This is a genomic window from Nostoc sp. ChiQUE01b (assembly GCF_034531255.1).
GTDB lineage: Bacteria > Cyanobacteriota > Cyanobacteriia > Cyanobacteriales > Nostocaceae > Nostoc.
The window spans coordinates 1-115,343 of the sequence record NZ_JAVRBM010000004.1; the positions used below are offsets into that span (position 1 = coordinate 1).

The 115,343-nt window shown below is 42.0% G+C and carries 118 protein-coding genes, 1 tRNA gene and 5 pseudogenes; 86 read left to right on the plus strand and 38 right to left on the minus strand.

What is annotated here, in order from left to right; all coding sequences use genetic code 11:
- Together RMY63_RS03840 and RMY63_RS03845 are read left to right on the plus strand one after the other, a co-directional pair.
- The coding region (locus RMY63_RS03840; protein WP_322727435.1) for a hypothetical protein at positions 1–321 on the plus strand (321 nt) is incomplete at its 5' end.
- A 186-nt stretch (positions 322–507) separates the two neighbouring features.
- Positions 508–1,140: a class I SAM-dependent methyltransferase gene (locus RMY63_RS03845; protein WP_322727436.1), complete on the plus strand. Its 633-nt coding sequence runs from the start codon at positions 508–510 to the stop codon at positions 1,138–1,140.
- A 280-nt stretch (positions 1,141–1,420) separates the two neighbouring features.
- Here the strand turns inward: RMY63_RS03845 and RMY63_RS03850 are convergent, their stop codons facing one another.
- Both RMY63_RS03850 and RMY63_RS03855 read right to left on the minus strand, forming a co-directional pair.
- A complete protein-coding gene (locus RMY63_RS03850; RefSeq protein ID WP_322727437.1) occupies positions 1,421–1,636 on the minus strand; it encodes a DUF6887 family protein in 216 nt (71 codons plus the stop codon).
- A 120-nt stretch (positions 1,637–1,756) separates the two neighbouring features.
- Entirely contained in the window at positions 1,757–2,554 is a 798-nt protein-coding gene (locus tag RMY63_RS03855) for a dienelactone hydrolase family protein (protein WP_322727438.1), read from the minus strand.
- A gap of 295 nt (positions 2,555–2,849) precedes the next feature.
- Here RMY63_RS03855 and RMY63_RS03860 point away from each other — a divergent pair, with 295 nt between their 5' ends.
- The gene (locus RMY63_RS03860; RefSeq protein ID WP_322727439.1) at positions 2,850–3,389 is read left to right on the plus strand and encodes a DUF2267 domain-containing protein; all 540 of its coding nucleotides are present in this window, start codon (positions 2,850–2,852) and stop codon (positions 3,387–3,389) included.
- 69 nt (positions 3,390–3,458) lie between these two features.
- Here RMY63_RS03860 and RMY63_RS03865 read toward each other — a convergent pair whose 3' ends face one another.
- Together RMY63_RS03865 and RMY63_RS03870 are read right to left on the minus strand one after the other, a co-directional pair.
- Positions 3,459–3,797, minus strand: a complete 339-nt coding sequence (locus RMY63_RS03865; RefSeq protein WP_322727440.1) for a XisI protein — start codon at positions 3,795–3,797, stop codon at positions 3,459–3,461.
- Positions 3,785–4,201 (minus strand): XisH family protein, encoded by a 417-nt coding sequence (locus RMY63_RS03870; RefSeq protein WP_322727441.1) that lies wholly within the window; start codon positions 4,199–4,201, stop codon positions 3,785–3,787. Before RMY63_RS03870 ends, RMY63_RS03865 begins: the two co-directional genes overlap by 13 nt.
- A gap of 251 nt (positions 4,202–4,452) precedes the next feature.
- Between RMY63_RS03870 and RMY63_RS03875 the strand changes: the two genes are divergently transcribed.
- Positions 4,453–5,055: a hypothetical protein gene (locus tag RMY63_RS03875; protein WP_322727442.1), complete on the plus strand. Its 603-nt coding sequence runs from the start codon at positions 4,453–4,455 to the stop codon at positions 5,053–5,055.
- 49 nt (positions 5,056–5,104) lie between these two features.
- A pseudogene (locus RMY63_RS03880) lies at positions 5,105–5,272 on the plus strand (Uma2 family endonuclease); the annotation flags it as partial.
- A gap of 76 nt (positions 5,273–5,348) precedes the next feature.
- On the opposite strand, the gene RMY63_RS03885 reads toward RMY63_RS03880, so the two are convergent.
- From RMY63_RS03885 to RMY63_RS03900, 4 genes and pseudogenes are all read right to left on the minus strand, one after another.
- On the minus strand, positions 5,349–6,443 hold the full coding sequence (locus tag RMY63_RS03885; RefSeq protein WP_322727443.1) for a phospholipase D-like domain-containing protein: 1,095 nt from the start codon (positions 6,441–6,443) through the stop codon (positions 5,349–5,351).
- Between the two features lie 141 nt (positions 6,444–6,584).
- Positions 6,585–6,902, minus strand: a complete 318-nt coding sequence (locus RMY63_RS03890; RefSeq protein WP_322727615.1) for a PIN domain-containing protein — start codon at positions 6,900–6,902, stop codon at positions 6,585–6,587.
- 184 nt (positions 6,903–7,086) lie between these two features.
- Positions 7,087–7,362 carry a hypothetical protein gene (locus tag RMY63_RS03895; protein ID WP_322727444.1) on the minus strand — a complete coding sequence of 92 codons (276 nt, stop codon included), beginning with the start codon at positions 7,360–7,362 and terminating at the stop codon, positions 7,087–7,089.
- Between the two features lie 43 nt (positions 7,363–7,405).
- A pseudogene (locus RMY63_RS03900) lies at positions 7,406–8,759 on the minus strand (site-specific integrase).
- An 87-nt stretch (positions 8,760–8,846) separates the two neighbouring features.
- Between RMY63_RS03900 and RMY63_RS03905 the strand changes: the two are divergent.
- From RMY63_RS03905 to RMY63_RS03965, 13 genes are all read left to right on the plus strand, one after another.
- Positions 8,847–9,080 (plus strand): hypothetical protein, encoded by a 234-nt coding sequence (locus RMY63_RS03905; protein WP_322727628.1) that lies wholly within the window; start codon positions 8,847–8,849, stop codon positions 9,078–9,080.
- Positions 9,081–9,284: 204 nt separating this feature from the next.
- Entirely contained in the window at positions 9,285–10,820 is a 1,536-nt protein-coding gene (gene nifK, locus RMY63_RS03910; protein ID WP_322727445.1) for a nitrogenase molybdenum-iron protein subunit beta, read from the plus strand.
- Positions 10,821–10,980: 160 nt separating this feature from the next.
- Positions 10,981–11,328, plus strand: a complete 348-nt coding sequence (locus tag RMY63_RS03915) for a Mo-dependent nitrogenase C-terminal domain-containing protein (RefSeq protein ID WP_322727446.1) — start codon at positions 10,981–10,983, stop codon at positions 11,326–11,328.
- A gap of 118 nt (positions 11,329–11,446) precedes the next feature.
- The gene (gene nifE, locus RMY63_RS03920) at positions 11,447–12,859 is read left to right on the plus strand and encodes a nitrogenase iron-molybdenum cofactor biosynthesis protein NifE (protein WP_322727617.1); all 1,413 of its coding nucleotides are present in this window, start codon (positions 11,447–11,449) and stop codon (positions 12,857–12,859) included.
- Positions 12,860–12,996: 137 nt separating this feature from the next.
- Positions 12,997–14,334, plus strand: coding sequence for a nitrogenase iron-molybdenum cofactor biosynthesis protein NifN (gene nifN / locus RMY63_RS03925; protein ID WP_322727447.1), 1,338 nt, complete (start codon positions 12,997–12,999; stop codon positions 14,332–14,334).
- A gap of 42 nt (positions 14,335–14,376) precedes the next feature.
- Positions 14,377–14,790, plus strand: coding sequence for a nitrogen fixation protein NifX (gene nifX, locus RMY63_RS03930; RefSeq protein ID WP_322727448.1), 414 nt, complete (start codon positions 14,377–14,379; stop codon positions 14,788–14,790).
- Positions 14,787–15,263, plus strand: coding sequence for a NifX-associated nitrogen fixation protein (locus tag RMY63_RS03935; RefSeq protein ID WP_322727449.1), 477 nt, complete (start codon positions 14,787–14,789; stop codon positions 15,261–15,263). Before nifX ends, RMY63_RS03935 begins: the two co-directional genes overlap by 4 nt.
- Positions 15,264–15,384: 121 nt before the next feature.
- Positions 15,385–15,585: a CCE_0567 family metalloprotein gene (locus tag RMY63_RS03940; RefSeq protein WP_185580868.1), complete on the plus strand. Its 201-nt coding sequence runs from the start codon at positions 15,385–15,387 to the stop codon at positions 15,583–15,585.
- On the plus strand, positions 15,582–15,899 hold the full coding sequence (nifW, locus tag RMY63_RS03945) for a nitrogenase-stabilizing/protective protein NifW (RefSeq protein WP_322727450.1): 318 nt from the start codon (positions 15,582–15,584) through the stop codon (positions 15,897–15,899). Before RMY63_RS03940 ends, nifW begins: the two co-directional genes overlap by 4 nt.
- 10 nt (positions 15,900–15,909) lie before the next feature.
- Positions 15,910–16,716 carry a HesA/MoeB/ThiF family protein gene (locus RMY63_RS03950; RefSeq protein ID WP_322727451.1) on the plus strand — a complete coding sequence of 269 codons (807 nt, stop codon included), beginning with the start codon at positions 15,910–15,912 and terminating at the stop codon, positions 16,714–16,716.
- 100 nt (positions 16,717–16,816) lie between these two features.
- Positions 16,817–17,188 (plus strand): iron-sulfur cluster assembly accessory protein, encoded by a 372-nt coding sequence (locus tag RMY63_RS03955; protein ID WP_322655407.1) that lies wholly within the window; start codon positions 16,817–16,819, stop codon positions 17,186–17,188.
- Positions 17,189–17,416: 228 nt separating this feature from the next.
- Positions 17,417–17,716, plus strand: a complete 300-nt coding sequence (locus tag RMY63_RS03960; RefSeq protein WP_069069799.1) for a 2Fe-2S iron-sulfur cluster-binding protein — start codon at positions 17,417–17,419, stop codon at positions 17,714–17,716.
- Positions 17,717–17,820: 104 nt separating this feature from the next.
- Positions 17,821–18,081 (plus strand): FeoA family protein, encoded by a 261-nt coding sequence (locus tag RMY63_RS03965; RefSeq protein ID WP_322727452.1) that lies wholly within the window; start codon positions 17,821–17,823, stop codon positions 18,079–18,081.
- A 347-nt stretch (positions 18,082–18,428) separates the two neighbouring features.
- On the opposite strand, the gene RMY63_RS03970 is transcribed toward RMY63_RS03965, so the two are convergent.
- Entirely contained in the window at positions 18,429–18,638 is a 210-nt protein-coding gene (locus tag RMY63_RS03970) for a molybdopterin-binding protein (protein WP_322727453.1), read from the minus strand.
- Between the two features lie 316 nt (positions 18,639–18,954).
- On the opposite strand from RMY63_RS03970, the gene RMY63_RS03975 reads away from it, so the two are divergent.
- From RMY63_RS03975 to RMY63_RS03990, 4 genes are all read left to right on the plus strand, one after another.
- Positions 18,955–19,836, plus strand: a complete 882-nt coding sequence (locus tag RMY63_RS03975; protein ID WP_322727454.1) for an AAA family ATPase — start codon at positions 18,955–18,957, stop codon at positions 19,834–19,836.
- 292 nt (positions 19,837–20,128) lie between these two features.
- Positions 20,129–20,617 (plus strand): ankyrin repeat domain-containing protein, encoded by a 489-nt coding sequence (locus RMY63_RS03980; RefSeq protein ID WP_322727455.1) that lies wholly within the window; start codon positions 20,129–20,131, stop codon positions 20,615–20,617.
- Positions 20,580–21,866 (plus strand): nitroreductase family protein, encoded by a 1,287-nt coding sequence (locus RMY63_RS03985; protein ID WP_322727456.1) that lies wholly within the window; start codon positions 20,580–20,582, stop codon positions 21,864–21,866. Before RMY63_RS03980 ends, RMY63_RS03985 begins: the two co-directional genes overlap by 38 nt.
- Before the next feature lie 18 nt (positions 21,867–21,884).
- Positions 21,885–22,259: a hypothetical protein gene (locus tag RMY63_RS03990; protein WP_322727457.1), complete on the plus strand. Its 375-nt coding sequence runs from the start codon at positions 21,885–21,887 to the stop codon at positions 22,257–22,259.
- Between the two features lie 60 nt (positions 22,260–22,319).
- Here the strand turns inward: RMY63_RS03990 and RMY63_RS03995 are convergent, their stop codons facing one another.
- From RMY63_RS03995 to RMY63_RS04005, 3 genes are all read right to left on the minus strand, one after another.
- On the minus strand, positions 22,320–22,790 hold the full coding sequence (locus RMY63_RS03995) for a hydrogenase maturation protease (protein ID WP_322727458.1): 471 nt from the start codon (positions 22,788–22,790) through the stop codon (positions 22,320–22,322).
- A 148-nt stretch (positions 22,791–22,938) separates the two neighbouring features.
- Entirely contained in the window at positions 22,939–23,301 is a 363-nt protein-coding gene (locus RMY63_RS04000) for a DUF5615 family PIN-like protein (protein WP_322727459.1), read from the minus strand.
- 2 nt (positions 23,302–23,303) lie between these two features.
- On the minus strand, positions 23,304–23,528 hold the full coding sequence (locus tag RMY63_RS04005; RefSeq protein WP_322727460.1) for a DUF433 domain-containing protein: 225 nt from the start codon (positions 23,526–23,528) through the stop codon (positions 23,304–23,306).
- 227 nt (positions 23,529–23,755) lie between these two features.
- On the opposite strand from RMY63_RS04005, the gene RMY63_RS04010 reads away from it, so the two are divergent.
- Positions 23,756–23,980, plus strand: coding sequence for a FitA-like ribbon-helix-helix domain-containing protein (locus tag RMY63_RS04010; protein ID WP_322727461.1), 225 nt, complete (start codon positions 23,756–23,758; stop codon positions 23,978–23,980).
- Positions 23,980–24,126, plus strand: coding sequence for a hypothetical protein (locus tag RMY63_RS04015; RefSeq protein ID WP_322727462.1), 147 nt, complete (start codon positions 23,980–23,982; stop codon positions 24,124–24,126). The genes RMY63_RS04010 and RMY63_RS04015 overlap by 1 nt, the downstream gene beginning before the upstream one ends.
- A gap of 35 nt (positions 24,127–24,161) precedes the next feature.
- Here RMY63_RS04015 and RMY63_RS04020 read toward each other — a convergent pair whose 3' ends face one another.
- Positions 24,162–24,584, minus strand: coding sequence for a hypothetical protein (locus RMY63_RS04020; protein WP_322727463.1), 423 nt, complete (start codon positions 24,582–24,584; stop codon positions 24,162–24,164).
- A gap of 211 nt (positions 24,585–24,795) precedes the next feature.
- On the opposite strand from RMY63_RS04020, the gene RMY63_RS04025 reads away from it, so the two are divergent.
- From RMY63_RS04025 to RMY63_RS04040, 4 genes are all read left to right on the plus strand, one after another.
- Positions 24,796–25,200: a DUF433 domain-containing protein gene (locus RMY63_RS04025; protein WP_322727464.1), complete on the plus strand. Its 405-nt coding sequence runs from the start codon at positions 24,796–24,798 to the stop codon at positions 25,198–25,200.
- 179 nt (positions 25,201–25,379) lie between these two features.
- On the plus strand, positions 25,380–25,589 hold the full coding sequence (locus RMY63_RS04030) for a type II toxin-antitoxin system HicB family antitoxin (RefSeq protein WP_322727465.1): 210 nt from the start codon (positions 25,380–25,382) through the stop codon (positions 25,587–25,589).
- 262 nt (positions 25,590–25,851) lie between these two features.
- Positions 25,852–26,184, plus strand: a complete 333-nt coding sequence (locus RMY63_RS04035) for a DUF433 domain-containing protein (protein WP_322727466.1) — start codon at positions 25,852–25,854, stop codon at positions 26,182–26,184.
- Positions 26,181–26,534 (plus strand): DUF5615 family PIN-like protein, encoded by a 354-nt coding sequence (locus tag RMY63_RS04040; RefSeq protein WP_322727467.1) that lies wholly within the window; start codon positions 26,181–26,183, stop codon positions 26,532–26,534. The genes RMY63_RS04035 and RMY63_RS04040 overlap by 4 nt, the downstream gene beginning before the upstream one ends.
- A 189-nt stretch (positions 26,535–26,723) precedes the next feature.
- On the opposite strand, the pseudogene RMY63_RS04045 reads toward RMY63_RS04040, so the two are convergent.
- Positions 26,724–27,824, minus strand: a pseudogene (locus RMY63_RS04045) (nickel-dependent hydrogenase large subunit); the annotation flags it as partial.
- A 116-nt stretch (positions 27,825–27,940) separates the two neighbouring features.
- Here RMY63_RS04045 and RMY63_RS04050 point away from each other — a divergent pair.
- The 3 genes from RMY63_RS04050 (at position 27,941) to RMY63_RS04060 (ending at position 30,787) form a co-directional block, all read left to right on the plus strand.
- Entirely contained in the window at positions 27,941–29,425 is a 1,485-nt protein-coding gene (locus RMY63_RS04050) for a site-specific integrase (protein WP_416212486.1), read from the plus strand.
- Positions 29,426–29,724: 299 nt separating this feature from the next.
- Positions 29,725–30,528, plus strand: coding sequence for a hypothetical protein (locus RMY63_RS04055; protein ID WP_322727468.1), 804 nt, complete (start codon positions 29,725–29,727; stop codon positions 30,526–30,528).
- Positions 30,529–30,574: 46 nt separating this feature from the next.
- Positions 30,575–30,787: a hypothetical protein gene (locus tag RMY63_RS04060; protein ID WP_322727469.1), complete on the plus strand. Its 213-nt coding sequence runs from the start codon at positions 30,575–30,577 to the stop codon at positions 30,785–30,787.
- Between the two features lie 136 nt (positions 30,788–30,923).
- On the opposite strand, the gene RMY63_RS04065 is transcribed toward RMY63_RS04060, so the two are convergent.
- Together RMY63_RS04065 and RMY63_RS04070 are read right to left on the minus strand one after the other, a co-directional pair.
- Positions 30,924–31,256: a DUF5615 family PIN-like protein gene (locus RMY63_RS04065; protein WP_322727470.1), complete on the minus strand. Its 333-nt coding sequence runs from the start codon at positions 31,254–31,256 to the stop codon at positions 30,924–30,926.
- On the minus strand, positions 31,253–31,483 hold the full coding sequence (locus RMY63_RS04070) for a DUF433 domain-containing protein (protein WP_322727618.1): 231 nt from the start codon (positions 31,481–31,483) through the stop codon (positions 31,253–31,255). The genes RMY63_RS04065 and RMY63_RS04070 overlap by 4 nt, the downstream gene beginning before the upstream one ends.
- A gap of 159 nt (positions 31,484–31,642) precedes the next feature.
- Between RMY63_RS04070 and RMY63_RS04075 the strand changes: the two genes are divergently transcribed.
- The 3 genes from RMY63_RS04075 to RMY63_RS04085 all read left to right on the plus strand — a co-directional run bounded on the left by RMY63_RS04075 (position 31,643) and on the right by RMY63_RS04085 (position 32,980).
- Positions 31,643–32,194, plus strand: coding sequence for a DUF6036 family nucleotidyltransferase (locus RMY63_RS04075; RefSeq protein ID WP_322727471.1), 552 nt, complete (start codon positions 31,643–31,645; stop codon positions 32,192–32,194).
- Complete coding sequence (locus tag RMY63_RS04080) at positions 32,191–32,505, plus strand: hypothetical protein (RefSeq protein WP_322727472.1); 315 nt, start codon at positions 32,191–32,193, stop codon at positions 32,503–32,505. Before RMY63_RS04075 ends, RMY63_RS04080 begins: the two co-directional genes overlap by 4 nt.
- Before the next feature lie 325 nt (positions 32,506–32,830).
- Positions 32,831–32,980 carry a hypothetical protein gene (locus RMY63_RS04085; protein ID WP_322727473.1) on the plus strand — a complete coding sequence of 50 codons (150 nt, stop codon included), beginning with the start codon at positions 32,831–32,833 and terminating at the stop codon, positions 32,978–32,980.
- Positions 32,981–33,319: 339 nt separating this feature from the next.
- On the opposite strand, the pseudogene RMY63_RS04090 reads toward RMY63_RS04085, so the two are convergent.
- The 5 genes and pseudogenes from RMY63_RS04090 to RMY63_RS04110 all read right to left on the minus strand — a co-directional run.
- Positions 33,320–33,829: pseudogene (locus RMY63_RS04090) on the minus strand (nickel-dependent hydrogenase large subunit); the annotation flags it as partial.
- Between the two features lie 142 nt (positions 33,830–33,971).
- Positions 33,972–34,934 (minus strand): hydrogenase small subunit, encoded by a 963-nt coding sequence (locus tag RMY63_RS04095; RefSeq protein WP_322727474.1) that lies wholly within the window; start codon positions 34,932–34,934, stop codon positions 33,972–33,974.
- Positions 34,935–35,446: 512 nt separating this feature from the next.
- Entirely contained in the window at positions 35,447–36,064 is a 618-nt protein-coding gene (gene mreD, locus RMY63_RS04100) for a rod shape-determining protein MreD (RefSeq protein ID WP_322727475.1), read from the minus strand.
- 25 nt (positions 36,065–36,089) lie between these two features.
- Entirely contained in the window at positions 36,090–36,884 is a 795-nt protein-coding gene (gene mreC, locus RMY63_RS04105; RefSeq protein ID WP_322727476.1) for a rod shape-determining protein MreC, read from the minus strand.
- A gap of 100 nt (positions 36,885–36,984) precedes the next feature.
- Complete coding sequence (locus RMY63_RS04110) at positions 36,985–37,992, minus strand: rod shape-determining protein (protein WP_322727619.1); 1,008 nt, start codon at positions 37,990–37,992, stop codon at positions 36,985–36,987.
- A gap of 373 nt (positions 37,993–38,365) precedes the next feature.
- Between RMY63_RS04110 and RMY63_RS04115 the strand changes: the two genes are divergently transcribed.
- Complete coding sequence (locus RMY63_RS04115) at positions 38,366–38,728, plus strand: single-stranded DNA-binding protein (RefSeq protein ID WP_322727477.1); 363 nt, start codon at positions 38,366–38,368, stop codon at positions 38,726–38,728.
- Between the two features lie 192 nt (positions 38,729–38,920).
- Here the strand turns inward: RMY63_RS04115 and RMY63_RS04120 are convergent, their stop codons facing one another.
- Positions 38,921–39,664 (minus strand): SIMPL domain-containing protein, encoded by a 744-nt coding sequence (locus RMY63_RS04120; protein ID WP_322727478.1) that lies wholly within the window; start codon positions 39,662–39,664, stop codon positions 38,921–38,923.
- Positions 39,665–39,726: 62 nt separating this feature from the next.
- On the opposite strand from RMY63_RS04120, the gene RMY63_RS04125 reads away from it, so the two are divergent.
- The 7 genes and pseudogenes from RMY63_RS04125 (at position 39,727) to RMY63_RS04155 (ending at position 50,144) form a co-directional block, all read left to right on the plus strand.
- A complete protein-coding gene (locus RMY63_RS04125; protein WP_322727479.1) occupies positions 39,727–39,870 on the plus strand; it encodes a hypothetical protein in 144 nt (47 codons plus the stop codon).
- Positions 39,871–39,988: 118 nt separating this feature from the next.
- On the plus strand, positions 39,989–41,467 hold the full coding sequence (locus RMY63_RS04130; RefSeq protein ID WP_322727480.1) for a cation:proton antiporter: 1,479 nt from the start codon (positions 39,989–39,991) through the stop codon (positions 41,465–41,467).
- A gap of 648 nt (positions 41,468–42,115) precedes the next feature.
- The gene (locus tag RMY63_RS04135) at positions 42,116–43,993 is read left to right on the plus strand and encodes an N-acetylmuramoyl-L-alanine amidase (protein WP_322727481.1); all 1,878 of its coding nucleotides are present in this window, start codon (positions 42,116–42,118) and stop codon (positions 43,991–43,993) included.
- A gap of 536 nt (positions 43,994–44,529) precedes the next feature.
- The gene (locus RMY63_RS04140; RefSeq protein WP_322727482.1) at positions 44,530–46,431 is read left to right on the plus strand and encodes an N-acetylmuramoyl-L-alanine amidase; all 1,902 of its coding nucleotides are present in this window, start codon (positions 44,530–44,532) and stop codon (positions 46,429–46,431) included.
- A 386-nt stretch (positions 46,432–46,817) separates the two neighbouring features.
- Positions 46,818–47,684 (plus strand): glutamate racemase, encoded by an 867-nt coding sequence (gene murI, locus RMY63_RS04145; protein WP_322727483.1) that lies wholly within the window; start codon positions 46,818–46,820, stop codon positions 47,682–47,684.
- A 485-nt stretch (positions 47,685–48,169) separates the two neighbouring features.
- Positions 48,170–48,841 carry a hypothetical protein gene (locus tag RMY63_RS04150; RefSeq protein ID WP_322727484.1) on the plus strand — a complete coding sequence of 224 codons (672 nt, stop codon included), beginning with the start codon at positions 48,170–48,172 and terminating at the stop codon, positions 48,839–48,841.
- A 391-nt stretch (positions 48,842–49,232) separates the two neighbouring features.
- A pseudogene (locus tag RMY63_RS04155) lies at positions 49,233–50,144 on the plus strand (Bpu10I family restriction endonuclease).
- Positions 50,145–50,339: 195 nt separating this feature from the next.
- Here RMY63_RS04155 and RMY63_RS04160 read toward each other — a convergent pair.
- Positions 50,340–50,537: a hypothetical protein gene (locus tag RMY63_RS04160; RefSeq protein WP_322727485.1), complete on the minus strand. Its 198-nt coding sequence runs from the start codon at positions 50,535–50,537 to the stop codon at positions 50,340–50,342.
- Between the two features lie 946 nt (positions 50,538–51,483).
- On the opposite strand from RMY63_RS04160, the gene sds reads away from it, so the two are divergent.
- Positions 51,484–52,455, plus strand: coding sequence for a solanesyl diphosphate synthase (gene sds, locus RMY63_RS04165; RefSeq protein ID WP_322727486.1), 972 nt, complete (start codon positions 51,484–51,486; stop codon positions 52,453–52,455).
- Between the two features lie 670 nt (positions 52,456–53,125).
- Here the strand turns inward: sds and RMY63_RS04170 are convergent.
- A complete protein-coding gene (locus RMY63_RS04170; protein WP_322727487.1) occupies positions 53,126–53,599 on the minus strand; it encodes a hypothetical protein in 474 nt (157 codons plus the stop codon).
- A 204-nt stretch (positions 53,600–53,803) separates the two neighbouring features.
- Between RMY63_RS04170 and hetZ the strand changes: the two genes are divergently transcribed.
- From hetZ to RMY63_RS04275, 21 genes are all read left to right on the plus strand, one after another.
- The gene (gene hetZ, locus RMY63_RS04175) at positions 53,804–55,009 is read left to right on the plus strand and encodes a heterocyst differentiation protein HetZ (protein ID WP_322727488.1); all 1,206 of its coding nucleotides are present in this window, start codon (positions 53,804–53,806) and stop codon (positions 55,007–55,009) included.
- Positions 55,002–55,979 (plus strand): PatU, encoded by a 978-nt coding sequence (locus tag RMY63_RS04180; RefSeq protein ID WP_322727489.1) that lies wholly within the window; start codon positions 55,002–55,004, stop codon positions 55,977–55,979. Before hetZ ends, RMY63_RS04180 begins: the two co-directional genes overlap by 8 nt.
- A 322-nt stretch (positions 55,980–56,301) precedes the next feature.
- Positions 56,302–58,605: a DUF3488 and DUF4129 domain-containing transglutaminase family protein gene (locus RMY63_RS04185; protein WP_322727490.1), complete on the plus strand. Its 2,304-nt coding sequence runs from the start codon at positions 56,302–56,304 to the stop codon at positions 58,603–58,605.
- A gap of 111 nt (positions 58,606–58,716) precedes the next feature.
- Positions 58,717–58,926 (plus strand): ISAzo13-like element transposase-related protein, encoded by a 210-nt coding sequence (locus RMY63_RS04190; RefSeq protein WP_322727491.1) that lies wholly within the window; start codon positions 58,717–58,719, stop codon positions 58,924–58,926.
- A gap of 503 nt (positions 58,927–59,429) precedes the next feature.
- Positions 59,430–65,393 carry an AAA family ATPase gene (locus tag RMY63_RS04195; RefSeq protein WP_322727492.1) on the plus strand — a complete coding sequence of 1,988 codons (5,964 nt, stop codon included), beginning with the start codon at positions 59,430–59,432 and terminating at the stop codon, positions 65,391–65,393.
- Positions 65,394–65,401: 8 nt separating this feature from the next.
- Positions 65,402–66,034, plus strand: coding sequence for a response regulator transcription factor (locus RMY63_RS04200; protein ID WP_322727493.1), 633 nt, complete (start codon positions 65,402–65,404; stop codon positions 66,032–66,034).
- 223 nt (positions 66,035–66,257) lie between these two features.
- A complete protein-coding gene (locus RMY63_RS04205) occupies positions 66,258–66,815 on the plus strand; it encodes a DsbA family protein (protein WP_322727494.1) in 558 nt (185 codons plus the stop codon).
- Positions 66,816–67,246: 431 nt separating this feature from the next.
- Complete coding sequence (locus RMY63_RS04210) at positions 67,247–67,336, plus strand: helix-turn-helix domain-containing protein (protein ID WP_322727620.1); 90 nt, start codon at positions 67,247–67,249, stop codon at positions 67,334–67,336.
- 183 nt (positions 67,337–67,519) lie between these two features.
- Positions 67,520–68,443, plus strand: coding sequence for an MBL fold metallo-hydrolase (locus RMY63_RS04215; protein ID WP_322727621.1), 924 nt, complete (start codon positions 67,520–67,522; stop codon positions 68,441–68,443).
- A gap of 122 nt (positions 68,444–68,565) precedes the next feature.
- On the plus strand, positions 68,566–68,799 hold the full coding sequence (locus RMY63_RS04220) for a hypothetical protein (RefSeq protein WP_322727495.1): 234 nt from the start codon (positions 68,566–68,568) through the stop codon (positions 68,797–68,799).
- 15 nt (positions 68,800–68,814) lie between these two features.
- Positions 68,815–69,570: an SDR family oxidoreductase gene (locus tag RMY63_RS04225; protein ID WP_322727496.1), complete on the plus strand. Its 756-nt coding sequence runs from the start codon at positions 68,815–68,817 to the stop codon at positions 69,568–69,570.
- A 270-nt stretch (positions 69,571–69,840) separates the two neighbouring features.
- Positions 69,841–72,003 carry a prolyl oligopeptidase family serine peptidase gene (locus tag RMY63_RS04230; protein WP_322727497.1) on the plus strand — a complete coding sequence of 721 codons (2,163 nt, stop codon included), beginning with the start codon at positions 69,841–69,843 and terminating at the stop codon, positions 72,001–72,003.
- Positions 72,004–72,238: 235 nt separating this feature from the next.
- Positions 72,239–72,571, plus strand: a complete 333-nt coding sequence (locus RMY63_RS04235) for a hypothetical protein (protein WP_322727498.1) — start codon at positions 72,239–72,241, stop codon at positions 72,569–72,571.
- A 73-nt stretch (positions 72,572–72,644) separates the two neighbouring features.
- On the plus strand, positions 72,645–72,941 hold the full coding sequence (locus RMY63_RS04240; protein WP_322727499.1) for a hypothetical protein: 297 nt from the start codon (positions 72,645–72,647) through the stop codon (positions 72,939–72,941).
- 371 nt (positions 72,942–73,312) lie between these two features.
- Entirely contained in the window at positions 73,313–74,701 is a 1,389-nt protein-coding gene (locus RMY63_RS04245) for an FAD-binding oxidoreductase (protein WP_322727500.1), read from the plus strand.
- Between the two features lie 279 nt (positions 74,702–74,980).
- The gene (locus RMY63_RS04250) at positions 74,981–75,358 is read left to right on the plus strand and encodes a hypothetical protein (protein ID WP_322727501.1); all 378 of its coding nucleotides are present in this window, start codon (positions 74,981–74,983) and stop codon (positions 75,356–75,358) included.
- Positions 75,359–75,509: 151 nt separating this feature from the next.
- Entirely contained in the window at positions 75,510–75,911 is a 402-nt protein-coding gene (locus RMY63_RS04255) for a RidA family protein (RefSeq protein WP_322727502.1), read from the plus strand.
- 109 nt (positions 75,912–76,020) lie between these two features.
- Positions 76,021–76,488 carry a peptidoglycan-binding domain-containing protein gene (locus tag RMY63_RS04260; RefSeq protein WP_322727503.1) on the plus strand — a complete coding sequence of 156 codons (468 nt, stop codon included), beginning with the start codon at positions 76,021–76,023 and terminating at the stop codon, positions 76,486–76,488.
- Between the two features lie 86 nt (positions 76,489–76,574).
- Positions 76,575–76,949 carry a nuclear transport factor 2 family protein gene (locus RMY63_RS04265; RefSeq protein ID WP_322727504.1) on the plus strand — a complete coding sequence of 125 codons (375 nt, stop codon included), beginning with the start codon at positions 76,575–76,577 and terminating at the stop codon, positions 76,947–76,949.
- A gap of 64 nt (positions 76,950–77,013) precedes the next feature.
- Complete coding sequence (locus RMY63_RS04270; protein ID WP_322727505.1) at positions 77,014–77,163, plus strand: hypothetical protein; 150 nt, start codon at positions 77,014–77,016, stop codon at positions 77,161–77,163.
- A gap of 403 nt (positions 77,164–77,566) precedes the next feature.
- Entirely contained in the window at positions 77,567–78,901 is a 1,335-nt protein-coding gene (locus RMY63_RS04275) for a hypothetical protein (RefSeq protein WP_322727506.1), read from the plus strand.
- A gap of 375 nt (positions 78,902–79,276) precedes the next feature.
- Here the strand turns inward: RMY63_RS04275 and RMY63_RS04280 are convergent, their stop codons facing one another.
- Positions 79,277–79,714: a response regulator gene (locus RMY63_RS04280; protein WP_322727507.1), complete on the minus strand. Its 438-nt coding sequence runs from the start codon at positions 79,712–79,714 to the stop codon at positions 79,277–79,279.
- 102 nt (positions 79,715–79,816) lie between these two features.
- Positions 79,817–80,251 (minus strand): response regulator, encoded by a 435-nt coding sequence (locus RMY63_RS04285; protein WP_322727508.1) that lies wholly within the window; start codon positions 80,249–80,251, stop codon positions 79,817–79,819.
- Positions 80,252–80,780: 529 nt separating this feature from the next.
- Between RMY63_RS04285 and RMY63_RS04290 the strand changes: the two genes are divergently transcribed.
- A complete protein-coding gene (locus RMY63_RS04290) occupies positions 80,781–80,960 on the plus strand; it encodes a hypothetical protein (protein WP_322727509.1) in 180 nt (59 codons plus the stop codon).
- A gap of 4 nt (positions 80,961–80,964) precedes the next feature.
- On the opposite strand, the gene RMY63_RS04295 is transcribed toward RMY63_RS04290, so the two are convergent.
- Entirely contained in the window at positions 80,965–82,353 is a 1,389-nt protein-coding gene (locus RMY63_RS04295; protein WP_322727510.1) for a DUF3370 domain-containing protein, read from the minus strand.
- Between the two features lie 113 nt (positions 82,354–82,466).
- Here RMY63_RS04295 and RMY63_RS04300 point away from each other — a divergent pair, with 113 nt between their 5' ends.
- Positions 82,467–83,714, plus strand: a complete 1,248-nt coding sequence (locus RMY63_RS04300) for a transposase (RefSeq protein WP_322727511.1) — start codon at positions 82,467–82,469, stop codon at positions 83,712–83,714.
- 55 nt (positions 83,715–83,769) lie between these two features.
- Here the strand turns inward: RMY63_RS04300 and RMY63_RS04305 are convergent, their stop codons facing one another.
- A complete protein-coding gene (locus tag RMY63_RS04305) occupies positions 83,770–84,312 on the minus strand; it encodes a peptidase C15 (protein ID WP_322727512.1) in 543 nt (180 codons plus the stop codon).
- Positions 84,313–84,370: 58 nt separating this feature from the next.
- On the opposite strand from RMY63_RS04305, the gene hisH reads away from it, so the two are divergent.
- The gene (gene hisH / locus RMY63_RS04310; protein ID WP_322727513.1) at positions 84,371–85,006 is read left to right on the plus strand and encodes an imidazole glycerol phosphate synthase subunit HisH; all 636 of its coding nucleotides are present in this window, start codon (positions 84,371–84,373) and stop codon (positions 85,004–85,006) included.
- 84 nt (positions 85,007–85,090) lie between these two features.
- The gene (gene rsmD / locus RMY63_RS04315; protein WP_322727514.1) at positions 85,091–85,636 is read left to right on the plus strand and encodes a 16S rRNA (guanine(966)-N(2))-methyltransferase RsmD; all 546 of its coding nucleotides are present in this window, start codon (positions 85,091–85,093) and stop codon (positions 85,634–85,636) included.
- Between the two features lie 92 nt (positions 85,637–85,728).
- Here rsmD and petG read toward each other — a convergent pair whose 3' ends face one another.
- Positions 85,729–85,842, minus strand: a complete 114-nt coding sequence (gene petG / locus RMY63_RS04320; protein ID WP_063721252.1) for a cytochrome b6-f complex subunit V — start codon at positions 85,840–85,842, stop codon at positions 85,729–85,731.
- 210 nt (positions 85,843–86,052) lie between these two features.
- Here petG and RMY63_RS04325 point away from each other — a divergent pair, with 210 nt between their 5' ends.
- The 8 genes from RMY63_RS04325 (at position 86,053) to RMY63_RS04360 (ending at position 93,692) form a co-directional block, all read left to right on the plus strand.
- A complete protein-coding gene (locus RMY63_RS04325) occupies positions 86,053–86,427 on the plus strand; it encodes a cytochrome c (RefSeq protein ID WP_322727515.1) in 375 nt (124 codons plus the stop codon).
- 1,370 nt (positions 86,428–87,797) lie between these two features.
- The gene (locus RMY63_RS04330) at positions 87,798–89,081 is read left to right on the plus strand and encodes a transposase (protein WP_322727516.1); all 1,284 of its coding nucleotides are present in this window, start codon (positions 87,798–87,800) and stop codon (positions 89,079–89,081) included.
- Between the two features lie 93 nt (positions 89,082–89,174).
- Positions 89,175–89,939: a peptidylprolyl isomerase gene (locus RMY63_RS04335; RefSeq protein WP_322727517.1), complete on the plus strand. Its 765-nt coding sequence runs from the start codon at positions 89,175–89,177 to the stop codon at positions 89,937–89,939.
- Positions 89,940–90,053: 114 nt separating this feature from the next.
- Complete coding sequence (gene rsmA / locus RMY63_RS04340; protein ID WP_322727518.1) at positions 90,054–90,878, plus strand: 16S rRNA (adenine(1518)-N(6)/adenine(1519)-N(6))-dimethyltransferase RsmA; 825 nt, start codon at positions 90,054–90,056, stop codon at positions 90,876–90,878.
- Positions 90,879–90,990: 112 nt separating this feature from the next.
- Complete coding sequence (gene ispE / locus RMY63_RS04345) at positions 90,991–91,944, plus strand: 4-(cytidine 5'-diphospho)-2-C-methyl-D-erythritol kinase (RefSeq protein WP_322727519.1); 954 nt, start codon at positions 90,991–90,993, stop codon at positions 91,942–91,944.
- Positions 91,945–92,115: 171 nt separating this feature from the next.
- Positions 92,116–92,445: a DUF3082 domain-containing protein gene (locus tag RMY63_RS04350; protein WP_322727520.1), complete on the plus strand. Its 330-nt coding sequence runs from the start codon at positions 92,116–92,118 to the stop codon at positions 92,443–92,445.
- A 399-nt stretch (positions 92,446–92,844) separates the two neighbouring features.
- Positions 92,845–93,450, plus strand: coding sequence for a sporulation/spore germination protein (locus tag RMY63_RS04355; RefSeq protein WP_322727521.1), 606 nt, complete (start codon positions 92,845–92,847; stop codon positions 93,448–93,450).
- Between the two features lie 170 nt (positions 93,451–93,620).
- A tRNA-Gly gene (locus RMY63_RS04360) sits at positions 93,621–93,692 on the plus strand.
- 456 nt (positions 93,693–94,148) lie between these two features.
- Here the strand turns inward: RMY63_RS04360 and RMY63_RS04365 are convergent.
- Entirely contained in the window at positions 94,149–94,448 is a 300-nt protein-coding gene (locus tag RMY63_RS04365) for a hypothetical protein (protein WP_322727522.1), read from the minus strand.
- A 732-nt stretch (positions 94,449–95,180) separates the two neighbouring features.
- On the opposite strand from RMY63_RS04365, the gene RMY63_RS04370 reads away from it, so the two are divergent.
- The 5 genes from RMY63_RS04370 to tnpA all read left to right on the plus strand — a co-directional run bounded on the left by RMY63_RS04370 (position 95,181) and on the right by tnpA (position 98,724).
- Positions 95,181–95,633 (plus strand): hypothetical protein, encoded by a 453-nt coding sequence (locus RMY63_RS04370; RefSeq protein ID WP_322727523.1) that lies wholly within the window; start codon positions 95,181–95,183, stop codon positions 95,631–95,633.
- 32 nt (positions 95,634–95,665) lie between these two features.
- Positions 95,666–96,124, plus strand: coding sequence for a hypothetical protein (locus RMY63_RS04375; protein ID WP_322727524.1), 459 nt, complete (start codon positions 95,666–95,668; stop codon positions 96,122–96,124).
- 286 nt (positions 96,125–96,410) lie between these two features.
- Positions 96,411–96,995, plus strand: a complete 585-nt coding sequence (locus tag RMY63_RS04380; protein WP_322727525.1) for a hypothetical protein — start codon at positions 96,411–96,413, stop codon at positions 96,993–96,995.
- Positions 96,904–98,187 (plus strand): type IIL restriction-modification enzyme MmeI, encoded by a 1,284-nt coding sequence (locus RMY63_RS04385; protein WP_322727526.1) that lies wholly within the window; start codon positions 96,904–96,906, stop codon positions 98,185–98,187. The genes RMY63_RS04380 and RMY63_RS04385 overlap by 92 nt, the downstream gene beginning before the upstream one ends.
- Before the next feature lie 126 nt (positions 98,188–98,313).
- Positions 98,314–98,724 carry an IS200/IS605 family transposase gene (tnpA, locus tag RMY63_RS04390; protein ID WP_322727527.1) on the plus strand — a complete coding sequence of 137 codons (411 nt, stop codon included), beginning with the start codon at positions 98,314–98,316 and terminating at the stop codon, positions 98,722–98,724.
- 260 nt (positions 98,725–98,984) lie between these two features.
- Here tnpA and RMY63_RS04395 read toward each other — a convergent pair whose 3' ends face one another.
- Positions 98,985–99,224 (minus strand): ImmA/IrrE family metallo-endopeptidase, encoded by a 240-nt coding sequence (locus tag RMY63_RS04395; protein WP_322727622.1) that lies wholly within the window; start codon positions 99,222–99,224, stop codon positions 98,985–98,987.
- Positions 99,225–99,565: 341 nt separating this feature from the next.
- Positions 99,566–99,943, minus strand: a complete 378-nt coding sequence (locus tag RMY63_RS04400) for a HigA family addiction module antitoxin (protein ID WP_322727528.1) — start codon at positions 99,941–99,943, stop codon at positions 99,566–99,568.
- A gap of 645 nt (positions 99,944–100,588) precedes the next feature.
- Between RMY63_RS04400 and RMY63_RS04405 the strand changes: the two genes are divergently transcribed.
- On the plus strand, positions 100,589–101,212 hold the full coding sequence (locus RMY63_RS04405) for a 4Fe-4S single cluster domain-containing protein (protein ID WP_322727529.1): 624 nt from the start codon (positions 100,589–100,591) through the stop codon (positions 101,210–101,212).
- Here RMY63_RS04405 and RMY63_RS04410 read toward each other — a convergent pair.
- Entirely contained in the window at positions 101,209–101,445 is a 237-nt protein-coding gene (locus RMY63_RS04410; RefSeq protein WP_322727530.1) for a hypothetical protein, read from the minus strand. The two genes, RMY63_RS04405 and RMY63_RS04410, sit on opposite strands and share 4 nt — an antisense overlap.
- Positions 101,446–101,555: 110 nt before the next feature.
- On the opposite strand from RMY63_RS04410, the gene RMY63_RS04415 reads away from it, so the two are divergent.
- On the plus strand, positions 101,556–102,353 hold the full coding sequence (locus RMY63_RS04415; protein WP_322727531.1) for a Uma2 family endonuclease: 798 nt from the start codon (positions 101,556–101,558) through the stop codon (positions 102,351–102,353).
- A 191-nt stretch (positions 102,354–102,544) separates the two neighbouring features.
- Here the strand turns inward: RMY63_RS04415 and RMY63_RS04420 are convergent, their stop codons facing one another.
- From RMY63_RS04420 to RMY63_RS04440, 5 genes are all read right to left on the minus strand, one after another.
- Positions 102,545–104,692: a hypothetical protein gene (locus RMY63_RS04420; protein ID WP_322727532.1), complete on the minus strand. Its 2,148-nt coding sequence runs from the start codon at positions 104,690–104,692 to the stop codon at positions 102,545–102,547.
- A 427-nt stretch (positions 104,693–105,119) separates the two neighbouring features.
- Complete coding sequence (ligA, locus tag RMY63_RS04425) at positions 105,120–107,156, minus strand: NAD-dependent DNA ligase LigA (protein ID WP_322727533.1); 2,037 nt, start codon at positions 107,154–107,156, stop codon at positions 105,120–105,122.
- Between the two features lie 392 nt (positions 107,157–107,548).
- A complete protein-coding gene (glgB, locus tag RMY63_RS04430) occupies positions 107,549–109,840 on the minus strand; it encodes a 1,4-alpha-glucan branching enzyme (protein ID WP_322727534.1) in 2,292 nt (763 codons plus the stop codon).
- A 403-nt stretch (positions 109,841–110,243) separates the two neighbouring features.
- Complete coding sequence (locus RMY63_RS04435; protein ID WP_322727623.1) at positions 110,244–110,576, minus strand: hypothetical protein; 333 nt, start codon at positions 110,574–110,576, stop codon at positions 110,244–110,246.
- A gap of 640 nt (positions 110,577–111,216) precedes the next feature.
- Positions 111,217–111,414, minus strand: a complete 198-nt coding sequence (locus tag RMY63_RS04440; protein ID WP_322727535.1) for a hypothetical protein — start codon at positions 111,412–111,414, stop codon at positions 111,217–111,219.
- Positions 111,415–111,916: 502 nt separating this feature from the next.
- Between RMY63_RS04440 and RMY63_RS04445 the strand changes: the two genes are divergently transcribed.
- The 3 genes from RMY63_RS04445 (at position 111,917) to RMY63_RS04455 (ending at position 115,099) form a co-directional block, all read left to right on the plus strand.
- Positions 111,917–112,597, plus strand: a complete 681-nt coding sequence (locus RMY63_RS04445) for a hypothetical protein (RefSeq protein ID WP_322727536.1) — start codon at positions 111,917–111,919, stop codon at positions 112,595–112,597.
- A gap of 144 nt (positions 112,598–112,741) precedes the next feature.
- Positions 112,742–114,580 carry a penicillin-binding protein 2 gene (locus RMY63_RS04450; RefSeq protein WP_322727537.1) on the plus strand — a complete coding sequence of 613 codons (1,839 nt, stop codon included), beginning with the start codon at positions 112,742–112,744 and terminating at the stop codon, positions 114,578–114,580.
- Between the two features lie 111 nt (positions 114,581–114,691).
- Positions 114,692–115,099 (plus strand): four helix bundle protein, encoded by a 408-nt coding sequence (locus tag RMY63_RS04455; protein ID WP_322727538.1) that lies wholly within the window; start codon positions 114,692–114,694, stop codon positions 115,097–115,099.
- Positions 115,100–115,343 lie beyond the last annotated feature (244 nt).

Genomic DNA, 115,343 nt, shown 5'->3' on the forward strand with positions numbered 1-115,343 from the left:
TCAGTTAAGGAAATTTATCCGTTGAGGCAGGCAGGGGGAGCAGGGGATGCAGGGGGAGCAGGGGATGCAGGGGAAGCAGGGGGAGAAAAAAAAGCTTATCTGAACCGTATTGGATTATACAGCAGATTTCAAGTTGAGGAGGGGTGTACTTTATTGACTTGTGGTGTAAGTAACAATACCTTTGCTAATTTCCGAAGCTTGAACAATGATTTGCTGTTTAGGGCGATCGCTCTGTATTATCGCAACAGTGCCATTGGTGCGATCGCTATTTTTGATGATAGAGAATATGCCTATTGTGAAGTTATTTTGTTGATAATATAGCACAAGCCTTGGTGGTTAGGACATCAAGAGATGATAAAACTTAGACACCAAAAGACTTTTCACCCAGTCCCCAGTCCCTTGCTATATAATATACAAATTTTTTTTGGGCGCTAACAGGTTATACAGTTGAACAGATAGTTAATATCAGTAGTCCTGTTTGTTAAAAAATCTATGCAGATACATCAGGTGATTGAAACCTACGATCAAGGAGCGGTGGATTATGACGCAATTCTAAAGCGTTACTGGCACATCGATCGCGAACCTCTAATTGCTTCCTTGCAGCTGAAGCCAGGACAAACTGCCTTAGATGCTGCGGTAGGAACTGGTATTAATCTTCCAGCCTATCCTGAAGGTGTACGTGTCGTCGGTGTCGATCTTTCTCATAAGATGATGGATGAAGCACGTAAAAAATCCGTATCCGCAGATATCACTTTCAAGGTATCGGATCTTTGCAATCTTGATTTTTCTGATAATACCTTTGATGCCGCAGCGTCGGGATATACGCTCTGTGTCGTTAACAATCCGGTCTGTGCACTTGCAGAAATTCTGCGAGTTACCAAACCTGGTGCCTTGATTGCCATTCTCGATTACTGCAAATCACAAGATCCAGAGATTCAAAAATGGCAAGAGTTGATATCTGATGCAGCTTCACAGCTAGGCTTTCCGACAGGCAAGATCAAGTGGGATGCATTGATGGATTATGACGAATTGATTTACAACAGCAAGCTTCCCATTGAAGTGCTTACAGACGATCGCATAGAAAGTCCAAACCCGTTTTTATGTGGTTGTCAATTACTGCTTAAAAACTCAAAAGGTTAAAAGCAATAGGATCGCACTCTTTAAGGGAGGTTAGGGGGAATCAACAAGTGCCTAAAATTACAGCCAATCACTTTTAAAACATCCTCTTAGACTCTCTGATTTTACCTGTAGATTAACGTATAGGACTCCGATTTGATTTTTGAAAATATATTGAGACTGAAAAGCCTGTTTTATAAGGATTTCATTTGAAATCTTGTTCAGAAATCAGACAGGAGTCCTATAGCAGCAGTGAGGTTCAGCCATTGATTAAGCCTCGCAATTCCAGTAACTGAGTCTACCTCTAGCCCTCGCTGATGTTTAATTGTTCTAACTTTTGTCTAATCAAAATTTCAACTTCCTCAATCTCTGCATTCGATTTTGGGATGTCAAAAGTCTCTGGAGATGCTTCAGAAGTAAAGCGGTTAACAAAGGCACGGAATGCTGCTTTGTTGTCGGGGTGAGCAATGACGAAAGCTCTTAACTCAGTTTTGGTCATGCAATTAAAGTCAGACTTCATGACAAGAACCTCCAAAAACCATTGCGATAGATTTCTATTTCTATGTTATCTCCTGCCATTTTGAGCGATCGCTACAAAATTAAGATTTACTTTGTTTAGCGATGATTACGCAATCGAATTTTACAGGTAATTTTGAAACAGTTCTAAAACATGTTGCCAAGCATCAGGAGCCGCTTCTGGGTTATAACTTGGGTGCTGGGCTAAAAATGGGTATTGATCTTTAAAGAATCCGGCGAAGAATCCGTGTCCAGCGTCGTATCGAAATACATGATGATTTATTTGATGTTTCTGGAGTTCCGCCTCAATTTGCTCGTTTTCTTCCTGGGAAACTAATGCATCTCTTGTACCAAAAAATGTATAAATAGTACCTGTAATTTCCGAGGTGCGATTAATAGTTGGAGTGTCTTCACCATAACTAGCAGTGGTAATCCCGCCACCATAAAACGAAGCTGTGGCTTTGATCTCTGGTAAAGTTGCAGCCATATAAGCAACATGACCACCAAAACAGAAACCAATGACACCAATCGCATCATCATTGACATTGGGTAAAGTTTTGAGATAATTAATGGTAGCTTGAATATCGCTGAATATCTCTTGATATTTGACTTGTTGATAATATTCCAAGCCCAGTTGATAGGCTTCTGGGCTATACCCAACATCTTCAGGACTAAAGTCAGCCTCAAAACCGGGAGCAATACGTTGATACATCGCCGGGGCGATCGCTACATAACCTTGTTTAGCGATTAGTTCGGTGATATCTCGAATATTACTATTGATTCCAAAAATTTCTGGAAAAACTATAACTGCGCCAAAGGTTCCATTTTGTGCTGGTTGAACTAAGTAAGCATCGATTTCTAAGTCATTGTTAGGTACTTTGACATAGCAAGTGTTAATTTCGATGTTTGTTGTTTCTAGCATCTTTGTTTTAACGAAATTTATACCAATTCATCTATTCTGACTGTTTTTTCACACCAATGGGCGATGACTACGACAGGCAGAAACACCAGAGTGTTACTCTGCTCAATAAAGGGAAATTGCCTACCTCAAGTATGACTTTGTTGTTATCAGCAGATCGGATGAATTTCTAACCTTTGATCTAACTTTTAAATAGATGCCATCTCAAACTTCTGGAAGATCCCAAGGGTTTTTGATTTGTGCGACCTTACATAAAGCAAGCATAAAGACTCAAAACTAATAATCACAACAAAAAACAATGCCCGATCAAAGTTTTAGAACAAATGTTCCAGAAGTTGACCCAACGGAGATTGAAGATAATCGAACTGCGATCGCTGACGAACATCGCTCGTTCCTGGAAAAAGTGCAGGTCAAAGCCGGATTTGCAGATCCTTATGACGCAAGAGATTTTACCGAAGTTGTGTTTCGCGTGATGCGCGACGTGATGACGACAGAAGCTAGCGATCGCGTCGAGGCAGAACTGCATACAGAGGCAGTGCCTACTGATGAGAAAGCACTCCAGTTTGAAGTATCCGATCTCTGGAAAGACACCAATCCCATTGTGGGATTTTTAAGCCGGGTTCGTCCACCTTGGAAAGGCCCAGGTATCTTCAATATCGATTCCGATCGCTTCTTGTTCCGAGTTGCTAATGAAAGCGGAATGCCGCGCTCAGTAGACCGAGAGCAAGCGGTTAAAGCAGTGTTTTCTGCCACCAAAGACGAACTTTCCGAAGAACGAATTCAGGAAATTGCTAGCTGGCTACCTGATTATGTACGTCAGCTTTGGGAGCAGGCTTAATTAGAAAGCTAAAAGAAGTCAAGCCTGTTTGTGAGTAGCGATCGCAAACAGGCTTTCTATATGATAGGTTTACCCGACAGCAAACTCTGTATACTGCCTTACATGAGGTGCATGATATGCTATCACAATATCTTGCTTAGGCACTCCCTCCCTCACGAGTTGATCTGCGATCGCATCCTCCGTTCCGTCATGCTGCACCCAAATTTTCCCATCCTTGATATCTATATGCAGCACACAGCCGTAAATCCGGGTACTGCTATTTTTCCAGCCCACATGCACAAGCTGATAGTGGTCTTTTGTAGTATCAAAAATACTTTGACTTTCTATTGGATCGCTTTCAGAACGCAACTTTGCTCGCGCCGTCAATAATCCCTGAATTAGTTCACGATACAAAATTAGCTTATCCATTCTGCAATCTCCTGTTTTTCTGTGTCATACACCAAAAGGGGAATTTTGTTACGGACAATGACAGTTTGAATAAATGGATATCTGAAAAATCGCTTATAAACGTCGAGCGGAACTGCCAAATACAACCGCCGCTCTGGATCATCATCTTCCAACGCAATGCGGTAGTTAATAAATTGTCCAATTGCAGTATGGAACTCAGAAATCGTTGAAGGTGCTAAAAACGTTTTGATTTCAACTGCAATCTTTTCCTCATCCTTTGTCGCTGCTAGCAACAGTTCTGCACCCAAGTCGATGTAAAAATCAACAAACCCCAAATCAATGTGGTACGGATCATGAGTAATTATCCACCCTTCCTTCTCAAGGGCAGTTCTAACCAGTTCATGAAACGTATCTCTTGCAGACATCGTAGACAGCTAACCACAAAGATAAAGTCTTTGGCTAAATTCTATCGTGCATCCCACTAAAGCAGTACCAGGCGTAAATACGTTCGGCTTTGCATAACCTGAAGGGTATCGCGCAGTCGTTTTGTAGAAAAAAGAATATATAGACCGCAGTATTATATCACCTCACAACCAAATGTGTGAGAAAATAATATTGTTATCTTATAGCCAGTGCGATGCCGACGGTGGGCTACGATTTATGATTTCTACTAATTATGCCTTATAGTCAGTTTACAACTATCAGTAAAGTTAAAGAAGCCTTCGGGTTAAAAACCCAGGAAGGTGGGCGATTTATTCCTATAACTGAATCAATTGAAGCATCTGCTACACTGACGGCATATCTTGAAGAAAGTCTGCCACTAGCTTCTTCAGCAAGTGAAAAAGCACGTTCAGAAGGAATTATTTACCCAGTATTATTAGAAGTTAGACGAATATTAAACCGCCAAATTAGCTTATTCTCTGGAGAAGATTTTACAGTTGACGAAGCAGCTGGACTTAATGGAATGTGTGATTTTCTTTTGAGTCGTTCACCGGAAGTGCTAGAAATTGAAGCACCTGCAATTGTAATTGTAGAAGCAAAAAAAGCTGATTTAAGAACTGGGTTCGGACAATGTATTGCAGAAATGGTTGCCGCACAAAGATTCAACACCGCAAAAAATCGTCCAATTGCGGTAATCTATGGTTCTATTAGCAGTGGTACACAATGGCGATTCCTGAAGCTGGAGGATAATATTGTCACCATCGACTTGATGGATTATCCTTTGCCACCTGTAGAGCAAATTCTTGGATTTTTAGTTTGGATGGTTCAAAACAGTTGATATATACATAGGTATTGCAATATGACATCACCTCACAAGTAAATCTAGCGAATATTTATTAATAGAACAGGATGAACCTTTTGTTGAACGCTATAGTAAACAAGCCAAAGGTTGGTTGCTCAGTGATTTTAGCAGCTTAGAGATATCTATTTCTTTAGATTCAGTTGCGATCGCATTATCGATGACAGAAATTTATCGCGGCGTTGTTTTTGAGTAAATCAGCTTTGTGACGATGTATACTTTGGGAGGAGTGCGATCGCACTACAATGCGATTGGTAAATGAGAGTTAATCGTTATAATCCGAAATGCTGAGATACTCTTTCTATTGTCAAACGAGCTTTCTGACTTTCCATTTTACATTTTATATTCTTGTATGAAAAAAAACCTTTTTCCCAGTATGCTTGACTTCTAGGCACTGCTTTAATCCATTCAACACGGACAAGGTACTCGGATTTATCAAGGTCATCTACATATTCATCCATTTCTGGGGCAAAAAGTTGTACATCTAGGATTGGTACTTGTTGCCCGTTGAATAATAACTTGAAGTCTTTTAAAGGTACAGCAGAATCTTTTACTAGACCAACACCGACATAACCAGTTTTGGGTATGTGGACGAATACACGCGACCCAGGAAGCAACTTTATTATACCTTTGTTAAATTTTTTCTCACTACCACTAGAAATAAAACCATATTTTCGGCAGTCTTCCCAGTTTCGATGTTTACCTTCACCAATACTTACATAAAAATCACAACCATTCCAAGGTTCATTATCTGTTTTGGCGTTTGATTTACTGGCTTTTTTTTCGGATTTTTTAGGCTGAGTGATCATCTTTGATCTAATAATTGGTGCATCTGAATTTAAATAACTATCTTGTTCTTCAATCCGAGGTATTATTGTAGTATTTCTCTTAATATAGTCTTTTAATTCCGGTATATTAATCTCACCACTACTTGACCATGAGTGTTCAAACCATTCTCTAATTTCATTGATATGATTACTTTCGTCTAGCAAAATTGACATTTCTGCTCTTTGAGTGATACCCATTGCAGTCAAGTTTGCAGAACCTACTAAGCATAAATGGTCGCCAAGAATAACTTTTGTATGTAAATTTATATAATGATGAATTTTATATTTATTGCCAATGATGAAATTAATTATTTCTTCTCTTGCTTTATCTTGAAAAGCATTAAGCCAAGCTTCTACATCAGAAATAATACGCCACTTTCCTGGCTTGTGTAAGAATGTTTTAATATAGCTAACATCAATATAGGGACAAGCTATCAGTAATTCTTTACTATTATTACTCACTTGATGAATAGCTTTATCAAAAGGTGAAATTCCACCATTTATACTTTCATTGGTATGATATATCAGCTTACTACTCATAAAATATTAGATTAAAATATACTATATTTCATAATAATATCAATACTTTTTTGATTAACATCAGTGTTAATACATAATACGAGTAATTCTAGATATATTGGTATGAGAACTCAGATAATGTATAAACTCTTTCATACGCAGCTATTCCCAGTCTTCGTACTTCAAGCCATCAATACGGCTGAATTCGCAGGTCTTGTGGGTGACAAAGGTGAGGTTGTTTGCTAAGGCGATCGCAGCAATTAACAAATCATTTGCTCCAATTGGAGTCCCCAAAGCATCAAGACGAGCGCGAATATTTCCAGCTATTTGTGCAGCTTGACGATCCAGTGGCAAATCAGCAAACTCAGCAAACAAATTTTCTAGATGAGTGAGGTTTCTATTAACGTTTATGCTTTTGTAAGCTCCGTAATACAGTTTGCTATAAACAACCGTACAGATGTAAATTTCCCTAGAAGGAATTAAACCCCGTCCATTTTGAAACCTGGAGTTTTTAAAGAAAGTGTATTATTCGGTCGTGGCTTGAGTTCTGAACTTTACCCTGATTCCAACAAACTATGGTTTTCAAGGTAGACGCGGTTTAATAGAGTTTTTTGAGTAACAGGTGAACTTGGTGAATTTAGAATTTGGATACACGCATTTGTATCTAGGAGGTAGGCCATTGAATCTCCTCCCGTTCCTCAAAAGGAAGCTGTTCTGGACGTTCAAGCGGATCACCTTCCCAACTACCTATTACTTCTTCAACAAATTTCCGAGAGTATCCTAGTTCTTCCGGCGTTTTGGTTGGAGACTGTGAAGATTTTGGCATAAGAGGTTGAAAGACAATCACTACATCTAATTCTTGGTTGGCAACTTCAGGCGGAAGCTGGATTTGCAGAATTCCATCATCACCAATATATGTTCTAATTTTAATGCTATCCATAACTGACCTGCAAGTTGATTATATTATCAGTATTTGGGCAAGTTTAACTTTGTGTATAAACCATTTCCATTTTCAACTTTTCAATCTCCAACTTTAACTTATCATTCTCTATCCTCAATTTAGCATTCTCCTCCCTAATCAACTCAACTTCATTTCTCTTACTTAACGCCTGATTAATCGCTAACTTCCGCATATCTAGCGAGAACCAACGCTGATAAGTTTGGGTGTGAACTTGCACACTATGCCCCAAATTATCCGCCGCCGCTTTAATTGGTATCCCCAAAATATGCGCCCGAATTGCCCAAGCGTGACGTAAATCATACGGTTTAAAATCCAATCCGATTTTACGAAACCACCAACTAACTCGCTGTGTTAACGCTGTTATCTCAGCATGATTAGTCTTATCTTTTTTAGCGATCGCACTCTCCAACATCTCCAAATATTTAGGATTTCTCAAATCAAATTCCTCAATCCATTGCCGATATAATGGTAATGCTTGTCTCTCACCAGTTTTGCAATCATTATGAACTTTCCATGTCAAATCTAAATTTTCTGGACTCAACCACCAATCAATATCAGGATTAATAAAAAGTTCCCTTGGACGTAAACCAAAAACTGCTAACATTCCATACGTCCAGCGCCAAAGTTGCCAGCTATCTTGAACATTTTGATTAACTTGATTACCTCTATTATATTGATAAACTTCAAACTTGATAATTCCCTCAGATATTTCTACATCGGTCGGTATATTTCGGGAATTATTCTCAGGCATTTTGGAATATTTCGATAAATCAATTTCGATATTGAATGTCACACAAAATGCAGCGATCGCTCTAGCGGCATTATACTTAGCCCATTCCTTATCGATTTGTTCAATTGAACCAAGCAGATTTTCAGCAGTCGCTAAATCTTTAGGATTTGTAAATCTTTTGGTGCGTGAAAAGTAATAAAAAAAAGTATGTTCGCTTTTAGTTGTGCGTTTGTGAGTTTTAAAATACTCTTCTTCAAATTTTTCAAGTAATTTTCCTATGGTTTGAAAATCTTTTTTAATTGCTTCATTTCCTAAATATTTATCATTCCATTCAAAAGTTTTACGAGCAATTAACTTTCCTAATTCATAGGCTTCTTCCTCAGCTGTCTTGAGTCCATCCAAATTAGCAGGAATATTCAAACTGAGATTGTATTGCTTTCTCCCAATTCCATTACTATCTTTATCTCCCGGTTTAATTGGTAACGTCGCCCGTAATTGCAGACTTCCATTCGATTCTCTAATTGTCACCTTTGCCTTTGCAGACTTCAAACGCAGATTAACCTTATCTAATTCCAGTAGTACTTTCGTTTTCATCATGCGTTCTTTGTTGCGGTGATTGCAGAGATGAACATAAATATCGGAGCAGGACAACATTTAGATGATGCGTGAGTCCTGAACCTGATTATGCATCGCTGTGTTTTTAGCCTATATTTAGCCTAAAAATAAATGTGTTATGGGCGAACAATGTTTATCTCTGACACTGTTTACTGCAAACATTAGGCTATTGAAAAAATTAAACTATAAAAAGGATTACTCCGGCCCTTATCACGGTTATGACGGCTTCGCCATCTTCGCTCGTGATATGGACTTGGCACTCAACAGCCCAACCTGGTCATTAATTGGCGCTCCTTGGAATGAAAAAGCTCAGGCTAAGAAGGCTGAAGCTAAGGCTAAGGCTGCCGTCTAGGGAAATGGGAGAGAGCGATAAGTAAGGATAACCTGGGGCTAAAACCCCAGGGGGGAGTTGGGAATCCAAAATTCAAAACTAAAAAATTAAAATTTCTTTTGATTTTTGCATTTTGAATTTTGAATCATATTCTCATCTCCCATCCCCGCCTCAAATCCTTATTCCTCAATCAGTAAAGAATTCAGTAAGCTTGGAGATCCAGAAATGCCTCAGAATCCAGAAAAAATTCAAGACCACGTAGAGTTATTCCACCAACCAGAATATCAACAGCTATTTGAAAACAAAAGGCAGTTTGAAAACGGTCACGACCCCGAAGAAGTACAACGGGTTGCAGAGTGGACAAAAGGTTGGGATTATCGTGAAAAGAACTTCGCTCGTGAAGCTTTAACCGTTAACCCTGCAAAAGGTTGTCAACCATTGGGAGCAATCTTTGCTGCTGTTGGTTTTGAAGGTACTCTACCTTTCGTTCAAGGTTCTCAAGGTTGCGTTGCTTACTTCCGTACCCACTTAACCCGTCACTACAAAGAACCATTCTCTGGTGTATCTTCTTCAATGACTGAAGATGCAGCCGTGTTTGGTGGTCTGCAAAACATGATTGACGGCTTGGCGAACTCTTACCAACTGTACAAGCCCAAGATGATCGCTGTCTGCACTACCTGTATGGCAGAAGTAATTGGTGATGACTTACAGTCTTTCATCAACAACGCTAAGGAAGCTGGTTCAGTTCCTCAAGATTTCCCAGTACCTTACGCTCACACCCCTAGCTTTGTTGGCTCCCACATCACTGGTTACGACAACATGATGAAGGGAATTCTTTCTAACCTGACCGCAGGTCATAAGAAAGAAACCAGCAATGGTAAAATCAACTTCATTCCAGGTTTTGACACCTATGTAGGCAACAACCGCGAAATCAAGCGGATTGCTTCTTTGTTCGGCTTTGACTACACCCTTCTAGCCGACAACAGTGACTACCTGGATTCACCTAATACAGGTGAGTTCGATATGTATCCAACTGCAACAAAGCTAGAAGATGCAGCAGATTCAATTAATGCGAAAGCTACAATTGCTCTGCAAGCACACTCTACCCCCAAAACTCGCGAGTACATTGAAAAAGAGTGGAAGCAACCAACCGCAGTTTGCCGTCCTTGGGGTATTAAGGGTACTGATGAGTTCTTGATGAAACTCAGCGAATTGAGTGGTATACCTATTCCCGAAGAATTGGAAGTTGAACGCGGTCGGGCAGTTGATGCCATGACTGACTCCCACTCATGGATTCACGGCAAGCGCTTCGCTATCTACGGCGAACCAGATTTAGTATACAGCGTTGTTGGCTTTATGCTAGAAATGGGTGCTGAACCTGTGCATATCTTGGTTCACAACAGCAACGAAGTATTTGAAGCAGAAATGAAAGAACTGCTTGCTTCTAGCCCCTTCGGTCAACATGCAACTGTATGGCCTGGTAAAGACTTGTGGCACATGCGTTCTTTGTTGTTCACCGAACCAGTAGACTTCCTGGTTGGTAACACCTACGGTAAGTACTTGTGGCGTGACACCAAGATTCCCCTCGTGAGAATTGGCTACCCCATCATGGATCGTCACCACTTACACCGCTACTCCACCATTGGTTATCAAGGTGTGATCAACCTCCTCAACTGGACTGTAAATACCCTGTTTGAAGAAATTGATCGCAACACCAACATTCCTTCTAAGACAGATATTTCCTACGACTTGATTCGTTAGAAATTGCGTAGAAACACAACGTGTTAATTAAAGGGTGAAGAAGGGGAGTGGGGAGTAGGGAATAGGGAATAGGGAAATATCCAAACCCAATGCCCAATCCCCAATGCCCAATCCCCAACTTCCCTTTTTATTGATAGCATTTACCCAAGGTATATTATAGATGGAAACCATCAATCACACTCACGAACATACTCACACTCATCCTCATCCTAATTACCATCCACCTAACTATAAAAAACGAGGATGGTTCAACAATCTTCTTAATCCCTTGAGGCGTGTAGTGGATGGAATTAAGGTTAAAAATAATCGCTTCGCTCATTTAATTTGCCAAACAATTCCTTGTTGTTGTCCCTTTGAGCGACAAATTAAATTATTTGGGAAGTGTATTGATATCCCACCATTGTGCAAACTCAATCCTTTATATGACGAATTTGTAGGATTGCGTTTCCGCGCTTTATCTTACCTCAGCGATGTATGTGGAGAGGATGTCACAAAATACATTTGTTAATTATTGGGCATGGGGCATTGGTCATTGGTCATTGGTAGAGACGCGATTAATCGCGTCTGTACAATAGTCAATTCAAATGACAAATGACAAAGGACAATTAACAATTAAGAGAAGAGAGATGAAAATCACCCAAGGCAAAATCAACGAGCTGCTGACTGAAACAGGATGCGAGCATAATCAGCACAAACAAACGGAAAAGAAAAACAAGTCATGCGCTCAACAGGCACAACCTGGCGCGGCTCAAGGGGGCTGCGCTTTTGATGGTGCAATGATTGCTCTAGTGCCGATCGCAGATGCAGCTCATTTAGTCCACGGGCCGATCGCCTGTGCTGGTAATTCCTGGGGTAGTCGTGGTAGTCTGTCGTCTGGCCCGCAACTCTACAAAATGGGCTTTACCACTGACTTGGGTGAAAATGATGTCATCTTCGGTGGCGAAAAGAAGCTTTACAAAGCGATTCTGGAACTCAAAGAGCGCTACCAACCAGCAGCAGTATTCGTCTACGCCACTTGCGTTACAGCCTTAATTGGTGATGATATGGATGCCGTCTGCAAAGCGGCGGCTGAGAAAATTGGTATTCCTGTTGTTCCCGTCATTGCCCCAGGATTCATTGGCAGTAAAAATCTCGGCAACCGTTTTGGCGGTGAATCTTTGTTAGAATATGTTGTCGGCACAGCAGAACCGGAACATACAACGCCCTATGATATTAACTTAATCGGTGAATACAATATCGCCGGTGAAATGTGGGGAGTAACACCACTGTTAGAAAAATTAGGCATCCGTATTTTGTCTAAAATTACGGGCGATGCTCGCTACAATGAAATTCGCTACGCCCACCGCGCCAAGCTCAACGTCATGATCTGCTCGCGAGCGCTGCTCAACATGGCGAGAAAGATGGAGGAGCGTTACAACATCCCCTACATTGAAGAGTCTTTCTACGGCATCGATGATATGAATCGCTGTCTGCGAAACATCGCTGCTAAATTAGGCGATCCTGATTTACAGGAGCGCACAGAAAAGCTGATTGCAGAAGAAACAGCTGCTTTAGATTTGGCACTGGCTCCTTATCGCGCTCGACTCAAAGGTAAGCGGGTTGTTTTGTATACAGGTGGTGTCAAGAGTTGGTCGATTATTTCGGCGGCTAGAGATTTGGGCATTGAAGTTGTTGCTACCAGTACTCGAAAAAGTACTGAGGAAGATAAAGCCAAAATCAAGAAGTTGATTGGCAACGATGGCATCATGTTGGAGAAGGGCAACGCTAAGGAATTGCTACAACTGGTTAAAGACACCAAAGCAGATATGCTGATTGCTGGTGGACGTAACCAATACACCGCTTTGAAAGCTCGAATTCCTTTCCTTGATATCAACCAAGAACGCCACCATCCTTATGCAGGTTATGTAGGGATGATTGAAATGGCGCGGGAATTGTACGAAGCTCTCTATAGCCCGATTTGGGAACAAATACGCAAACCCGCTCCTTGGGAAGAAGCTGAATTGCATTCAAATGTAGTAAGTGAGGCGTGGAGGGGATGAGGGGGATGAGGGGGATAAGGGGGATGAGGAAGAATAATAATTGTTTGTTTGCTTGCTTTCTTTACTCCCTCATCTCCCCCTACTCCCTCATCTCTTCTAGTAGATGCTATTTCTGAAAGCAACAAGGAGGTAGTTTAATGGCGATCGTTACTGTTTCTAACAAAGCACTGACAGTTAATCCCCTCAAGCAAAGTCAAGCTTTGGGCGCAACCTTAGCCTTTTTGGGATTGAAAGGGACGATGCCCTTATTCCACGGTTCCCAAGGTTGTACTGCTTTCGCTAAAGTTGTGCTGGTGCGGCATTTCCGGGAAGCGATTCCCCTAGCTACCACAGCGATGACGGAAGTCACTACTATCTTGGGTGGTGAAGAGAATGTGGAGCAAGCAATTCTGACTTTGGTGGAAAAGGCTAATCCAGAAATTATTGGTTTATGTAGTACTGGGTTAACGGAAACTAGAGGCGATGACATTGAGGGTTTTCTGAAGGAAATCCGCGATCGCCATCCCGAATTGAATGATTTAGCGATCGTTTTTGCACCTACTCCAGATTTTAAAGGTGCGTTGCAAGATGGCTTTGCTGTGGCTGTGGAAAGCATAGTTAACGAAATTCCTCGCGCAGGTGAACTCAGAACTGAACAAGTCACGATTTTGGCGGGTTCTGCCCTCACACCAGGGGATGTACAGGAAATCAAAGAGATAGTCACGTCTTTTGGACTAGTGCCAATCTTTGTACCTGACCTTGGCGCTTCCCTAGATGGTCATCTAGAGGATGGTTATAGTGCGGTTACAGTCAGTGGGACTACCTTAAAACAGCTACGAGAAGTCGGTAGCTCTGCTTTCACCCTCGCATTAGGTGAAAGTATGCGGGGGGCCGCCAAGATTCTCGAAGAACGCTTTGACACGCCTTATGAGGTGTTTAGCGAACTGACAGGATTAGAACCAGTAGATGAATTTATCCAAGCATTGGCGATTCTGAGCGGTAATAGCGTACCCGAAAAATACCGCCGCCAACGTCGTCAGTTGCAAGATGCGATGCTGGACACCCACTTTTACTTTGGTGCAAAACGAGTTTCTTTAGCGCTGGAACCAGATTTGTTGTGGTCAATAGTGCATTTCCTGCAATCGATGGGAGCGCAAATTCATGCGGCGGTGACAACCACGCGATCGCACCTCTTAGAAAAACTCCCGGTTAAAAACGTTACAATCGGTGATTTGGAAGACTTTGAGAGCCTAGTAGACGGTTCTGATTTGCTGATTGGTAACTCGAATGTTGGTGCGATCGCTAAACGGCTCTCGATTCCTCTTTATCGTCTAGGACTGCCAATTTATGACCGCTTAGGTAATGGTCAATTTACCAAAGTTGGCTATCGAGGCACGATGGAACTTGTGTTTGGCATCGGCAACCTGTTTTTAGAGCAAGAAGAAGCGAGAGTTAAGCAGTTCCAAGAGTTAGGAATTGTGAGCGCTGAGTTTTGAATTAACACTTCAAAATTCAAAACTTTAGAGAGGAGAATTACGATGAAAATTGCCTTCACGACGAGTGACCGAGTTCATATTAATGCTCACTTCGGATGGGCGAAAATGATTGATGTTTACGAAATTACCGATGAGGGATATCACTTCGTAGAAACCCTCACCTTTGAAGGCGAACTCAAAGAAGATGGGAATGAAGACAAAATCACCCCAAAACTTGAAGCAATAGGCGACTGCACAATTATTTATGTCACAGCAATTGGTGGTAGCGCTGCTGCTCGGTTAATCAAGAAAGGTGTCACCCCAGTGAAGGCGCGATCGGAAGAAGAAGAAATTAGCGAAGTGCTAAATAAGCTAGTGAAAACCCTCAAAGGTAATCCTCCACCTTGGTTGCGTAAAGCTTTACAGCAAAAACCCACAAATTTTGCCGATGAAGTTGAAGATGAGGCAACAGTATGACCGCAAATAATAGTGTTAATGGAACTGCTACAACTGAAGTCTTGAACTCGCCTTTTCTGAAGGTATTAATTAAACAAATCCGTGGTCAAGACAGCTATGGAGTTTATCGTACTTGGTCGGATGAGTTGATTCTCAAACCCTTTATTGTCACCAAGCAAAAGAAACGGGAAATCTCCGTTGAGGGCGAAGTTGATCCGATCACTCAAGCACGAATTATGGCATTTTTTCGAGCTGTAGCTGCTGGAATTGAACAAGAAACAGGTTTAATATCCCAGGTTGTAGTTGATTTAAGCCATGAAGGATTTGGCTGGGCGCTAGTTTTTTCTGGTCGTCTTTTGTTAGCTGTGAAAACCTTGCGAGATGCTCATCGCTTTGGCTTTGACTCGCTAGAGAAATTAGCCCAAGAGGGAGAAAACTACGTCAATAAAGGTCTTGATTTGGCGAAACGCTTTCCTGAAGTTGGCAAAATTTAATTAGTCATTAGTCATTGGTCATTGGTCATTAGAAAAAGACAAATGACTAATGACAAAAGACAAATGACAAAATTGGTCATTAGTAAAAGACAAATAACTAATGACAAAGGACAAAGGACAAATGACAATTGAGGAACTACAAGGGCAAATCAGACGGCTCAACAGCAAAGCAGGTCAAATGAAGATGGATCTGCATGATTTAGCTGAAGGACTGCCAACAGATTACACACAACTAATGGATGTTGCCGCCGCAACTTATGAAATCTATCGCCAGTTAGATGAACTGAAGCAACATCTGAAACAATTGGAGAATGCTAAATGACTGGAACTATTGATGAATTCAAGAAGCTCGTAGACGCAGAAGAATTTTTTCAATTCTTTAACATGTCCTACGATTTAGAAGTTGTGAATGTAAATCGTCTACATATTCTGAAAAAGTTTTCTCAATATATCCAGGAAATTGATGATAATTCTCCTGACTGGAGTCAAGAAGAAAAATTAAATCAATATTCTTTGGCTTTGCAAAAAGCTTATCAGGTATTTATCGAATCAACACCCCACGAACAAAAGCTGTTCAAAGTGTTTAACGACAAGCCGAAAAATGTAGTCACACTGACAGAAATCACTTCTGATTAGGAGGTATAAATTGGTTAACCTGACGCCTACCGAATTAGAACGCTATCGTCGCCAAATGATGCTTCCGAATTTTGGCGAAACAGCACAGAAGCGCCTGAAGTCAGCGACAGTTCTGGTGACAGGTGTGGGGGGATTAGGCGGTACGGCGGCGCTTTACTTAGCAGTAGCGGGCGTTGGGCGGCTAATTCTAGTCCGGGGTGGTGACTTGCGGCTAGATGATATGAATCGTCAGGTTCTCATGACTGATGATTGGGTAGGTAAGCCAAGGGTATTCAAAGCTAAAGAAACTCTGGATGCAATTAATCCTGATGTCCAAGTGGAAGCTGTTCATGATTACATCACCCCGGAAAATGTAGACTCGTTAGTGCAGTCCGCCGATATGGCTCTTGATTGCGCTCACAATTTTACAGAGCGCAATTTGTTAAATGAAGCCTGTGTGCGATCGCGTAAGCCAATGGTGGAAGCCGCAATGAATGGGATGGAGGCTTACCTGACGACGATTATTCCTGGTGTGACTCCTTGTTTGTCTTGTCTGTTTCCAGAAAAGCCTGATTGGGATCAGCGCGGCTTTTCTGTTATCGGCGCTGTTTCTGGGACACTAGCTTGTCTAACAGCTTTGGAAGCTATCAAGCTGATCACCGGGTTTAGTCAGCCTCTATTGTCGCAATTGCTGACAATCGACCTGAATCGGATGGAATTTGCTAAACGCCGTTCTCACCGCGATCGCTCTTGTCCAGTATGCGGTAATAGTGCGCCTTGGAGACACGCGCAATCGAATTCAATGGAAGCCACAGGGATTACACAAAATAGTCATTAGTCATTGGTCATTGGTCATTAGCAAAAGACAAAGGACAACTGACAAAAGACAACCCACATCTGAAATCAAAACAAGTAATCGCTACAAATCAGGAGACTTAATGGCTGTTATATTATCAGAAAAAGCAGAATTTCATTTGCGGGCATTCCTCAAAGGTTCCGCACCCGACGCTAATGGCGCAACTAAAGGTGTCCGCATCTCGGTAAAAGATGGTGGTTGCAGTGGCTATGAATATGCGATCGATATCACCAGCAAGCCCCAACCAGATGATTTAGTAAGTCAGCAAGGCAAAGTACTGGTTTACGTTGATGCCAAAAGTGCACCCTTATTAGACGGAGTTATCGTTGACTTCGTTGAGGGAGTGATGGAAAGCGGTTTTAAATTCATCAACCCCAATGCAACTGATACCTGCGGTTGTGGAAAGTCTTTTAAAACAGGCGACTGTACGCCTACTGGTGTACCTTGCAGCTAACATCATTCTATTAGTGCTAAGTCAATTGTAGAGACTTCCCATAAACGCACTCCGCAGAGTTTCAATGCCCTTGAGATAGCTTCTAGTTCGGGTTGCATCCCTTATCTCTATAAAGAAGCTGACTAAACTTAGCATCTCTGTAAGAAGAAGGGAAGTAAAAAGTAGGATAGGTTGCTCAAAAACTTCAGAAATTACACCAACTGTATAACGTTTGAGGAGAATCAGAAAATGGCTTCCTACCAAGTTAGATTAATCAACAAAAAAGAAGACATCGACACCACAATTGAAGTTGACGAAGAAACCACCATCTTAGAAGCAGCAGAAGAAAATGGTATTGAGTTGCCCTTTTCATGTCATGCAGGCTCTTGCTCTAGCTGTGTTGGTAAAGTTGTCGAAGGTGAAGTTAATCAAGACGATCAAAACTTTTTAGATGACGATCAGGTTTCTAAAGGATACGCTCTACTTTGTGTAACTTATCCTCGTTCTAATTGCACAATTAAGACACATCAAGAAGCATATCTGGTCTAAATTATTACTTTGGTTGCTCTATTTTGCAACTAAATAAAAGATTAAGGATGAAGGATGAAAATATACTTCCTTCTTCCTTTCACAATTCCTAATTTATAATTAAAATGTTTACCAGCTTTAGTGTTACTGGCTGTTCATTAGAATTATTGAGAACGGGAGAGCGAGGAATCGTAACTTTCTGTAAAACTCAGAATAAAACAATATTGAAAAAACTTATATCAATGGGAATAGTAACAGGAACTCATATCACTTTAAAACAACACTTTCCCTCTTTGATTATCAATATTGAGAATATAGATTTTGTACTAGATTTAGAAAGTGTCCAAGCCATTTATGTCCGCATTATTGATAATTCCATTAATTAATCTTTATATATAGCTTTACTTAATTATTTCTGAAAAATAAGATCCCTGGCTTTTTAAATAAGTGAAATATCTGTGATTTTCAATTCTTAAAAATTTAATATGATTGCTGTAATTACGCTTGACTAAGCTATTGCACTATTTTAGTCATTAAATTATATAAATCAATAGGCGATGTGCGACTTTTTTTAATTCTTGTGGGATGGACATCTTGTCCGTCCTTTCTGGGCAGGCAAGATACCTACCCCACAATGGAATCAAGATTTAACAAAATTAAGTTGCACACAGCGTAATCAATGCAATTTGATATGAAAAATAGAGCGGCTTGCAAAGGAAGCCAACTCTATTTTTTAATCAACAGCAACTATCACATCTGATGCTTTAATCACAGCATAAGCCTGCTTACCTTCTGTAAGTGATAGCTTTTCTGCTGATGATTTTGTGATGATTGATACTAGCTCTACTCCTGGCGCTAGTTCTAAAGTTATCTCAGTATTAACTGAACCATGTACAACTTTTTTGACAACACCTTTAAGAGAATTACGAGTGCTAATTTCCATGTTTTTAATTTGCTAAATTTAACTATTTATACTTTAGTAAGTTAGCAAGTTTTGATTTTAAAACTAGCTTTTTTTAAGATATCTTAATAATTTTGAAATAATTCTCATTTACTTAACAGTAGTATCTCTGCTTGACGAGCATTACACAAATGGGTAGGGCGGTCATTTGCTGCAAAAAGTAAGATAAAAATTAAAAAAAAGTAACTATTGATGGATATTATCATCAATTTAATATAGCTAGTGAATTATGTATAAACACTGAGGTTATAAAGCATTTACGTATTTATAATAACTAGATTAAAAAGAGGTTTATATTGTGCAGGATCGACTTAATACAACAAGACAAAATCTATTTTTTGAACACTTAAGTCCAGGTGTAGGCGTAGGATTTCCTGTTCCTAAAGACTGGTTGCCAATAACAAGTTTTCCTTTACTAATCATAGTAGGTATGAGTGGCGTGGGAAAAAGCACAATCACAAAAGCTTTGGTTGAAGAAGGCTTAGATTTCACACTTTTACCTAATCGTCGTATTTTAACTGAACGCGTAATAATTGCGCCAATGTTAAAAATGCAAGAGAAACTTATGCAACCCGATTGCCGGATTAAACGCCTAACTTATACTCACCTTTATCGAGAATACTTCCCTGGTGGAATGGGTCACATTTTAGCTTCGCTACACATCAATTCACAAAAAGTCAACTCTATGTTAGTTTTCGATAGTTTGCGTGGTGAAAATGAGGTTAGCTATGCAGCTAAGATTTTAAAAAATGCTAAATTTGTAATGTTGACTGCACCAAATACAGTGCGTTTAGAAAGACTTTTGAAACGTCATGATTCTTTTGATTGGATTGCTAGTCAAGAGTTAGATGGTAATATGCAAACTATCCCAGAAGCACTGACAAACTTTGCTAGTTTGGGCGTACCAGAGGCTTCTGCTTATTTTACTCTTAAAGAAGAACAAGAAATTTTAGAACTTGTAGGTAAACAAGTTGTCACAGGTGTAGAATTGCGAAACAAACTAAAAATATTTGTCGAAGAGAGTCAAAACTATGATTCGGTTTCTACGAAACAGATTTTAGAAGCGATGACTACAAGTGATCGCTCTCTTATAATTGATACTATAGTCAGTCCCCAAGAATCAGCTAAAGCAATTATTTCTCAATTATGCAAATATGGTGATATTAAAAATAACAAGTAAATATCTTAGTAAGAATTAGCTACAATAATCGCTCGATGCTGCTATCTGAATTTGCAAAGCAAAACTGTAATAATTACTGCTTTTATATGACTTTTCAAACTTTTTTAAGAGAAATATCGGGCGAGCTTTATAAATGATTCATAATTTAAACTTATAAAAAGGATAGCATATATGTAAGTTTAAATAATTTAGATAACATTTTTAAATAATGGTGAGCATTGCTCACCATTCTGTTTGCCAAGCAAATTTATATTAGTAAATTGGCAGAAATAAAGTTAACTAAGCAATACTGATGAATCAAACCAACAGTCAAAATTTGAGTGAAGCAACAACCCAATGGCTAATAACAAAAGGCTATAATCCTAGCAATTTAAATCAACCGGGTGAAAATGGTGATACAGCTTTAATGAGAGCGACAAGAGAAGGAGTTTATATAGTCGTCAAAGAACTAATTGATCTGGGTGCAGATATCAATGCTCGAAATAGCGATTGCAACAATGCTTTGTGGTTTGCTTGTTTTGGTAATCACTATGATTTAATTAATTTATTACTTGCTAGCAACATTAATATTGACAATCAAAATGATAACGGTGCAACTGTTTTAATGTATGCAGCTTCAGCCGGAAAGACAGAAGTCGTCAAGTTACTTTTACAACATCATCCTAATTTATATTTAAAAAATTTAGACGATTATAAAGCGATAGATTTTGCTAGCAACATAGAAGTCTTAAGGATAATTAAAAATGCCATCAAGTCAGATATCGGTGAAAGCCTATCATGACGCTACCAAGCATTGTTACTTATCGGTACAACTTGACCCAAATTATGTAGATGCTTCAACACAGCCATCTTCATTTAAAGTTTATCCCAAGTTTTATCGGAGAGTGAAATTAAATCTCAATAATCCTGTTCATTCTTTTATCTCATTAACCAGTGCGATAACACTAGAAAAAGTATATAAAGATGGCCCATTAAAATTACGGGTGAATCCATCAGCAGGCGCTTTGTATCCTACAGAAGTTTACGTACAGGTTCGCGGTATTGAGGGAATAGTAAATGGTATATACCATCTAGAAGTTGAGAATAATTGTCTAACTCTCATCTATGAATTAATTGATGATGGCTTAGAGAGTTATATTATACCGGGTAAAAGTATCAACGGATTCATTTTTTTGATTAGTTGTGTTTATTATAGGTCTAGCTGGAAATATCAAAACAGGAGCATAAGATATTGCTTCTTAGATAGCGGACACCATTTAGGTGCGTTCGCAGCTTCAGCTTTTCTCCACAACCGAGATATACAACTAGTTTTTGATTTTGATAAACTCACTCTCAATTCGGATTTGGGATTTGAGAATAAAGAGTTTATCACTGCTTGCGCGGTGTCAGGAGAAGTACAAGACAATAAAATCAGACGCTTAAGGCTGAAAGTTCCTTTTGTTTCTGGTACTGATTATTTTGAATCCAATCAATTTATTGAAGATGCTTATCAAGCAACTGCTCTACAAAAGAGTCGCCAGCAGAAATTAGAGTATCCTCAATTTAATTTTGATCTGGATAAATTTTACCAAACTGTTTGGGATAGACGTTCTATTAGACGTTTCCGGAAAGAGGCTATTTCTGAAGAAGATTATTTATATATAGTGCAACAACTTCAGCAGTCAATACCAACAGAAAATTATGAGGAAATAGAAATTTACTCAGTGGTGCATCGAGTAGAAGGAATGACACCTGGGTTATATAAAGGTACGTATCTGGTTAAGACGGGTAATTTTAGTGAAAAGACAGGTTACTTATGTATTAATCAGGCTATTGCTAGAGATAGCGCTGTAACTTTATTTTTTGTGTCAGATTATTTAAATTATCAAACTGCTATGCAAATAGCTGGTTTTATTGGACAGAAGCTTTATTTAACTAGTAATTATTTGGGAATTCAGTGTAGTGGGATTGGTGCTTATTATGATGACGAAACCCAAGAATTATTAGAAACAAATAAAGATGTACTTTATGGAATGGTGATTGGAATATAAGCAGGAAGCTAAAGAGAGATGCCTAGAAAGATGTATTACTTAAATGGTGATGATTCACATCCAATACAACCGACATCTGCGGATATTATACTGCGGCAACAATTAGAGTATTCTATTAGTAGATACTTCTATGATGCTTGCGATCGCACGATTCAAACTCTTCTATCTAATTGTCGGTGGTATGTCACAACCCATGCCAATGCTCTAACATTGGTAATTGAATGTCCCGATCAAGTTACTAATTGGCGTGTTCTGCAAAAAATTGTGCCAATGGGGACATTGCTATATGGAATTGTTAGCAGTGCTAAAATCCGTGTTTGTCCGCCAGAGAGTCAAGGTGTACCTTTTGAAATGAGGGTAGATGAACTTTCTGTTTATCGGGATTGGGCATAATTCAATTTTGGATTTTAGGTCGCACCTTTGGTGCGCTTTCAGCGCAACTTGGATTTTGGATTAGTTAATATTCTGGCTAATGAGTGCAGCTACCTCTTCAAAGACTACATCAGCAGAATGTTTGACAACAGGACTTAACTCTAGTCCCAAACCAAGATTTACCGCTTCAATTAAATAAACTGTCACATCTTCGGGAAAATCATTTTGAAAGATTTTCCGTCCGGCGGCTAAAGCATTATCCCAACGAAAATCGTGCAAGTTATAACTAGGTTCTGGCAAAGCTTCCAGTTCTTTTCCTGGAACTTTAAACACAGCACCCGGTTCAGAACCCGTTGAACTTGCATCAATAATTACTAATTGTTTACTACCTCTAGCTTGAAACATTACTTCCATCCCTGCGGTGCCACAGTCATATACTTGCACATTGGGATGAGGGTTTTCGGCTAGATATTTTTGTAAGCGTTGGGCAATGATTACGCCTACTGCATCATCACTGCGATTTAGATTGCCACAACCGATAATAGTTAGCATGCGATGAGATTTTATTGTTTAAGCTATCTTGTTAGGCATCTGTCTGAATTGGGAATAATGTATTCAGCTTACAGATGTTTAAGATTCAAGGGATAACAGTATAGTTTTTTGGGATGGACTAAACAAGGGAACTTTTTAGGGATTTTGCTTAGGTATTGGATATTTTTCTAAACCTGTGTCCATCTGGTTCTACAACTACAAATGCACCTACCAATTCGACTTCTGAGTAAGTTTGTATAACTCTTACCAGTTCGTTATGAACTTTATTCACAGTTGTAGGTAGAATTCGGAGATAGATGACTCCAGATCCCATTGCTCTAACAAAAACAAGATTTCCGTAGTCTCTATCTCGCGTAATGAGAATACGGTTCTGTTCCTGTGCTGTTCTAAGTATTTCTTCATCACTTGCTTGCGAAAGACCAATCTGAGCTACAAGAAGTACGTCATGTCCAGCATCAACTAGAAATTTTGCTGTAACAGCATACACATCTTGATCTAGTAATAATCTCATGCTCAAATAGATACTAGATGAATGTCTTCAGCTGCCACTAGCGCGATCGCATATTGTAAACAGGCACGAATATCCTCAATTTGTAGGTCTGGATAGTAGTCTCGGATAATTTCTTCAAAAGAAAGCCCTTCATTGAGCAGTTCAAGAATGCTTTGTACAGTGATGCGTGTCCCTACTATGCAAGGTTTACCGAAATGAATTTGCGAGTTAACCACAATTTTGTCCATATAACTATAAAGTTTAATGTATTTCTTCAATTTTAAGATAAAGAGTCGCCTTGCTTAACCACTAGGGCGTGTTTTCAAACTTTCTTTTTGCTTCAGCTAATTTGGCAAACCTAGAGGCGGAGATTCACCCACAGATGCTGAAATAATTTAGGCTATTTGTATGCCAGCAAACTGCTAGCATAAAGGTAATAATTGGCTAGTCAAATAGCACTAGCAAAGGAGGCAGTATGGCAACAATTACCATTCGCAATATATCTGATGAGTTAGTCGATCGCATTAAACGCTTGGCGGGACAAAAGGGAATTTCGATGGAGCAAGAAGTCCGCGATTTGTTGCAAAAACGCTATGGTCAACGTGATGAAGTGCTTACTCGTATTCGTCAACGGGCAGAGGCGTTACCGATGGAATCAGAAAGTCGGGTGCAGACTTGGAAATCAGAAGGACGACCCTGATGGTGATTGATACGATGGTATTTGCCTATGCGCTCTTACACGTAGAGGATAGGTATGAACAGGCGATCGCTGTTTTAGAAAGACAGAAGCTTTGTTTGCGAATGACATTCGCAAACAAAGCTTTTTGTCCAAAGTCCAAAATATAGACGAAGCCTCTGAAAAATAATTTATCAGCAGGAAACTATAACTCTACACCATGTTTCTTGGCAATTTCAGTCAGTTTATCAAACTGATCTTGTGATACTTTAGTTAATATCTCTTCAGCCTGTTCTTTAGTACTTCCCTCTTTAGGAATTAAGTACTTGATATAAAGAGACATAAAATCGGCTGCGATCGCTAAACCGGATAAAGCATGTTTGTCTGCTTCTTTACCTGCGATCGCAGCTACCAAACCTGCTTTAATGGGGTCTGGTTTAACTTTCATGAACTGATCAACAAGTTTCGGAACGTAGTCTTCTGGTGGCAAATTATCTAACTTACTTCTATCAGGAGTAAAGTTACATTCTGCGGCTTTTGCCTGCTCTAAAACACACCATTCTATGTATTCTTGCAATGCGGCATCGGGAACGCGAGGGAGATATTGATGTAGCGCTAAATCAGACACAAGCTTACCTTGTAAATTTCTGTTTTGTTGAAGTGATTAAGGCAAGCCTAACGCACTGTTTCTATAAGTTTTAGTGTGTTACGCTACGAGTTTTGAATATAAGGCATTGGGAATATAGTATTGGGCATAGGTTATTTCTCCCTTATTTCACCCACTCTCCACTCCCCGGTTAAAATAGTTGATGGCGCGATGTCTCCGACGGGCTACGCTTATGGCTTTAGCATCAAATGGGCGATCGCAAATTATTCGTACAGAACGAGGACTGACGATCGCAGGTACTCGCATAACTTTGTACCAATTCATGGACTACTTACATGGGGGACACTCACCCCAGTCTTTTCGGAATTACTTTCCTCAGATTACAGATGAGCAGTTCGATGCAGCGATATCCTACATTGATGTAAACCGTACTGAAGTCGAAGCAGAGTATCAAATTGTCTTAAAGCAAGCAGAGGAAAATCGGCAATACTGGGAAGACCGCAATCGTGAACACTTTGCCAGTATTGCATTGATTCCATCGAAACCTGGTCGAGAAGCTCTTTGGGAAAAGCTCCGATCGCCCAAACTTGGAGTCACAAAAAGTAGTAGAAAGAATAGGTATGAGAAAGGTGGATGAAAAAATCGTCAATGGCAATCCTTTAGTATTTTTTAGGATTGAGAGCTTGTAAGTAAAGACATGCTTTAAACCACCAGTCATGTGTTAAAATTCCTGTTGTAAATTTGTCTTTTAAGCGTTCGCTAAGATAAATGGCCAATCCAGTAAGCTGTAAAGTGAGCGTTGTCCATGATTGTGATATGAAAACTTTTACTGCGATCGTTGAAAGAGATCCTGATACTAAGTTCTATGTCGGCTATGTTCCTGGCTTTCTTGGAGCGCATTCTCAAAGCGAAACCTTAGATGAGTTGCAGGAAAATTTACGGGAAGTAATTGAGATGCTTGTAGAGGATGAAGATTTGGTGTTTGAGACGGAGTTTGTGGGTACACAACAGATTGTGGTTCAGTAGAACATGAGTAATGTTGGGAGCATCCCAATGCAAGCAAATTTACCAAGTTACAAGGTAGTCATTGCGAATGCAGCGAAGCGGAATGAAGCAATCGCAGCATCTAGACTTTGCGATTGCTTCTCTACGAGACGCTTTGCGAACGCTTCATTTCATTACGTTCGCAATGATAAAATAATGTTTTTACACATTTGGGATGCTCCCGTAATGTTCCTGTTTTGAAACCCAAGAAGTTTTAAGAATTAAAGAGTCCCCACCATGCCTTATGACAGTAACACCAACCCTAACAAAGCAGTATATTGAACAACGAGGTGAAGGTTACTGGATCGTACAGACGCGCATTTCCCTCGATTCAGTCGTGTATGCTTTCTTAAATGGAGAATCCCCAGAAAGCATTGCTCATGACTTCCCTTTGCTCTCGCTGGAGAAGGTTTATGGAGCCATAGCCTTCTATCTTGCCAACCAAGAGTTAATTGATGCGTACTTAAAGGAAGGTGAAGCAGAGTTTGAGAAACTGCAACAGTCCTGTAGAGACAAGAATCCACTTCTGTATCAAAAGTTAAAAGCCGCTCAAATACAGAAGCAGAACAAGGTATGACATCAGTTCGATTTCAAGCAGATGCTGACCTTAAGCAAGCAATCGTAACTGGTGCAGTACGCAGACAACCAAATCTTGATTTTCAATCAGCCTATGCAGCAGGACTTGAAGGCAAGAAAGACTCAGAGGTATTGGCGATCGCAGCACAGAATAGCAGAGTTCTTGTAACCCATGATCGTAAGACTATGCCTGCTGAATTTGGTCAGTTCATTATGTCACAAAGTAGTTGTGGGGTTCTGGTTCTCTCTCAAAATCTCTCAATTAGTGAAGCCCTTGAAGCAGTCATCCTGGTTTGGGAAGTTTCTACTGCCGAGGAGTGGGTCAATCAAATAATGTCTATTCCATTATAAGGAGCAATAGGAGAGTTCATGATATCAAACATAGTTAGGACTTACGCAAAAAAGCTCTCTAACTCTTATTCCTCTGCGTTCTCTGTGGTTTGATTTTGTGTGACCTGTGCGTAAGTCCTAATACTAAAAAACACAGCTAATGACTAACTGAAAAATAATTAGCCATTAGCTATTAGCCATTAGTATCTTTTAAGCAGTCCGAAAACGCGCCAACTCTTCACCAGTCTTAGCATCATGGGCGTGGACTGTACACACCAAACAAGAATCAAACGATCGCGCCACATGACCAACTTCCACAGGATCGCTAGAATCGTAAATGGGTGTCCCAATTAAAGCTTCTTCAATCGGGCCACGGATTCCTTCACCGTCACGAGGGCCAATATTCCAAGTACCAGGCGCAATAACTTGGTAGTTCTTTATCTTACCGCCCTCCACTTCTACCCAGTGAGACAAGGAACCCCGCGCTGCTTCCGTTGCACCCCAACCGCGTCCATCTTTTTCTGTGGGTTTAATATACCAGGGGTCGTTTAATTTGAACTCGCGCAAACAGTGTTCAGCTTGACGATATAACTTGACAATTTCGTGAACTCGTGCTAGTTGACGCACATGAATACTAGCGCCACCCATTCGTTTGAAGACATCGAGGATGAAGGGGTCATAGTGTTGCCAAGATTCGCCATGTTTGCCACCTGCGACTAATTGACGCGCTAACGGGCCAGCTTCTAAACGTCCGAAGTCTTTGTGCAGGACGGCACTTGCCCAAGAGTAAGCGTTATCGAAGTCTTTGGTATTATTTGCTATGGGTTTAGTGGTGCGATCGCCAGGATGAATATCTGCTATCCCTTCATCGTACCAGGAGTGAGTTGTATTCTCGCGGGTAAAGGACTGATCCATTAAAACGTGAGTATCAGTGAAGCTGTCATACACTCCACTTTTCATAATCATCGCCGCATTTCGTCCTTCAATGGTCGGCTTTTGGTATTTATCTTCATGGGCTAAATATCCCCAAGTGACATATTTACCAACGCCAGCGCCATATCTATCTAAACCGATGTCTAAACCCATGCGCCAATAAAAACCTAAGTCAGACTCTCGATGATTGCGGTTTTCATCCAACCAATCTAAAAAGTCATCATAACTTTGGATTTCTTCATAGCGTTCTAAAGAACAACCCAACCAAACTGGTTCTAACCAATTGGTGCGGAAATATTCCAGAATCGCCCAAGCGCGGGTAATATCTGTGAGAGTGGGGGCGCACATCACACCACCGGGAACCATATAACTGCTGTGGCAACTGGTGGTATCCTGAAAATGTTCCTGAGTAACTTGTTCTGTAAAGTGATTTTGCTCAACAATAACATTTTATTTTCACCATTTCAGCTTATAAATAAGGGAATATTTAGGGAATGAGCGAGCAAAATCAAAACCAGGGTAATTGCGATCGCCAAAAGTCAATATCGGAGACATATTCCCAATCTCCACATGAGGATGCAAACGCAGACTCAAGGGACTTATTCGCCGATATGTTTGCAGATTTTGAGCCGCAGAACACCACAGATGGCAGTTATAGGGGAACAATGGCGAAAATAAAAGCAACAGAACTACAGTATCAAGCAGTTTTTGAGCAGAAGTTAATCGAAGCTAATAGTAATTTAAAAAGGGATAGAGTTAAAGTTAGCATTAAACAAACTGGTAATTCCCTTCAGTTACGAGCTACCCTACCGTTAAAACCAGGCGATAGCAGCTTAGGTAAGGAAAAAAAGCAGTATGACTTGTCTCTAGGGATACCAGCAAATTTGGAGGGACTAAAAACTGCGATCGAGGAAAGTTACGAGTTGGGTAAATTAATCGCTCGCCATACTTTCGAGTGGAATGAGAAGTATTTAGGAATTAAGTCTAGAGAGAAACAAGAGATAAAAACCATTGGGGAATTATTAGATATATTTGCAGAAAAATATTATCAAAACCGTCAGCAGACTATCACTAGTCAAAATACTTTTGCTAATTATCAATCTGTTATTAAAAGAAACTTTCCTTTAAACACTTTGGCAACCAAAAATAACTTTGAAGAAATTATTAATTCATTTCAGGGAAATAAAAAAAATGAACTGATTGCGGTAACTTCCGTTTTTATTAAAACCTTTCAGTTGGGATTTACACTCGATGTAACACGGGATAATGTCACCCCAGCCCATCGAGAAATCCCCGACGATGATAAAATAGTATCTTCTTTTGAGCTATTTGAAAAATTCGCCCTCAACCGCAAAAATACAAACATCAGTGATGAAATCGACACCTGGGAAATGTGGCGTTGGGTATATGGAATGTTAGCAATCTTTGGGTTAAGACCAAGGGAACTATTTGTGCAACCAGATATTAATTGGTGGATATCTCCCCAAAATATCGACCATACTTGGAAAGTGAATAAAAATACAAAAACTGGATATCGAGAAGTTATACCTTTTGTACCTGAATGGATAGAATTATTTGATTTACAAAATCCCAAACCATTAAATATTTTAGAAAAAAAGGTGACAAAAATTGCATCTGTACAAAATATTAATTGGATGCGGAGAGATATATCCAGATGGTTTAGAAAAGTGGGAATTGAGTTTCAACCCTACGATTTGCGTCATGCTTGCGCGATTCGAGCGCATCTTCAGGGAATACCCATCAAAGCCGCAGCAGACAATTTAGGTCATACTGTTGATGAACATACAAAAACTTATCAGCGTTGGTTTGGCATTGAAAACCGGAAAAAAGCCTTTGGTGAGGTAATTAGTCAAAAGTCATTAATTGAATTGCAGAAAAATGAAATATTGGCGCTCAGGATGGAGAATGAAAGATTAAAGTTGGAAATTGAAAAGTTTAAATTCTCGGAGAATGTTTAACAATCGAGAGGACTGCGAACAGCTTTACCACCACGATTGAGAAAACAAGTATAAATCAATAGCGTTCAGTTAAGTCTAAAAACTAAAACAGGCGTAGTGACTGTCTTGATTGTCAAGTGCGATCGCTAAATTTTCAATGCATCATTTATTCTTGCTTTGAGAACTTAGTACAACTATAAATATCATATTTTTTATACTTATCTTAAGTAGAATCGCGGTTCTCATGAATAGAGAGCGATCGGTTAAGATGCAGAGATTATCTGGGGTGTGTAAACGGGGACGTTAAGGGGTTTGATTTTATGACGATAGATTTTGGTAGTATCAAAAATTACCATTGTGATAGAGGATTTGGGTTTGTCGGTCGTACTTTTTTTAATCCTAATGGAACAGTTTTCTTCCATATAAAAAAAATTCAGAAAAAACATCCTGAATTAGCCCAAAAATTGGATAATAGCGAAGCTTTTGAAACAGTCAATTTCTGGTATGAAATTGAAACAACTGAAAAAGGTGAACAAGTTAGTAAGCTTTGGCTAAACGCAGACAATATCCCTCAAAGCTACACACATGAATTATGTGGTTTGAGCCAAAGAGTAGAGAGTATCTGGAAAAAAGTAGACTCTTCAAAACCTAGTTGGCTTGACCTTGTAACGATAGAGTTAGTTGGAGTTGATCGTAGACATGAACTAAGTCTTGAGCGAGATAACTTAGAAAATCAACTTAGAGCGGCAGAGGAGGAGCGACGCAGGGAGACAGAAGCTTTACGCCAAAATGAAATTGCAAGAATAGCTAACAAGCATCGTTTAGAGAAAACGAAGGCTGATGAGTTGCATCAACTACTAACGGAGATGCGTCCTTTAGGTTTTACACATAGTGGGCAACTGTCGAAATATATTGTAAGATATCAACTTGGTTATAGATATCCAAATATCTCAGGTATTGTGATAATGGAAGATGGAGGTACAGAATGGGAGTTTCCTGGGGGATTTCCTCCAGAGATTTATACAATTATTTGTAGGGAACTCAGTTTGGATAACCAGAGGACGAGTGGTAGAGTAAAAGATTTTGAATCATTTCACGATATCAATTCAAAAAATCAAGAATAACGAAAAACTCAATCAAAAGTAAAACAGTAAATAGGATTAGACAGAAATGAGTAAACCCTTTTACAAAAATAAACTTACAGGCAATTATGGTGTCCTTGAAGAACAAGTAGTCTCAAGTCAGTCTTCCTATCTTCAACTTAGGCTTGTAAACGCTGTTGGCGGAATGATTGAGTTGAGTCATCAGCAGGAAAATGTCACGGCTGAAAATCTAGTTCAAGTCTCACCAGAGGAAGTCCAAAAGGCTTTACTAGGTTTTTAGTTAAGTAGCATTCTTTTTTCAAATTGGTATCACTCACGCCCGAATCACAGTGCGATCGTTGGTCTTGTAGGGTGCGTTAATGAAATGTAACGCACCTTATTACTGACTTGAACACAGTTGCGGTTTTTTAGTGCGATTATGAGAGGGCAAGCAATGATGAATTTTCATCTTCATAAAATAATTTGATCGTGCTGAACTCCCGACGCAGTAAATTTTCAACTTGTAAGGTAGAACAGTTTCCAAGTCTAAGCCAGATGACTTTTGGGGGATTCCCAAACAGTAAACTCAGATCGTGCATATCAGCATCTTTTGAGACGATCATAAAATCATTATCTTTTGCATAATTCCAAACTATCGGGTCTATTGTTGCTTTCATGCCTATATCTCGAACATGAAATGAGTCTGGAAAAAGATCGCTCAAACGAGTGGATAATTTAGGGGATAAGTTTTCATCAAACAGTAATTTCATGCTGATAATGGAGAAATCATAAGCCGACGTTCACGGTCAGCTGCATAAGCAATACAAGCTTTTAAATCTTCTCGCGTTAGATCGGGAAAATCATCAAGAATTTCCGCTTCGGTCATCTCGGAGGCTAGGTATTCAAGCACCTCATAAACTGTAATTCGCAAGCCACGTACACAAGGCTTACCACCGCGTTTATCCGCTTCGATTGTGATATAGTTTCTGTAATTCATAGGTGGCTGTGCATTCTTGCCAGTTTGTCCGATCGTACCATGTATTTCTGCTAAAAACTCAATAATTTCACTGTTAAACATCTTTGAGAAATGCGATCGCTCAATAGACAATGCTCAAAAAAAGTCGCAAATTGAGGAAGCTAATCACGGCAATAAAATATGCGCCCAAATGTTGACTCTCAGAAAATAGAACGACTTATGCAAGCCTTGGGTAGAGAAGCTCAAGGTTCAGGCTGCATTTACTTTACAGGTGGTGCTAGTGCCTTATTAATTGGGTGGCGTAGTTCTACGATTGATGTTGATATTCGTCTAGACCCTGAACCACCAGGCATTTTTCAAGCGATCGCCAAGCTCAAACAAGAATTAAACATCAATATCGAATTGGCATCTCCACAGGATTTCTTGCCACCTCTTCCAGGATGGCGTGATAGAAGCGTATTCATTGGCAAACGAGGTCAAATTTCGTTTTATCACTATGATTTTACAGCCCAAGCTCTTTCTAAACTATCCAGGGGATTTGATCGTGACATTAAAGATATTGAAGCCATGTACAAACAGAAATTATTTTCTTTGAATGAACTACGGAATTGCTTTGAAGCAATTGCACCTGAACTAATCAGATTCCCCTCTCTTAACCCTGATGTACTTAGAACCAGAGTCGAGAACTTTATTGAACGTTTTGAAGATAAACTGGAGGAGGATCAATTATGAATCTCAATGAATTGCCAGGAGCCGAGATCATCTTGCCTGGACTCAGTGATCTTCACAATGGTGAGTGCAATACAATTGGGGCATTGCTAGTTGCGATCGCGGCAACGCGCTTAACTGAAGCCGGTTTAGATATCCCAAAAGATCGCCTAGTCCCAGAGCCAGAGCTAACTTTATATGACCGTCTCCAAGATGAACGAGACGATGCTTACCTTTACTATAATGCTTTGCTAAATCTCCTCAATAGCTTTTGCAATGCACTCGAACTCAGTTATAAATATAAGCCGTCTAACTTCACCGTGAAACATCTTTGAGAAAAGCGATCGCTCAACCCCGAATGACATTTGGCAAAGAAGACCTGTAGCCAAGTTTGCTTGAGAAAGCAGCCGTATAAGGGAAATTAGTTCGTGGAAACCACGCCCCTATGGTTAACAATTGCTTCCCATCTGCTTTGTAATTATGAGAGGGCAAGCAATGATGAATTTTCATCTTCATAAAATAATTTGATCGTGCTGAACTCCCGACGCAGTAAATTTTCAACTTGTAAGGTAGAACAGTTTCCAAGTCCAAGCCAGATGACTTTTAGGGGATTCCCAAACAATAAAGGGATGATTGAGGCTGACGCGGGGATTATAGTTGATGCAAATTCCAGAATCATCCCGCAATTATGCAACGCCGGAAATGGTTATGATGCTTGATATATTGGGATTTGGGAAAACGATCGCTCAATTTCCAAACAAAGAAATTAATACTTATATACACAATTTAGAATGTGATTTTTTAAATTAATATAATACTATTTGCGTATTTATATTGATAAAAAACCGGGTTTATATTTCAAGGTTAAAAAATAATTATACTGAACTACTTGTCTTGGACTTTCTTAACTGCGTAGACGTGGAGCGGCTTGTCGCTAGACATCGCTAATCTAGGTTAGGGAAAAATTAGGTAATACCAGAGAAAATCAAATAACTTTTAGCAGAGAAAAATAAATGGATTTGCTGCTTGCTATCTTTGCTTATGGCGTAGCTGATTGTGGGTTTATCCCCTAATTTAAGGAAAAGCCAGGGAATCATTACACCTATCCTGGCAAATCCTTACTATATAAGCAATTTTCCAACTTATTTCCATATAACTGCTGTGGGGCCATTGTCCGCCCAATAGTGCATAAATTTCTACGGGTTTAGCGGAAATTGTTATGCCTAGTTCGTAAGATTTGCCTGTGAAAGCAGCAAAGCGTCTGGTAGCTTCCTCATAAAAGCGACTATTGCGGTATTTTTTATTAGTTAAGTCAATGGCAAACAGTCCATAAAAATAGCGGGGGATGCTTTGAATGGTTTCGACAATTTGACCGAGATTTCTTGCCAAAATTGCATTGCGGGGAACTTCTGTTTCCCAAGCTGTATCTAATGCCCAAGATGCACAGGTTAAGTGAGAACCGCCACAAATGCCGCAAATGCGAGGTGTGACAATTAATCCGGCTTGGGGGTCTTTACCGCGTAAGATAACTTCAAATCCGCGAAATAGTTCGGCGTGTGTCCAGGCGTTGACTACTCTTCCATGTTCAATATCGACTCGAACATCTAAATCGCCTTCAACTCTACCGACGGGCGATATATCTAATGATTGAATTCCCATTCGCTTCTCCTTTAATTGTTGAGGGGAGTGGGGAGTGGGGAGTGGGGGTGGGAACTGGGGCATTAATTATTTCTTCCTTATCCCCCTCATCCCCTATTCCCTACTCCCTACTCCCTACTCCCTACTCCCTACTCCCTATTCCCTAAACTGTAAAAAAGTCTTCTTCTGCCCAAGGTGGTGCGGCGTCTTTGGCGACCATTGTGAGTAAGGCGTAGTCTTTTTTGTTCACTCCTGGCGGTAATTCTTTGGGAACTCCCATTACTGTTTGGGTTTTGAATACGGTTCCCGGTTTAAGGTCAAAGAAGGGAAATTCTGGTTCTGTGCAACCTAAACAAGGCATTCCGGCGCGAGTTTTGGAAGAGACACGGTTCCATAAGATGCGGTTGCAGGAAGAATGAGTCATAGGACCGCGACAACCCAAGTCATAAAATAGGCAACCTTTACGCTGACCAAATTCGGCGGTTGAGGCTTTGTAGGCAAAGTGGACGTTGCGGGTACAACCTGTTTGGGTATAGGTGTTGAAGAAAGTTTGGGGACGATTTAGTTCATCGAAAGCAATATCTGCTATGCGTCCAGTAGCGATCGCAACTAATATCTGCGTAATCCAGTCGGGATGGGCGGGACATCCAGGTATATTAATTACAGGTAATCCAGCTTGAGATACAAAGTCTTTACCTAAAAAGCCGCCTTCTTGACGTTTGAGAAATTGCAAACCTTCCGACTCGCTAGGGTTGGGTGACATGGCGGGAATTCCCCCCCATGTGGCACAATCTCCCACGGCGACAATAAATTTAGCAACTTTGGCGAGGTCTGCTAACCAATCTTTCATGGCGCGATCGGCAAACCGATTCCATTCACCAGTGCCATTGGGGGCATTAACAACGCTGCCTTCAAATACCAAGATATCCAAAGGAATTGCGCCAGAAATGCAATCCCGCAACAGTGTTTGTAAGTCGTTGCCTAGTTCCAATCCCAAGGAAGGATGCCAAAGTACCTTGATACCAAAATCAGCAATTAAATCGCAGACTGTCGGTTCTTCAGCGTTGAGAAATGACATGGTGTTGCCTGAACAAGCACCACCTTGTAGCCATAATACGTTAGTCATCGGCTATGCATTTTTCTATTGTTTCCCATGCATGATGTAGGTGATAATGCTTGTAAAGTCTCACCTGTTTATCAATATTTGTTTTTCAATAGTAAGATATTTTTTATCTAATTTACTTTCATTAAAAAAGAATTAATCATTAACAAGAAATTAAATTATCTCAAGATTATTTTAAAAGGCTATGTCTGTTATATATGTGACACATTTCATAAGTAGTAGTGCAAAATTAAATATACATTGTCATTGCGAGTGTAGCGGAGCGAAACGTTCGCGAAGCGTCTAGAAGTGAAGCAATCGCAAGGTTTTGGGATTGCTTCACTTCGTTTGCAATGACATAAATAATTTTGCATAACTACTTAAATGCAAAATAGTAGATAGCAATCCGATTTGTTAAATTGTGGGTAAGAACTTCAAACCCTCTCCCCTGCTCCCCTACGGTCTCAATGTGTAAATTAAAGCTTATATCCCCTTCCTAACTCTTGTACAGACGCGATTAATCGCGTCTCCCTTTACTATTGCTCCAACAATTTTATCCGTTGCCACCAAAGATTCAAGGGATAATAGACCACAGGTGCCCACAGACTACTCAGAATGGCAGAGGCAAGAGCGACACGCTGATAATATGTCCAAATATCTGTCACCTTGCGCTCATTGCCCAGCAAAGTTAATTGCAACCCAAAGATAGTTTCTGCCAAAACTGCCATAACAAAGACAATTACAGCAATCGAAATAAAATCTTCTTCGATAAAACGCTGTTTCTGAAGCAGAGCAGTTAAAGCCCCCACTATACCTAAACTGATGGCATGAGTAGGGTTAAGTGATGTCATTGAATCTTGAAGTAGCCCCAGAACTATACCTGCCAATGCTCCAGCAAACACCGTGCGCTTCACACTCCAAGCTACCACCCAAATTAACAGCCAGTTAGGGCCAATTCCTAACAATTCCATACCTGGAAATCGGGTTGGTAATAATAGTAAACATAACAGTACAGAACTAGCCGTCACTATCCAACCAAACAACTGACGTATACCGGGATGCCAACGAGCAAGTGGCTGGATTCGGAATTTCGATTTTCGCGCTGACGATTTTGGCTTTTTCTGCCTGCTACCAACAAATGCAGGAATCTTCATTTTTCTATGGATTTTTTCAAAGAATTTACTTAGACTTTTGCGGCACTTGATTTGCCGATTCTTGGTTTTCTGGCTTGGGATAAACAGCTACCCAATCGAGAGAGCGGATTGGCGGAAAAAGCTCAATTTTCGCCACTGACGCCGGAAGTTTCTTTAAATCCAGCGACTTGATTCGTCCTACTGCCAAACCGGAGGGAAATTTCTGACTATAAGTAGATGTGGAAACTAAATCTCCTACTTTGACATTTGGAACTTTTTCATAAAACTCCAGCACTGCTTCAGCAGAAGAATCTCCTCGCAAAACGCCTTTAGCTGCTGTGCGGCTAACTGATACACCCACTTGACTCTTGAGGTCACTGATTAACAACACACGGCTAGTATTAGGAGTTACACTCTCTACCAAACCCACCAATCCGCCTTCTGCTTTGACTATAAAGCCTTCCTGAATCCCCGCATTTGCACCGCGATTCAGTGTCACTTGTTGCCACCACTGGTCAGCACTACGTCCTACCACCCGTGCTGGAATTGGTTGTGATGCTAGCGGCTCTTTTTCCACATAGCCTAATAAATCTTGTAACTTTGTCTTTTGACTTTCCAAATCTACTATACGGGTTTGCAATTCCATTATCCGGGCATCTCTAAGACGTTCTTCTGGAGTTGGCCCTGACTGCAACATCTCTAATGGACGGGTAATTGCCTGGTATGTCTCAAGCACTAGTTCACCTTGAGTCTGTCGCAATATCGAAGCACTACCAACTACTAAAGCTAACAACCCAATTTGCAACCCTTTACGATCCCACCAACGCCGTATTGTCACCATATATACCTGTATGTACTTATATAAATTAAGTTCTACTTGGATTCTATTTATATAAAACCCAAATAGAACTCAAATAGAACTCAATTCTGATATTTTTTTGCTACATATTGCGAGAGCTTTCGATGACAACTCGTTCCAACTGTTTAAAGTTTTCTAACACACGACCTGTTCCCAGCACAACACAGCTCAAAGGATCAGCAGCAATGTGGGTAATAATCCCTGTTTCATGGCTAACGAGGGTATCTATGCCTTTGAGCAAAGCACCGCCACCAGCTAACATAATACCTCTGTCAATAATGTCTGCTGCCAGTTCTGGCGGTGTGCGTTCCAGTGTCCGCTTCACAGCTTCTATAATTACTGATAGCGGTTCCAACATACTTTCACGGATTTCTGGGGCTTTGATTGTTACAGTTCGCGGTAGACCAGAAAGCAGGTGTAAGCCTCGGACTTCCATCATGGCGTCATTATCATCACTAGTTGGATAGGCAGAACCAAGCCGAATCTTGATTTCCTCAGCAGTACGTTCACCAATGACTAAATTATGAACTTTCTTAATATACTGAACGATCGCATCAGTTAGTTCATCTCCAGCAATGCGTACTGATTCGCTGATTACCGTACCTTGAAGACTCAGCACTGCAACTTCTGTTGTCCCACCACCAATATCGATGATCATGTTGCCAGTTGCTTCGGCAACAGGTAGTCCTGCACCAATAGCCGCAGCTACAGGTTCATCAATTAAATAAACTTTTCTTGCTCCTGCTTGGTGAGCTGCATCCATGACGGCTCGCCTTTCTACTCCTGTGACGCCACTGGGAATACCAATGACAATCCGGGGTAAAATTAGAGATTTACCTTCATTTACACGCTGAATAAAGCTTTTGAGCATCAGCTCGGCTATATCAAAGTCAGCGATTACACCATCCCGCAAAGGACGGAGAGCAATCACATTTCCCGGTGTGCGACCGAGCATTTTTTTGGCTTCTTCTCCTACTGCTAGTGCTACCTTTTCGTTGACATCGATCGCAACTACAGAAGGTTCTTGTAGTACAATACCTTTACCAGATACATAAACTAGGGTGTTTGCAGTACCGAGGTCGATACCCATATCCCATGAAGTGCGAAAGTTCCTAAAAATACCCACGCGTCTGTAAGCCCCCTATGTGCGATACTTTTTGACTACAACGGTAAGAGTTAATCGTGCTTGATTCGATTATGTTTGTATCCTGAGTTGAGTAAACTAGACAATATTTTTATATGATTCCCAGAAATATTTAGTATGTCTCAAGCGCCGTACTTTTTGATATTCTCTGGTCAGATTAGTATATCCGTATACTTTTATGTGTTTACTCCAAATAGTGTGTATAAATTTTCAAGTCAATTATATTGTTAACTGTTTAACACATTATTTTCAAGTCTTTCACAATTCGCTATGATAAAAGTCGAAATTGCTAAGTACGTTTGTACTGAAAGGTAACACAATGAGTATCAATGTTGTCACCCTCATTGGTCGTGTAGGCGGCGACCCAGAGATTAAGTATTTTGAGTCTGGTAGTGTGAAGTGTAGATTGACACTAGCTGTTAATCGTCGCACAAAAGAAGGTGAACATACCGACTGGTTTAATTTGGAACTATGGGGAAAAACGGCGGAGGTGGCAGGTAATTATGTACGTAAAGGCAGGCAAATTGCTGTCAAAGGTTCTTTGAAGTTTGACACATGGAGCGATCGCCAAACAGGAGCAAACCGATCATCCCCAGTTATCCAAGTAGATCAGCTGGATTTATTAGGCTCTAAGCGAGATGCAGAAGGCAATACAGGAGATATGTCTTCAGAACATTTTTAATTGGGCATTGGGCATTAAACCAATTCGCAATTCGCAATTCGCAATTCGCAATTACGTGTTGTAACGGGGATTTAGACCCCGCCACAACACTTGCGGCTTGGTAGAAGCCGGAGATTTAAACCCCTACACTTTGTTAATTATTAGTCCTTTGCCTTTACAAATGACAAAGGACTAATGACTAATGACAAATGACTAATAACTAATTTGCAACGTCACCGATGCTTCTACTTCTTGTTCACCACCAACAATGGGGGTAGAAGCATCAGCTGATTTCGCAGCCTCAGCCCGTAAAAACATTGGTGGTGGTGGAGGCGCACTAGCATTATTAACTTGAATGCTCACTATTTCTTTGGATTTAAAACCCAAGGCACTGAAAACGGCATCAGCTTGCTGCCGTGCGTCTTGAGTAGCTTCTTTTAATGCTTGCTTTTGAGCAGCGGCGATCGTTTCATCATTCGCAACAAAACTAATGCCGTTAATTTGTGTCGCACCGGCTTTGACTGCATCATCCAATAATGTCCCAGCTTGCTCAACAGGAATTCTAAAACTTACAGTGTTATTGGCAGCATAGCCTGTAATCCGCTGCACATTATTGGTATAGCTGTAAACCGGATTGAGCCGGATACCAGTGGTTTGTAATTTTTCAACATTTTTGCTCTTGAGAAACGCAACTACCGCCGATGACCTCTGAGCGGCTTCTTGCTGTACTTCTTGGGCTGTTTTCCCCTGAATTTCTACTCCTAAACTTACTTGTGCTAGAGTTGTCGGAATTGTTTCGACTCCGCGACCACTGACACTAAGGGTTCGCCACAATTTATCTTTTTCTTGTGCGAATGCAGGTAGTACAAAGGTTGTACATAAAAGCATTGCTAAAGGCAGTATTTTCCACAAGTTTCCCGATGGAAACTGAGAACCGGGTAAAGCGGCTCTAGTCATAATATTTGCACTCCTCAAAGTATCCACAGATGTTTTGAATAAACGTATGTAGCAATCTTCTGGTGGTTGTTGAGAGTCAACAGCCACCACAAGTTTTTCACAACTCAAGTGCGATCGCCAGATACGATTTATATGTTCTTACTTTGACACAGCGATCGTCAAAAGCTGAAATGGTTACATTTTTGGATACTAAAAAAATATACTAATACTGCACAGCATAAATGAAACGTCTACACTGTATTCATTTTGAATTCAGATTATGTCTTTATATGATGTTTTTCAGAAACGCGTCAAAATCAAAGAGAAGGATTTTCAGAGAACGTAATGCATTTGTTAGAACCAATCAACTTCTCTTTTCCTCTGCTGGCCAGCGCAACACAAGCCGCAGACAGTTCAATGGTAGTCGAAGCAGTGCTACTAAGCTTAGTAGTCATTTATCTCGCCAGCAAAGTTGGTGGAGAGTTATCAAACCAAGTGGGTTTGCCGCCCGTCTTAGGCGAACTCGTTGGTGGTGTGGTAGTTGGTATCTCTGTTTTCCATCTTTTAGTGTTTCCAGAAGGCGGCACAGACAGTTCTAACTCTTTGATTGTGTCCTTCCTTCAAACCACTGCTGGTTTAACGCCCCAAGCCGCTCCAGCAGTGTTTGCAGCCCAGTCCGAGGTCATTTCCGTTTTGGCAGAATTGGGTGTGATCATTCTGCTGTTTGAAATCGGCTTGGAGTCGAATTTAAAAGATTTAATGGCAGTTGGTATCCAAGCCACTGTCGTCGCAGTAGTTGGGGTAACAGTACCCTTTGCCGCTGGGACTGTGGGACTGATGACTTTGTTTGGTATTAGCGCTATACCTGCAATTTTTGCAGGGGCGGCTTTGACTGCTACTAGTATTGGGATGACATCCAAAGTGCTGTCAGAACTGGGGCGACTCAATTCTAAAGAAGGGCAGATTATTTTGGGTGCTGCTGTAATTGACGATGTACTAGGAATCATCGTTTTAGCGGTAGTAGCTAGCCTAGCTAAAGACGGCGTGGTGGATGTCAGCAAAGTCATTTACTTGATTATCAGCGCCACTGGTTTTATTTTGGGAGCAATCCTACTAGGGAATGTTTTTAATAAGTCCTTTGTAGCGATCGCTGATCAACTCAAAACACGTGGAGGACTGGTAATCCCAGCATTCATCTTTGCTTTTGCTATGGCATACCTGGCTGCCGTCATCCAGTTAGAAGCAATTCTGGGAGCTTTTGCAGCTGGTTTAGTTCTAGAAGAAACAGATAAGCGTAAAGAACTGCAAAGGCAAGTCTGTCCCATTGCCGATATGTTAGTGCCAATTTTCTTTGTGACTGTTGGCGCAAAAACCGATTTGGGAGTTTTAAACCCAGCAATTCCCGACAATCGGGAAGGTCTAATTATGGCAACTTTCCTGATTACAGTAGCCATTCTCGGTAAAGTAATCACAGGCTTAAGCGTGTTTGGTCAACCGGGAATCAACCGTTTAGCGATCGGTGTAGGGATGATTCCTAGAGGCGAGGTTGGGTTAGTGTTTGCTGGTGTCGGCGCTGCCAGTGGCGCTCTCTCCAAACCATTAGGGGCAGCAATTATCATGATGGTTATCTTGACAACCTTTTTAGCTCCTCCTTTGTTACGATTTGTGTTTCCAGATCCAAAAACCGTGGACGGAAGCTCAGAGCAACTAATTTTAGACAGTTCCTCTGGGACTTCGTTGGTAATTGAACCACCTCAATCGAGGGTGCCAGCATCAAATGACAGCAGCAATTTCGGAGTAACCCCAGATTCTGGCGATCGTTAATTATTGCGAATGGGGAATGGGGAATGGGGCATTGAGAAGAGACAAGGTAGACAAGGAAGAGGGGGGAGATAAGGAAGAGACTTGTTCAATAATTCCCCCTCATCCCCCTTGTCCCCCTTGTCTCCCCTGCTCCCCTGCTCCTCTGCTCCAATTGTGCACTGGAAACTTCTATCCTCAAATCTCCGTCCCGTGTGATTGTAGAATAATCATTTGTTTATAATTTCTACTAGCATTCAGAATGTTACTTAATTTCTAGTCTCCCTTGGCTTGTGAGCCTTTATCTAAATATTTTTCAGATAATTGGGGAATAACACTCATAAATTTTGCTAGATCGTTTGACAGTAATGGGAATTATTTACTCAGTGCATCGATGGCAACAAAGAACAAACACTTATCAGTAAACAGCTATCAATTATCAGTTTTCTAGCTTTATTGGGAGTCAGAGTTCTCTACCTGTAAAGGTGGAAGGTTTCGCATGGGGATTTAAACTGAATTTGAAACCTGATAAATGATTTAAGTGTGTCTAAATACCAGCTTAAAAATCAAAAAAGGGATTCAAAGGTCAAGTTGAGGTAATGATGGTGTGATGATTTACCAATGAGTTGAGATATTGACGGCTCCCATGAATGTGAATTAGGAGAAAGGACTGTGAAATTACACTGGTTACTACCCAGCACTATTGGAACTATCTTCATGTTATCGTCGCCAGCAATGGCCGCGAGACTTGAATCTTGGCGCTTTGATGCCAATCAAAACAGGCTGGAAATTAATACTGTAGGAGCAGTTCAACCCCAAGCACAATTAATTTTCAATCCAACTCGGCTGGTAATTGATTTGCCGGGAACTACATTTGGTCGTCCGCAGTTAACCCAACAGGTGGGTGGTGGAATTCGCTCAATCCGTGTTGGACAGTTTGATGTAGATACAACACGCATAGTTGTTGAACTAACTCCTGGTTACACTTTAGACCCCAAACGAGTGCAATTTGTTGGTAGAACTGGCGATCGCTGGACGGTACAATTACCGAAGCCAGTAGTCGAAAAAGTAGCTGATTCTCCTAGAAGTGCTTACAGTGTAGTTACCCCAGACTCTCAACCTCAACCTAATATTTCAAGGGTTGCCACTACTACACGAGGGGCAACTCAAATTGAAAACTTACAAGTAACAGGCGATGGGTTGTTCATTCGTACCAGTGGTGGTAATCCTCCGATTCAGGTAATTCGTAGCCGCGATCGCGCTACCATCTTCGTAGATATCTCTGGTGCATCTTTATCACCACGTCTAACGCAGCAGAGGAATATACCCGTTAACAAACATGGTATTAGCCGCGTCGAATTCACCTCATTGCAAACCCAACCTCCCGGTGTCCGTCTAACTTTGCGGGTAGATAGAAATAGCCCCGATTGGCGAGCAACTAATAGTAACAATGGTGGTTTGATAGTTTTACCTAGTCGCCTTGTCAGATTGCCTAGAAGTAATAATTTAGACAATCAGTCAGAAGCCGTTTCCTTACCCAGTAGAGCATCTGTCAATAACTCGCCAGCAATAATTGAGTCTGTGCAACTTGCTGATAATGGCAAACAACTGCTAATTCGAGGCAACCAACCTTTATCTGCTACGGGAACCTGGGATAGATCCTCAGGTATCTTCCGCGTCACAATTACCAATGCCAAGTTAGCTACCAGAGTTACAGGGCCTACTTTTGCTCCCAATAGCCCCATTCTTCGGGTACGTCTGCAACCTCAAGCATCTAATACAGTGGTTGTTTTAATTCAACCAGCAGGCGGAGTGCAACTTGGGCAACCCCAGCAAATCGGCGACCAGCTTTTGGCTCTACCAATACAAGGTTCTCGGCGAGTTGTCACCCTCCCCGGAAGACCTGCCTTTGCTTTACCTGGGCTACCACCGCCAAACCGCGGGCCATTCCCTGACCCAAACAATCCAAATCCTCAACCCTTAATACAACCACAGCGCCGAGTTACCAATGGGCGAGTGGTAGTCCTGATTGACCCCGGACATGGCGGTAAAGATTCAGGAGCAGTAGGGATTGGGGGGGCACGCGAAAAGGATGTTATTTTACCTATTGGTAAGAGACTTGCTGAGATTTTACAGCAAAATGGCGTACAGGTTGTTATGACACGGGACTCTGACTATTTTGTTACCCTTCCGGGACGCGTGCAATTAGCAGAGCGAGCGAATGCTGATGTATTTGTAAGCATCCACGCTAATTCAGCAGGTGCGAGTCGTCCAGATGTTAATGGCTTAGAAACGTATTATTACGACAGTGGTTTGGGTCTAGCTCGCACTGTCCATAACAGTATTCTCCAAAGCCTGAATATCAGAGACAGGGGAGTGCGGCGAGCCAGATTTTATGTCCTCAGAAAAAGTTCTATGCCGTCCATTCTCGTAGAAACGGGTTATATGAGTGGTCGGCAGGATATGGCTAGGCTCAGAACTTCAGCTTACCAAAATCAAATGGCAGAAGCGATCGCTCGTGGCGTTCTTCAGTATCTCAAGAGAAGATAAGTAATACCAATTCAAAATTCACGCATTCAAAATTCACGCATTAAGAAAGCCAGACATCACAAAGGTTTAGGAGTATGTATCTGTCGCATTCTTTTGTAAAATTGGTGTAATTTAGTTTAAATTTATAAATTGTTCAGTAAGTACATCTAATCTTTACCATTTTTATCCAATTTAGTAGTAAAACAATTTAAGTATTCTTGCGGCGGGATAGGAGTAGCTTCTTTGTTATTGTCATTTGATACTTTGCAAGTCAACAGATTTTGGATTTTGGATTTGTATCACCTACAACAGGTGTTAGTGTAGCAGGACGCTAGTCTGGCAAGAAACTAAAATTGGGAATCTAAAATTTAAAATTAGCAGTCAAATTTATATAGGCTAATGACATGGCAAAATCAGAGGAGCGTGCTATATTTTACGCCATTAGCTGTGTCTGAAATAACAGCGCAAAACTCAAGTGTGCGCGGTGACGGTGTGAGGATTAGCCAATATGTTGAGATGTTGACGGCTCCCATAAATGTGAATCAGGAGAAAAGACTGTGAAATTACGCTGGTTACTATCCAGTACTATTGGAACCATCTTCATGCTATCGTCGCCGGCAATGGCCGCGAGACTTGAATCTTGGCGTTTTGATGCCAATCAAAACAGGCTGGAATTTAATACTCAAGGGGATGTTCAACCCCAAGCACAATTAATTTTTAACCCGACTCGTCTAGTAATTGATTTACCAGGAACCTCATTTGGTCGCCCACAGCTAACCCAACAAGTGGGCGGTGCAATTCGTTCGATCCGTGTTGGGCAGTTTGACGAACAAACAACGCGCATAGTGGTTGAACTCACTCCTGGTTATAGTTTAGACCCAAAACGAGTGCGATTTGTGGGTACAACTGGCGATCGCTGGACAGTGCAATTACCGACGCCAGAAGCCGACAATCTCCCCGCAAGAAACACTGAGGGGCAACCAGAGCAAGCTATAGCTACTGATACTTCACCCAGAACATCTACACCAACATTCCCCCCAAGGAATATTTACAATGTGGTGACAAACGGCTCTGTAAATCCACTTAACAACAGAACGCTTGTCGCCAAAGTTACTCAAATTGAGAAATTACAAGTCACAGGTGATGGTTTTTTCATTGCTACAAGTGGTGGTAATCCTCAAATTCAGGTAAATCGTAGCAACGATCAAAAAGCAATTAACATTGACATTGCTGGCGCAACTCTATCACCAAGTTTAGAGCAGCGAGATTTGTCGATTAATCGCTATGGTGTCAGCCGTATCCAGTTCACCCAGCTGCAAACCAGCCCATCTGTTGTTCGCTTGACCTTACAAGTAGATCAAAATAGTCCAAATTGGCGAGCAACCACTAGCAGTGTTGGTGGTTTTGTGGTTCTACCCAGTCGTGGGGTTGCCCAGCTGCCTGGAACTAACAATCCACGTCCCATAACACCAAGTAGTACAACTGCTAGCATTCAGTCTGTACAACTGGCTAATAATGGCACACAACTGCTAATTCGAGCCGACCAAACTTTATCTGCTACAGGAGGCTGGGATAGAACCTCTGGTCTGTTCCGCATCACTATCAACAATGCTAAGTTAGCTCCCAAAGTCACAGGCCCTACTTTCAATCCTAATAGCCCGATTCTGCGAGTACGCCTGCAACCACAAGAATCCAACACTGTCACCGTCTTAGTTCAACCAGCAGCCGGAGTACAAATTGGGGAACTCAACCAAGTTGGCGACCAGCTTTTAGCTTTAGAATTACGACGCTCTAATAGCAGCATCACACCGCCCATTACTTTACCTCCCCTGCCATCAGTAGACCAAGGTCAATTACCAAATCCCATAGATAATCCCCGTCCCATCTCCCAGCCACGGCCACGCCCCTCAGTTCCTAAAGGGAAATTGCTGGTAGTTATTGACCCAGGACATGGGGGAAAAGACTCAGGTGCCCCTGGTCTTGGGGGACTTTTGGAAAAGAATGTCATTTTGCCTATTGGGAAAAGGGTAGGAGCAATTTTAGAGCAAAATGGTGTACAAGCAGTGCTAACGCGGGATGCCGACTTTTTCGTAGAACTTCAGGGACGGGTAGATATTGCCAAGCGGGTTAATGCGACTTTGTTTGTCAGCATTCACGCTAATTCCGTTGATAATCGCCCTGATGTCAATGGGTTAGAAGTATATTATTTCGATAGTGGTTACCATCTGGCTGAAGTAGTTCGTAAAACCATTCTCCAGGACATCGGTACTATCAAAGACCGGGGAACCCGCAAAGCCAGATTCTACGTTCTGAGGAAAAGCTCTATGCCTTCGATTTTGGTAGAAACAGGCTATATGACTGGTTACGAGGATAATCCCAGATTAGGAACACCAGAATATCAAAATCGGATGGCAGAAGCGATCGCTCGTGGCATTCTAAAATACTTACAGCAGAGGTAATATATTACAAAATACTAATTAAAGAGGTGGTATTTAAACTTCTTTGACCGAGACAATTTTAGATTTTAGATTTTAGATTTTGGATTAAATTGAAATCTAGAATCTAAAAAAAGGTTTCAAGCCCCCGACTTAAGTCGGAAAGAAAATTCCCAAATTTTCAATATTTAAGCCTCTTCTTTATAAGGAGAGGTTAATCCACGCATACGCTCTCTACGAGACGCTCTTGCTAGCTTGCAACTCTTACAGAGTACGCGGACTCGCTAACGCTTCGCTATCGTAAATCCAAACATAGTAAATTGAGTGACGCGCAGAATTTAGTGGTCAAATTGCAGATTGTCTGCTAAATTCTGTATTCTAAATCCCAAAACCTAAATATATATCTGCCTGTGTATTCATCTTCCAGTTTTGAAGGGAATCTTGACAATTTTTCCAATCGAGAACCCCAACGTGCCCCAATTGGCATTTTTGATAGTGGTGTGGGTGGGCTGACAGTACTGCGACAAATATATCGGCAACTCCCCAATGAATCAATTGTTTACTTTGGGGATACAGCTAGACTTCCTTACGGAATTCGTTCACAAGGAGAAATTTTACGATTTACACGTGAAATTATTACCTGGCTACAACAGCAACAGGTAAAAATGGTAATTATGGCTTGTAATACCAGTTCTGCCTTAGCCCTAGAAACCGTGCGTCAAGAATTTAGCATACCCATTTTGGGAGTAATCCTACCAGGTGCAAAAGCTGCGGTGCAAGAAGGAAAGCGGATTGGTGTAATTGCTACTCCAGCTACAGCTAAGAGTAATGCTTATAAGCACGCTATTCTCGAAATTGCTCCTGATGTCCAAGTCTGGCAAGTTGGATGTCCAGAGTTTGTGCCACTGATTGAGCAAAACCGCATTCACGATCCTTACACTGCGGAAGTCGCACGAGCCTACCTAGAGCCTTTATTAGAGCAGGAAATTGACACCTTAGTTCACGGCTGTACTCATTATCCCCATCTTACACCAGTACTGCGATCGCTCCTCCCCTCTCAAGTTCAGTTGGTCGATCCAGCTGTTCATGTTGTGGCAGCTTGTGCCCAAGAACTAGACTTACTAGGCTTAAGAAATACTCATCTACCACTACCAACTCGCTTCGCCGTCAGCGGTTGTCCGCAACAGTTTTCCCAGTCAGGAGTGCAGTGGCTAGGCTATACCCCAATGGTTGAAGAGGTTTCCTTCACCGATATTCCTATTTCCCAACTCCAATAAAACTATTTCAGAAGGCAGAAGGGAACCCACGTTTAAAAACGCGGGATTGATCTTGGACGCTTTGTATCTTGCGGCACTTTCCGCTCGATACAATTGTTTTTTTAAACTGTAGCTCAGACCCAGAACTAAAGTTTTTATTAATACTCTTTTCCTTCTGCCAACTGAGCCTCCTGCCTTCTGCCTTTCTTGTAAAGCAGATGAGAAGTTAAACCTCGTCTACCTTGAAAACCGTAGTTTTTTTGTCATAAGGGTAAAGCACAAAACTCAAGCTTTGGCTGATTAATATACCCTCCTTAAAACTCCAGTTTTCAAAATGGACGCGGTTTAGCACAACTTCAAGCACTGCATGACTTATGTAAGGGAATAAACCCAATCTAAAAGTAGTAGTAATCGATACTGAATTTACTTAATATATACTTTTTCAGTAGCCATATTGTTTATCTAACTCAGTTATTCTTGATCCTTTTGCGGGTAGTGGAACTGTTTTGCTAGAGGCTGGTATTCTCGCGTTTGAGTCACATGGTTTTGAAATTAACCCAGCAGCCTGCATTCTTAGCAAAACGTATGAATTCATAAACAATTCTCAAAGAAAGGAGGTTATCGAAATAATTAGGACTCTGATAGATAGGGAATTCCCCTTTAGAGTTTTTGAAAATGATAGCCAAATACCACATTTGGTAGAGAAGTTAAGAACGCTCAGGAATGAGTTAGATGAAGAGTCAACAAGAATATTCGATGCTTTGATAATCTTTCTTGATGTTGCAAACAATAAAATTACTAATGAATTTATACAGTTTAAATTTGCTGCTTTAGCAAGTGTAATCGAAAAACTTCCTTACTCCAAAAAGAAAATCAGAGTAGGTCTATCTGATGCTCGTTCTCTTCCATTGAAAAACGATCAGATAGATTTTGTTGTTACCTCACCACCTTACATAAATGTATTTAACTATCATCAAAACTATCGCAGTTCTGCTGAGATATTAGGATGGGATTTATTAAAGATAGCAAAGTCAGAAATTGGATCTAACCGAGCAAATAGGGGAAACCGCTTTTACACAGTAGTACAATACTGTCTAGATATAGCTGACACTCTCAGGGAAATTTCAAGAGTAACTAAAAATGAGGCTCGGATTGTGTTTGTTTGTTATAGGACATGAATCCAATGTTCTGGGAGTGCCTTTTGACAATGCTGATATTATTGAAAAAATTGGACTAAGAGCAAATCTATTTCATCGGGCTTTGAGACAAAAGAGGGAATTTAAAAATAAATTTGGTAAAATTATTAGAGAAGATTTAATTAATTTTATCAACTTAAATAATGAGTTTCATAAGGAAATAATTGAGCAAATTGCAAGAGAAGTAGCTTTTGAGGTACTGAAAAGTGGTCTTTCCTTAGTCTCTTCTAAAAATATTGAACTTTTAGAAGATGCAATTGACAAAGTTCAGGATATTGGAAGAACACCAACTTTAGATAAAAGATTTCATATCTATCAATCTCATCAACCTGCTCAATTAGTCAGCCTTAAATATTCACAGTCAGTTCAACCTATGCCTGAACTTTCTCGCCCTCATTACACGAAGCTAACTGCATGCCTCAATAACCGTCGTCTACCTGAAGCTGATAAAGAACGAGTGAAAGAAGCTGTTAGAAAGTATCACGAGTGGATTGCTGAGTTAGAAAGAATTGAGCGTGGTCAAACAGATACAGTAGAGAAGTTAGTCGAAGCAACTAACCGATATAAACGTTTTATTGAACTTGACCTAATATTTGATAGTTCAGATAACTTTTTGTATAGACAGAAGGGGCAGTTAAAGCTAGATAATACTATCCTAGAAGAATTTTTGCCACAAGTAGTTTTCCGTAGTTTGCGAGGAATAGATGATTCTTTCGAGTTAGGTCCAAGAAATACCTTCTCTGGACTTAGTTTTCTTTCTTCTCTTGGAAATCTCGGTCAAGGTGGTGAAGCAAGCATTAGAACTAAAGATCAATATTTTATACTTGGTAAAAGGTTATATTTAAAGTCATCCTTTGATCCATAATTTAAAGACTACAAGTTGATTGAATCACATCTTGGATATGTTTGTGCAGAATGCAAAACAAATTTAGATAAAACTATGTTTCAAGAAGCAGTAGCAACAAGTAGAGATTTAAAGATAGCTGTTCCTGGATCTTTATACTTTCTGATTTGTGAATTTCTTGATATGACACCAATTTCAATAATTTCAACTCAAATTGATGATGTTTTGATCGTGCGAAAAACTAAGCGTATGTCTTCTAATATTCGACAAGAGTATCGAACACCAGAGGAAAGGCAACTTCACAGACTGGAATATGTAGACTTTTTGGATTCTTCTAAGTACTACCCTGACGTATTTCAAAGGATGATCGATAAAATTCAAGTTCTAATTGACGATACAAGTCCATCAATGGAAAATGTTTTAGACCAGGGGCATTTCTAATGTTTTTGATATTTTTTGGCAAAAAACCACAGATTTCGAGCTAGAAGAGGTTTATACCAATTCTTGGTGAAACTGTACAGAATCAAGCTTGATAAGGCAAGGGGCAAAATCCCCTTCTTCGAGAGCAACCTCAGATTTAGTCGGTATTAGGAGTTAAAAGTTTTGAATTAATAACTCCTAACTCCTCACTCCCAACTACTGACTATTAACTGCTTGAGTCACCTTAGTCCTTACTGATATCTCCTGCTTGTGTTTTCCTTCGGTAGATGAAGGGAAACTTGTAGGAACAGTCTTTGCACCCGTTCGCTTCGCCAATGCTAATAACAGGTAGACTGTGAACAAATATCCAGAGGCTAAAATAAAAATCATCATAGGTATACTTCCGTAAATCATTGTTCTACTAGCACCCTTCTAAACGAATATAAAATTTCATAAAATTAGTAGAACCTCAGCCAAGCAAGTGCATTCTTGATGACTGTAGTTTCCTATGGTAAAATTACCTATAGAGATAAAACCCTCTACGGAAAAAGCATTTATGACCTAATGCGACTTCTAGCAGACCATAGCTCCCACAGCAGTTAGCTTGCCGTTTAGCAATCTAAAACTACGATTTTCAGCGGTCTACTCGATCTGCTTTATTTTTGCTCAAACTGCTGCCAAAAGAGCAATGCTTGCGCTCTACGTGCGCTAAGTACGTGTAGCGGCTTCCCACAGGAATATCACACAGCTCCAAACCAGGAGTTTTGCCTATCGTAGGAAAAATTAAAGAATTTATTCCCTTAACCTAACCGACGAATATTTATTTTAGACTCACAACACCAACTCAGTAAAATCAACTAGTAGCTGACTTAACTTTTAGAGTGTGAATATCTTACAAAATTTAAAATTCCTATATTTTAGCGTAACACAACCACCCTGAATTTTCAGCTTATTCGGCTGCTAAATTTTAAATTTTTTGAAGAGCTACACCTCAATCTAGAGAAATTTAGCCTTGCTCTTGGCGACAAATTTAAATCGCTTCATTTTTGTCAATAAGTAATATTGCTTAAATTATCTTGATAACTGTGGCAAGAAAGGTGAAATGAGAAACTACTTAACACAATTTAATCTAACATTTATCCCATGCACTGAGAATTCATGTTTTAAGTTAGTTTAAAGTTTAAGTAGCCACAAATTAAGCATAATTGCTTATTGACAAAAGCATTAACAACCTTAATTATCACCCATAGACTCATAAAAATGGGATTACCTGATGAAAACTTTGCGCTGGCACAGGGTTATCTTAAAATGAGTATAGGATATGTAAACTTTCGTAACCTAAGTCAGAGTCCGCCCATCCATGACCCCAGCCACCTCCCTGTTTACCCCTGTGGAAGCAGACCTGCGACTACTAGCAGATAACCTAAAACAGCTAGTTGGAAATCGCCACCCCATTCTGTTTGCAGCAGCCGAACATTTATTCGGAGCTGGGGGAAAGCGTATCAGACCAGCAATTGTCCTGCTAATATCGCGGGCAACAATGTTAGAACAAGACATTACGCCGCGTCATCGCCGCCTTGCTGAGATTACAGAAATGATTCACACAGCAAGCTTGGTACATGACGATGTGGTAGATGAATCAGACGTGCGGCGAGGCGTTCCTACCGTTCATAGTTTGTTCGGGAACCGCATTGCCATCTTAGCAGGAGATTTTCTCTTTGCCCAATCGTCCTGGTATTTAGCAAACTTGGACAATTTGGAAGTAGTGAAACTGCTCTCAGAAGTCATTATGGATTTGGCTACTGGGGAGATTCAGCAGGGACTAAATCGTTTTGATGCTGGTATCTCTATTGAAACGTACATTGAGAAGAGTTACTACAAAACAGCTTCGTTAATCGCCAACAGTTCTAAAGCTGCTGGGTTACTCAGTGAAGTCTCGCGAGAAACTGTTGAGCATCTGTATAGCTACGGTCGTCATTTTGGTATAGCATTTCAAATTGTTGATGACATTTTAGATTTCACCAGTACAACAGATACCTTGGGTAAACCAGTGGGGTCGGATCTCAAAAGTGGTAATCTGACTGCACCCGTTTTATTTGCTTTAGCCCAAAAACCATCCTTGGAAGTGCTGATTGAACGAGAGTTTGCTCAAGAAGGAGATTTAGAGCAAGCACTAGCACTGATTCAAGATAGTCAAGGTATACAGCAGGCGCGAGAGTTAGCTGCTCACCATGCTAAGTTGGCAATTGAACATCTTGCAGTTCTCCCATTCTCAGAATCCCATCAGGCATTGATTAACATCGCTGAGTACACACTGAGTCGCCTCTATTAAATCAGTTATATCATGTCCGGTCAAAGACTTATCATTTACACCGCAGGGGGGCAGGGGGAAAGAGGCTTTTGGGATTTTTGCACAGATCCAGTAATCATAAGTGGTTAACCGGACTTGATATTATCAGTTCTCAGGTAGAAAGTGGGGATTTAGATGTGGGTGTGTTGTGGCTTCTGTAACCCACCGAAAACCTGAAATGTTGTGTTATGCAACGCTTTAACACACTAAGGCAGCTTTATGTTTAATTTAATCCACTTGTTTAACAGGTAGAAAGTGGGGTTTTTATTTGGAAATCCTGAAGAACTTCCAAAAAATAAATTACTACTACTTGTGGGGTAGATAGTGTTTGACTGAGCGCTCACTCTAAAGACTTGCCTGCTTTTGGTTAGTGGGCATCTCATAATAAAGAATGGGATATTTTTTGATGTGAAAGTTTTTAAGTATAAGACTCTGCTTCACTGGGAAACTAAAACTTGAAAACGGAAAAATGTTCACTGATAACTGTTTTTTAATCAATTTTAGGTTTCAGCGAGACTTGAGTCAGTTGCATGGTGTAACGGAAAGAAAAAATTTCTTTTTTCACTGATTTAGAAAACTTTTTTCAAGAAATTTGAGATTTAAAATTTTGGATGTGGGATTGTATCGAAAAAACTCCACATCCAAATTTTTTCTATGCAATATTAGGGGGTATCTGTTTAGGCGATCGCTTCTGTCGTAACTGTTTCTGCATGAGTTTTTCTAGTTCAGTGCGTCGAACTTCGACGGTATGAGTGGTCTTACCCGGCGTCTCCAAAAAAACGATACTATCTACGGGTTCTAATGCCACCAATTGGAACAAAATATGGGTGACAGGAGTAATTTTAGCTAGCATTTGAGGGTCAAGCCCATCAGGGGAAATTAGAGAGACATCCTGTATGGTAGGGAAAGCGTAAATCACACGTTTTTCCAATCCTGGATTAGCACGATTGCTCAATGTAGTTAAAACCCAGCTTGACTCCGAATTTTGGAGAATATAGTACTGGGAGTAACGTAATTTTTGAGCGATCGCTCTAAGGGCAGGGGCAATTGCTGCAACAAGATGTGGTGTCATACCATCGCGGGGTGCATTGTCAATCAGCAATTGAATTTGTGCTTCTAAATCCATAATGACTTGTATACGGCTCCTGGGTAATGGCAATAACATCTATCATGTGTGAACAATCCCATCAGAATTGGGAATAATAAAATCAGCCACATCCTCAATATAGGATTGGCCTACGTTTAGCTTATACGTAAAACCAAACCAGCCAATACCCACAGTCTTACAGGTTGTATTTAAGTAAGTTAGGGTCTTTTAAAAACCGAGACTATGAATTCAGCCGCAACCGCAACTATTCCATCTGCAACTATTCTGGGAGAAAATTCTACAGGCGTGGAGGCGATCTTTCAACTCCTGTCCAAGGAGTTTCAACAGTCAACTAAGGCTTCGGAACAGAATTGTCATGATGTCGCAACACGTATTACCAACGAAGTCTACCGGATTTGTCATGAGAGTAAACGTATCCAAGCTTCTGGATCTGTAGAAAGCTCGGCGATGACCTTGGCTCGGCATCGGCTACAACAGTGTCTCAGGTACTATCAGTTGGGTTCAAATCGGGGCAGGGTCGAATTACACAGTACTCTGAGTGCAATTATTTATCGATATATTAATCCTCCTCAGAGACAATTGAGCTATCAAGGGCGGCTGACGATAATTGAAGATTTTCTCCAGAGTTTTTATTTAGAGGCGTTGAACGCTTTCCGGCGAGAAAATCAACTTGGTGCTACTTATCGCCCTCAGACGCTCTTGGAATTGTCCGAGTATATGGCATTTACCGAGCGCTACGGCAAGCGACGCATTCCCTTACCAGGTCGTCAGCAACAGCTAATTATCCTGCGGGCACAAACTTTTTCCCAACAGCAGCCCCCAGAAACTAGCGTAGATATAGAACAAGCCGCAGAAGGTAGCAATAATGAAGGTGATGGTTCTTGGGAAGAACCAGCAATTCACCAATTGCGCTCCACAATGGCAACGCAAGCCGAACCCGAACCCGAAGAAGACACCTTGCGCTCTGTTGTCGTTACAGAATTAATGAATTATCTCGAACAACGACAACAATCTGATTGCGCTGATTACTTTTCTCTCCGCCTCCAGGATTTATCAGCACAGGAAATTGAGTCAATTTTAGGTTTAACTCCTCGTCAGAGAGATTATTTGCAGCAGCGCTTTAAGTATCATTTGATTCGCTTCGCTCTGTTGCACCGTTGGGAATTAGTTCACGAGTGGCTGGAAGCTTCTTTGCACACAAATTTGGGCTTAACTCCCCAGCAATGGCAAGTATACACAGCACAGCTGGACAATAAGCAACGGTCTTTATTAGAGTTGAAGCAACAAGGACAAGCTGATGAAAAAATAGCAAAAACTTTAGGGCTGTCAATGGCACAACTGCAAAAACGATGGTTTAAGATTCTTGAGCAAGCTTGGGAAATTCGTAACTCATTAGTTTCCGGATCAGGTGCATCTACTCATGAATAGTGACTCAGAATCCTTACAACACCGGTGTCTCAATTTGTTATTGACAGATGATGTCAAAAATAACGAGCAATCGGTAGAATGTGAGGAAAATGACGGGGTAAAAAACCTCCTCAAGGAAGCTACTGCCTCAAAAAGCAGTGAGCCAAAATTGGGAGGAACGCCCCAGACCTTTCAACTGGGAGAAATTCCTACTGTGCAAGATCGTTTTCAAGCTGTCCTTAAGCATCGGCTACAAATTCAAGCCCAAGAGCACCCACCGTTGTTTCCTTGGGAAACACAATTAATTGAATATCCTGATTTTGTTGATGAGCCGTCAATGACACTCGTTCCTAGCTGGGGATGGATGGTACAACAGTCGAAGTTGACCTTGCCGACTCGCTTACCGGAAAGAGTTTTCCAGCAATTGCTAGAACAGTGTCAGGCTTTGGTGACATCTTCAGTGCCGTTGGGGGCAAAATTAGTTCAAGTGGTGGAGAACTTTTTCCCCAATGAGTCTCAAGCACTAAATGACATAGCTGGATTGGTGCTAAGAAGCACCTATCGGTCTGTAAATACTCTGGAGACAATGCCCGCTATTGAGAGCGATTACTCAGATTTACAACCGCGTCAACAGATGGCTTTGTCGTTGCTAGCAGCAAAACAACTGCTGGAAAATCTGACTCTACCACTTTCAGCAACTAATCCCGTGGTAGAAAGACAATGGCTAACCAGTGTTGGTGCTTTGAATATCAGAGTAGAGTACCAGTCTCTAGGTAAACTTACGAAGTTACTTGTTCAAGCTGAGTTACCTGTTAAAGGAACTTTGACGCTGCGGGGAAGTGGCACTTTAGCAATGACAACATCTTCGACTTCGGGATACTTAAATGTAGAGTTAGGCTGCGAGCAACTTAACCCAACTTATACCCTGGAAGTTGAATTTCCAGAAATAGACGAACAGTCGTTGTTGTTTGTGATTAATCCCACGATTTAGTTTAAATTTCCACCGCTAGCACACTATGTCAATCAACGCCGATATATATTAAGAGGATTTTCCTGGTTTTGAAGCTTATCCTATTTTTCAATAAACGGTCATTAGGGTGTCTACGAGAAGCAGTTATTACTGAGGTACAAGAACCCCACCCCCAACCCCCTCTCCGCTTGCGAGCAGGGGGCTATGATGTACCTTACGATTGATTAGGAAATGCCATATCATTTTTTGACACAGTAGTAGGGTAAGTAATGATTCCCCTCCATTGTGTTTTTTGCATCTACATCATTGCTTGCATTAGACTCAAATGTTTAACTTATCCAGGATGAATCGGTTTTGGCGTCTCCCTGTAGGTAATTTCTGGCGGCAAAATCCGCAGGGGCCGCCTTTGATTGAAGTGGAAGATTCAATTTTATTGCGGGTGCTGGTGCTAGCGTTGGTTATTTTGGGAATTGTGGCGACGGATATTGCTGCTGAAACTTCATTCAGTTTTTGGGCATTACCCCTGAGTATAGTAGGTGCAATTTGGAGTTATTATCGTCGCCGCGATCGCAATGTTGCAATTAAATTCTGCATCGCCATCGGAATGTTAGTAGCACTGGGCGCTTTCTTTGGGCGATTAGTAGGAGAGTTGAATGATACGCGGTTGGGTTTGGCAGAGTTATTAATTCAACTTCAGGTGTTACACAGCTTTGATACACCCCGCCGGAAAAATTTGGGCTATTCGATTGTTATCGGACTGATTTTATTGGGTGTGGCAGCAACCCTGAGTCAGACTTTCGCATTTGCACCTGTGTTGCTGTTATTTTTAGCGATCGCTCTACCAACTCTAGTACTAGATTACCGCTCACGCTTGGGTTTGCAGCCATTAAAAACCCAAAAGGAAAAATTCAATCAGCAGAATTCCTCAAGTCTTAATTTTAAATTTTTAATTTTAACTTTTTTACTAATTGTCGGTCTGGGACTGGCAATTTTTGCTGTTTTACCTAGATTCCCCGGCTATCAATTACGGAATTTTCCTGTAAGTTCTGCTATTCAAGTAAAAAGTAATTTCACCGGACGTAGTATCATTAATCCCGGTTATGTCCGCCAAGGTAAAGCTGATAATCAAGGCAGTGGTAGCGGTGGTACGGGACAAAATAAAACTGGTCAACCAGGTAAAATAGATAATAACTTTTATTACGGTTTTAATAGCCAAATAAACCAAAACCTGCGGGGCGAGATGAAACCCAAGGTTGTCATGCGGGTGCGATCGCAAGCTGAGGGTTTTTGGCGAGTACTAGGATTCGATCGTTATACAGGTAAGGGATGGGAAGTTTCTCGCAATGAAGATGTGACGACTGTTAGACGATCGCCTTGGTCTTACCAAATTTTTCTTTCTCCATCTGTAATTACTGGTAAAACCCAAGAGGTAGTACAAACTTATACAGTGGTGTCGGATTTGCCTAACCTGATTCCAGCGATGACTTATCCCAAAGAAGTTTACTTTCCAGCACCAGTGATCGCTGTTGATAAAGAAGACGGATTGCGATCGCCTGTAGAATTATCACAAGGTCTTACCTACACAATAGTTTCCGAAGTGCCATACCGCGATCGCACTTTGTTAGGTGAAGCTTCTACTAAATATCCACCACAAATTAAAAAGTATTATTTGCAAATTCCTCCCGAAATTGCCGAAAAAGTTCGGCAACGTACCGAAGAAATCCTCGCTAACTACAATCAAGAAAAAGTCGCAAAGTCTGCTAAAAGCCTGGATTCACCTTATGAAAAGGCTCTCTACTTAGCTCAATATTTAAAGCAACGCTACTCTATTCCCCAAAATCCCTTAGAACTACCTTATTTGAGTGAAAAAGAAGACTTGGTAGAAACTTTTTTATTTAAGCAAAAAGGAGGCTATCCAGACCACTTCTCAACAGTTCTCACGGTGATGTTGCGTTCCATTGGCATCCCAGCGCGGTTGGTAGCAGGATTTGGTGCAGGAGAATTTAATCCATTTACAGGGCTGTATGTTGTCCGTAATACTGATGCTTATGCGATGACGGAAGTGTATTTTCCGAAATATGGTTGGTTTGCCTTTGACCCTATTCCCAATCATCCTCTGATTCCGCCATCCATTGAAGACACTCAGACTTTTAGTGTGTTGCGCCAATTGTGGCATTGGGTTGCTGGCTGGTTGCCTTCTCCGGTGACAGGTTTGTTGAATAATCTATTTGAGACAATATTTAAGTGGGTGATTAGAGCGATCGCTTGGTTTTTAGCTTTATTCTCTCAAGGTTGGTTTGGTGTATTAACTGGCTTAATTGTGGGGACTACAGCAGCTTTCTTAAGTTGGCTGGGTTGGGGTCAGTGGCGAGAGTGGCGCAACCGTAGATGGTTAAAGAAATTGCCAGCGATGGAGAGCCTTTATCAACAAATGCTGCAATGGACAACTCAAAAAGGTTTAGGCAAACATCCAGCACAAACACCTTTAGAGTATGCCAGAGTCTCATACCAGCATCATGCTTTAGCAACTGCTGAGGTTATAGATGAAATTTGTCAAGCTTATGTTGGCTGGCGTTATGGCGGTCATACACCTAACTTGCAGCAACTACGACAAAGATGGCAAGGTTTGAAAAAAGCTGCTAAGTGACTCATCCTGGAGTTAATCCTAAGTCACTTAGTTGATTTAAATACCCAGCTATAAAAAAATCAAGGCAAGTAACAATACCGTTGCCAAAATAAGAGCATGAAGAGGTAGGGGGTGATTTTTGAGCGTGTTCAGACTGTAAAAGACCTCATGGCAACCGCCACCACTCGAACAGGACTCAAAGTGTTTACGACGATTCTTGATAAAACCTATCAAACGGGCCGAAAAGTGGCTCTTGACTTCAAATCAAATATGAAGATTGTTTTTGATGAATTCTTGCCGCAATGGAATTACACCGTTAAACCAGAGTTACACGTTATTTAATCCATGATCCTTACCATCTCCTGTGCTCAACGTGTTAGCAGCAGTATTTCCCGTCAGGATATTGGCTTTAACTACATGACCTGGACTGATTTTTTCTCCTTTCTCTTTACCTATTAATGAGAGTGGTTGTTTCTACTAATCCTATCGCGTCTATGATTCCTGCTACTATCCCTAAATGGTCTATATTCTGAATTTCAATGTCTTCGTTATTCAACATTACAACAGTATTCTCCACAACTTATGTTGCAATTCTCTCATTGATATTTTTGTTATCAATTATTTTTTAATTATGAAGTTTTTCCTTTGTTCTGTCTTCGTTACAAAACTTCCTCTTCTCGCCCAATTAAGAAGCTTAATGAGAAAAAGTGGCATTAAGTCTCTTAACTTTTGAATCAACCTTAGTTCTTATGTACTACTATGTCAGCTTTTTGTTGATGTGTGACAGTTAGGGTGCGGAATATGGGTTATAATACAGATGATGACACTCATAGGGAGAGAGTTATATGATCGCCCTGCCTGGAGTCGCCATCCATAGCAAAATCTATGAAAGTTCGGCATCTCTAGTGTATCGGGGCATCACAGAGCAAGACGATCGCCCGCTCATCGTCAAACTGCTAAAGCTTGATTACCCCTCTCCCCAAGAATTAACTCGCTACAGACAGGAATATGAAATTACCCGCTCCCTGAATCTCCCAGGAGTTGTCAAGGCGTACAGCCAGCAAGATTATCAACGCACGATCGCTATTCTCTTAGAAGATTTTGGTGGAGAATCTATTGAGAGATGGATGCAGCAGCGAAAAGAAAGATTCTGCCCCATGCCCTTATCCAATTTCTTCAGATTAGCCATTGACATTACAGAGATTCTAGGCAGAATTCATCACGCTAATATCATCCACAAAGATATCAACCCTGGCAATATCGTCTTCAATTCAGATACGGGTGTGGTTAAAATTATTGATTTTGGCATTGCCACCCGATTTAATCGCACAAATCCAACCTTCAAAAGTCCTCATGTATTAGAAGGTACACTTGCCTACATTTCTCCGGAGCAGACGGGGCGGATGAATCGCTGGCTCGATTACCGCACCGATTTTTACTCGCTCGGTGTAACGTTCTATGAACTGCTCACCGGACAGCTACCGTTCCCAACAACAGACATACTAGAGCTAGTTCATTGCCATATTGCCAAATCGCCTGTTTTGCCTCACGAATTGAATGCAGCGATTCCCAAAGCAGTTTCAGATATTGTGATGAAACTGATGGCAAAAAATGCCGAAGATCGCTATCAGAGTGCCTGGGGAATTAAGGCGGATTTAGAAAGGAGCGCCCAGCAATTTGCCCAAAGCGGTCAAATCGATCGCATCCAATTAGGTCTTCAAGATATTTCGGGGCAGTTTCACATTCCCCAAAAACTGTACGGACGAGAAGCCCAGATTGCAGCATTATTAGCGGCGTTTGACAGAGTAGCCAAAAGAGGGAATCAAGAAAATGCTCAAATGATGCTAGTTTCTGGTTATCCTGGAATTGGCAAATCAGCATTGGTGCAGGAACTCTATAAACCCATCACGGCAAAGCACGGCTATTTTATTTCTGGTAAGTTTGACCAATTTCGACGCAATATTCCCTATAGCGCGATCGCCCATGCCCTGCAAAAATTGGTGCAGCAACTACTGGGGGAACCAGATGAGCAGTTGCAACAGTGGCGCAATCGCCTGCTGACGGCATTGGGAAGCAACGGACAAATCATCATTGATGTCATAAGAGAAGTTGAGTTAATCATTGGCAAGCAGCCGCCCGTACCCCAAGTTGGAGCAACACAAGCTCAAAATCGCTTCAATTTAGTTTTTCAAAATTTTGTACGGGTGTTTTGTTCAAAGGAGCATCCCCTGGTAATCTTCTTAGACGATTTACAATGGATCGACTCAGCCACGCTAAAGTTAATCGAGCTAATATTACTCGACGAGCAGACTCAATGTCTATTTTTGATTGGAGCCTATCGAGATAATGAAGTGCATCCAACGCATCCACTGGTCTTGACACTGGAGAGACTGCGAAAACAAGGGGCAGTGCTTCAGGAGATAATTCTGACACCCTTAACACCCGAATCGTTGAGTCAATTGATTGCCGAGACGCTACACCAAAATATTGACACCATTCGTTCTTTAGCCCAATTAGTGTTACGTAAAACCGAGGGCAACCCTTTTTTTGTCGGTGAATTTTTAAGAATGCTGTATAGCGAAAATCTGTTGACCTTTGACCCCCTTAGTAAGGGGAGCCACTCTTGTGCGGGGGTTCCCCCCGTTGAGAGAAGTGGCGTGGGAAGTAAAGGGGGGTGGCAGTGGGACATAGCCCAGATTGAAGCACAAGATATTACTGATAATGTGGTGGAGTTGCTGCTGCTCCAGTTGAAGCAATTGCCAGAAGAAACACGGCAAATTCTCCGTTTAGCCGCTTGTGTTGGAGCTGAATTTGATTTAGATACGTTAGCGATCGTTTGTGAGCGATCGCCTAAAGCGATTTTCCCAGATATACTAGCAGCAATCCAAGCTGGATTAATTCAACCCTTGTCTGAATTGGACGAAGATTTATTAGTTCAAGAGTATAAGTTTTTGCACGATCGCGTCCAGCAAGCCGGATATGCCTTGATTGATGATTCACACAAACAAGTTGTTCATCTCCAAATCGGTTACAATCTACTCGAAAAAACTTCACCAGAGCAACGAACTGATCGGCTGTTTGCCATTGTGGATCATCTCAATCAAGGAATTGAGCTAGTTAGGGAGCAACCAGAACGAACTGAAATTGCTAGATTAAATTTGATGGCAGGTCAGAAAGCAAAAGCAGCAACGGCTTATGAAGCAGCGCTTCAGTATTTCACTACAGGACTGAAACTCCTCAAGAAGAAGAGTTGGCACAGTGAGTATGACCTTACCTTGGCGCTGTACTCCCAAGCAGCAGAAGCGGCATATCTTCAGGGTCGCTTTGATGAGATGGAACACTTCGTAGAAGTGGTACTCGATCGCGCTAAGACAGTGCTTGATAAAGTGCAGGTTTACGATAGCAGAATTCAAAGATGTTTATCACAGGGCAAGCTAAAAGAAGCACTTAAAATTGGCTTGGAAGTGTTGAATCTTTTGGGAGTCATCTTAATAGAAACTCCAAGTCAGTTAGATGTTCAAAAAGAATTGGAGTCAACGGCTAGACTATTAGCTGGACGAGAACTCGAAGACTTAATTAATCTACCAAAGATGACCGTACCAGAACCGCTGGCAGCAATTTATATCCTGGCAAATATCGCGGTTCCTGCATGTACGGTGTCACCAGCAATGATGATACTGATTGTATGCCAAATGGTAAGTTTATCAATCAACTACGGCAATGCTACGTGGTCAGCAATGGGTTATGTTAGCTACGGAGTTGTTTTAGGTGATGTTGTTCAAGACATTGAACTCGGTTATAAATTTGGTCAATTGGCTCTGGGCTTGGCAGAACGATTGAATACCAAAAAAGGTAATACTAAAGTATTAACGGTATTGAGTGCCAACGTCCTGCACTGGAAGGTACATTTTAGGAGAACAATACCAATTCTGGTTGATGCTTATCAAAACGGAGTAGAAACCGGAGACTTTGAATTCGCTAGCTATGCTGCATGTAATGTATGTTGTTACTCGTTTTTTGTTGGTGAAGAACTCACCCAACTGGAACAAAAAACGGCAACCTACAGCAAAGCAATTAAACAAATTAGACGGGAAAACCCCTCTAATTGGATTGCAGTGTTGTGGCAGACAATCCTTAATCTGTTGGGTAGGTCTGAGAATCCCAGCCGTTTAATTGGTAGTGTATATGATGAAGAGCAAGCGCTATCGCACGCTATTGCAGTTAAAGACGGAACTGAAATTCACTACTTCTATTTAACCAAAGTTATACTGTGTTATCTATTTGGGGAGTATCATCAAGCTGCACAAACTGCTGCGTTAGCAAGGCAGTTTTTAGAAGAGGTAACAGGACTTATATTCCATTTCTACGATTCTCTGGTGCTTTTGAGCCTACTGGTTGAGGCTTCAAGCCCTAGAAAAGCAGCGTGGCTAAGTTGTGTGAACACCAACCAAGAAAAGATGCAAAAATGGGCAGAACACGCCCCAATGAATTATCTCCACAAATTTCATCTAGTTGAGGCAGAGAAAGCGCGAGTTTTAGGGCAGTTCTTTGAGGCTGAAGAGTTTTATGAACGAGCGATCGCAGGTGCTGCTGAAAATGAGTTTATCCAAGAAGAAGCATTAGCTTATGAATTAGCGGCTAAACATTATTTGGTGCGAGGTCGGTCAAAAATTGCTCAAACCTACATGAAAGAGGCGCACTATTGCTACGATCGCTGGGGCGCAACCGCTAAAGTTAAAGATTTAGAAAAGCGCTATCCGCAACTACTCAACACCAACCTGACTCGACAATCAAATCTAATCGTGACCGATGAAACGATCCATCGCCCGACAGCGGCGATGGATTTGGCTGCGGTGATGAAAGCAGCTCAAGCCCTCTCAGAAACGATCCATCTCGATCGATTAATTGCCACGTTGATGCAGGTGGCGATCGAAAATGCCGGAGCCGAAACAGGCGCTCTGATTCTTCTAGAAGACGATCGGCTGACTGTGGTGGCTCAATGCAGCAAGAGTAGACAGTGCGCTCTCGGAAAGGTCGATGTTGCTGGCTGTGTCACAATTCCGATCTCCGTCATTCACTCGGTAGAACGCACTCAAGAAACGCTAGTGCTTGATGATGCAGTCAGCGAACCGTCTTTTTCGACCGATCTTTATATTCAAAACCAACAGACGCGATCGCTCCTCTGTATGCCAATTCTCAAGCAAAATCAGTTTATTGGCATACTTTATCTGGAAAATAATCTCAGTACCGGAGTGTTTACCAGCGATCGCTTGCAAGTCCTCAAACTGTTGATTGCTCAGGCAGCGATTTCACTAGAAAATGCTCGGTTATATGAACGGTTAGAAGATTATTCCGAAACACTGGAAAGGAAAGTAGAACAGCGAACTCAAGCCTTACAGCAGGAGATCGCTGAACGTCAACAAACCGAAGCCGCATTGAGACAAAGTGAAGCGAATTATCGCAACCTGGTACAAACCGCAAATTCAGTGATCATTCGCTATGATCCGCAAGGACGGATTCGATACATCAACGATTATGGGGTGAAATTCTTGGGCTATGAAGAACATCAGATTTTAGGGCGAACCTTACTTGAAACGATCGTTCCAGAAATCGAAACCTCTGGACGCGATGTCAGACCATTTATCCACGATTTACTTCGCAATCCTCAATCGTACCCGCAAGGCGAGGGTGAAAACCTGTGTCGAGACGGTAGGCGAGTTTGGCTTGCCTGGTCTAATCAAGCAATCTTGAATGAACAGGGAGATTTAGTTGAAATCTTATCGGTTGGCAATGACACCACCCAGCGTAAACAAGCAGAAGAAGCATTACAACGCAGTGAAGCCAAGTTCCGAACTATCTTTGAAAACTCGCAAGTCGGCATCTACCGAACCCGCATCTATGATGGATTAATTCTCGATGCCAATCAGCGCTTTGCAAATCTGTTTGGCTTTGATTCACCAGAGGAGATCATTGGGCTTGAACACACCACAGACTGTTATGTAAATCCCAGCGATCGTCAACAAGCCATTGAGTTGCTGAAGCGTGATGGGGAACTGCGAAGCTTTGAAGCACAGATGCGAAAACGAGATGGTACACAGTTTTGGGGGCTTTACTCCTCTCGTCTGAATGCAGCCGATGAATGCATAGAAGGAGTGATTGCGGATATCACCCTGCAAAAGCAAGCAGAAGCAGCCTCGATTTTAGAAGAGCGTAACCGCATGGCACGCGAAATTCACGACACACTCGCTCAGGCGTTTACAGGCATTCTGGCTCAGGTAGGAGCAGCAAACCAGGTGCTAACGGATGATTTAGAAGCAACTCAGGCACACCTAGACCTGATCAAAGAATTGGCACGAACTGGACTGAGTGAAGCGCGGCGATCGGTGATCGCGCTCCGTCCTCAGCTTTTGGAGGAGGGCAGTTTACAGAGCGCTCTACATCGTCTCGTGGCTCAAATTAGAACTGCCGCAACTGATACCACTTTATACTATGAGATCGAGGGTGCAGTGTATTCTCTAGCCACTGAAGTAGAAAGTCACCTACTGCGGATTGGGCAGGAAGCATTAACCAATGCTATCAGACACGCCAATGCTGACGAAATTCGGGTGGAGCTAGTATACGATCGCGATCGGTTTTGCTTGCGCGTAAAAGACAATGGGCAGGGCTTTGGAGTTGGGAGCGTTCCATCCGCTGATGGTTTTGGCTTATTAGGCATGAGCGAACGCGCAGAGCGCATCGGCGCACAACTAACGATTAGGAGTCAACCTGGGCGAGGAACAGAGATTATTGTCACCGTCAATCGGGAGTGAGTAACACGATGAGCCAAGCCACGACGACAATTCGCATTCTGATTGCAGACGATCATGCCATTTTTCGGCAAGGATTAGCCACGATTATTAACCGTGACCCAGATATGAGGGTGATTGCACAAGCCGAAAATGGAGAACAGGCGATCGCCTTATTTCGGGAACACCAACCGGATGTAACGCTGATGGATCTCCGAATGCCTGAAGTTGAAGGAGTTGCCGCCATCGGTGCAATTCGTGCTACCACTAAATCGGCTCGGATTATCGTGCTAACAACATATGATAGTGACGAAGATATTTATCGGGGATTGCAGGCAGGTGCAAAAGGATACCTGTTGAAAGAAACTGAACCTGACGAGTTGCTGAATGCCATTCGTACCGTTCATCGGGGTAAGCAGTATATTCCGCCTGATGTGGGGGCAAAGTTGGTACAGCGCCTCAGCAATCCAGAACTGAGTGAAAGAGAACTGGCGGTACTTTGCTCAATGGCACAGGGGATGAGTAATGCCGAGATTGCGGCTGCTTTGAGTATTGGTGAAGGCACTGTTAAATCTCATGTAAATCGGATTTTAAATAAGTTAGATGTGAGCGATCGCACCCAAGCTGTGATTGTTGCCGTTAAACGCGGCATTGTCAGTTTATAGTGTGTACTTTCGATTGAATTCGGATTCTAACTTGAGTTAGAGCCAACCTTCTATTTTGGGATAGAACGGTTGCTCCATCGATTTATAGTGTAAAAAATTTAACTGATTGTAGACGACAACTTAAAGTCAATTTCTTATATTGAATTTATATCAATCGTGATGGAGTAAATTGACTGAGCAACTTAATTGCAAGGTTCCAGTTTGCTTGTACAGATGTAGAAAGATGAGCGACGACCGTAGCCACAGTTCCTTACTTGTACCACCTTCAACCCAAGATCGTATTCAAGGTGTGCTGAGTGCCAAGGTAGTGCTGGTGATGTATGGAGACTATCAATGCTCAAGAAGTGCGGACGTTTACAAGATGATTAAAGTTATCAAACGAGAGCTTAGTGCTTCTTTTGGAGAGGATTATTTATGCTCCATCTTCCGCCATTTTCCGCAAACACAGATTCATCCCCATGCTCAACGGGCAGCCCAAGCCGCCCAAGCCGCCGCCGCCCAGGGACAGTTTTGGTCAATGCATGATACTTTATTTGCCCATCAACAAAAGTTGGAGAACGGTTATCTTGTCGAGTACGCCAATGATTTAGGGCTTGATATTCCTCAGTTTCTCAAAGAGTTGTCTAAACAAGTGCATATCGCTCGTATCAATGAAGATATCGAAGGCGGAATACATAGTGGAGTAACGTCTGCCCCAGCCCTGTTTATCAATGGAACTCGGTATACCGGGCACTGCAACACGGCGAAATTGATGGCAGCCATTATTGCTGCAAGTCATTAAGTTCCCCGATCTTTGCTCCCAATTCATATCTGACTTGTTTATTAGTGCTGGTAAGCTATGGAAATTAGATAGCTATCTTTTGCCTGTTTTGTTGAACAAGATTAGCAATTTTTGAACCATGCTAACAATTACAATACCAACAATTGAATTCAAAAACAGAGGCTTAACGCACACCCAATTGCAGCAAGTACTCGACTATGTTCATACTCATCTTGACCGAGACTTGTCACTGACTTAAATTGCTGAAGTTATCAATATTAGCCCGACTTACTTTGCTAGTTTGAACAAACTAGCAATGGGAATTTCACCGCATCAGTATGTGATTCGACAGCCAGTGGAACGGGCCGAAATGATGCTGTTGAAAACGGATTGGGCGATAACCCTTCGGGATAGCTTCTCTACGAGACGCTCCGCGAACGCTTACCGCGGACATTGCCTTACAAGTCGGTTTTTCCAGTCAAAGCCATCTGACGCAACAGTTCAAGCGCCTGACTGGAATGACACCAAAGCAGGTTCGCTAACCCCATGAAAATCTAACAAACTGCCCTAAGAATCTGAAAGAAACTGAGCATTCAAACTTTATACACTTTGAGTAGATCAAGTTAGAGATATTTAATAAACAGCCTCGATTTAGCTTCAATTACCACTGAAAGAGTTCTAATATGCTTTCTAGACTGATGATAGCTGTTGCAACAACAGTACTAATGATTGTGACCTCTTGTATGTTTCCAACGATATCACTAGGCAAAAGTGCGATCGCTCAAGTGCCCGGTGTCTATCCATTCAAGTTAGGTGATTTCACAATTACAGCATTGAGCGACGGTACATTACCCCAGGATTTTCATACGCTGCTGTCGAATACGAATCCAGCAGAAACTGATCGCCTGCTTCACAAAAGCTTTCTAACCAATCCTGTCGAAGCATCTATTAATGCTTTCTTGATCGATACTGGAGATCAGCAGGTGCTAGTCGATACGGGAGCAGGAACCTTCTTTGGTCCAAAGTTGGGCGGCAAGCTTCAGACATCGCTCTTGGCAGCAGGCTACGCTCCTAGCGAGATTGATGCAATCCTCCTGACTCATATTCATACCGATCACAGCGGTGGTCTGGTCGAAGCAGGTCAACTGGTATTTCCCAACGCTGCAATTTATGTCGGCAAACCTGATGTCGATTTCTGGTTCGATCGAACGAATGCCAAGCGATCGAACGTCGCTGAAAAATATTTTGACGAAGCCGCGAAAACCGTCAAACCTTATTTAGATGCCGGAAAGGTGAAATCGTTTTCTGGCGAAACCGCCATTTTACCGGGAATCACCGCGCATCCCACACCGGGACATACTCCTGGTCATAGCTGCTATGTAGCGGCAAGCAAGGGCGAGAGCATCGAGTTTTGGGGCGATATTGTTCACTTTGCTTCGGTGCAATTTCCCAAGCCAGAAATCACGGTTGCTTATGATGTCGATTCTAATGCTGCTGCTGCACAACGCAAAAAACAGTTTGCAAGAGCAGAAGCATCACGAATTTTGGTAGCAGGTGCACATTTGCCCTTTCCAGGCGTTGGGCATCTTCGGGCAGCAGATCAAGGTTATGCCTGGGTGCCAGTGGATTACCGATGGCGTGAACCCTAAAAAAGTCATAGTAATTATTAAAAAAGAACACGATTGTAGGGACACGACTGTACATGGAGATAGTTCAAGTAAAAATGAGGAACACACTATGAACACAGATTCGATTTGTTTTCCAGCAAAGTATGATCCGAGCCGCTGACCAAACCACTTTTGAACCAATGGAGAATGACGATATGCAGATAAATACTATTCCCACTCAAAGCAACCTCTCAGTCCTGCTCAAGATGGAAGCGGCAATCAATGCTCATGATATAAAAGTTCCAGGCAGTCTAGCAGTTCATAAGCTGATCTATCGCGGCGCAACTTACTACAAGTTGAGTCATCAAGCCATCACTTTTTTAGTCAATGCTTATTGAAACAGGAGAAACAGGATGATACTTCAGAATAAAGTCGCTTTAGTCACTGGAGGAACATCGGGTATTGGCAGAGCAACCGCGATCGCCTTTGGTGCTGCTGGCGCAAAAGTGGTGTTTTCTGACATCCGCGATGGAGAAGCTGAAGAAACTACAGCTCTGATCCGTGAGACTGGAGCGGAGTGCTTGTTTGTGAAATCAGATGTATCCAGTGAAGCGGACGTGCAAGCCCTGGTGCAGAAAACGATCGCCACCTACGGCAAACTCGATTGTGCCTTTAACAATGCTGGCATTGATCTTGCTGTTAAACCGCTGCACGAACAATTGATCGAGGATTTTGACCAAATTATGTCAATCAATGCGCGAGGGATATTTCTGTGCATGAAATATGAAATTCAACAAATGCTGACCCAGGGCGCAGGCGTGATTGTGAACAATTCGTCAACGAATGGTCTCGTTGCGCTTCCGGGGATATCTCCCTACGTTGCCAGCAAACATGCAGTGATGGGGCTGACGCGATCGGCTGCCCTCGACTATGCCAAACAGGGCATTCGGATTAATGCCGTCAACCCCGGTCCCATTGCAACTGACCTAATGGCTCGTAGCGCTGACCAGATGGGCATAACGTTCGATGATCTCGGGTCTATGGTTCCGATGGGTCGAATCGGTCAGGCAACAGAAATTGCTCAAGCGGTTGTGTTTCTATGTTCTGATGCTGCCAGCTACATCACTGGGCAACCCTTAGTGATCGATGGCGGATACACAGTGAGTTAATTTCTGGCTGCTTGAGCAACTACGGTACGTTGTCCTTGTTCCACTGCACCCCTGATCGCTTCACCCGTCGTCCTCAAGGAGTTCATCACCATGTCTCAAGTTCCTTCTAACCACCCGCGCGATCGCAACCTACCCACGCACGACTCAGGATCAACGGTTCCCGCTGGGAGGACTAATTTACAGTCTCATTGAAACATCATGCCACTATCGACGAGCAATTCTACGTCAGTCGCTCCATCGATTCCGAATAAAAATTGGAGAATAGCAAAAATGATTCAAAAGATACCGCTGCGTCGCGCAGCCCTTTTCGCGCTCACGCTACTCTTTACTACCCATTTCGCCTCCGCTTGCACGGAGTCTACAGCGAAGATGCCTACAATCACCTATCCTGAAACTAAGCGGGTCGATGTCGCCGAAAAACATTTCGGGCAGACGATCGCCGACCCCTATCGCTGGCTGGAAAACGACGTTCGCAACGACAAGGAAGTTGCTGCCTGGGTCGAATCGCAGAACAAAGTCACCAATGCTTATCTCAATACGCTGCCGGGTCGAGATATCTTCAAGGATCGACTCAAGCAGTTGTACAACTATGAGCGGTTCTCTATTCCAGTCAAAAAGGGTGGACAGTATTTCTACCTCTACAATTCTGGACTTCAAAACCAACAAGTTCTCTATGTCCGCGACAGTGTGGATGGCGCAGGGCGCGTACTGATTGATCCCAACAGTTGGGCAAAGGATGGGGCGACCGCACTTGCTGAATGGTCAGCTTCTGACGACGGGAAGCGCGTGGCTTATGCAGTGCAGGAGGGTGGCAGCGACTGGCGCACGATTCGGGTGCTGGACGTAAACACAGGCAAAGTACTCAACGATGAGATCAAATGGGCGAGGCTCCCCAGCATCGCCTGGGTCAAGGACGGCTCCGGTTTTTTCTACACCCGTTTTCCTGAACCGAAGCAAGGCGAAGCGTTCCAGGCGGGCGTGGAAAATCAGACCGTTTATTTCCATGCGATCGGCACCCCCCAAGCGCAAGATCGGCTAGTCTATGCCACCCCGGATCAGCCGACCCTGGTGCATAACGTTGACATTACCGCAGACGGGCGTTATGTCACGATCCTTTCCACGCCCGTTTCAGCAACCAACACCCTGACCGTGGTGGATCTCCAGAGCGCCGATTGGAAACCCCGCAAATTGGTCGATAATCTCGACGATGAATGGAGCGTCGTTGGTAATGTGGGCACGAAGTTCTTCCTCACCACCAGCCAGAACGCACCGCGCCTCAAGGTCGTCACGATGAATATCGCCGCTGCTGACCCAGTAATTACAGATGTGGTACCGGAGCAGGATTCAGTTCTGGGCAATGCTTCGCTGGTCGGTGGACGGTTGCTCATCTCCCATCGGGTTGACGTGAAGACGGAGATTCGACGCTACACGCTGGATGGCAAGGCTGATGGTGTGGTGAAGTTGCCCGGTATCGGCACCGCTGGCGGCTTCAAGAGCGAGCAGGGCAACCCGGAAACCTTTTTCGTCTTCACCAGCTACAACACTCCGGGCACGATCTATCGATACGATGTCGCCAGCAATACGGCGCGGGTGTGGGCACAACCTAAAGTTGCGATCGATCTAAACCGGATCGCGGTCGAACAGCGTTTCTACAGGTCGAAGGATGGCACTCGTGTTCCGATGTTTATCATCCGGCGCAAGGATGTGACCCGTCCGGCACCGACCCTGCTCTATGCCTATGGGGGCTATGGCATCCCCATGCTTCCCGCCTTCTCGCCAGAGCCTCTGGGGTGGGTCGAACAGGGCGGGGTGTATGCGATCGCTAACATTCGCGGCGGCTCCGAATATGGCAAGGCATGGCACGAAGCGGGTCGTCGTCAGAAGAAGCAGAACGTCTTTGATGATTTCATCGCAGCGGGCGAGTATCTGAAGGCACAGAGTATCACGCCCCAAAATGGCTTGGCGATTCAGGGCGGATCGAATGGCGGACTCCTGATCGGCGCAGTGGTCAATCAGCGACCGGATTTGTTCGCCGCCGCGCTGCCCCAAGTTGGTGTCATGGATATGCTCCGCTTCGACAAGTTCACGGGCGGGAAATTATGGGTAGATGAATATGGGTCTGTGGCACGGGAAGCGGATTTCCGTAACCTCTTCAGCTATTCGCCTTATCACAACATCCAATCCGGCAAGGCATATCCCGCGATCCTCGCCACCACTGCCGACACGGACGATCGCGTGGTTCCAAGTCACACCTTCAAATATGTCGCTGCACTTCAGGCGGCGGATATCGGTGACAAGCCGCACCTCGTCCGCATCGAAACGCGCGCGGGACATGGAGCGGGCAAGCCCACCGACAAGATCATTGAGGAAACGGCAGATATGTGGGCTTTTGCCGCTCACTGGACGGGGCTGGATGTCGGGGATGGGAAATGATCGGAACACGGCAACAGAACATCCCGATTAACGGGCATGAAGCAACTCAGGAGACTAACATGCGGTATAAAAATCGATTTCTTTTAATGTCTTTGGCGATCGCAGGCTTAGTGCTGGGCGGATGTAAAGTGTCTGCCGATGACGGCTCAAGAGAAGCGAATCAGGATATCACGGTCACATGCACGAGCACCGTCGCTTACGATGTAGGTGCCTGTCAGATCCTTGCTAACGCGAGATGCGATGGGGCAAGAGCACAGTTGAGGGGCGTACTGTCCACCACGTTCCTTCCAGCCAACAAGCTTTACCAGAACACGGCCCGATACAGGTGCCTTGGCGCTTAAGTGGCTCTGGAGATACGTGCTTCGCACAGGTAAGCCACTGCCCAACAACCATCAAACATAGGACTTACGCAGTTGGGACAAGAAAAGTTAGCAACGCCAACCTAAAATCGTTAGAGTCAGGGCATGACAAACCCAATGACCCGTCTAGACTACCCGACAAGATCATTGAGGAAACAGCAGATATGTGGGCTTTCGCCGCTCACTGGACGGGGCTGGATGTAAGGTAGGCGAACCGATTCACAAACAAATCAAATCATGATGATTCCTTGAAGTGATGGTCAACTCTACAGTTTTAAGGTGATGGATAAAATGATTAAGTGCAAAGATTTTGCGCCTCGGATTACTAAACGGGGACCCTTCGGCGGACCTTCCGAGTATGAATCCTTCTCTGAGGTTGTTAGTGCTGTAAATCAGTGGATCGAAAGTAAAACGATACAGGTGATCAATGTTGAAACTGTTGTTTTACCAGATCGTATCGAAGGCACAAGTGATGATGTCTACGGTATAGCGGTCAGTAATGGTTTCTACCCGGTGATGATCAGTCAAGGTGTTACAATCAATTGCTTTCAATGCGTGCGGGTCTGGTACCGAGAATAAGCTTTATCGGAAATAGCAGGCAGTGAAATTTAGAAGTGCGTTTCTTGGTTCTCGTCAAACTAAGCGAATCTCAACTGGCGGTGGCGCCCCAGTGGTCGGTATCGTCCGCATGAACTGAGAACTGGGTATTTTATAGGAGAAAGCATGAAGCGATTTACCTTGTTTACTTTCTTGTATCTCGCACTGGGAGTTTGTTTGACGGCGATCGCGCTTGGGTACCCGAACCTGCCTTCGAGTCTTCAAACAAGATTAGAGAACTCTATAAAAAAGATGATCAATTTTTCCGTGGGGTTCTCTTAAATAATAAGTCCTCCTTCATTTAGGGAGGAAGAATCTAATACAGCCAACCAAATCACGAATGGAGAACTGTCATGACAACACTGCTGAATGAGCTAATTGAAAAGCTGAAGACTAATGTGAAGGGTCATGTGGTGCTTCCTGATGATCCGAATTATGACGAAGTTCGCCAAATATGGAATGCGAGGATCGATCGCAGACCTGCTGTTATCGTGCAGTGTACGCAAGCCGATGATGTTGCCCGTGCGATCGCATTTGCGCAAGAGAACAAACTCGAAATCTCAATCAGAGGCGGTGGGCATAATGTGGCGGGAACCGCTGTGTGTGATAACGGCGTGATGATCGATCTTTCGATGATGAAGAATGTCCGCATTGATGCTGAAAAGCGGCGTGCGTATGTTGAAGCAGGTGCCACACTGGGTGATTTTGATTCTGCGGCACAGGTGCATGGGTTAGCGACTCCATCAGGAAATGTTTCAGAGACTGGTATCGCAGGTCTTACGCTAGGTGGCGGTTTCGGTTGGTTGAGTCGTAAGTACGGGATGACGATCGACAATCTTGTTTCTGCGGGAGTGGTAACAGCCGACGGGAATAAGATACAAGCAAGTGAAACCGAAAATGCTGACCTCTTCTGGGCGATTCGAGGTGGCGGAGGTAACTTTGGTGTTGTCACGGAGTTTGAATTCAAGCTTCATCCTGTAGGGCCTGAAATATTAGCTGGATTAATCGCTTTTCCGTTTAGCCAAGCCAAACAGATACTCACCCAGTATCGAAAATTTGTGGAATCAGCCCCCGATGAACTCACTGTATGGGTGTTATTTTGCAAGGCTCCGCCACTACCTTTTCTGCCTGAAAATGTGCATGGCAAAGAGGTCGTCCTTTTGCCTGTCTTTTATGTCGGCGATATTGCAGAGGGTGAGAAACAAATCGAACCTCTGGGCCGATTTGGCGATGCCTATGGCGAACAAATTGGTGTTCACCCATACGTAGAATGGCAGCAAGCTTTTAACGCCATGCTGTCACACGGTGCCAGGTACTACTGGAAATCTCATAATCTCACAGAGTTACGGGATGAAGTACTGGATACAATTGTAAACTTCGCAGATAAGCTACCCTTGCCACAATGCGTAATCTCTCTAATACTGGTCGATGGGGCACCCAGTCGCGTCCCCGCAAATGCTACGGCGTATTATCATCGGGATGTGAAGTTTTTGCTGAATACAGATGGGCGCTGGGAGGATGTGGCGCAAGATGAGATAGGCATTCAGTGGTCACGGGCGTTTTTCCAGGCTACTGCACCATATGCATCTGCTGGTTCCTATGTAAACTTCATGACCGAAGAGGAGGGAGATCGCGTCGCAGCGGTTTACGGAGCTAACTACGATCGCTTGGTACAGATCAAGAAGCGGTACGATCCTGATAACATTTTCCATCTCAACCAGAACATCAAACCCCAGTCATGAGGCGAGCAACGCTTAGAAGGCACAAATGATGGTGTCTACGGATTGAATGTCAGTAATGGTTTTTACCCAGTGATGATTAGTCAAGGTGTTACAATCAATTGCTTTCAATGTGTGCGTGTCTGGTACAGAGAATAAATTTTATCGAAAATAGTAGGCAGGGAAATTTAGAACTGCGTTTCCTGGTTATCGTCAAACTAAGCGAATCTCAACTTGTGGTGGTGCCCCACTGGTCGGTATCGTCTGTATGAACTGAGAACTGGGTATTTTATAGGAGAAAGCATGAAGCGATTTACCTTGTTTACTTTCCTGTATCTCGCGCTGGGAGTTTGTCTGACGGCGATCGCGCTTGGATACCCAAACCTGCCTTCGAGTCTTCAAACAAGCTTGTTCATCAATGCAGGAGCGTCCTACCTCGTTTGTATCCTCAGCACCTTTCCATTTTGGCGTGAGGCGACGATCCGCATCTATCGCAGACGGAATTCAGTAGTGATTCTACCCTGGTTGGTGATTGGATTCAACATTGTTTGGATGATCTGGGAAGCTCAGAGTCAGAACTGGACAATGGAAGCCATTTTACGAGCGTTTTCGCGGCTATTAGTTGTGTTAGGGTTTGCAGAAATCATTGTGATTACATGGCAAGTGAATTCTGAACATTAGGGTCTAAATCAGATGATCCTGAAACGAACTCGCTCTTCACCATAAGAATTTGGAAGAAGTTGAGTGTTGGAACTCATTACACTCAAGTTGGAGTTGGCAAACTGTCTCAGCAACGCGAGATATAGTCAAACGTACTCAACTAAGGAACACCATGAATAAGCCCAAGTTTTTTGTTACTCCCGGTTATGGCGAATATATGCTGAATGAATTGCATTACTCGCAAGCGGTAAAAATTGACAATCGAGTGGAGACATCAGGTCAAGGCGGCTGGGATGACAATCTGCAAATTCCCGAATCGCTTGCGGACGAGATTGCTCAGGCGTTTCGGAACGTAGAGCGAACCCTAGCGACTGCTGGTGCGGGTTGGGAGCATGTTGTCCACGTTAATTCTTACCATGTTGGAGGGTTTCCCCCGGAGGTTAACGAGGTGATGGTCAGGCTATATCGCCATTACATGCCCAACCACGCCCCAATTTGGACACAGGTAGGAGTCGCGGCGCTTGGACTGCCAACGATGCGGATTGAAATTCGCGTTACTGCAATTATTCCGTGAGTTTCGTATCAGTGGCAGCACTGCTCCACACCGATCGGAGCAAGCAGATGGAGTAATAACTCCGACACGAATTGATACTAAGTAAAACTGATCCATCAGGAGGACAATCATGAAACCTCAAACCATTTTTGGATTACTAACGATCGCTATAGGATTGCTCGGAGGTTCATTCACTCATTCAGCGATAGCGAAGCGCTGCTGCGTTCGCGTAGCGTCTCGCAGAGAAGTGCAGATCGCACACAGCATTCCTTCACAACAAACATCACCCGTTCTGATCGCAACTGCATACACTGATTTAACCTTACCCACCTTGCGCCAAGGAGACCGGGGTAAAAACGTGCGACTGTTGCAACGCATTCTTCAAGACAATGGCTTTTTAGGAGCCGCAGGCGTGAGATTAGGCAATCCAAATGGTGCGATCGTCGATGGCATCTATGGTGAGGTCACAGTCTCCGCGATACGAGATCTACAGCGACGATACAAAATCCCAGTTACAGGGCGAGTCAATCCGACCACATGGGAAGTCCTGGATATGCGCGAAAACCCCTATCGATCGCCGCTTCCCTGGAAACAATAGAGCCAGTAGGGTGCGTTAGCGACAGCGTAACGCACCGAACACAAGACCAGTGGTGCTACGCAATCTTGAACAAAGGAGAGATTCAGATGTCAGAGAACAATAAAACAATCTTGGAAGAAGCAAACGCGGCGATCGCTGAGGGCGACTATGAAGGATTCTTGTCGTTCTGCGCCGACGACACGGAATGGAAGTTTGTCGGCGACAAGACATTGAAAGGAAAAGAAGCCGTTCGCCAATGGATGGTAACGGAGTATGTGGAACCGCCGTTGAATATCGTCGCGAACTTAATTGCTGAGGGGGATTTCGTCACGGCACTGGGCGACCTCACAATCAAGGACGAAGACGGGAAGGCGACTCATTACTCGTACTGCGATGTCTGGCGCTTTCGCGGCGGCAAGATGGTCGAACTCAGGGCTTTCGTCATCAAAACCGATCAGGATGAAACCAGCAGCGCGGCGTAAGTAATCAGGAACAAGCACAGCCATTGAGCGTTAGACCTCTTGCGTGAATCATGAGTGGTTGAGGATGGCTGCAATTAGGGTGAACCGTAAGCCAAATCGACGACGGCGGTTGCGATCGCGCTCAGCCATTCCTAAACCTATCAGCACCTGGAATCAGCAACTAGACCAAAGGAGTTTATCACCAAAAAGTGGTATTAAGTCTTTTAACTTTTGAATCAACCTTAGTTCTTATGTACTACTATGTCAGCTTTTTGTTGATGTGTGACAGTTAGGGTGCGGAATGTGGGTTAAAACCAACCGATAGCGATTTTGATATCACCACAGTATACCTTGCGGTCTGAGTCTAGATCCTACAGGCGGCGATCGCTGGTAACTAAAATAGAATACGAGAACTGCGATCGCTGTCCAAACACCACCTCAATCTGATACGCTAGTTTACCCCGATTTCGCCAAGGGTTTAATCCCAGTAACCTAGCTGTGCCAGATGTCGGCTGTAGTATGCCTGCATGATAAAACCTATTCTGCTAAGTGTGCATCTCCATAAATCTAGCAATAGCTAGATGCTGAAATTCTCTCAAAGGCTATAATTTACATCTGTTGCACCGAGAGATTAACTTGTGGATGTCATATTAGAACGATCGCACGAATTAAAACAAGCCTTAGTTGATTTTGTCCTTGATGCTGAAGGCGAACTGGCACAAGCACTGGAAATTTATGCAGCAGAACAGTTGCGCCGTGGAAGTGGTGATAGTACGCAGCAGGACTTAACCATCGATAGCTTTTTGACAGCCGGGAAAGTCGGTGATAAGTCACCATTAGAGTTGTTTATCGAAAGCCATCCAGATTTAGCAGAAAGCGATCGCAGCCTGATCAACAGTTGGCATCATAGTTTTATTGGCTTGTTTGCCATTACTAATATTTTACCTGATGGCTTTGAATTGACTAACTGGTTGACAGATAAACGCTACATTGTCAAGCCAAACAATATTCAAACATTACAGGCGATATCTCGGTTGAAAGTCGGAGAAATCTTGCTAACTCGCATTTCTCCCGTTACCGATAGCTATTGGATGTTTTCTGGCCCTTACACAATAATGGGTAAATTAGGTAAACCAAAACTTGCCGTAGCAATTGGTAATTTTAAAGAAAACTATAAAAGTAATCTTTACAGCGATGCTCCAGACTTGCTAGAAGAAGCTTGGCAGTCAGTAGAAAAATATCATCAGCAGTTTGTGGACTTTTTTGGCACTGATGAAATCACACTACCTGGATACCAGCTTAATAAAAAAATAGCGGAATTTCAAGAAGTAATTACTGAAAAAACCTTTGCAGCCGCAGGAATTGATACTTCTAAATCTCTTGCGGAAGTTGCAGAAGCAGCTGGAATTGGTGAGGAGGAAATAAAAGCAGCCGCACAAGAATTTGGTGCAGATTCCAACGTAGTCTCTGAGATGTTTAACAGCAAAAGCAGCAAGAGCAAAATGGTTATGCCAAAGGTTGATTTGCCTGCTGAACTCAAGAAAGCAGAACAGGTAACGGCTCTTTCTCATCCCCGTTGGGGACAAATGTTTTTACCAACATATAGTAAAGTACAAGCAATCTTATCGGCAGAGGACTGGCAAAGTGTTCAAGGGGCAGAAAAACTAGTTCGCTACTACCTCGAAGATAAAAGTATTAATGCTTTTATTTGGCATCGATTAGCACAACAGTATCCAACTCAATTAGAAAATGTGTTGCAAACATTTTTGCAACGTCCAGAGTTTAGGCTTGAAAGTGACTTGGATGCACTTTTGCAAGAATTCTACAAACCTATTGAGCCAGACTTGCCAGATATTGCCAGTGTACCCATACATTTGCATAACTTATTTCAGGAAGCTTTAGGAGAAGTTAGTAAATCTAAGCCCAAGGGTAAGGGGCAACAAAAGCCAGCAAAGGGTTTTCAACGAGGTTAACAAATATAGCAAGGGACTGGGGAAGGTGGGGCCCCCTCTGGGAATAAGGGGTAATGGGGACTGGGTGAAAAATCTTTTTATGTCTAAGTTTTATTATCTGTTGATGTCCTAATCACCAAGGCTTGTGCTATATATCCAACATTTTACCCTACTCACTTAGGGTTATATCGTTTCCTTTCTTAAAGTCCTTTGTAGGAGTGTATGGTTAGCTGTGCGCTCTTACAACATATTGTGTGAAATCATTATCAAAAACGAGATAGAGGTTGGCTAGCTATAGCCGTAGTCATATAGGTTAAGACATAATGACAAGCGTGAAGCTAGGAATAATAATAGTTTTACCTCCTGCCTTCACCATAGCTGCCTCCTGCTATATCTTTAAAGATCGGTAGATAACAGGTGAACAATCTCATCTATAATTTCTTCTGGACTCTCAAGCTTGACTAGAAATCGATTAAAACCAGCATCTAAAGCTTTATGGCTTGAGACTTCCCGTGTATAAGAAGTGATAGCGATCGCCGGCAACTCTCTTATAGATGGGCAAGAATTCACTCGAATTTGCTCAATTAACCAATTTCCATCACGATCGGGCAACTTCATATTGCACAGCAAAATATCGGGATGAAGTGATTCGACCAAATCAAGGGCTGTTTCTGCATCGGTTAAAGCCATCACCTCTGCACCTGCTGCTTCCAAAATGAAGGTGAGTAAATCTGCAATATCTGGCTCATCTTCTACCAGTAAGATAGTGGTTCCAATCAGGTGCTGGAGGGAATTTAACTCAGTTTCTTGATTGATTTTTTGATCCGTTGCCATGCCGTCCTTTTATTGCCTGCTATAGTCTGCTATTTCTATTGCAACGCATGGAGCGGAATAAGTATTCACCCTAAATACACAAACTTGAGGTGAAAAGCCTTATCAATATGAAGAAATTAATTCACCGAGCAATATTGAGCGCTCTGTTAGGTGAGCGATCGCTCCGACCAATTCATCTATGTCCACAGGTTTTAATAACCATTTGTCAAACCTTGCTTGCGACTTCGGAAATCGAGCTTCTAACTCTCCAAGTCCCGTGACTGCAATAACAGGAGTGGATTTGTCAAGCCTATCTTCGATTTGCCTGATCTGACGTAGCAGCGAATAACCATCTTCATCAGGCATGGCAATGTCACTAAGTACTAAATCTGGGCGAAGTTCGACAAACGCTGCTAAGGCTTGATGTACTGTGAAAGTTGAATGAACTTCGATCCCATACAATTCAAGCAAACAAGTCATCCAGACACAGGAATCGAGGTCATCATCGACCACTAGTACTCGCAATCCTTCCAATGTGGAAGTGTTGGGAATGGGCATACCAGGAGCCTTACTCTAAGTGAATGTCACAGTATCTAATGAGAATTTAAGAATTAGTGCATTTTTTATAGAAAAATAAGATTTCCATAATTTTACTTAACATTGTGCAATGCAATTCTCAGAATTTAGCGGTTTGAACAGATGGCGTAGGAATCCAGAAAATATACAATATGGTTTCCATAAGTAAAGTGTTGTTTTGCGTAACAGTGGAAGTCCAGGGCTTTGCAATTATAATTACAAGTATTTAGCTAGACCCTGATTTATGGTTCTTATCGAATGATAAAAAACTTAAAATGATTTTTATATATTTAAATTTATTAATATTTCTCTAATATTTTTAGGTTTTGGCGATCGCGTTTTTTATAGTATTCACAAAGTTGACTAATATTTTTTGGTAATAGGTAATTGGAGAAAAGCTCTTACCTATTACCCATGACCGAAACAGTGCTGAGTGCCCAGTTATGAGTGCCCAGTTATAAAGTAATAATCGCACTCAGCACTGAAGGGTCCCAAGAAAGAGCTTTTAAGCATGGAAGAAGAAATAAATATTTATTTCGAGCGGAAAGTGCCACAAGAAATAGCGAAAAACGCGGTCTTGGGCTTTGCCCAAGTGGAGCGATTTTTCAAGACAATGCGTCCTGACTTCAATCCCCTAGATTTATCTATGGGGTTACTCAGCACTATAAGCCGAGGCACTCAGCACTCCTGAATCATTACCGAGGTTCAGTTTGGGTTGAGACTGTTAATACTTGCGGTGGTGTAGCATCCGGGGGATAGAGAAAATCTACTTCTACTAAGGAGCGATCGCCTGGTTTCATCTTTAATAAAACTAACGGTTCTCCTGGTTGACCTCTCTTTTGCACTAAATGCACAAACTGAGTTTGTGGCTGATTTCGCTCATCTTTATAACGTACCCGCACTGTCCCTCGGAAGAATACTTGAGGATCTGGTGTACTTAGAAAGCGTAACCCAGGTTTGACTAATTGATCCTCCTTGAGTGGTGTTTGTATCGACACACTAACAGTTTGAGGACTTTGAGTATTGTTATATAGCGGCAACTTGAGATTATATTGAATTCCATAGTTGCCATGAGCGCGATATGCGGTGTCAAGATAGCGCACCAGCATAGGCGCACTTTGAATTTGACCAGTTCCTAATGTACCGCCATGCAGGGTACTCAGAGCGTAGGAAAATACTTGACCAGGCTGGGGAATAGTTAGATACCTGGCTTTAGGATTATCTACTAATAAGGCTCTCCATCGCGAACCACTAACCACTCCTGCAACACGCCCATAAATTCTTGGCTTGCCAGTTTCCTCTAAGGGAGTGGGAGTTTTATCTCGTGGCCCAGCCAAATCACCATTATCTAGTAAATTCTGCCATTCTTCTAAAGTAGGCGATCGCTCACTGCCATCAGGATTCACCTGTGCAAACATCGCTAGGCTAGCTGCATAGACAGTGCCATCACTTTGCAGTCGGATTAACGTAGATCGACCATTCAGGGGTGGTGTCAATCCCTGCACAGGAATTGGCAAATTGAGTAACATCCGACTTTGCTTTGGTGGAATCTCAATTTGGGCAGGGAAAATCTCTTGTCGCACTCCCCGAAGCACATCAGACATGACGCGATCGCCTGGGCCGGCAAAAACTTTACCTAAAAGGTTTTGGCTAAAGGATGGTAACTGAATAAATGGTGCATCCGGTTGACTTAAATAACTCGCCGCCTGCCAAATATTTACCTTCACTGGTTCCGAACCAGGGTTATGCAAAATTATCCCTAAATAGAGCGATGTCTCCGACGGGCTACGCCTACGCAAATTCTCTGGTGGTTCAGCTTTGGCAACATGATGGGCAAAAATATCAAATCGTCCCCGAAAGGGAAAATTTAGATGCGCTGCTGGCACTTTTTTTCCATTTGGTGGAAAGGTGGAAAGTAAAATCCCTTCTTTCAACACCAATTCTGGACTATTGCTATTAAAGGTTGGCACTGTATCCAACTTCCCTGGTAAAGGTCGTACTTCTTGTGGTTGCACGACTTCTTCAGGTGGTGGTGTGGCAGGTATTGATTGGGCTATTGGGAAAATTAGTAACAATGGCAACATATACTTAGATATTTATCAAAAAATTGGGTTTAAGACCCCGTGCTTCAAGCACGGCTTTAATTTACTAGAGTCACGTTCTCCACTAAATGTGTTAAAATGGGGGAATGTTAACCATGAATTACCGCTATCGAATCTATCCAAATATGACTCAAGAACAGTCGCTCCTTGAGTGGATGGATGTTTGTCGTGTTGCCTATAACTACGGGCTGCGAGAAATTAAAGATTGGTGCAATAGTCGGAAATGCATGATTGACAGATGCTCGATTAGTCATGAATATATTATGGCTGCTGATAGGCCATATCCTGGCGAAGTAAAGCAACTGAATGCACTACCAAACGCTAAAAAGGTATTCCCTCGATTGAGCGAAGTGCCTAGTCAAGTTTTGCAGCAAGCCATTAAACAATTACACCGAGCGTGGGAAGGATTTCTTTATATTGGGCATGGGTTCCCAAGATTCAAGAAGTTTGGGCAATTCAAATCTTTGCTGTTCCCCCAGTTTAAAGAAAATCCTGTAATTGGATTAAATATCAAACTTCCTAAACTGGGTATTATTCCGATTAACTTACATCGCCCAATTCCTAATGGATTTGTGGTTAAGCAGGTTCGGATAATCAACAAAGCGAATATTTGGTACGCTTCCATTAATATTCAATGTGATGTTAGTGTTCCCTCACCAATACCACATGGTCACCCGATTGGGGTAGATGTTGGGCTTGAAAAGTTTTTAGCAACCAGTGACGGCGTTTTTGTAAAACTGCCTAAATTCTTGAAAGTCATGCAAAGCAAGCTGAAATTGCTGCAACACAGACTTTCTAGAAAAAAGAAGCGGTCTAAAAATTACGAGAAACAGCGCGTTAAGGTTGCCAGACTTCACCACACTATTGATAACACCCGCAAGAACTTCCATTTCAAGCAAGCTCACGCTCTCTGCGATGCTGGTGATATGGTCTTCATGGAAGACCTGGATTACCGGACTCTTGCTAAAGGGATGCTTGGTAAGCAGATGCTTGATGCTGGGTTTGGGCAATTCCGAACCATTACTAAATATGTGTGTTGGAAGCGCGGTAAGTTTTTTGGTGAAGTCAATGCTAGGGGTACTTCTCAAGAGTGTCCTGAGTGTGGTGTGGAAGTTAGAAAAGATTTGAGCATCAGAGTACATCGTTGTGAATGTGGATACTGCACTGACCGGGATGTAGCTAGTGGTCAAATAATCAGAAATAGAGGGATAGCCCTCATTAGTACCAATGGACAGTTGGGAATCCAAAACGCCTATGCAGACGGTTTGCCGGGGATTGAGATATCTCAGTCTAGGTCAAAGTCAAAATCCCTTTTGGGAATAACTAGGAAATCTAAGAAGTGATTCTTAGATGCTCCGAGGCTTCAGCCCGGAGTCATGTCACTTCACCATACAGACATTAACAACTTGATGAAAGTGCCAGTTTGTTAATAATTAATACGAAATCAGCAAGAATCCCCATCAAATTTTCTTGATTGAGAACCGGAACGTGGACAAAAATACAACGTGCCGTGAGTTGATTTTGGCCTAAGTAGTCCAACACAGAATAGTAAAGACCCTCTCTACGAGACGCTACGCGAACACAGACAAATTTCCCACAGTCGTGGCTAATTTGAATTGCTGCTGCTCCCGCCACTAATTTTTCTAAATCAACTTCTGTCTGTAAAATACTTTCTTTGCAGCTAGCAACTGCTTCCACACTTAATTGTGTACGGCTTGCAGCCATGCCACAACAGATGATGTAATCAGGTTGGATTGCCTTGATTTTTTCTATTACCTGAGTACTGGCAAGTTGTATATCTACAGGTAACTGACGTAAAAAAGTTAAGTCAAGTGGGATAAACTCAAGTTTGGTAACTTCAAGTAATAAATCATCAGAAGAATTTGACTGTTGATCTTTTAGCCAAGTGTCAAAAGAAGTTAATAGAATTCTTTTCTTCATAACAAATATTATTTAGAATAGAAAAACCCTCCATAATAAATTTACAAGGAGCAGGTAAATGCCAGTGATTGCGGTCGTAGATTACGAGATGGGAAATTTGCACTCAGTCTGCAAAGGCTTGGAAAAAGCTGGGGCAACTCCTAATGTTACTTATTCTCCAAAGGAATTAGAACAGGCAGATGCAATAGTCTTACCGGGAGTAGGAGCATTTGATCCAGCAGTGCAACACCTGCGATCGCGCGGTTTAGAACAACCGATAAAAGAAGCGATCGCATCTGGTAAACCTTTTTTGGGAATTTGTTTAGGATTGCAAATTCTCTTTGAATCAAGTGCAGAAGGTACCCAACCAGGACTAGGAATTATCAAAGGAAAAGTGCGGCGGTTTCGTCTTGAACCTGACATCACTATTCCTCACATGGGGTGGAATCAACTGGAAATCACTCAACCAAAAAGTATTTTGTGGGAGCATTTACCGTCCGATCCTTGGGTATATTTTGTCCATTCTTACTATGTTGACCCAATAGACCCGCTAATCCGTGCAGCAACTATCACTCACGGTACTCAAACCGTGACAGCGGCGATCGCTCATGAAAATCTGATGGCAGTCCAATTTCACCCCGAAAAATCCTCTAATATCGGATTGCAAATCCTGTCTAATTTCGTTGCTCAAGTCCGCGAAAAAATTCCTGCCTAATATTCTTTTTGTCATTTGTTCTTTGTCTTTTGTCTAAAACTAATGACCAATGACTAATGACCAATGACCAATGACTAATAACCAATGAGCCTGAGAATTTACGGCAATCGCCAGCTAAAAACTTTACCAGGAAAAGAAACTAGACCGACTAGTGCGCGAGTAAGAGAGGCAGTCTTTAATATTTGGCAAGGAGAAATTGCAGGTTGTCGCTGGCTAGATTTATGTGCCGGTACTGGTTCAATGGGCGCAGAGGCTTTGTGTAGAGGAGCCAGCCTAGTAGTGGGAATTGAACAATCGAGCCGAGCCTGTGCCACCATCCAACAAAATTGGCAGCAGGTAGCTAATGCCAACCAAGAATTTCGGGTATTACGGGGAGATATTACCCAGCAGTTAAAGACTTTATCAAGCAAGCAATTTGACAGAATCTACTTTGATCCACCTTATGCTAGTGGATTGTACCAGCCAGTATTAGAAGCGATCGCTGACTATCAACTTTTAGATCCTAGCGGTGAAATCGCAGTTGAACACGCCTCACAAGGTTGGACACCGCCAGAGATTCCCGCTTGGGAAATTTGCCGCCAGAAAGTTTACGGCAACACATCACTTACTTTCTACAGAATTGTGGAGTAAGGAGCAGGGGGAGATAAGGGAAATGAGGAACAATATAACTCCTAACTCCTAACTCCTAACTCCTAACTCCTAACTCAGTACTCAGTACTCCCTCATCCTCCCAGCTGATTGGGGCGCTTGTATTGCTTATATGCAGCGTAAAAAAGTCCGGCGAGAGTGACGAAAACTAGACCAAGGACAATACCTGATAGCAGGGGTTCAACCACTGTAAATCTCCTCTTTGTAATTATTAAATATTCGTTGCCTGTTTTTGATTTTACCAAATTTCGTATGAATCCTGCGCTCTACAGCCTTTTTGGAGGGCGACTACCCACAATAAAATAGTCTTTTGTGCTTGCAGACACAATCAAGAACTTTTAAGCTATGTGTAGGAAATGAAAACTTTTTAGCACACCTAGACTTTCACGGCAAACCTTTTGGATAACCAGATTACCAAACCTGAAATTTTGATTCAGCGGATCGTTTTATTGACGCTGGCTATACTGCTAGGAGTCACTTTGGGCTTTTTTGGTGTTCAGTTGGTTCAAGCCTCCGATCCATACGTCAAGAGTGTTCTATCCCTCACAGGCAACCCAGTTCAAGGACACGCAATATTTCAAATTAACTGTGCTGGTTGTCATGGCTTGGAAGCAGACGGGCGAGTGGGGCCCAGTTTGCAAGCTGTTTCAAAGCACAAGTCTCGGTATGGGCTGATTCACCAAGTCATCAGTGGCGAAACACCGCCAATGCCAAAATTCCAACCTAGTGCCCAAGAAATGGCCGATCTTTTGAACTATTTAGAGTCCTTATAGACCTAAGAATTTTTGGTTGTAGGATACATAAATACCCTTTCAAGCAGGGCTATTTCATTCTAAATGTAGACACAATATGGTAGAGTCCAGCGCAAATCCTTACCATATTGCGTCTACTACTGCGCGTCTACGCATAATAATGAAACCTCAAAACACCCTAGTACAGCGGGCGCGGAAATAAACCCTGACGCTCGTTCGCCCTTGGGGAAGACTCGCTTGCCGCCGGCGCTAACGGGTGACGCTCTCTACGAGACGCACTCGCGTTCGCAGGCTCGCTCTAAGCGAAGCCATACCGAAGGCGTTGCCTCTCGTTCGCGTTAGCGTCTCTGAAAGAGAAGAGAAGGCTTTACGCTGCGCTAACGGCAAGTTCCTCATGGGGGAAACCCCCAGACGCTCGTTCGCTCTTAGCGTCTCCCCTTGGGAGAAGACTCGCTTGCCGCCGGCGCTATCGCCCTTGGCGTCTCCCCTTCTCCCAAAGGGAGAGGCTAGCGCCTTCTCTACGAGACGCACTTGCGAACGCGGAGCGTCTCGTAGAGAAGGGAGAAGACCGGACTGCCTCACCATTTCAAATGGCGCAAGAGTTTGGAATACAATTATGCGTGAATGCGTGACTTTTGAGAGCCAGTTGCTAAGAAAGCGGGAACGCTAAAAGCGAACAAGTCGGGCAATGCCCGCCAACGCACTGGCTCCTTTTGACTTCCGCCTTGCGGTACTAGCTCAGTCTGATAAATTTTGTCTTATAAGTCCTAGTGGCGAGAACTGTCATTTATCTTTCGTTTTTGTATTCACATCTGGTAGTATTTGCGTAGAATCTTTGATAAAAACTCATATAAACTGTATATTTTTAAGTATGTTAAAGTAACCATTTTATTGCGAAAGTGAGGCTAGCATACCTAACTCGGTAGAATTAAGGTAAAAGCTTCTAGAAAATGGGCTAAGGTATTATAAAACTTTAAACAAAATATAGTCTAGTATAGTCAGATATAGTCTAAAGTTCTTAGTAGAGATGAAGCTGTGTGATTATGCCAAAACGGTAGGAATTTCCTACCTTACAGCTTGGAGGCATTACAAAGCGGGTAAAATACTATACCCAACAAAACTGAATATAAGCTTAGAGGTAATTAACTTGGCTGACAATGGGTGTGACGAGTTGATGCAAGATTTAGTAGCTATGAGACCTCGCCCTTAAGGGCGGGGTTTAATATTACCAGCTTCTCAGCACAGCTATATGGTCAACGCCGGGCAAAACGAAAAACAGAGAAGATAGTTGAAGCGCTAAATTCTGGTCTTGACTAAAATTATTCTCTAGTCAAATATATTTCAAGGGTATCTTTTTTGATATATTAATCACATATATAAAACAATACGTCATGCGTCAAGTAGAAAAGCACATAATTAAAGATGGTCATGAGTGGTTTGATTATTGTACTGAAATAACCACATTTTCTCGACAACTTTATAATGTTGCTCAATTTACTCAACGCCAAGGATTTTTCTATGGATGGGGAACTCAAACACAAGCTAAATTAGATAGTTTATTGAAACTTCAGGAAAGCTACAAGGCAATGCCTGCTAAAGTGTCTCAACTTGTTTTAAAGCAGAACGCAGACGCTTGTATTGCTTACTGCAAAGCACTAAGGGTATATAAGCTTGATGCAACTAAATTTACAGGTAAACCAAAGCCACCAAGCTATATAGATAACAAGAATCTAGTTAAATTTAATCATCAGGCAGTTGGGAAAAGAGAATTTAATAAGGGATGGATTGTTCCATCGATGTCCCCAATTAAAATTCCAGTTAAACCGGGATTAAAGTTTGAAGACGTGTGTGAGGTTCGGATTTTACCGCGCACTGGTTGTTTTGTGATTGAAGTAGTTTATGAAATAGCAGATTATTCACAGTTTTTTTGTAGCTTAAATCCTCAACTAGCAGCAGCAATAGACATTGGCTTGGACAATCTAGCAACCATTGTTTTTAATGACCCAACCATCCAACCAATTGCAGTAAACGGGAAACCGCTAAAATCAGTTAATCAGTTCTACAACAAACAGATTGCAAAATTTCGGGGTTTCCTGCCTACTGTCCAAGGAAAATCTCGGCGCATTGCAAACATCATTCGTAACCGCAACAACTTTGTAGATTCATATTTACATCAATCTACGAAGATGATTGTAGATGAATTTTTAGTTTTGGGTGTAACTCATGTATCAATAGGGAAAAACCAGCAATGGAAAACACGTCTTAATTTAGGTAAGCGTACAAACCAAAATTTTACTCAAATACCACACGCTAAATTTATCGAAATGCTAACTTATAAATTACAACGAGTTGGCATTACCGTTAAGGTTATAGAAGAATCCTACACTAGTAAGGCATCTTTTCTTGATTGGGACATCATCCCAACATACAAACCTAACAACAAGGTAAAACTAGTATTCAAAGGATTGCGTGTAAAACGTGCCTGGTATGTGAGTTCGCCTGGTTTGAAGATTCATGCCGACGTCAATGGTGCATTTAACATCGGCAGAAAAAGTAATCCCGAAGGGTTTGATTGTCTCAAATCTATTCTAAGGGATAGGGGGTGTCTGGTAGTACATCCAAGGCGGATAACTCCACTATTTAAGCGTCTTAATGCTGAAAGTAGAGTTGCTTAAACCCAAGTTTTCCTGTCTGACTATATTTGACTATGAAATTTGGAACTATAGCTTCTTTAACAGACTAGATATTCTTGAGATGACCGAAAGCTAATGACTGAAGCGATCCAAATCGGTAATCGTACAATTACAGCTAGTGAACTGATTTCTTTACTGGCAAGTTACCAAATGCTGCCACAGTTGCAGCGCGAATTAATCATTGATGAGGCGATAGAGCAAAACTCACGCTCTGCCAAGGTAGTAATAGAGTGTACCCCTGAGGAAGTAGCCCAAGCTAAACAGCAGTTTTATGCTGAAAAACAGTTCAAAAATGAAGAAGACATCCAGGCTTGGATGGCACATCAAGGACTGACTCTCGATCAACTAGAAATTATTACCACTCGTAAGCTGAAAATCGAAAAATTTAAGCAAGCCACTTGGGGTAATAAACTGGAATCTTACTTTTTTCAGTCCAAAGCAAAACTGGACAAAGTAATTTATTCGCTACTGCGAACCCAGGATGTGGGAATTGCTCAAGAACTCTACTTTCGGATTCAGGCAAAAGAAAACTCTTTTGCTGATTTAGCGCGGGAATACTCACTCGGGCCGGAAGCCCAAACTGGTGGCTTGGTAGGCCCGATTGAACTGAATGCACTACATCCGATAATGGTGCAAATGCTCTCTAGCAGTCAACCAGGTCAGATATTGCCCCCTACCCGTATCGCTGACTGGTTTGTGATTTTGCGGTTAGAAAAATTTATTCCAGCACAACTGGATGAATTTATGAAAATGCGCCTGTTGAATGAACTCTTTGAAAACTGGCTACAAGAACAGCAAAAGCAAATCATGTCTCCATCACAAGGGGAGGGTGAAATCTGACAGGCGATAAACCACCTACCACGCTTGGCTTTAAAACTGAAGTTAGGATCGGTTTCAAAATTTATAATTAATTTTTGAGAAAAAGCTAAAAATTAGACTAGGTAATAAATACAGATGATCCGACCTCGTAAGGTCTTTGCTCAACATTGGCTCAAAAGTGAAAAGGCGCTCGACGCAATTATTAAAGCAGCTGAGTGTACAAAAAGCGATCGCATCCTGGAAATTGGGCCTGGAACTGGCATTTTGACTCGTCGTTTATTACCCTTAGTCCAATCTCTGGTTGCAGTTGAAATAGACCGCGACTTATGCCAACTGTTGTCAAAGCAGCTTGGTAAGACTGAAAATTTTTTACTGCTGCAAGGCGATTTTCTCACTCTAGATTTACCATCTTATTTGACAGCCTTTCCCAATTTCCAACAGCCAAATAAGGTAGTAGCCAATATTCCCTACAACATTACAGGGCCAATTATTGAGAAACTACTGGGTACGATCGCTAACCCTAACCCCGAACCATTTGACTCAATAGTGTTGCTGGTACAAAAAGAAGTAGCAGAAAGATTATATGCTAAACCAGGATCAAAAGCTTTTGGAGCGTTGAGTGTGCGAGTACAGTATTTGGCTGAGTGTGAGTTAATCTGCACAGTCCCAGCGGCTGCATTCCATCCACCGCCAAAAGTTGATTCAGCAGTGGTGCGATTGCGCCCCCGAAAAATAGAGACACCAGCACTTAATCCCCGACAGTTAGAAAATTTCTTAAAGTTGGGGTTTGGTGCCAAACGCAAAATGTTACGAAATAATTTGCAATCAGTTATAGAACGCGATCGCTTGAGCCACTTACTGGAACAATTAAAAATAAATCCCCAAGCCAGAGCCGAAGACCTCAGCGTTCAGCAATGGGTGATTCTAGCAAATCAATTGGGAGTGGGGAGTAGGGAGTAAGGAACAAGGCAGATTTTTTTCCATTCCCCATACTTCATTCCCCATTCTCCATTCCCCATTCCCCATTACCCCTTATCCCCAGAGGGGGCCCCACCTTCCCCACTCCCAGAAAATGCGTTCCTACAGCCTAATTGCCCCTGCTAAAATCAACTTGTATCTGGAAATCATTGGCGAACGCCGCGATGGTTATCACGAGTTAGCCATGATACTTCAAAGTATTGGTCTTGCAGATCAAGTTGATGTACGTTCTATTAGCACTGACAGTATCCGTGTTCACTGCAACCACCCACAAGTACCGACAGATAATAGTAATCTGGCATACCGAGCAGCAGAATTAATGGTGAGGCAATTTCCCGAAGCCTTTGCTAAATATGGAGGCGTGGAGATTACCGTCAACAAGCAGATTCCTGTAGCTGCTGGGTTGGCTGGAGGTTCGACGAATGCAGCAGCTGTGTTGGTGGGGATAGATTTACTGTGGAAGTTGGGATTAACTCAGTCAGAATTAGAGGAGTTGGGAGGTACACTCGGTTCAGATGTACCATTTTGTGTGGCGGGTGGAACTGCGATCGCAACAGGTAGAGGTGAGCAACTTTCTCCTCTGCCAAGTTTGGATAGTATCTATATAGTGTTAGCAAAATACCGCAGTTTAGAAGTTTCCACCGCTTGGGCATACAAAACCTATCGACAGCAGTTTGGTCATTCTTATATTAGAGATAGCGACAACTTGACAGCGCGTGCTAATGCAGTTCATTCAGGAGCAATAGTAAAAGCTATCGTGGATAAAAACGTAAGAGAAATTGCCCAAAAACTGCACAATGATTTAGAGCGCGTGGTATTGCCAGTTTATTCCCAAGTCTTGCAGTTGCGAGAAGTATTTGCAAATCAAGAAGGTGTTTTAGGAACAATGATGTCTGGTTCTGGCCCAACAGTATTTGCTCTTTTTGAGTCTCAACAGCAGGCAGAACAAGTCAAGTTAAAAATTAAAGAAGCAATTCTTGATGAAGACTTAGAATTGTTTGTGACTCGGACAATTACACATGGTATTCAGGTGGCATCTTCAATTTAAATAAATCTTTGTCGTTAAATCGAGTATAAGAAATAAGCTGATAAGTTTTTTAATTGCATAGTTCAAATCCCTAGTAAAGAGGTAGAGATGCAATGTGAATCACGATTAGCTGAGGACAATAATTATTCCTAATGCTCCAATCCAAAATCTAATATCTAAAATCTAAATATTATGAATGACCAAAATCTAACGCCGCAAACAGATGCTAAAGAACAGGTGACAGCTAGTCCGTTACGCTGTTTTACTGGGGCGGTGATTTCTGGAGGGATGGGATTTGCAGCGTATTCGCTGATGATTGCGATCGCGACAAATTTTGCTAATAAACCGATCCATTCAATCAATCCATTGGTGGTGAAGATTTCTTCTGCCGTCCGCACTCTGGTTGTTGGTGTAGTTGCTTTAGGTAGCGGGATTTTTGCTATAGTGGCAATTGGTTTGTTGGCTTTGGGAGTGCAATTATTAGTCCAGCAATTGACGAAGCAAAAAAGTAGTGAAAACTAGTAATTTGCTTTTAATCAGTAACCTACAAGCACAAGTTTTTCTAAAACAGTATGATTTAGCTCTACTGTGCAAAGAGTTGATTTTATTCTTGCCAAATTTATTTAACACGAACAGCAAGTGCAGATGCAGTGCTACTGCTTGCAGCAATTCTCTGGTTTACTGCATTTCTACTTGTTTTAGTCAAGCTTTTTGGAATTGACGCAGACGCAAAGCGGGTTGTCGTCAGACATCGCTTCTTGAATAGCAGATGTTGTAATTTTGGAATTATAGTATAAAATTTGACCTTAACATAATTTGGTTTGACACTTTATAGACTGGCTCAATATTCACGAATTTATGCGGAATTGATACCTGCGATACTGAAATTGATAACAACAAGATCATTTATAAGCAAAATTTATGAACACAATCAAGAAATATTTTTTACCTCTTATTTTTGTGACAATGGTTGTGAGCCTTGGTAGTTGTAGTTCTAACCCCACCGCGAATAATATTGACAGCGCAACGCCATACCCTACCACAGCACCGACGAATAGCGTATCTTCTCAAACTCCCAGCCAAATTCCTAGCGTAGCTCAGTTGAGAGAAAAATCTCCTAATCAAGAATCTTCTAAGGAAAATACGCCTTCCTCATCAACTTCTGAAGTTGCCACTAGTAAAACTACTAACATAATAATATACACAAGTGATACCCAATGTCAAAAACTAATTCCAGAAAAGGTTTCAGTACCAGCAGATGAGCCAGTGACAAATGTCGTGAGTAAAATCTTAGAAAAACGAGATACAAGCGACTTTAGCTTGTCTGGGTATCGTGTCAACATCAAAAATGGCATTGCTACAGTTGATTTACGCATATCTCCTGAGTCAAAGCGGCAAATAACTTCTCTTTCTAGTTGTGAACAGTTTGCTCTGTTTGGCAGTCTCCGCAAAACCTTAACGAGTAATGCTCAATGGAATATTAAAGAGGTTCGCTTCACTGAGCGGGGCGAGGACATTGTTCTTTAGTTAAATATTGTAGTAAGTGGCGTCATCGCTAGCTAAAAAAATTTCCTAATCTGAACAGCCACAGGACTCATGCATCAGCAGTTGTCAAAATGGTGTATGTTCTAGCCAATTGAAAACAGCTGTAAATAGTGGTATGCTTAATTTTAGGCAGAGATTTATGGTAGCAATTTGCGGGTGTAATTCAGTGGTAGAATGTCATCTTCCCATGGTGAACGTCGTGGGTTCGAGTCCCATCGCCCGCTTTAAAATCTGTAGATTCGCAAATTATATGTCGCAATTCGCAAATTAATGTCGTTTTGGCTATTTTTGAGGTCAATTTAATTATATCTAAGTTTTCGCAAATTAATGTCGCTATTAACGCATTAGTGTTGTCGAATTAGTTTTCGCTACTGTTAACAAAATTAATATTTTATCAGATTATCGTCTAATTAACATACTAGCTTCTATATTAAACTCACCAGTATTTTGCTAAACCAAATTTCAATGGGGAGATTTTTTATTTTGCACTCAGCACTACCTTTACCTATTAAACATGATTATGATGAAGCAACTAATCAGTAAGTAACTGGTAAAATATTTTCTTCACAAAAAATACTGATTTATTTCAACCTTCCATTACCCAGCATGGCTTTTGACACTTTAGTATTAGGAAGATGACATTCCTTTCAACCCTCTTAAGTAACTTTTAGACAGGATAGTTATTGAACATCAATTCGATCTAACGTGGATTGCTGACGAGTAATAGAAGCTTGCTGTTGAGCGTTGAGGTCATCTTTCTGTTTTTGTTTCACTAAAATTTTAGTAATTTTTGTGACTTTCTCTTCAATTACCTGTTGAGTTCCTTCATTAGTCAACATCCGAGTATCTAAAGCACAGTAAAAATTTAGTTGATTTACTTTCCAAAGTTCACCTTTTTGCTCACCTGACAACCAAGCAAGCTGGAAATAACCCAGACAGCGGCATTGGAGCAGGCTATTAAGGAATGGTTGAAAAAACATGAGTCTACGTCTAGTGACAAATAGAGTCAGTTAAAAGCAATAGACGTTTTATTTGGGTTAACTAATTCTTGGTAATGGCGGCTATATCCTGGAACCCTTTTGGTTCCGGTAATTCCTATCAAAATCCTCAATAGATGGTGCAGTGCGATCGCAATTTCTCATCAAATCTAACTACCGCAATCACACTTAGGTCTGACTATATGAGTTTTAATTTATATCAATCTCAGTATTAGCACTAATGCTCTTTTCGAGGTGTATTGCTAAATTTTAAACATAAAAATTGGTATAGTTTCTCACTTTGACAGCCATAATTATGGATAGTCTTGACGAGTGTAATATATCAATATTTTGATTAAATAGACTCAAATAGTTTAAAAAATGCAACATAAACCTATTTTAGCTAAATATTTAAAAATACATTCATTTTGAGTTATTAAATTTAAAAATATATTCAAATATATTTTTAAATTGTAAATTTTTATACTCAATTAAAATATCTGGATTTGTAACTGTAAGCGATCGCTTCACAGGTAATTTTTCATGCAAAAAATGGCTTCTCTGTGGTTGGTGTAGGGATTTCAGCGTGCAAAGGATTCTAGAGGATGAGTGTTGTTACTGGGCAAATTGTGCGGGTGCGATCGCGGCAGTATCTTGTAGAAAATGTAGTGGCTAAACCTTCTGTAAAGGAAGACTTCCATTGAAGCTTTTGCACGCACTTTGAAAGTTCATCGGGTGGCAATTGAAAAGCAATCTATTAGCCCTTCGGCTTCTCTAAGAGACGCTACGCGAACGCTCAGGGCTAACCGTTCTGGAAACGCCATCGAGAATTTACCATTGCTGTTAGAACCTCCTGGCGCTGATGATGAACGCGCTGAACTAACGGAAGAAGAAGTACAAGCAGAAGAAGATACTCAGGTAACGGTGGCTACTGCACAGGCTGCTAGCTTTGGCTTAAGCTGCCGGGAATTGGAAATTTTAGAAGAAATGACCGATGTAGCGAACCAAACTAGATATCAAGCAGACCCACGAGTTGAAAAATTAGTGGTATGGATTAAACAAAATCTCTGTACTAATTTGGGTAAAGCGAATGCTGCTTGGTTAGAGAAGCGAGTAATTATCTTTACCGAATATACAGATACCAAACGCTACCTACAGCGAGGGGACGCAAGAAACTACAACCTTTAAACGAAGGCGAGAAAGACAACGTACTGGCTTTATTGGAAGATTCTTTAGCTTCTCCTCGTTTGCAAAAAGCATCCCAGACGATTAAAGAACTGCTGAAACAGAATGCTGCCCAAGATATTAATGATTTGATCCCCCATTTGAAACGCCGTGCCAATGTTTTGGCTCAAAGGGCTGAGAAAAATTTAAACGAACGGGGCAAAAAAGAAGCTGTGGAGATGAAAAAAATTCTCGAACAGCAGCAGCAGCGTATTAGCCAACGCAAGCAGGAAATTGAAAATACCAAACCTATTCAGCTATCGATTCCGTTTGAAGAGTTTCCTGTCGAGGAAAAACGGCAGTTAGAAGCAGACCGCCGCCACTGGGAGAAGCGATTGAAAGCACTGGCTGAAGAAATTAATTCAGAACCTGCCCGAATTGAAGCTTCTTACGAAGTTAGGGCGGTGCGAGTTGAACCTGTGGGATTGATTTATTTGTGGCCAGTTTCGGGTTAACAAGCAATTCCCTGGCTCATAGCCCCAAAACTGCCAGGGAATTACATTCCCTGTCTAACAGCGAAAGTCCTCTACAAGAGGACTATGTAAACGGTTCGAGTCGGATTTATCCGACTTCTGCTATTAGTCAGGGGTTTATAACCCCTGGCTGTCTGGCTGTCTCGCTAGCTGGCGGGGAAATTCGCAATTAACTACTAAATAACTGGCGGGAAAATTCACAACTAAGTAATTACTAACTGACTGATGGGCAAAATAACAACGACACCTAAAAACAAATGAGGCGGTCGTGGTTAAGGATAGAGAAATTCAAGCGCATAAGGAATGGTTGGGCTTTCTTCAGCCGATGGGGTTGGTAGTGTCGCCAACGGCGTTAAATAATGCCCAAATGTCGGTAAATCGCAACGTTGTTGAGTTACAGCAACGGTTAAGCGAAATAGTAAGCCGAGATTCCTCCGATGACAGTAGCAACTACACCTGCGTAATTTCTGATTTTTCCACCTTCACAGTTGAAATTCTGGGTTGGCAACCAACAGATTTAGTCGAGAGTCCAGAGGATTTGGCGGTATCGCTACCAGAATACAGTGAAACCTTACAACCAACCTATGCTGTACCCAACCCTGATAACGGTGGTTGGTTAATGCTGGTACAGATCATTTCCTCTGCTACTGATCTTGATAGAGTCAGTGAGAATATCAAATCTACACGATGGCACGCCAGCCCCCAGGCGAAGTTTGAGCGACTGTTGCGGGAGAAGGAAATTCCTGTAGGTATTTTGTGTAATGGTACAGAATTACGTTTGGTATATGCCCCACGCGCGGTTAAAGTGGCCAGGTTTAGCTGCCGTTGTTGTGAGTGTAGTTTATGTTTTTAATGGTGATTATCAAGGTGTAAAGCTGTTAGATGGGCGTGTAGTTGATTTAATTTCTGCGTTTTTATTTAAGTCAGGTGGAAATCGCAACCCTGCTGTATTGTTAGCGAATACCAATAAAAGTTTTATTGATAGCATTGTGTTAGGTATGGGTTTTACATTTGATGATTCCAATTCTGAAGCTACATCTATTGCAGAAATGCACCGATTGATTGAACAGAATCCTAAAAACCAAGAGCGAATATTTCCTTATATTGGTGGAGAAGAGGTTAACTCTAGTCCGACTCATGCACATGATCGCTATGTAATTAATTTTGGTGAGATCAGTGAGGCTGAAACGCAAGAATATTTGGATTTGTATGCGATAGTCAAAGAAAAAGTTTTTCCAGAACGAAAAAACAAGCCAGGAAGTTATAGTTGTCAGTGGTGGCTGTTTGGACGTAGGAATCAAGAGGGAAATAAAGCTATCACACCTCTTGAACGTGTCTTAGCTATTTCTCGGATAAGTAATGCCTATGGATTTACATTTCTTCCGAAAGGCATGGTTTATAACGAAAAAATCGTCATCTTTGCTTTCCAATCGAATCGAGCTTTTTGTTTATTACAATCACGAATGCATGAGATTTGGACAAGATTTTTCAGTTCAACATTGAAGGATGACCTTCAATATACACCTTCTAACTGCTTTGAAACCTTTCCCTTCCCCGAAAACTGGGAAATCAACCCCACCCTAGAAGCTATAGGCAAAGAATACTACGAATACCGTGCCGCCTTAATGGTTCGCAACAACCAAGGACTCACCGACACCTACAACCGCTTCCACGACCCCGACGAATACGACCCTGAAATCCTCAAACTCCGCGAACTCCACACCGCAATGGATAAAGCCGTCCTCGATGCTTACGGCTGGTCAGATATCCCCACCGACTGCGATTTTATTCTCGACTACGAAGAGGAAGAAGACACAGAAAACAGCAGTGGACGACAAAAGAAAAAACCCTGGCGTTATCGTTGGCGCGAAGAAATCCACGATGAAGTTTTAGCACGCTTGCTTGATTTAAACCAACAACGCGCCGAAGCAGAAATATTAGGCGGTAAAGCTGCGGATAAAAGTGAGAGGAAAGGAGGACAGACGAAAAGAAAGCGTAAAAATGAAAATGAACGGGTAACTATTCCGGGGATGAAGGTAGATTAATTTACAGTAGTTTGCATTTATAAAAAATAGCGATCGCATTTTCTGATATGGGATGATGTGGTTATCTCGACTATCCCAACTATCCCGACAGACAAACCGACAGACTGACAGACCGACAAACCGACTTTGTGGCGACTATATTATCATTTAGTATGGACAACAAAAAATCGTCAACCACTTATCACATCAAATAAAGAACAGCAACTTTATAATTATATTCTTGGCAAGGCACAAGCATTAAATTGTCAAATTCATGCAATTGACGGTATTGAAGACCACATTCATGTAGTTGTTACTATTCCACCAAGTTTGGCAGTTTCGGAATTTGTCAAAAAAATCAAAGGAAGTAGTTCTCATCATCTAAATCATAGTTCTAATACTTCATCTGATAAATTTGCTTGGCAAGAAGGATATGGTGTTTTTTCTCTAGGCTATAAGCAGCTTAAAGATGTAGTTATTTATGTACAAAATCAAAAAAATCATCATTCTCAACTAACCACACATCCTTATTTAGAGCCAAAGAACGCTGAAAACTAAATTATCCAATTTATTGGTGCTGTAAGTGCGAGCAGAATTAAACAATATATCTTAAATATTCACAATTACCAATCCATTTTTAATGGATTTTATCTATTAAACAGGGATTTAAAATCCCTGTCTATCTAATTATCAATTGAGTTTTGGAAAAAGGGGCTAACTTTTACTAGTAACACTCTTAAATTTTTATGAGGAACTAATTTGTCATATTGCAAGTGACCAAGAATTATGCCTGGATGCCTGCTTTGAGTCTGAGCAAATTATTCGATACCTTTACGAGAAAAGACTTTTTTGCTCCTGATAATAAAATCCTTATATGGCTGAGGATGTATTAACCATTCAGCAGCTTTCTGATTCGCTTCTATTTCCTCCTCGTTCTCTTCTAAAGCGTCTAAATTGTCTAAGTAGCTGCCTTTATACCCTAAAACTATATGTGCTAACTCATGCAGGAGAGTAAACCAAAATGAGTCAATTCGGTCATATCTTAATGTCAGTGCAATAACTGGGTTACGCTATAAATAAAAAGCTGCACCATCTAAATAGGTTTTACTCAAATGCGGCACAATTACAAAATGTACACCCAAATCTTCTAGTAATTTAGGAATTAGTACAATATTTTCTACTTTTTCAACACAAGCAAGAATTTCTGGTATGGCATTTTCTAACTTTGTGCGGTTAAAGCTTGTAATTTTTTGTTTTTTAGCTAGATTCTCAACTCATTTTACCCAAGCTATGCGAGAAATATCTTCTGGCTTTCTATGTTCTGAACAACGAAAATTAACACTTAACTTAGGTATTTCATCCAAGGAGTGTATGGAGAAAAAATTGCATATTTGCTGTTCTAGACTATCAATGGAATCTGTTTTTTTATCCACCCATTTTTGATTATTTCAGACATGGGAAGAATTGTATATAATTGACTTTTACGAGTTATAATTTGCTCCTTTCCTTCCTGCTTTTTTTCTTTTCCCGCTAGATGAAGCCGATATTTTACTTCTAAGTTTGTCCAAAACTCAGCAGAAGTACCCAAAGCTTGCGACAATTTGATCGCAGTTTCTGGTGTAATTTGCTTGGTTCCCCGAATAATTTCGTTGATAGTTTGAACTGGACGACCAATAATTTCAGCTAAATCTTTTTGCGTCCAGCCACGCGCTTCTAATTCTCGACTTAAAATTTTTCCAGGTGTTGGTACTCTTGCTGGTGTTAAATTCTGGCTCATATTCTTGTCTCCCCTGCTGTATCGGTTAGTGGTAATCCTCAATATCGATAATGGTCAGGTAATTACCTTGTTCATCTTTATCCACTGTCAAAATCAAGCGCCACTGGTCATTTAAACGTAAGGAACACTGTCCTGCTTTCCCTCATTTTCCTTGGAGTTTCTCAAATCGCAATCCCTTTTGAGCATATAAGTCTCGTTCGTCTACAGCAGCATCAATAATCGCCATTACCTCAAAAAAGTCATCAACCACACCTGGGTATTTATGAGCATCTTTTTCTTCAGTCTAATGAAGAAGGGGAAAGGGTCTTGGGGTTCCCCATATTTAAAAATAGGGGTTTCAAGCATCGAGTCGGCAATTTTTCTCTCTACGAGACGCTGCGCGAACGCACTACGTGGCGGGTTAAATCTTCTTTTAATATTCTCCATGTTTAAAAATACTTGCTCTGTACCGTGTGGGGAAAAGTTTTAACTTTAATTCCTTTACCCCTTCCCCTTTTTGGTAAGTTAAAGCGGACTTTTCCAAACCGCCAAAAGTTTTTCAGAGATTAATCATCAATTAAATCTCCAGTTAGATAACCATTGTCACGGTTATCTAACTGGAGATTCGCTATATTTAACAGTTAACGGCTAAAAGGAGTTAAAGAGATGGAAATTAAACCAACTGACCCATCGCTAGCACTCATGGAAATTCCCCCAGGCTATCTCAATATTATGGGTTACGTCGATCAGTCAGAAGTTAATGGCCCTGGTTGTCGTGCAGTCGTCTGGGTACAAGGTTGTCTGCGTGAATGTCCTGGCTGCTTTAATACTAACTCCTGGTCTTTTGAGGCTAACCAATTGATTGCTGTTGATACTCTTGCCGATAATATTCTCAATAATCCTCGCAACACGGGTGTAACATTCTCTGGTGGAGAACCGTTTTGGCAAGCAACTGCACTGGCATCTTTAGCCCGGAAGGTAAAAGCTGCTGGTTTAAATGTAATGTCTTTTTCTGGGTTCACTCTTAAGCAGCTACAGTCCCAATCCGCGCCGCCCGGTTCCCAAGCATTGTTAGAACAACTCGATATTCTGATTGACGGGCCTTTTGTACAATCTCTGGCAATTAATTCTCCCAATTCTCCAGTTTCTTCTAGTAATCAACGGGTTCGGGTGTTAAACCGGGCTTTCCAAGACCAAATTACTTGGGCTAGCGACCAGATAGAAATCCACATCCTCAAGGATGGTGGCCGCATTGTCACTGGCTATCAAGGTGGGCTGGAATTGACTTAGAAGTAATTTTTAAGTAGCAAATGAGTAGCGCTACTTAACAAAGCGGGAATCGTCACGCTGGAGTGATTAACCAGAGTGTCGCCGCCACTATCAGCAGTATAGCTACAGCCATCCTTGGTTATCTGGTACGCTGCTGATGAACAACAGCTATAGTCTAAATAATTACGCTTGGATTCGGCAGTCACCGTCTGCCGAATTAACTCTCTGGGTATTGGGGATTGGGGATTGGGCAATAATCAATAGTTTTTCTTCCCCTGCTCCCCCTACTCCCCCTGCTCCCCCTACTCCCCCTGCTCCCCCTGCTCCCCAAAGCGATTGATTATTTTTTATTTGGAAGTCCCTTATGGCAACCCAACTCAGCCAAGCCAAATCACCAACAGAACTGCTAATCTCTTGGGAAGCCTTGCCCAAAGATTTTCAATTAGAGGATGAACCAGTGGAGAATACCGGTCAGCCACTTTTGGCTGGTGCTTTGCGTGAAAGCCTAGAAATCAGTGGATTCATCCAACCTCAGATGTTGATAGCTTCAAACTTTGGTCTTTGTGCGACAGTCAACGAGCAATTTATTGCCAAAGCACCAGACTGGGTTTATGTGCCGTCGGTTAATGAAGTGGTAGCTAACCGCAAAAGTTATACACCCAATTTAGAAGGAGATATTCCAGCGATCGCGATCGAATTTTTATCCGATACTGATGGTGGAGAATATTCGGTCAAGCGAACTTATCCACCAGGAAAATGGTTTTTCTACGAGCAAATTTTGCAAATTCCCATCTACATAATTTTTGAACCTTATGGCGGTTTATTAGAATATTATCAACTGGAAAATAAACGCTATGAGTTAAAGCAACCCGACGAAAATGGTCGTCATTGGATTGATGTAATGGGCTTATTTTTAAAAACTTGGCAAGGAACAAAAGAAGCGCGAACTGGTTATTGGTTGCGCTGGTGGGATCGAAATGATAATTTGTTACCGTGGGCTGTAGAACAGATTGAACAAGAACGCCAACGCGCCGAACAAGAACGCCAACGCGCCGAACAAGAACGCCAACGCGCCGAACAAGAACGTCAGCAAAAAGAACGACTGATTGCTTACTTACAATCTCAGGGTATTGACCCGAATAACTTGCCCCTATTTGAGTAGAGGCAATTTCAAAGTCCCTCTCCCAAGCTTGGGAGAGAGATTTAGGGTGAGGGTTTTTTATTCATGCAATAAGTCTAATCATCCGATTTTGCAAAACAAACTAGTTTGCTATATCAATGCTGAATCATGAGTGAGAAACAAGATCCCTGACTTCTTTAAAAATTCAGGAATCTGCGGCTTATAAATACTCATCACTCTGGAAATATCTTTTTTAGTTCAGAAATAATATCATAGTTGCTTATTTTCCAATCTTCCCATGCATTTTGAATAGCTTCTTTTTGTTCTTGAGTTAACTGCCAAGAAAGTGGAGGATTAATTTTAACACGAGGAAATTTAATGGGAATATGCATAATTTCTATTCCTTTCTGGCAAGATTTCTCTTTCAAGAATTGCTGCACTTTTTCCTGATCATCATGCTTATAGCCACATTTATACTTGTCTGTCAAAAGTTCAATATTTAATGTATTGCCTTCGTTCTGTGTATCACTACGAACATTTAATAAAGCGAGCAATGAACCAATGACTTCCATCTGCCATCCGGGAGCACCTTTTTCTTCTTGGCAATTCTCATCATCAGGAAAAGCATTTATTTGGATTAAAATAACTTTTTTGATTTTGTGAGATTGCTCAGATTCTAATAGTTTATCAAGTAAATCTATGCTAGTACCAACACCAAAGTTGTCGAAGTAACCACCATCACCTATATGATAATTCCATCTAGTGTCTTGACTAGGACGACACACAGGAGATACATAAGGAAAAGTGGCAGATAATCTAGCGGCTGTCGTCACATCAATATCATATTCTGGATAAAGGGTATTAAAATCTATAGATTTGCAATCCTTATGCGGACTAAAAGTCATTGGACTAACTAAAAAACGCCGTCCATCTTCAACTAAAGTTGCATTAAAAATAGGAATAGGAATAATTCCTTGGTCAATTTTATCGCTCCAGCTACCTAAACTTGCATTGGGATTTTTCATTTCCCCTTTCCAATCTATTTCGATAGCAGTACCACGGTCTTGCTCAGTTGTAGTATCTTTATCTTTCTCTTTTGGTAAGACAAAAGGTAAACCAATAAAACGAAGTAAATCTGGATAAGCGAATCCCCAGCCTGTAGCATCCAAACTGTCTTCTGTAGCGCTTTTAAAAATCTGTTTTAATTGATTTTCTTCTGGATAACCCCGATCTCCAAATCTATCCAAATAAAACATTGTTCCGATAGAACCACCAGAAACTGAGCTTATCCAACCAATAGCTTTGGTAAATTTAGATCCAAGTTCTTGCTGTAAACCAGTCAAAACTTTAGCTGTCCATCCAGATGCTTGAATACCTCCACCACTAGCACAAACTACTACTAAAGTTTTATCTTCAGTTTGTTGATTTTTCAGACGTTGAAAGATAACATTAATCCACTTTTCTTTTGTTGGTTTTAACCAGTTATTTTTTAAATATATTTTGTAAAAATGGTCTACCTGAAAAATAGCATAAGAAACAGATGACATTGCTACGAATAATAGCAATGTGGGAATGCGAGACACATCAACAAAGTAAGAAATTCCTCCTATCCACACTACAATAACTGACAAAATGAGAGTAATGTAAAAAAGAGCAGGAGCTTCAAATCTATTACTAATTGGGCGAGGTTTAAAGATAAAATAACCTAACCCATAAACAATTAGTAGAAAAAGTGAAAATACTGCTATTGCAGCAATTCCGTAAGATAAATTACCATTTACATCTACATAACCCCTTTGTATTCTTTCTGGTAAAAAAGAAATTATTCTCAATAAAATCTGTTTTAAAAACTCATTGTGTTCAAAAAAATGCTTGTTAAAGTAATTTGTTATTAGCAATAAAGCTCCTGCAATAATGCCAAATATAATTCCCCAACCTTCCCAGCTACGATCTGCTTCTTCTATTTCTTTTTTAGAAAGCTGAATCGCCTTTATGGCAATCGGAAGACTTAAGATAATAGCGATTAAATATTGGAGCCATTCTGGAATTTTTTGCTGCTGAGGTACATCAAAACGAAAATGGGAATTATACAAGATGATATCAAAAACTTGTATTGTAGCCAGTCCTGCTAAAACTGCACCTCCAATAACTACAACCAACTGATTATTAGCGCGAAGTACAAATAAGTTTTTCAACATTGCTGATAAACCAGTATTCACTGAAATTGTTGGCAAGAATAACAGCAATAAACCAACAATTATAGGTACTCGCAAAAAGAAAATATATTGCAATACACCGTAGAAATTTTGTAGCATTAAAGTTAGGAATGCTAGTCCCAACCACAAGACAATACCGTTAAAAACCTGTTGTCTTTTGTTCATAACAAATCTCTGTAAATATACAAAAATTTAATTGTTTTTGTTCATATTGGCTTATATCTTGCACCCACCTTTAGATAAATGAGATTGAAGAAAAATTCAGGAGCAAAGCAAGGAAAGCTCCGCCAAAAAGTCAGAATCAAGACGCTTGTGGACTCGCTCTAGGAGCAAGATATAAGCCAATAGAGTTTGATACACAAGAACATATCAAGATTCCGCAAAAGTGATTATGAAGTTATATTTAGTTAAGTATTAATAAGTGCTAGATATGTATTAATACCAGATAAAAAATATAAAGCATAAGCAGATTTTATCACCCAAGTAAATAATGCAGGTTGGAGCGATTATGCTTTTAGGCTGATTGATTGGTCTGGGTTAATCGCCTGGATTCGTTCGCTAAATATGTAGCTTTCCAGGCGTTTACCTTCTTTCAACTTTCAACCATCTCTAACAACTGCGCCTCACTTAACTGCGTAATTCCCAAAGAAACTGCTTTTTCTAACTTGGAACCAGCATCTTCTCCTAACACTAAATAATCTGTCTTTTTACTCACTGAATCAGTCACTTTTCCCCCAGCTTTTTGAATCAAAGCCTTCACTTCATCTCGCTTTAAGGTTGGCAATGTTCCGGTAATTACAAAATTTTTCCCTGCGAACTTTTGATTACCATCCCCAACTATTTTTGTTTCCTCTGTAGCAGTTAATTGCAATCCTTCTGCTTGTAAGCGTTCTATCAACTTTTGGTTAGCGTCAATCCGAAACCATTGGTATGCTGATTGGGCAATTTCAGCACCAATACCGTAAATGCCTTCAATATCTGATTGCTTTGCTGTAGCTAACTGGTCTACAGTGAAATATTTCTGAGTCAACAATTGAGCATTGACACTGCCAACGTGACGGATGCCTAAACCATACAATACTCTTGACCAAGGTTGATTTTTTGATTGAGCGATCGCATCGATCAATTTCTCTGCCGACTTTTTCCCCATCCTTTCCAATTCAGATAATTTCTCTGCTGTCAACTCATATAAATCAGCAACGGAATGCACCAAACCTTTATCAACGAGTTGATATACCAACTTTTCGCCCATACCTTTAATATCCAAGGCATCACGACTTACCCAATGTTCAATGGAACCTTTGAGAATCGCCGCACAGGAAGCATTGACGCACCGAGTCACTGCCTCACCTGATTCTCGCACCACCAGTTGACCGCAGACTGGGCAATGAGTAGGCATAACGAAGGGTTCGGTGTCAGTGGGACGGAGTTCTTTGATTACCCTCAGTACTTCTGGAATGATTTCCCCAGCTTTGCGGACAATCACAGTATCGCCAATGCGGATATCTAATTGAGTAATGCGATCGCTATTATGTAAAGTGGCGCGGGAAACTGTTGTTCCCGCCAGTTGCACCGGGCGCATCTCTGCTAACGGCGTTAACGCCCCCGTTCTACCAACATTTACAGCAATATTTTCCACACGGGTAGGTGCTTCTTCAGCGGGGTATTTCAAAGCGATGGCCCAGCGGGGAAATTTCTGCGTAAACCCTAGCTGTTCCTGAAGTTTAAAAGAATTTAGCTTCACCACTACCCCATCAGTCATGTAAGGTAAATTCAGCCGTTCCGTGTCCCAATATTCATAATATTTTGTCACTTCTGCGATCGAAGCACAGAGTTTATGGTTGGGGTTGACGCGAAAACCCATCTTTTCCAACAACTCCAACGCTTCCCATTGGGTATTAGCAATACTGGTGTCATCTCTACCAGGAATGTGCAGGGTGTAGCCAAAGAAATCTAATCGGCGTTTAGCGACAATGCGGGAGTCTAGTTGCCTGAGTGTACCAGCTGCGGCATTACGGGGATTGGCAAATAATTGCTCACTTGCTTTTTGCCTTTCCTCGTTGATTTGTTTAAATACTTCCAACGGCAAAAACGCCTCACCTCGGACTTCCACCCTTTCTAGAATTTCTAACCCTTCAAAATTCAAACGTAAGGGAATTGAGCGAATTGTCCGCACATTTTGGGTAATATCTTCACCCGTTACCCCATCACCCCTAGTTGTCCCTCTAACTAGAATGCCATTTTGGTAAGTAAGAGCCAAAGCAGAACCATCAATTTTAAGTTCACTGACGTATTCCACTGAATCTATTTTTGGTACTTGTCGCCGCCAACGCTGATCCCATGCTTGCAACTCACCAATGTTGAAGGCATTTTCCAGACTGTACAAGGGGATATTGTGCCGCACCGAGGTAAACTGTATTGCCGGTCTTTCACCCACGCGCTGAGTCGGACTATCGGGTGCTGTCAATTCTGGATATTGAGTTTCTAGTTGTTGCAATTCTCGATATAGCTGGTCATAGACTGCATCCTCCATGATTGGAGCATCTAGAACGTAATAAGCGAAGCTTGCTTGTTGCAATAACTGGCGCAATTCTTCTGTGCGCTTTACTTCCGGCTTAATCTGTGTCATTAGAATTATTATAAAATATTTAGGATTAGGGCTAACAAACCATACATTTGTACTATACAAAATTTTGGCTTTTGAGTTATATCAAAAGCTAAATAAGTTTTACCAAATCCCCGCTACCTAATACTTGCATAGGGCGATCGCATCGTAAACTTCAGTAGTATGCTTCCCCTGAGTACTAAGTATAATTCCACTGGTAAAAAATGTAGAGCGATCGCGAGTCAATCAAGTTCCAATCTACTGTAAAAAAATGTAGAGACGTAGCACTGCTAGGTCTCTACAAGGGTTATGAATAATGTATATTTAATTTGACCAGAGTCTATTAGAGAACTGGGTTGAGTATCCGTGAATAGGCGAGATTATCTGTAGAGTGGGGCATCACCCCACCCAAATTGTTATCCAATTACCTCAGCAGTCTTCTTCTTATCCAACTTCAAAATCAACACACCCAAAGGTGGTAAACATAAATCCAGAGAATAAGGACGACTGTGCAAAGACCAATCATCTGTCCATTTACCACCTAAGTTGCCCATATTGCTGCCGCCATACTGACGCGCATCACTATTGAACAACTCGGTATAAAATCCCTTTTGCGGCACACCGATGCGGTAGTGAGAATGGGGCTGTGGTGTAAAATTGCAAACGACGATCGCAAAATCATCAGAATCCTTATCACGACGCATGAAGGAAACTACACTATGACGGTTATCGCTACAATCAATCCACTCAAACCCAGGTTCAGCAAAATCCTGGGTATACAAGACTGGTTCAGAACGGTAGAGATGGTTCAATTCCCGGAAAAACGTTTTTAATTGTTGATGGGCTTCATGCTGCAATAAATGCCACTCTAAATCTGCCCAATCATTCCACTCACTCCACTGCCCAAACTCCATGCTCATAAACATGGTTTTTTTACCTGGGTGAGCAAACATATAGCTAAATAAACATCGCACATTAGCTAACTTCTGCCATGTATCCCCTGGCATTTTACCGATGATATTGCTCTTACCATGCACCACTTCATCGTGAGACAGGGCCAGCATAAAGTTTTCGCTGTGGTTGTACCACATACTAAAGGTGATGTTGTTTTGATGGAACTGGCGGAACCAAGGGTCCATGCTGAAGTAGTCCAGCATATCGTGCATCCAGCCCATATTCCACTTCAAGTTAAAGCCCAGTCCGCCTGTGTAGGTGGGCCAAGATACCATTGGCCAGGAAGTAGATTCTTCAGCAATTGAGAGAATGCCAGGGAAATAGCTAAAGATAATGTGATTTACCTGACGCAGAAAATCTGCTGCTTCTAGGTTTTCTCTGCCACCGTATTGGTTAGGCAGCCATTCTCCTGGTTCGCGGCAATAATCGTTATAAAGCATTGAGGCAACAGCATCGACACGAATCCCGTCAATGTGGTACTTGTCGAACCAGAAGAGAGCATTGGCTGCTAAGAAATTACTGACTTCATGGCGACCGTAATTGAACACTAAAGTACCCCATCCTTTGTGTTCGCCTTTACGGGGGTCAGCGTGTTCGTACAGGTGGCTACCATCAAAGAAAGCTAAACCATGTCCATCTTTGGGGAAGTGACCAGGAACCCAATCTACAATTACCCCTATATCATTTTCGTGACATTTGTCAATAAAATACATGAAATCTTCGGGTCTGCCAAAACGCGAGGTGGGGGCATAGTAACCAGTTACTTGATAACCCCAGGAACCATCAAAGGGATGCTCCGCAATTGGCAGCATTTCTATGTGGGTGTATCCTAATTCTTTGACATAAGGAATGAGTCGGTCAGCTAGTTCTCGGTAGGTAAGGAAGCGTGCGCCCGGCTTTAATCCAGAAACGACAACTACTGGTTCAGTTTCACCATTGGGAAGTTTAGCTGGTTCTGCGCTCGAAGCGTGTAACCAAGAGCCTAAATGTACTTCGTAGACTGAGACAGGGTGGTTAAGGGGTTCAGTGCGACGCCGCTTTTCCATCCAGTTTTCATCACTCCAACTATAAGCATCTAAATCAGTGACAATGGATGCCGTTTTCGGGCGAACTTCTTGCTGGAAACCGTAGGGATCGGATTTTTCGTAAATGTGTCCTTCAAAATTTTTGATTTCATATTTGTAATGCTCTCCCACACCGATTTCAGGAATAAATAATTCCCAAATTCCAGTGCGGCCTTTACGCATCTGGTGTTTGCGCCCATCCCAGAGATTAAAATCTCCCAACAATGAAACATTACGAGCGTTAGGTGCCCAAACAGCAAAATAAACGCCTTTAACGCCATCTATTTCCGTGGGGTGCGCTCCCAGTTTTTCATATATCCGGTGATGGTTGCCTTCACCAAACAAATGCAAGTCAAAGTCTGTCAAGTTGGGAGAACGGAAAGCGTAAGGGTCATAGGTGACACGCTCATGTTCTCCTTCTTTAATTCGTAACTGGTAGTTTGCCAGTTCGGCAGTTTCAATGGTGCATTCAAAAAAGTGAGGATCGTGCACCGTTTGCATTGGGTATTCCTTGCGTTGTTCAGGAAGAACGACCCACGCTGCACTTGCATTTGGTAGGTAGGCCCGCACAGCCCAGACAGTTTTGCCGTCTTGCTCTATGGGATGAGAACCTAGTATTTCAAAGGGATCGTTATGCTGATTCCAAACGATACTGTTAACCTGTTCAGGGGCGATCGTGGTCATGGACATGAAGCTACCAACGTGATTGACTAAATCTACTTTTTTAATATCTATATATATTCTTTACATTTATTTGCAATTTTGTCGCCACCGTTATCCTACATCAGAATCGGGAATGGGGAATGGGGAATGGGGAATGGGGAATGGGGAAAACAGTTCCGAGTTCCGAGTTCCGAGTGCTGAGTAAAGAAGTGAGATTCCCCACTCAGCACTCAGCACTCCTGAAGGGCATTGAGCATTGAGCAAAACAGTTCCGAGTTCCGAGTGCTGAGTAAAGAAGTGAGATTCCCCACTCAGCACGGGCTAAACGCCCCGCTTCCGCTAACAGCACTCAGCACTCAGCACTCCTGAAGGGCATTGGGCAGAGGATGAATGACAAATGACTAATGACAAATGACTAATGACGAATTTCTCAAAAATTTAAAAATGGGAAAAACTGCAATAATGTTTTACGTAAGCGAAGCAAGAAAATCTGTTCTCGAATTTTGGGGTCTAGCTTTGGTGGCGGGGCAAGTTGGAGCTGCGCTTGTAATTGAATATATTCGGCAGCTGTTAGGGATTTTCCATCAATAGGCGATCGCGCTTCTATAATAATCTTTGTCCGTAATATTTCTTCTGGTGTATCCTCTAGTGGCGGTAATGCTATTGCTGCCGATCTCCAATAGTTACTTAAGGCAATAAATGTTGCAGTAATTACAATTGATGCCAGTAATTTTATAGACTTTCTCGTTTTAACACTCCTCATTTCCTGAACTACGTTCACAACGCAGGATGAAAATCTGTTTTTCCATGCCCAATGCCCTTCAGGAGTGCTGAGTGCTGAGTGCTGTTAGCGGAAGCGGGGCGTTTAGCCCGTGCTGAGTGGGGAATCTCACTTCTTTACTCAGCACTCGGAACTCGGAACTCGGAACTGTTTTGTCCAATGCCCAATGCCCAAATTTTCCCAATAAAAATCTGGCAATATCAAGGGAGATGCCAGGTCTTTCCTGATACGGAATAGACTACAGGAATGCTCAAGAGCAATTGCCAGCGATCGCGATAAATTATTTTACCCTCTCAAAACTCAGTAGTATAAGTAATTTAAAATGCCAAATGAGGGAAGTATCTGCCTACAAAATAGCTTAGATTCACTCAACTTTCTTGGACTGAGAACAAGGTTTGAGCGGGCGGGACTTTCAGAAGGACACTTGGTAGAGGACATAACCCTCTTTACCAGTGTCCTTTACTTCCTGCTCTACTTAGTTGATATTTGAGCAAACTCTAGGCTCAAATAAACCAACATAAAAATGCGGTTTTTTCGCTAACCTAATTAATTCGAGCTATGTAGTGAGGAAAGCTGTCACTAAGTAGTTCTGGGCGCGATTTAAACTAAAGTTTAAGATGCCTTATTTAGGAGTAGCTGCGGGAGTAGTTGCAGGAGTAGCTGCGGGAGTCGTGGCAGGAGTAGACTTAGCAGGTGCATCAGTTGGTTCACCTGTAGCAGCCGGAGTAGCAGTACCACCACCTTCACCACCACCTTCACAGCCCCCAAGAATTGCAGCCAGACTTAACATTAGAGCAAAACCAAAGATTTTTGTTTTCATAACTCCTCTTTCACCAATTGTGGCTAGAACAATTTTTCACCTGTTGAATACGATACCGTATTTATTGCTTTTTTTAAATTCTGCGAGATTACATACTTAAAAAAAACAATCCTTTGGGGTATTGTTTTTGGAATTACGTATCCTGATTAGTTTCTCTTAACTCAGGAGCAAAGCGAAAATTAGCAATTTATTTAGCAAACGGAGCTATGATAGCAAAAAATTTTATTTTTTTCACAGAGTATTGCATCTGGCTACCCGACGTTGCCATACTTTAGGTGCGATACCTAAAAGGTAAGCTGTCCAGTTTCTAATCGCTGGTTGCAAACATTGCATATCTAGGGGATGCAAACATTGATACAGCTACTTATCACAAAAGTTAAAAGGGTGTAGTCTGTTATGTGTGCTTGTTGCCCAGAAGGTTTTTTTAACCCTAGCAAAAACAGACAATCAAGACAATCAATCGAAAGTGCAGTATTTCCCATCTAAAAAAATTTAAGAATTTATGGTAGTTGCTCGTAAATCTACTGTTTCTACAAGGGGTAATTGGTTCCGGCAAGATTCTATCCTTTCTTTAGGGAGGCGACGCTCTGCGCGTATGGAGTCAGCAGCACGGAGCGTTTCTACACCAATATCCTCTCAAAAACAACAGCGTTTATCGAAAAATTTAGCGGTTTCTCCCACAAATGAGGCAGCTATAGCCAAATCGGTGAAAGAGTTGGGTAGACAACAATTACCAAATCTCAATGAGCAGTTGAATGCGAACCAAAAGACTCTGGGGGTAGGTTTTCTTGGTTTTCCCACAATGCCTAATTCTGGAGCCACACCTTTGTGGTTGCTGCGCTTGTATACCTTTCATCGTTATTCGTCAGTTGTGGCGTTCTTGTTAGTAGCATCGACACTTGCTGTTTATGCTTGGACAGTATATTCTCAAGAGCTTTGGGGTCAGTCATATCGCAGACTGCAAAGCCTCCAACGTCATGAACGGCTGCTAACGACAACCAACGCGACGCTGAAAAATAAAATGGCTAATGAAGCAGAACAACCAACAGCAGGGCTGGTATCGCCAACTCCTGAAGGAATGATTTTCTTGCCTCCAGCATCTCAGAGTCGTAAGCCAGCATTGCCTAACACAACGCCAAATTCTGAAACGCAACCACAAACACTCTCACCACTGGGATACTAATCCCTAAGAGTCATTTGTCATTTGTCATTAGTCATTAGGACTGAGACTTCTGGTTAATCACAAAAGGCAACAGACAAAGCGGAAAGTCTGAGCGGAGGTTTCCTCCGATTAGAACTTTGTAAGAGAGGACAAAGGACGAACCCAATGCAGAAGTCACCAAGGAAAACAAAATTCATAAAATTTCAGAATTCAGCATTCACAAGGCAACAAAAGGGTGATAAACGAGGGCTTTTGGGAAAATTAGCTTCTAATATCCAAGACCAAACATCCAACACCAAGTCCCGACTATTCATAGTCTGGGGCGTATTAATGGCATCAGGGTTAGGGTTGGGTGTCAAATTGTATAACCTACAAATTGTCAAGGGGCCAAAGTTAACTGAGCAGGCACGCAACCAGCAAATGGTGAATTTGCGACCTTTTATGCCCCGTCGCCCGGTGGTAGATCGCAATAGCGATCTTTTGGCGATTGACCGTCCTGTATACACTTTATACGCTCATCCCAAGCTGTTTGATAAGTCTAATGAAGATATGGCAGAGCAACTTGCCCCAATTTTGGCAAAAGATTCTGCAGAATTGGTGAAAACTTTTCAAAGCAAAAGAAGCGGAATTATCCTTGCGCCCGCCTTACCAGAAGAAATTATCGATCGCGTCATCTCTTTGCGCTTAAATGGCCTAGAGTGGATTCAAAAATATTCCCGATTTTACCCACCAGACGATTTGGTTGCTGATGTAGTGGGCTATGTGAATGTTGACCGTCGTGGTCAAGCTGGTGTGGAATATTCTCAAGAGAAGTTGTTAGAACGTCCTGTGCAAACGGTGCGGCTTAGTCGGTCGGGGAATGGGGCCCTGATGCCAAATCGGGCGCCCGAAGGTTTTTTGCATTTTGACGATTTGCGATTACAACTTACTATCGATAGCCGTCTGCAACGAATTGCTCGGATTGCGCTCAAACAACAGATGGAGAAGTTTGACGCTAAACGTGGGGCAGTAATTGTCATGGATGCGTTGGATGGTTCTTTACTCGCCCTCGTTTCTCAGCCTACTTATAATCCTAATGAATACGCTAAATCTAATATCTCGCTATTTAAAAACTGGACAGTGGCGGATCTTTATGAACCGGGATCGACTTTTAAGCCTTTGAATGTAGCGATCGCTCTGGAAAATGGCATCATCAAACCAGATGATATGTTTAATGACTCCGGTTCGATTCGAGTCGCTAATTACACCATTAAAAATGCCATGAATAACGGTAATGGGCGAATCAGCATCGCTCAGATTTTGCAATATTCTAGCAACATTGGCATGGTGCAAATTATCCAACGTTTAAAGCCTTCAATTTACTACAACTGGTTAGAACGTTTAGGGCTAGGACAAAAAGTTGATACAGATTTACCTTTTGAGGTTGGGGGACGGCTCAAAAGTCAAGAAGAATTTATCGCTTCGCCAATTGAACCAGCTACTACTTCCTTTGGACAAGGCTTTTCCATGACACCGTTACAGCTAGTGCAAATGCACGGTGCTTTAGCTAATGGCGGTAAGTTAGTTACACCCCATGTAGTTCGCGGGTTGATTGATAGCAAAGGACAGATGCATGATTCACCCACTCACACCATCCCCCGGCAAATTTTTTCAACCGCAACAACTCAAAAGGTTGTGGAAATGATGGAAACTGTTGTTACTCAAGGCAGCGGGAAGCCGGCACAAATTCCGGGATATCGCATTGCTGGTAAAACTGGTACAGCCCAAAAAGCTAGTCCCAATGGCGGATACATTAAGGGTGCGAGAATGACCAGTTTCGTAGCTATTTTACCCGTGGAATCTCCTCGCTATGTAGTGTTTGCACTGGTGGATGAACCAAAAGGAGAAAGTGCTTATGGTTCTACCGTCGCCGCGCCAATTGTGAAGTCGGTGATCGAAGCACTGATTCCTCTTGAGCAGATTCCGCCCAGTAAGGCAATTGAGCAACAGAAGGGAGTGCCGTAGGGAAGGGGGCATTGGGGATTGGGGATTGGGGATTGGGGAGGGAGCAACGCGAAAAAGTGAGATCATGGTGAAGAGAGCAGGGGAGGCAGGGGAAGCAGGGGAGGAAAACCAATGAATAAAGAAGCAATCAAAGATCATAAAGATTTGGGGATTTATAAAATTGCCTTTGAAGCGGCAATGAAAATTTTTGAGTTATCAAAGAAGTTCCCTGTGGAGGAGAGATATTCGTTAACTGATCAAATTCGTAGATCCTCGCGTTCTGTTTGTGCTAATTTAGCTGAAGCATGGAGAAAACGGCGTTATGAAGCTGCTTTTATCGCTAAATTAAATGATTGTGTTCGCGAAGCGTGTCGCAGACAGGCTGAAGCAGCAGAAACCCAAACTTGGATTGAATTTGCTGTCAAATGCAATTACATGAATGTAGAAGTAGGACGAGAAGTTTATGCAAATTACAACCAAGTTTTATCCGGTTTGGTGAATATGATTAATAATCCATCACCTTGGTTGAGAAATCACTAAATTCCCCCCCTGCATCCCCTGCATCCCCTACATCCCCTGCTCCCCCTGCTGTTTCAGCATCTCACAAAATCGCATTGCTCCCATTGGGGATTGGGCATTGGGCATTGAGAAGAGACAAGGTAGACAAGGAAGGAAGAGGGGGGAGATAAGGGAGAGACTTGTTCAATAATTACCCCTTGTCCCCCTTGTCCCCCTTGTCTCCTCATCTCCCCTGCTCCTCTGCTCCTCTGCCTCTTCCCCATTC

Coding starts and splice junctions, on each gene's coding strand:
- RMY63_RS03850 (WP_322727437.1), bottom strand. CDS start 1,636: ATGAAGTCTGACTTTAATTGCATGACCAAAACTGAGTTAAGAGCTTTC.
- RMY63_RS03855 (WP_322727438.1), bottom strand. CDS start 2,554: ATGCTAGAAACAACAAACATCGAAATTAACACTTGCTATGTCAAAGTA.
- RMY63_RS03860 (WP_322727439.1), top strand. CDS start 2,850: ATGCCCGATCAAAGTTTTAGAACAAATGTTCCAGAAGTTGACCCAACG.
- RMY63_RS03865 (WP_322727440.1), bottom strand. CDS start 3,797: ATGGATAAGCTAATTTTGTATCGTGAACTAATTCAGGGATTATTGACG.
- RMY63_RS03870 (WP_322727441.1), bottom strand. CDS start 4,201: ATGTCTGCAAGAGATACGTTTCATGAACTGGTTAGAACTGCCCTTGAG.
- RMY63_RS03875 (WP_322727442.1), top strand. CDS start 4,453: ATGCCTTATAGTCAGTTTACAACTATCAGTAAAGTTAAAGAAGCCTTC.
- RMY63_RS03885 (WP_322727443.1), bottom strand. CDS start 6,443: ATGAGTAGTAAGCTGATATATCATACCAATGAAAGTATAAATGGTGGA.
- RMY63_RS03895 (WP_322727444.1), bottom strand. CDS start 7,362: ATGGATAGCATTAAAATTAGAACATATATTGGTGATGATGGAATTCTG.
- RMY63_RS03905 (WP_322727628.1), top strand. CDS start 8,847: ATGGGCGAACAATGTTTATCTCTGACACTGTTTACTGCAAACATTAGG.
- nifK (WP_322727445.1), top strand. CDS start 9,285: ATGCCTCAGAATCCAGAAAAAATTCAAGACCACGTAGAGTTATTCCAC.
- RMY63_RS03915 (WP_322727446.1), top strand. CDS start 10,981: ATGGAAACCATCAATCACACTCACGAACATACTCACACTCATCCTCAT.
- nifE (WP_322727617.1), top strand. CDS start 11,447: ATGAAAATCACCCAAGGCAAAATCAACGAGCTGCTGACTGAAACAGGA.
- nifN (WP_322727447.1), top strand. CDS start 12,997: ATGGCGATCGTTACTGTTTCTAACAAAGCACTGACAGTTAATCCCCTC.
- nifX (WP_322727448.1), top strand. CDS start 14,377: ATGAAAATTGCCTTCACGACGAGTGACCGAGTTCATATTAATGCTCAC.
- RMY63_RS03935 (WP_322727449.1), top strand. CDS start 14,787: ATGACCGCAAATAATAGTGTTAATGGAACTGCTACAACTGAAGTCTTG.
- RMY63_RS03940 (WP_185580868.1), top strand. CDS start 15,385: ATGACAATTGAGGAACTACAAGGGCAAATCAGACGGCTCAACAGCAAA.
- nifW (WP_322727450.1), top strand. CDS start 15,582: ATGACTGGAACTATTGATGAATTCAAGAAGCTCGTAGACGCAGAAGAA.
- RMY63_RS03955 (WP_322655407.1), top strand. CDS start 16,817: ATGGCTGTTATATTATCAGAAAAAGCAGAATTTCATTTGCGGGCATTC.
- RMY63_RS03960 (WP_069069799.1), top strand. CDS start 17,417: ATGGCTTCCTACCAAGTTAGATTAATCAACAAAAAAGAAGACATCGAC.
- RMY63_RS03965 (WP_322727452.1), top strand. CDS start 17,821: ATGTTTACCAGCTTTAGTGTTACTGGCTGTTCATTAGAATTATTGAGA.
- RMY63_RS03970 (WP_322727453.1), bottom strand. CDS start 18,638: ATGGAAATTAGCACTCGTAATTCTCTTAAAGGTGTTGTCAAAAAAGTT.
- RMY63_RS03980 (WP_322727455.1), top strand. CDS start 20,129: ATGAATCAAACCAACAGTCAAAATTTGAGTGAAGCAACAACCCAATGG.
- RMY63_RS03985 (WP_322727456.1), top strand. CDS start 20,580: ATGCCATCAAGTCAGATATCGGTGAAAGCCTATCATGACGCTACCAAG.
- RMY63_RS03990 (WP_322727457.1), top strand. CDS start 21,885: ATGCCTAGAAAGATGTATTACTTAAATGGTGATGATTCACATCCAATA.
- RMY63_RS03995 (WP_322727458.1), bottom strand. CDS start 22,790: ATGCTAACTATTATCGGTTGTGGCAATCTAAATCGCAGTGATGATGCA.
- RMY63_RS04000 (WP_322727459.1), bottom strand. CDS start 23,301: ATGAGATTATTACTAGATCAAGATGTGTATGCTGTTACAGCAAAATTT.
- RMY63_RS04005 (WP_322727460.1), bottom strand. CDS start 23,528: ATGGACAAAATTGTGGTTAACTCGCAAATTCATTTCGGTAAACCTTGC.
- RMY63_RS04010 (WP_322727461.1), top strand. CDS start 23,756: ATGGCAACAATTACCATTCGCAATATATCTGATGAGTTAGTCGATCGC.
- RMY63_RS04015 (WP_322727462.1), top strand. CDS start 23,980: ATGGTGATTGATACGATGGTATTTGCCTATGCGCTCTTACACGTAGAG.
- RMY63_RS04025 (WP_322727464.1), top strand. CDS start 24,796: ATGGCTTTAGCATCAAATGGGCGATCGCAAATTATTCGTACAGAACGA.
- RMY63_RS04030 (WP_322727465.1), top strand. CDS start 25,380: ATGAAAACTTTTACTGCGATCGTTGAAAGAGATCCTGATACTAAGTTC.
- RMY63_RS04035 (WP_322727466.1), top strand. CDS start 25,852: ATGACAGTAACACCAACCCTAACAAAGCAGTATATTGAACAACGAGGT.
- RMY63_RS04040 (WP_322727467.1), top strand. CDS start 26,181: ATGACATCAGTTCGATTTCAAGCAGATGCTGACCTTAAGCAAGCAATC.
- RMY63_RS04050 (WP_416212486.1), top strand. CDS start 27,941: ATGAGCGAGCAAAATCAAAACCAGGGTAATTGCGATCGCCAAAAGTCA.
- RMY63_RS04055 (WP_322727468.1), top strand. CDS start 29,725: ATGACGATAGATTTTGGTAGTATCAAAAATTACCATTGTGATAGAGGA.
- RMY63_RS04060 (WP_322727469.1), top strand. CDS start 30,575: ATGAGTAAACCCTTTTACAAAAATAAACTTACAGGCAATTATGGTGTC.
- RMY63_RS04065 (WP_322727470.1), bottom strand. CDS start 31,256: ATGAAATTACTGTTTGATGAAAACTTATCCCCTAAATTATCCACTCGT.
- RMY63_RS04070 (WP_322727618.1), bottom strand. CDS start 31,483: ATGAATTACAGAAACTATATCACAATCGAAGCGGATAAACGCGGTGGT.
- RMY63_RS04075 (WP_322727471.1), top strand. CDS start 31,643: ATGCGCCCAAATGTTGACTCTCAGAAAATAGAACGACTTATGCAAGCC.
- RMY63_RS04080 (WP_322727472.1), top strand. CDS start 32,191: ATGAATCTCAATGAATTGCCAGGAGCCGAGATCATCTTGCCTGGACTC.
- RMY63_RS04085 (WP_322727473.1), top strand. CDS start 32,831: ATGCAAATTCCAGAATCATCCCGCAATTATGCAACGCCGGAAATGGTT.
- RMY63_RS04095 (WP_322727474.1), bottom strand. CDS start 34,934: ATGACTAACGTATTATGGCTACAAGGTGGTGCTTGTTCAGGCAACACC.
- mreD (WP_322727475.1), bottom strand. CDS start 36,064: ATGAAGATTCCTGCATTTGTTGGTAGCAGGCAGAAAAAGCCAAAATCG.
- mreC (WP_322727476.1), bottom strand. CDS start 36,884: ATGGTGACAATACGGCGTTGGTGGGATCGTAAAGGGTTGCAAATTGGG.
- RMY63_RS04110 (WP_322727619.1), bottom strand. CDS start 37,992: ATGGGTATCGACCTCGGTACTGCAAACACCCTAGTTTATGTATCTGGT.
- RMY63_RS04115 (WP_322727477.1), top strand. CDS start 38,366: ATGAGTATCAATGTTGTCACCCTCATTGGTCGTGTAGGCGGCGACCCA.
- RMY63_RS04120 (WP_322727478.1), bottom strand. CDS start 39,664: ATGACTAGAGCCGCTTTACCCGGTTCTCAGTTTCCATCGGGAAACTTG.
- RMY63_RS04130 (WP_322727480.1), top strand. CDS start 39,989: ATGCATTTGTTAGAACCAATCAACTTCTCTTTTCCTCTGCTGGCCAGC.
- RMY63_RS04160 (WP_322727485.1), bottom strand. CDS start 50,537: ATGATTTACGGAAGTATACCTATGATGATTTTTATTTTAGCCTCTGGA.
- sds (WP_322727486.1), top strand. CDS start 51,484: ATGACCCCAGCCACCTCCCTGTTTACCCCTGTGGAAGCAGACCTGCGA.
- RMY63_RS04170 (WP_322727487.1), bottom strand. CDS start 53,599: ATGGATTTAGAAGCACAAATTCAATTGCTGATTGACAATGCACCCCGC.
- hetZ (WP_322727488.1), top strand. CDS start 53,804: ATGAATTCAGCCGCAACCGCAACTATTCCATCTGCAACTATTCTGGGA.
- RMY63_RS04180 (WP_322727489.1), top strand. CDS start 55,002: ATGAATAGTGACTCAGAATCCTTACAACACCGGTGTCTCAATTTGTTA.
- RMY63_RS04185 (WP_322727490.1), top strand. CDS start 56,302: ATGAATCGGTTTTGGCGTCTCCCTGTAGGTAATTTCTGGCGGCAAAAT.
- RMY63_RS04195 (WP_322727492.1), top strand. CDS start 59,430: ATGATCGCCCTGCCTGGAGTCGCCATCCATAGCAAAATCTATGAAAGT.
- RMY63_RS04200 (WP_322727493.1), top strand. CDS start 65,402: ATGAGCCAAGCCACGACGACAATTCGCATTCTGATTGCAGACGATCAT.
- RMY63_RS04205 (WP_322727494.1), top strand. CDS start 66,258: ATGAGCGACGACCGTAGCCACAGTTCCTTACTTGTACCACCTTCAACC.
- RMY63_RS04215 (WP_322727621.1), top strand. CDS start 67,520: ATGATTGTGACCTCTTGTATGTTTCCAACGATATCACTAGGCAAAAGT.
- RMY63_RS04220 (WP_322727495.1), top strand. CDS start 68,566: ATGATCCGAGCCGCTGACCAAACCACTTTTGAACCAATGGAGAATGAC.
- RMY63_RS04225 (WP_322727496.1), top strand. CDS start 68,815: ATGATACTTCAGAATAAAGTCGCTTTAGTCACTGGAGGAACATCGGGT.
- RMY63_RS04230 (WP_322727497.1), top strand. CDS start 69,841: ATGATTCAAAAGATACCGCTGCGTCGCGCAGCCCTTTTCGCGCTCACG.
- RMY63_RS04235 (WP_322727498.1), top strand. CDS start 72,239: ATGCGATGGGGCAAGAGCACAGTTGAGGGGCGTACTGTCCACCACGTT.
- RMY63_RS04240 (WP_322727499.1), top strand. CDS start 72,645: ATGGATAAAATGATTAAGTGCAAAGATTTTGCGCCTCGGATTACTAAA.
- RMY63_RS04245 (WP_322727500.1), top strand. CDS start 73,313: ATGACAACACTGCTGAATGAGCTAATTGAAAAGCTGAAGACTAATGTG.
- RMY63_RS04250 (WP_322727501.1), top strand. CDS start 74,981: ATGAAGCGATTTACCTTGTTTACTTTCCTGTATCTCGCGCTGGGAGTT.
- RMY63_RS04255 (WP_322727502.1), top strand. CDS start 75,510: ATGAATAAGCCCAAGTTTTTTGTTACTCCCGGTTATGGCGAATATATG.
- RMY63_RS04260 (WP_322727503.1), top strand. CDS start 76,021: ATGAAACCTCAAACCATTTTTGGATTACTAACGATCGCTATAGGATTG.
- RMY63_RS04265 (WP_322727504.1), top strand. CDS start 76,575: ATGTCAGAGAACAATAAAACAATCTTGGAAGAAGCAAACGCGGCGATC.
- RMY63_RS04270 (WP_322727505.1), top strand. CDS start 77,014: ATGGCTGCAATTAGGGTGAACCGTAAGCCAAATCGACGACGGCGGTTG.
- RMY63_RS04280 (WP_322727507.1), bottom strand. CDS start 79,714: ATGGCAACGGATCAAAAAATCAATCAAGAAACTGAGTTAAATTCCCTC.
- RMY63_RS04285 (WP_322727508.1), bottom strand. CDS start 80,251: ATGCCCATTCCCAACACTTCCACATTGGAAGGATTGCGAGTACTAGTG.
- RMY63_RS04290 (WP_322727509.1), top strand. CDS start 80,781: ATGGAAGAAGAAATAAATATTTATTTCGAGCGGAAAGTGCCACAAGAA.
- RMY63_RS04295 (WP_322727510.1), bottom strand. CDS start 82,353: ATGTTGCCATTGTTACTAATTTTCCCAATAGCCCAATCAATACCTGCC.
- RMY63_RS04300 (WP_322727511.1), top strand. CDS start 82,467: ATGAATTACCGCTATCGAATCTATCCAAATATGACTCAAGAACAGTCG.
- RMY63_RS04305 (WP_322727512.1), bottom strand. CDS start 84,312: ATGAAGAAAAGAATTCTATTAACTTCTTTTGACACTTGGCTAAAAGAT.
- hisH (WP_322727513.1), top strand. CDS start 84,371: ATGCCAGTGATTGCGGTCGTAGATTACGAGATGGGAAATTTGCACTCA.
- rsmD (WP_322727514.1), top strand. CDS start 85,091: ATGAGCCTGAGAATTTACGGCAATCGCCAGCTAAAAACTTTACCAGGA.
- RMY63_RS04330 (WP_322727516.1), top strand. CDS start 87,798: ATGCGTCAAGTAGAAAAGCACATAATTAAAGATGGTCATGAGTGGTTT.
- RMY63_RS04335 (WP_322727517.1), top strand. CDS start 89,175: ATGACTGAAGCGATCCAAATCGGTAATCGTACAATTACAGCTAGTGAA.
- rsmA (WP_322727518.1), top strand. CDS start 90,054: ATGATCCGACCTCGTAAGGTCTTTGCTCAACATTGGCTCAAAAGTGAA.
- ispE (WP_322727519.1), top strand. CDS start 90,991: ATGCGTTCCTACAGCCTAATTGCCCCTGCTAAAATCAACTTGTATCTG.
- RMY63_RS04350 (WP_322727520.1), top strand. CDS start 92,116: ATGAATGACCAAAATCTAACGCCGCAAACAGATGCTAAAGAACAGGTG.
- RMY63_RS04355 (WP_322727521.1), top strand. CDS start 92,845: ATGAACACAATCAAGAAATATTTTTTACCTCTTATTTTTGTGACAATG.
- RMY63_RS04365 (WP_322727522.1), bottom strand. CDS start 94,448: ATGTTTTTTCAACCATTCCTTAATAGCCTGCTCCAATGCCGCTGTCTG.
- RMY63_RS04385 (WP_322727526.1), top strand. CDS start 96,904: ATGGTACAGAATTACGTTTGGTATATGCCCCACGCGCGGTTAAAGTGG.
- RMY63_RS04400 (WP_322727528.1), bottom strand. CDS start 99,943: ATGAGCCAGAATTTAACACCAGCAAGAGTACCAACACCTGGAAAAATT.
- RMY63_RS04405 (WP_322727529.1), top strand. CDS start 100,589: ATGGAAATTAAACCAACTGACCCATCGCTAGCACTCATGGAAATTCCC.
- RMY63_RS04415 (WP_322727531.1), top strand. CDS start 101,556: ATGGCAACCCAACTCAGCCAAGCCAAATCACCAACAGAACTGCTAATC.
- RMY63_RS04420 (WP_322727532.1), bottom strand. CDS start 104,692: ATGAACAAAAGACAACAGGTTTTTAACGGTATTGTCTTGTGGTTGGGA.
- ligA (WP_322727533.1), bottom strand. CDS start 107,156: ATGACACAGATTAAGCCGGAAGTAAAGCGCACAGAAGAATTGCGCCAG.
- glgB (WP_322727534.1), bottom strand. CDS start 109,840: ATGTCCATGACCACGATCGCCCCTGAACAGGTTAACAGTATCGTTTGG.
- RMY63_RS04435 (WP_322727623.1), bottom strand. CDS start 110,576: ATGAGGAGTGTTAAAACGAGAAAGTCTATAAAATTACTGGCATCAATT.
- RMY63_RS04440 (WP_322727535.1), bottom strand. CDS start 111,414: ATGAAAACAAAAATCTTTGGTTTTGCTCTAATGTTAAGTCTGGCTGCA.
- RMY63_RS04445 (WP_322727536.1), top strand. CDS start 111,917: ATGGTAGTTGCTCGTAAATCTACTGTTTCTACAAGGGGTAATTGGTTC.
- RMY63_RS04450 (WP_322727537.1), top strand. CDS start 112,742: ATGCAGAAGTCACCAAGGAAAACAAAATTCATAAAATTTCAGAATTCA.
- RMY63_RS04455 (WP_322727538.1), top strand. CDS start 114,692: ATGAATAAAGAAGCAATCAAAGATCATAAAGATTTGGGGATTTATAAA.